We start from the raw sequence: 113,545 nt of genomic DNA, 5'->3' as shown, positions 1-113,545 counted from the left end.
CCGTATGGGAGTATAAAACGTTCGGGATTTTACCAGAAGACGAGAAAGATAAAGAAGCTGTGCTGAATTATCTTAAAAATAAAGAAGAAAACAACTAACACAGCCCTCCAAATTAAAGGAGGGTTTTTAAATACCAATATTCACATCGAACAAAAGTTCTTAAAACAGATTGATAAAGAACGTTTGTTCTGTTACTATTTAATCATTCAAGAAGGAGTGATTAAATGCTTAGAGACAGAAGTACGATCAAATGGACAGCTATGATGTTACCTGAGCATGTTGCACGACTTAAACACGACTTAGCAGAAACTAAAAAAATAGATAAACCAATTATAGATGAACAGCAAGCAGAAGAATTTGAAGCAACAATTGCTTACGCCATGAGTGTTAACAAGCCGTTGAATTTTTAAATTTTTGATTTGGGAGTTATCGATCAACTAAAAGGTTTTACACAATACATCAACTACGAAAAGAAAATGCTACATATAAAGGATTTATCAGATGATATTCACTTTGTTTTATTAGATGACATAGTTGGTGTTTCTTATGATTGATTACACCAAGTTTCCACGTCACAAGATTCTGTGTGTAGACATGAAATCCTTTTATGCATCCATTTCAGCAGTTATGATGGGTTTAGATCCTCTAGAATGTTACTTGGCTGTTGTAGGTAACGTAGAGAGGCAGGGGAGTGTAGTGTTAGCTTTGAAATTTAAAGATTCGTTGATTTTATCACTTGACCAAGTCGATACCTTATCAACGTTATTGTCTTGAATAGGTTGATTGACCATTGGCTATACTTGAAACTCTTCCCTTGTCATCGACAGTGACAGTGGGGTTAACATACGTTCCTGGTTCAACACCGTTTTTAACTAATTGGGCAAGGGATGCGGTACCCGTCAAGTCACCAGCTAATGTAATTCCACCCTTAACTGTTGATGTGGCATCGTTTATAGAAGAAGCGCCTCCCGCATAAACCCTATAGATGTACTGAGTTTTACTCCCACTGTGATTCGAATCACTCTTTATAAAAATCCATTATCCACGTTGAGGAGAAGGGAAAGCTTGCATTGCAGCTGAGTATGTATCAAACTCACCTTTAAACTGAACTCCAGTAGTGATTCCATTAATCTGATCTTGGATATTGCCTGTTACACCTAGTAAGCTATTAATCTCATCGATTGATACGACTTGTCCAGACAGAGATTTTGCGAAGTCGACTATGTCATCTCCATCTGCATCATAGATTGATCTTTGCATATCTCCAGAAGCCACTTTTGAACTACCATACATTAGGCTTCCGTTTTGTTCAGAAAATTTATCAATAACTGCTTTATTGCTGTGCGAATGACTCTTATTTTCAAGTTTACCAATTGACGTGTAAACTGTTTCAATGTTTTCTGCACTAGTCTTTAGTCTGTTTTCGATGTTACCTGTCAATCCTTGTAGATAAGCAATTTCTTTGGGCTTAACGTTTCCTATAGCGGTTGTTTCTGGTAAGTGAACATTTCCTTCAAACACAGGGCTATCCATCGGGGCTTTCTTAAAGTCGAGTTCTTCAATAGCCATTTGAACATTATCAGATTCGATTGATTCAGTAGGGTTGAACACAACTGTAGAAGCATCGCCGCCTGATCCACCGCCTTGCGGAGCATCAACAAATATTAGCCCAGTACCACTTGGATTTATCTTAATCCACTTGTTCGCATATCCTTCATACGAAGCTGGCGTGTCTATCAGGTCAAGAAAACTTAATTCTGTATCACCGACAGATGATCCACTAACAAGCTCAAATTGCTCATTTTTATAAATATAGAGAGTTGGCTTATTAGATTTGGATTCATCATTTAAAACAGCGTAGATAGAGCCTTCTTGACCATTCGGCAACTTAGTTTTATTCTCGTCAACTAAAACAGCTTCTTTTCCAGCTAAGTGTTGTATGGTCTGTAAGATTAAATTCAAATTATCACCTCATTTCTATCCAAAACATCTCACCATGATCTCGAACAAATTCGTATCAACTGGGTTATTGAGGGTTATTATGTTTTTATCGGTTTTTACATAAGAGAAAGGGGAGCACTCAACTCCTCCAACAATAACTGAAAGTTGATCTTTAGCTGGGTCGTAATCTGGAACTACAATATACGAGACTGTTTGGTCGTTCTCGTTAGGGATATATTCAAAAGACCATTTCAGTGATATTCCATTGTTTAATCTGGTCTTAAAAAAACTCATGTGTGAGCACCAGCAAAGTTATACTGAATTCCTTTTTCTTTGATTACAAAGCTAAAGATAGGAGTGTCTATATGATCCATTGAAAAGCCATCCCCAGACATGATTAAAATCGGTTCTCCGTGATTTATAGAAACAGTGCAATCTTGGTCATTGCGAAATTGAAATTTATAAAACTGTGTCGGTCTATTCGAACCTTTTGATTCTGGAGGGACAATATCAAAGTTCTCAATGTTTGTTGACTCTAGTTTTAAAGAGCCTTTGTATCCAGATCCTAATCGCATAATTTAACCTCCATAAAAATGAAAAAAAGAGAGGGGTTAGCCCTCTCACATTTGTTTAATCATATCTTTTAAAACTTGAAGAAATGCTTTAGCATCTTCTTTTTCCATCCTTAAAATGTCTTCGTTGCCCAAGCCTTCAGAGAGTGAAATCTTGAGAACGGGGAAGATGGCTGGTTCACTTTCTTCATTATTTTGGGGAATTTCAACTTCGTCTAACAACAGAGTTAGAACTTTCTCCTCACCCTCAGCATTAAGGGGGCTTCACTGAATTTATTTGGGTATGGCGAATACTTAATGTTGACTGTATTCATTATTTTCTAGGCTCGTCATATTCTAAAGCTTGATTACTGTCAGATACACCTTTAGTGGTCGGATCATCAATAATGCCGATAGCAGATAAAAATATAAGCAGAGCATTAATTTTTACAGTTAGATCATCGCCAAATCCTGTTAAGTCATAACCGAATGCTTCAGCGATCATTTGAACGAATAAAAGGTGGTAGAGAGGTTTTCTTTTTGAAACGTACTTTATGAAAAATTAGATACACGGGTTGAAACTCTTGAACGAAGTGATTCAACAAGAAAGATACATCCCTCGCAGTTTACCAAAGATATTTTTTATAAGATTCTTCCTTCAGTAGTTGCAACGATAATCGGAGCATATTTGCTATACCATTTCGGAATTAATAAATAAGGAGCTTGATGTAATGAAAATCAACTGGTTATTGAGGTTTTTTAAATTATTACTCATTTCAATGAGTGTTGAAGTTAACTCTTTCGATTGCTTTTGAGATTCTTTATTAAATTCAAGTTGTTGTTCGCATATCATTTCAATTCTGTTGAGTGTATTTGTTTTATCTTCTAGCTTAACAATTTGAATTGCTTGCCGATTTGATTTTTCTTCAAGCAAGCTTATACGAACATGAACGTCATTACTTTCTATTTGACACCAGCCTTAGAGAAGGAGGTGATTTTAGTTCACCTCCTTGAAGTTGATTTTCATAAATTCTCATGGATATTTGTACATCCACAAAAATCTATATTAATTTATTTATACTTTACTGCCATATTGTCTTGAAATGTAAGCACGTTTACCTTCGTGAATTACTTCCCAGTAACCTTTAGGATTGTTACTACCTTTAACAGATCCAGAAATCTCAATTGTTTTACCTAATGCGATGGTGTCTAGATTCTTGGCTGAATTGCGGTCATGCTTATCCATGATAATAGCTGCGTTTGACACGCCAATAATTTTGATCTTTCCAACAGATTTAACTGATAAGCTCTTAGCTACTTGTTTTGGCTTTGAAACTGTCTTAGCGGGAGCAGATGTTTTAACTGCGCCTGTTACTTCAACATACTTATCAGAAGCAGTGATGTAATAAGTTGTACCCTTAGAGTTTTTCACTTTATATTGATATGCCGTGCCAACTTTTACTTTTTCGACCACAGTAGGGAAGCCAACGCCTTTGTTAACAGTACCTACAACATCTTTATCATCCCATGAAGCTTTAGCATAAAACCGAAGACCGTCTACTTTAGATTTTAGAGAGCCACTTGCTTTAGAAGAGTTAGATTTAGAAGGAGTTGGGGAAGAAGGGGATTTAGACATAGTTAACAACTCTTTGATTTTAGCAAGAGTCGCTTTACCAGCGATTCCATCTACTGCAAGCTTGTTTGCTTTTTGAAATGCCTTCACAGCAGCAACAGTTTCATCACCAAAGTGGGAGTCCACACCGTACTTAGGCAATTTATAACCAAGCTTAATTAGATTAGACTGAATTTCTTTAACTTTTGCACCTTTATCACCAAGACCGTAAGCCTCGACTAACTCAAGGTCATTTTTGTCTGATGGCTTCGGTGTTGGAATAGTTACAGTTTTACCTGTTAAAGCTTTATTAACATCACTGACAAATTGAACCCATGCACTAGGGTTGTTAGTGTAATAACGATGGCAGTCTTTCCATCCTACTACTTGATGGTGTGTCCAGAGATTTTCAGATTTGAGTCCGTAAGTTTTGAGAAGGGAAGCAGCTAATTCTACAGTTGTTTTATAAGTTGTAGCATCAGGCTTGCCAGTCCAATCAGGGTGAGTCATTTCAATTCCGATGGTACAGTTATTCGGATAAGAGCTTAAGTTTCTAAGCGCACTTGCTGTGTAAACGTTCGAACCAACATGATAGGCCAGTTCAATGTTCGGCAAACATTGAATTACTTTTGTGCCTTCTACAATGTAATGTGCTGAACCGAATCCAGATGTACCACTTTTACGATTATTGAAGAAGTTGCGGTTTCCTTCTGCAGATGAACCTGGATTAGCAACCCAGTGAATCACAACAGCTTTCACACCTTTTAAAGCCGTTTGAGGTCTGGAGTATTTGTTGGGAGTCAACAAACTTTGTGTAATATTCAAATTAAATTCCTCCAATTAATTTTTTGAGCACAAAAAGAGAGCAGGGGATAACCCAACTCTCTCGTTCTCACACATGCTCTGTCTATCTCTGTTATGTATAAGTAATATTCCTATAAAATCATAGTTTTAATCTAATTGGCCTTCGTGATTATCTTACGGATAGTATCGTCTGAGGATGTTCCATAGTAGCCATTAAAGTTTGTACCTAAAGCAATTACTCTTCCAGTACCTTTAGTATTAAATACATTTACGTCAGTCGCTTCATTACCAATTAAAATAGCAAATTCTTTCTTATTACCATAAACTCGATTGTTTTCAACTTTGCCACTGTCGCCACTTTCAACATAGATACCACCACGACTGTTTTTAGGGTCATTTTCTAAATTTGAGTCAATAACAGTATTGTCATTAATATCAAAGTAATTGCAGTTTTGTGCATATATTCCGTTTCTACCAACAGGTAGATTCATTGAAAAAATTAGAATGATCCATTCTTTGCTCGAAAGTCAAAGAGGGACTTAGAACAGAAACAAACTCTTTCGCTGTTTTAACCAGTATTTTGATTTCCGTATAATGTGTTCGGTTTTCTTTAATCTTCTTCTCGATTTCAATAATAGTATCTGTGGTACTTTTCTTAACAAAATCAATAGTTTGCATATTTTCTCCTTTGTAGCGATTTGACGCAATCCAGTGTTATTAAACTATTTCCCGTCTTTAAAACGAATTATGTATGTAGCTTCAATACCTTCTTCATCAAATACCATGAATTTCTGTGAAGGCTTAGTTCCGAAGCGTCCTTGCATAGCGTATTCGTCAGCACCCACTAAAGTTCCATTTACAACTACAGTCGTACTACCGTATTCTTTTTCGTAATTGTGGTGAACGTGTCCACCGAATATGTAAGAAGGGATATAGCCAAGTAATTGAGGTAAGCGTGTCACACATTGATCAACACGATCATAGTGACCATGCACAAACACTACTTCTTGATTTTTAATTTTTGTAGGGATAAAGCCGTCTTGCTCTCGCTCAAGAGTGATATTTGGAATATGACTTAGACGAGCTTATAAATACCAGGTAATTAAATACTCGAAGTTTTCCTTAATGCCAATATCATTTTTGGAGGGGGAGAGGCGGCCGTGGTTTCCTGCGACACTATAGAACTTAACTTGTTCAAACTCACTAGCGAATTTTGCCAAAACTTCAGCTAATGTTTCTGTGACGTATTGAGTTTGCGCTATAGAATCAGTGTTAGCTTGAACTCGTGTTGAAACATGAATTAGTCCTCCAATTAAATCTCCAAGATTAGCTACATGTAGAGTTGAAATCCCCTTTGATTTACCGTAATTAATAACGTCCTGAGTTAATTTTTGAACTCTCTCGTTGAAAACATGTTCATTGAAGGTGTTAATTCGATTATCGATATCCATTCCAAAATGCCAGTCACTGAATAACGCTAGACCGTGTTTATCTGAAGTTGAAGAGGGAGGGGGTGAGAATGTAAGAGGACGCTTTTTCTCTAAATCCATAATTTCTTCTGTCATATCTTCACGGATACGATCAAAACGAGCGGAATTTCTAATCTTCTTGGCGAACTCTCTATTCTGATCACGTCTACGAACTTCTGCTTTAGCAGCTTCGATTTTAGTCTCACCATACTTATCGGCAATTTCTTGATCCAGGTTTTTGTTTGTTTACATGAAAGTCAGCCCATCTACGGTTTTGAGCGAAGTCTTTCCGCCATTTGCTTTCGCTGTAATTTTCACCTGATTCTTCATTTAGTAAGTCTCTAATAACAAACTTATCAATCTTATAATCATGTTTATTTGTATGTAATCTAATAAAGTAATCATCAAAACTTTCATCTTTACCACGCTGCAACTCGCGATCTAAGCTAATGTTCATTAATTCACCAACCTTTACTCATTATCTTTAACAGGCAGTTCATTTTCTTCTTTAATTGTGAAGCTCACCTGTTTGCCGTTGAAGCCCGCCAAAATTTCTTTGAAGTCATATACAAACTCTGCTTCTTTTGTTTGTTCCGTTACTTCCATAACATCCATATCGAAGAATCCTTTTAAATTAATCTGATTAGTCTTTTTACTTGCCATTTTAAAACCTCCGTTATATTTGTTGTTTTTTAATTTGTTCCGAATAAATTCCTTCGGATGCCCAATGCCGACACATTGGAACACCCGAAAAAGGAGAGATGATGATAGGAGAGAAAAAATGAAATGTCGGATGGGTGCTGGGGAACCACCCGAAGGAATTTACTAACTAAAATAACCCCATCTTTATAAGAGAGGGCGGTACGCTGATTACGGATTCATCAATAGAAACCTTTGTAGTTGACAGACTCTAAGTAAGTCGATCAAAACACTAATAATTACGAACCCTTTACTTTTTGATAACCTACCAAAAAGGTTCGTCTTTTTCGCTTAGCTTAATAACAAAAGGTAAAATAACAATAAAAATAAGACTAAGATTACCTAGAGTAAATGCACGTTGAGTTTTAGAAGATATATATTGCCTAACCCCGCAGTTAGGGCAGTCTTTTCCCTTTTTTGAAAATCCAATTGCCCAAATCTCCTTAGCTTTCCACTTATAATTACGGTTTGTACATCTAGCCACATAATCATCTCCTTTCGTTTCAACTTTTATTACGTTTCAATTGTTATAAAGTTACAGAAAAATCATATATAATAATATGAATTTTGAGAATCTATTAATATCCACAAAATTTAACGAAAGCACTTAAATAAGTTAAGTGAAGGTCGAAGCTCAACACTGTAATTAATTTATATTATCGAGTAAATACCTCCTAAAATAAGTCCCTGCTAAGGTACAGTCGCATTTGAGCGTAAAGACCTATTGGCATTTGTAGCCCGATAATATTCATTTGGTATAAGTTGAAGAAGGGGGTTTCCAAACCTATATAAATGAACATTATCCGACTCAGGAGTAGCCATCTCCTAAAATCTGAGCCAGACCTATCTTATGAAAGGGAGTGAGACAGTTTGGAGAATAAAGTTGTACAGGGTAGTCAACCCACTAATGACTATTATTCTATTAATAATCATTAGTCGATCACGAAGACTCCTACCTCTTCGTGGAAGACATAAGCCATTCGACTTAAAAACCAATATTTGGAATGTGTGTTATTTGTTAATTTGAATAAAATTAACCTTTTACAGCATCTTTAAGTGCTTAGGCGGCTTTAAATTTCGGCGCTTTTGTTTCAGGGATATCGATTTCTTCACCCGTTGAAGGATTTCGACCCTTGCGAGCTGAACGAGTGGTCACTTCAAATGCACCAAACCCCGCAATCTTAACTTGACCTTCTTCTTTAAGAGTAGACTCAATTGCATGTGATGTCGCCTCAACTACTGAAACAACTTCTTTCTTTGCTAATCCTGTTGCTTCGACCACTGCTGCTACTAATTCTGTTTTATTCATTTTTAAACCTCTGTATTATTTTTGTTTTTTTAAAAAGTTGGGGAGGGGAGATATACTAACCTTTTTAATTTGGATATTTGCTTTTTACCTCCCTTATGACGATTATCTCAAAAAACGATGTAACCCTTGTGGCTCTAAGGATGAGAGCACTTTCTATAGCGTTACATGTTGTTTATTTCTGTGTTTAATTTGCCTTTTTCTATTATTATCTGTTTTTATTTGTTTACTGTAAGCAGTACAATGAATCACTTTATTGGAATTAGGTTTAAACATACTACCACATTGACCACATGATTTATAATGTTTCAAGTTCTCTGTTAGACTTTTTAAAATAACATCACCAAAACATTCCCAGAGTGTAGCTTTATATCTACTTTTCTTTTTATATAGATGTTTCACCAACACATCCAGAACATAATGCTCATCACTATTAATCTCTAACAACCTATCTCTAATTAATTTATAAACATACAGCTTTTGATTCGGCTTAGTTTCTTCATTGTTAATGAGCCATTTTTTATTGCGATCAAGCCTTATGTATTCCTTAACTAACTGCTCATCTTCTTTGATGCGTTTATTCTTCAATAGAAAGTTGTAATCGAAAATACCAGCCACAGCTTTGAAATTGATTCTTTCAGTTGGGATGATACTGTCCAATTTATTAACAGTGCTTTCATTAATCGATTGCACAGAGGTGTGCTCTTTGTCCTTGGCATGAATAAAGAAGAAAGGCACTTTGTCTTTTATGTAATTTTTAATTTGTTCATCTACATTATCTGTTCTAGTCGGCATAAATAACGTTTTCGCATAGTCGATAGCAAAGTTATTTTCAGCACATAGCCATTTGATGACATTAATATTTACAGAGTCGCTATTCCAAATCTTTGTGATGTTGTTACTGTACTCACCAATGTTCACCGCATAAGCATTGGTCAGTGATTCATACAACTTTTCGCTGTTAATTACCTGTTTATTGGCTATTCCCATATCATAGTAAAGAGGAACGATGTCCACTACATGTCTCTTAACAATATCTACAAAGTAAGGATCCGATATAATAAGAGCTTTATCTCCGTCATTGTCGAACTGCAGCAACTTAGAAATTGGATCATGGATGCTTGTGTATACACCCTTTGTAATAAACCATTCATCCAATAATTTATTACGAGTATTATTTCTAATACCATGCTCACGATAAAGGTGAGGGGAGCGTAGAACATCAATATCTCCACTATCATACAAGGAACAGTAAACATCACTGCCTTTTAAAAGCCCGTTAGGATTACTAATTCCTAGAAACAGTTTTTCGCAGAAAGCGTATAAATCAGGACAAAGATATGTATACCTGGAGTTCTCAACTTGTAATTTTCCTGATTTCGCATCTTTAACAAGGCTCTTCTTTTTATTCTTGATTGTTTCTTTTACATGGTCATCATTTAAAGCTGTGGGTAGAGGAGAAGGGCATCTTGCAATGATGATCTAAATTTCCGACTTTCAGTAGCTCCCATAACCTTCATCATCACATCTTTGTCATTTCCAATTGCTTTTATTTCCCTGATTGTCTTTTCACTGATCGACTTGAGTTCATCATATGTAATATCCGTCAGCGTCTGAAGCATTTGATATGTAAGTTTTCCTTCTACAGTAGGGTCTTCTTCGTTTAATTTTGCCCCAAGGCATCCAAACTGGATAAATTTATTCTGATCTTCATCCCAAGAGGAGTAATACTTCCACATTTTAAACTGTGATTTAGTAAATATGATTTGAATATCATCATTTTTTATATCCCACATTTTTCTGTATATATCTGTTATTTTTGATTTATTGTGTTTGTCAGCAAATTTGTGAAAATCAAAAGGAACTAACAAGCCCTTAACCCAAGGAAGCCTAACCATAAAACTTTTTTTACTGAGCTGAGGAGTAATAATACCACAACCATCAGTGTGTTCAATAGGAATATTCATTTTCTTTCTCGTGATCTCGTATGTATCTCGATTTATAAAATCCACTTCACTCATTACTTCAGTCTATAAATCATCAACCACAACTGTCTTACTTATATCAATATCCCAAGGGCTGCTGGCACTATTAGATAATGCGAGATATGCATTCCACTTGTTAATGTTCATACCGCCTTTAGAATTGATATCATCTAAACTAAGGCCACAAGTCAATGAGTTTTGATATTTATCATATGTAGCTTTCTTTATAAAACATGCTTTCTTAGTACGAATTTGTCCTGCTGAACTTGTGAAATAAACGTAAAGCTCATTGTTATGTATAAAACCTTTATCAAGAATACTTTTAAAAACCTGGAAATGATAAACTTGGACAACAATTACATCATCAGAGAAGTTGTTTTCTTTGATCCCAAGAGTGCGTGTCATTACTGAATCAAACATAGCAATTTTTTTATTATCGGTTAATGTATCGGCTCTAAGCATTCTTACGCTTTCATGTTCAATGAATGCTTGATTTAAATTTTGTTTTAATTTGGAAATTCTGTTTCTTATGTATTTCTTATTCTTGCTGATATCCCCGTTATGATTTTTCAGTAAATCTCTATATCTATAAGACTTTAAAATTTTTCTATGTACTAAGTTTTCTTTGTCATTATAGAAGCTCGACGTGTTGAGACTGTAGATAAAGACTTGTTTGCTTAAATCATTTGTTTTTCTCCCAAATTCTATCTCCTTATCTATTTGTTATTTATTCTTTCAATATGTAAAACTAACTTTTTGAAAACTGTCGAAGACTCGTCCATTTTATTAAACCATTTATAATCTTCATAAAATGTGATTTCTTCTTGTGAAGCAACTTCATTTGTGATGCGATATTCTAAAAGTTCAATAATGTCTTGCTTGTTCCACGATCCCAATAAATCTCCTCTTTTCATCTAGCATAAGGTAATTATATGTATTATTTGTTGTTTAGTAAATATAAAGGAGGAACAGGATCAGGGATTGCTCCAACTTTAATTGAGTTATTAGTCGAATACTTAGACAACAAAACAGTTGTTGCTGTCCCTGTATTACCTGATCAAAATGAAGTTATTCTGAACCAATTAAACACAGTTGAGTGCCTTCAAGAGCTGTCAGAAAAGAATTGCATTAGACAATCTTAAAGTGTCTCAAAAGGGCATTAAATCATTCTCAGAGCCTGTCTTGTATTCGAAGGTGAATACTAAATTTATAGACATGATTGAAGAGGTTGAAGAGTACACAAATCTTCCATCAAACTACAGTACTTTAGATAAAAAAGACTTAAATCAGATATTTAATACACCAGGTGTGACAGTGTTATCAAAAATGGATTTATCTAATTATAACAAGGGGAAGTTTGCAAATTCTCTTCATGATGATATTAAACAGTCATGGAAAGACTCAATATATAGTGCTGATACATTTGATTCATTAATTAAAGCGGGTGTATTATAGACGGTAATGCAGATTTAACCGATCAGATCAACTTTAAGAGACTCTTTAATGATGGGGAACCATTAGATTTATTTAAAGGATATTATGATAGTGGTAAGAATCAAGTTATATCAATTTTAAGTGGTCTAGGTTGGATTAATGAAAGAATGAAGCAATTAGATGATCTGATTGAATCAAGAAAAGTTGAACCAGTTAAAGAAGAGGTGTATGTTCCAAAATTTAATTCAAAGTCAGCATTTTTAAAGCAGCAGACTAATTCTAATAAGGATGCAAAACAGGTGGGTAGGGGGAGTTACCTGGATAAACTTAAATCGTTAAAGGGATAGTTTGGGTGAGATGGTCAATTGACTGTCTCATTTTTTTGCTATCGTAAATTTTTGAGGACAATATCGTAAAATCAATCAAAAGGAGAAAAAACACAGTAATAGCAATAGGTTTGACAACAATTTGATGATAATGAGTAGTGTGTGATCGTAAAGTCGTTGTGGGAGTAAGGAAAAGTGATCAAATTTGATGGGAATTGAGAAAAATGGGTGAGAGAGGGAAGGGAAAAGCGTTGATACATAAGGTGTTTACGATAGCAAGTACGATAGAAAATAGGCTAAAATCGATAAAATTTAAAGGGTGTGGAAATGGAAGTGCTATGGGCACATTTGTTCTTTGTTTTAGCGTTTTGGATGTTAATATACCCCCCTCTAATGGTAATAGATGGTTATGAATACGTCTTATAATTATAGTTAGAGAAGTTGATCAAGAAAGAGAAATTGAAATAATTAGCACCTATATCACAACACTCGACCCTAACAAGTCAGCTGCAAGACAAGCTGTAGAATATTTAGATGCTAATCAACTTGGCGAAGAAACAGATGAACTTGTTGTTAAATTATGCAGTGCTAGCAACGCATTAAGCAAAGAGTGGGGGAATATATATCGCATACATAGAATGCTCACAAAAGGTGAAATTGATTTAACTTCTGCTATCAAAGAAACTGGCACTATAAAAATCAAGAGTGAAGAAATGTTTGTATTTGCAATGATGATGACTTTATATGAATACCTAAACTCAGGTGAGTTTGGTCTAATGAAGAGTACATCAGCATATATTGATCTTTCTAATTTAAAAAAGGGGTATGTTAAAGACTCTTATAGTTCAAGGTATTTGCTACTTATGGCCAATGTGTTTTTAAACGACAACAATTTAAAGTCTCTCAGAGACTACTGTGATCAGATTATAACCGAAGATGTTAAGGTGAATCGATTTCAAGTGTTTGCTCATCTTACCTGTGGTAATTCTTATGTGTTTGATGATTATAAGAAAGCAAAAACATATTATATCAACGGTTTGAAATTCGCAAAAAATAGCTTCCACAAATATAAACATACATCGGCTTTGGCAGTCTTAGAAAACATTTGGGGAGTAAAAGAAAATAAATACCTCGAACAGGAGTCGAAAAATGATTCTGATTTTATAGAACTTGCACATCACTTTATGCTTAATGATCAGACAAATAAAATGATGGATGTGTTTAATAAATTAGACTCAACTACTATGCATGACAATGATTTAGGTTTCCTATACTATGTTAAAGGCATATTCTATAAAGACAAAGGCTGTTTTTTGAAATCAGTTAAACATTTCAAGAAATCAGATGATAAATATTTTGTTAAACTGCCTTTAATTAAATTAAAGAATATGGGTATAGAGAATGAAATATTAGAACTTTTAGCTATTTGAGTTTTTTTGCTTGAAAGGAGGTGAGATATATGAAAAAATTAGTTATGACTTTAGTTTTAGTTGCAGCAGTAGCAGGCGTATCTTCAGGCACACAGCAATCAATTGCTATGGATGACGTCATCTGCTTCTAGAGGAGCTTAGTAATCGTTTGTAGTCAAGGGATAGAGATATCCCCTTTTTCTTGAAATTTTAAAGAATTACAATATATAATCTAATTAATAATAGTTGTACATAATATGACGTATAACCTTTCAGGGTTTGCGTCATTTTGTATTTTTAAGACAATATGCCAATTTTTCCGAAATTGAATAATGATCTTACAAAAGCACATTGAAAATGTGCTATTTGTCGTGAAAAAGCTTCACATATAAGTTTTTATCCATTAAAATATAAATAAGACATACGGAAATATATAATTTAGGAGGAGAACTATGCGGGGAGAATGGTTTAATCACCATGAAAACAAAAATAACATTGATAAAGAAATCAAAAAGAACAAATTAGAAAGTCAATGATTTCTGGGTACATGAAATTATTGAATAGTTAGGAGGTAGCGCCAGTGATTGCATCACCAGAAAAAAGCTGTGCGGACATTGAGTATCAATACGAAATAATCAACAGCTTAAAAGAAGAACTTGCATATTTACGCAGCCTAAGTTTATCAATAAATTCATCAGTTGATCTATATAAGGTTAAACAAGCTATATTTGAGTATTTAAAACAAATAGATGAGTTTTCTTTTAATCAAACCGTATTGACAAACAATTACACTGGAGATCTTCTCACAGCCTACCGTAAGAGAATGGAATTCATAAATGAACTTCGCAAATCCGTTGAATATGAATTTGAATATGAATTTGAATATTTTATCACTACATATAATTAACACCAATGGCCAGGGCATCTAAGATACATAAGCATTCGAAGGAGATGTGTCAGTGCTAAATAACATACTAAATATTATAGAACAATCGAACAAAACTATAGATAGTGTAGCTGCTGAATCAGGTATTTCAGTGAGAAGACTATAACAAATTATATCTAATCCTGAAGAGGCTAGGTTAATTGAAATGGCAAAAATAGCGATTGTTCTTAACTCAACAATTGAAGAATTAATGTGAAGGAGGGAGAAAAATGAATTCGAAAGCAGTTCCATTAAAGGAATACACTGTATATAACGATATTATGACATATCTGAAAAAAATTGATGATGAGGGATCAGTAGGAAATACAAGACACTTTACAAAAGTAAAAAGAAGACACAGTATGTTTGAGACAAACACAGTGGTGAACTACTATGGGGATATTAAGCAATTCTTTAAATTCATTAAACCTGAAGTGGGTATAGAGTTTTTAACTCCGAGTGATATTGAAATAACATCAATTGACTTAATAAATTTTAGAAAGTATCTGAAAGAAGAGGGCTTAGCGAATACAACTATTAATCGTAAAGTGATATCAGTTAAAGGCTTATACAAGTTTCTTAAGTCAGTTAGTACTTATTCTGACTTAATTGATTTAAGTCAATTTGGATCAACAAAGAAGCTAAAAGAAATATCAAAGAGTTATGGTAAAACAACTCAAACTGAAGCGGAGCGAATTGCTGAAAACATGCTATTAGAGCGGGAAAATGGCTTAAAGAAGAAACTGCTCACTAAATTTCTAATTCGTACTTCGTTTAGAATTGAGTATGCACTTACTGTTAAAATGGATGGACATCAAGAAAGTTGACGGTGAATTATATAAAGTAGAAGCCCTAAACAAGGGTTCGTATTTAGTTTCTACAGGGCTGCACGAAAATTTTTTAAATGAGCTAAGGCAATTAAAAAAACAAAATTGCATGGAGAATGATTTAGTGTTTGATGGACTGACATCAAGATCTTACAGAGAATCGTTCAACAGATCTTTGGATAGATTAGGAATACCTGCATCAAGAAATCTTAAACCTCACTCTTTAAAGGGAGTTGGGATTGATATAGCGTATGAGGAGTCTGGCCATGATATAAGGGTTGCTATGTCTCAGGGAAATCATAAAGATCCTAAGACCCCAATGAGATATTTAACTAAAAATGACAATATAGAAAATTCAGCAGGTATATTGATGGATAAAGAAGTAGATTTTTCATTGATTGAAAGTGCTACAAAAGAGGATTTTGTCAATTTTTTTCGTAAAGCAGATAGAGGAACTTGCAAAAATTCCTAGAATTTGTGAGGTAAGTTTACAATTAGATTAATTTTTTAACTAAAAATTGATTTAATATAATATATTTGTTATTTTTGTTTTAGAAGAGGTGTACACTTGTATGAATAATTTAGTGATTTTTGATGATGAAAAAGATGCGCTTCTAAACGAAACAATAGAAGTGTTATTACAAAAAAATAAACATGATAAAAATTTTAGGGATAGACTTCAAAACATTCTTTCTCATAAAGGTGTTTCACCAGGAGAAACAATGAATCTTATTATTAGATTTGGGAGACAGGAAGCACTAAGAAAAGAAGAAAAATACCTTCTAGCTTTAGGTATATATGAAGTGACTAAAAATGAAAAGATTAATCCAGTAAATTATTTCCCAGAAAGAATAATTCAGGAAATTGAAACAACGTGGGAAGATTTTTCACAGAATAATGACAGTGAGCTGAATTTTCCTATAACATTTGAGGATGTTACAAAAGTTGATGACAATAATTTTACTTTCTTGCTTAAAAGAAGTGAAATAGCAAAAATGTATGAGAATCATTTGCTTCAATATAACCCTAGAACTCAGAGAACTAGCGAGACAAAGAATTTCGAGTTCTTGGGAGGAGAAATACCTATCCCTGAGCTTAATCAAAATGCAGTAGAAGAGATTTCACAAAAAACTATCATTGGTACCTTAATAAGCTCAACTTTAATACTTAATGCAAGATTTGGTTCATCTTCCGAAGAGATTGAGGTTGTTTATGATCCCCATGAAAGAGCATTAACAGTTATGAGTGGCACTCTGCTAGATGTAATTGATGGTTACCATCGAATTGTAGGGATATCGAAAGCAGTAAGGTCTGGCAGCTTTGATGATAAATTTATGAAAATAGACTTTTACAACGTGACTCAAAAAGTTGCAAGACAGTTATTTGGGCAGCATAATACAATAACTCCAGTTAGACTATCGAAACTAAAAGAAATGAACGAAGATAACCCTGTGAACAAAGTTGTTACTCATATTAGAGACAACAGTGTAATTGGTCAAAGAATAAGTTTAGATCATGATGTGATCGCAACTCAATCAGACTATCTATATTCCTTAAATGATGTAATAAGTGCAATAGAGGCAACAAAATTCCCTAAGTTGCTGAAAGATCAAATAGCTGTAAGGAAGATTGGAGTCTTTTTGGTTAAATTCTTTGATGAATTAACTGAGCTGTATTACGAAGAATTTCTAGGAGACAAATTTGAGCAAGCCAAAAAAACTATTGTAATAAATAAAAACATTTTGGTTGGGTTCATGGAAATTGCATATTTTATGTACACATCAGGTATTAGCGCAAAAATGACGCAACAAATAATTAAAAAAATGAGACTTAGCTTTATTAGAAATAATCCAGAGTTAAAAGAACACAAAATCTTAAATAAAAAGAATGAAGTAACTCATAGTAAAAACCATGTTATTAAATATTTCCAATACAAATTGAATGAAGTAGAAGGTGTATAGCTTTGTGGTATAACGAGGAGTTTAAGAAAACTTATTCAGATACATTAAGTGATAGTTTACAAAAGCAAGCCGCTCTTTTATTTAATCATTCACAAAAAGAAGAAAAAATAAGGGATAAAGACTTATTTGATTTCACAACAGATGAAATTTTGAATGTGCTTAGAGCAATGTACTCAACTTCTCTTGTAACTTTGGAAACATTATTATACACCATGACAACCTATATAGATTGGTCAATTGCAAATGGTGTTACTAAGGGTAGTAATAATTTAGCTAGGTCGATAAAAACTAATGATTTATTGTCATGTATAGATTCATCTTTAAAATTATATATAACTAAAAATGAATTAGAAAAAATGTGTGCAAAATTAATTAATGCTCAAGATAGGGCATTGCTTAGACTACTTTTTGAGGGCATATTAGGTTACGAGGCAAGTGAAATGACCAGTCTCAAAAGAAGTGACATAGAAAAAGCGTTAAATAATAATAATATGTTAACAGTGTATGATTCGAAATTTGGAGAAAGAACAATAAAAGTAGAGAAGGCAACTTTGCAAGACTGTCTTGAAGCAAACCTTGAAACAGAATATAGACCATTGAATGGGAAACCAGGGCTAAGAAAGCCATCATTAAGTTTAGTTGATAATGAATATGTAATAAAAACAAAACAGACTAATGCAATTGGGCAAGGGCAAGCTTCGAGAACTGTAGTAAGTTCTACTTTTAGAAACCTCAAAGAAATTTTTGGTTTTTCATTTTTAAGACCTATAGGTATAGTTAAATCAGGCCTTCTATATGAGGGTTATAAGCTAATATTAAAAGGGGAAGAGTTGGACAGAAAAGCTCTTAATCAAATATATGAAGATAGAAAAGTGCGTGCAAATGATCTGAATCAGAAAATTATATCGGATAGAAGAGAATTCATGAATGAGGAAACCATAATAAAATATTACTCAGATGAACTTAAAAAAGAAGGCAAATCTATATGATTTGTCTTCTTTTTATGAAAAATTCTAAATAGTTCCCCTATTCGACGAAAAAAGACAAAATATTATGTATACAAACTGTTATGCTTATAGTAGTATAGTCTTATCAGCGAATTCGCTGATAATGGAGGTGAACTGAGACCATTGTCTCAGTTAATCAATGTCTTATCCTAAACTCGAACAAATCGTCAATCCTGCAGCCTAATGACATAGCGATCTTAGCTGCTGTTTTAATACGGATGTCTACAGGTTGATTGATTATTTGGAAGATGGTTTGTGGTGTCAAGCCAGTGGCTCTTGCCAAATCAGCCTGTGTCCAGTTTTTTTCCTTTAGCAGATTAGGAATATGACATTGCCCGATCTCTACATTTAACATCGGACAACCTCCAGTTTTGTTGTTAAAATGTACAAGCTCTATTACATATCATACCAATCAATTTGAAATAAAAAAAGAAAAAAATATTGTAGCTAATATTAGAGCTAAGATGTATAATTAAAAAAAGAAACAGAACGCACGTTCCTTTTATGTTGCAGGAGACTAATCAGATAGGGAGAAATGAGTATGGCTAAGTTTAGAACCTGCTTCGTTATAAGCGCTGATACATTTTTAGAAATTGAAGATGTTGAAAATACTGAGGCTGCGTATAAAAAAGCGGAATTGGTAATCTCACTGTTCGAGTTAACACAAGATATCATATTAAAAATTGGTGACAGGGAAATATAATTAGAAACTGGATGTTTGGATATCACATTATTAGATGATGTTGAAGAAATAGATTAAACCTAAAATAACATAAATCCTACATCTTAGATTGCGAGCAACTTGCTTTTAGATTGGAAAGAAGATAGCTAAATATAGAAAATGTCATTATCAAAAGAAAAGACTACCAGGATATTAATCTAAAAATCAATGTGGACAAACTAAGTGAAATGGAGTTTACCTTTGAGCTAATGTTTTCAGGGAAAAACAATAATATCGCAATAACAATGAATCCCTCAGACTTGATACAGCTGAGGGATAAAATTAATGAAACAATTTTTAAGCTATCATAAGAGCAAATAATGCTCTTATTTTTATGTAAATAAAAGAAAATAACAAATATCTATTGATAAGGAAAGGAAGAGTATTACACCATAAAATTACAAATAACATACATAAATGAGAGAGGAGTTCTGTTTGGAAATATTAAAATCAAAGTTAGAAAAGATTGAGGGTTCCATTTCTAATTTCAAAAGAAACTTGGAAAAAGGTGGGTCAGAAGCTATTAGAGATATTCACTCAATAATAGAGTATGGATATGAATTGCTCTACATATATGAAGCAGCAACTAAAGAAGATAAAATGTAAGTTTTATTTAGACTTTAGGAGGTGAAGGCTAAATCGTAAATGATCATTCATTCAAAATAAAAAATACAAATTACAAGTATACTGTGGATTTATTATCAGAGATGTTAAACATTACAAATGGTGTAGTTGAAAGTGGGGATACATTGATTAAGTCAATTAGATTTCTTGATGAAGGTATCTCATATTCCATTGGAGATAGTGTGGAGGGCTTCTTGGGAGCTAAGATATATTTCATCTATGACTATCGAGAAGAGCCAGAGAAAGCATTCTGGATTTATTTAGATAGTGGTGATCAGTTCTTTGTGAACGAGGGGAAACAATGTGATGGAGCTGACAGGCGAAATTGAAGCTTTAAAGCATATAAAAGACAAATAATATACATATAATATACATATTGAAGTTTATGCTGACTCTACATACGTGGTTGATGGCATGAATAGCTGGATGAAGAATTGGATTAAAAACAATTGGCGTAAATCAAACAAGAAACCAGTTGAAAATAAAGAACTCTGGATGGAATTAAACGAACTTGTTAAGAATCAAGCATCAGTCACTTTCTTCAAAGTTAAAGGACATAGTGGAAATGAAGGAAACGAAAAGGCAGATGAACTGGCCAACCAAGCAATGGATGAGCTTGAATAGCCAATAAAAGATGCATTTAAAAGAGAAAAAGAGACATTGGTATTCATCAACATCTCAACATTTTAAAATCATTTCTTCCTTGACGCTCTTTTGCCTTCTATTGAAAAATAAAGAGATGTGCTTTCTAATCCAGGTACTTGGTTATTCTTTTGAAAAGGTACATACCCAAGATGTTCGTTAAGGTCTTCTTTTAAAAGAATTAAAACACTATTAGGTATAAAACCTATCAATTGGTTCAATTCAGTTCCATTGTATTCTAGTTTAAAAGCACTGTCTGAGCCACTATGCGCTGCTCGACCTTGAATAGCGTACTTGAATTTAGATAATAAAGTAATTTTTTTAATAGTGATATTACAATTCGTCAACATAATTATCAATCCTTTTTAACTGAAATTATACAGGAAGATACAAATAGTTGCTATTTTAAGAACTTTGTAAAAATGAAATTTGTGCATTTAACTTGATATTTTAAATTCAATTGCTTACAATCCTTTTAATCTTAATCTATTGAAAGGAATGAGTTAAATGAGCGCAGAGTATTATGTGTTAAAGCAACAGATAAGAAATAATTTTAGGGATTTTAGTACATCTGGGAGCACAGGGGGCGAATGTGTTTATGAATATGGAATATGTCATAAAGATGAAGAGGAAATTTTGATTGTCACTAATATTAATCATGGTGTAATGCGCTATATTGTTTGTTATGTGTATTGGCAAATTGAAAATAAGATACCTAAAGATAAACGATCAGAAGCAATTAAAGAGATTATCAATTTAACGTTTCCGATTGAAAAAAAGAAGAGGCTATCTTTGCCTGAAAGATGTAACATTCTCGAAGAACTTCTTGAAGTGTATGTAAAACACAGAATTACAATTGAAAATGAGTTAAAAATGCATGAGGCCTTAAATGAAAATATCAAGAAAATTATGAGAGAATGCTAGGGAAATCCCCTAGCAAACTTTTTAAAAAGACTGTTTTAAGGGAAAGGGTGTGACTTGTATGAGTATGTATGATCGATTGAAAAAATGGGATGATGTAGTAGGGTTTCTGAGAGATGTAGATTATCATCCACAATGTTTTACAGTTAACTACATTTCAGAAACAGACGATACTCAATTTGGATAGGCAACCATCCATATCATTCTTATGAAAAGTTGATTGAACTTGAAGAAAAAGAACATCGTGAAACGAAGAAGAAGCTTGAAACAGAAATGAAAATTTTGAAAAGTGAGATTGATTCATTGGAAAGGTTGCTTGTTGGTTAATATTCAAGAACTAATTGAGAGGTGTTGATGAATTGGCTATTGATTTTAAAAAGTTTTCTGATCCAGAGTGGATAAAGCAGCAAGAGGAAGCGAAAGAAGAAGAAAGGCACATCTTCGAAGAAAGTGAAAAAATAAGACATAAAACAGTGTGCTTCACAGGTCACCGTCCACAGAAATTAGGTGGATATGACATGAAGAATCCAACAATGTTGAAATTAAAAGAAAAGCTTCTAGAAGTGATTGAAAAATTGATTGAAGAAAATGAATGCGAACGATTTATTACTGGCGGAGCTTTAGGTGCTGATACTGCTGCATTCTGGTGTGTACATATTATGAAAGAAAAGTATCCTTATATCAAAAATATTGTTGCGGTGCCATTTGAAAATCAAGATAAGAAATGGTCTTCAGAGCAACAGGATTGGTACAGAAAGATGCTAAGTAAAAAAGAAGATCGCTATTGTCTCTTAGATACAAAAGCGATCATTTGTAAAGTGTCTATAGTTATTCTAGATTTAAATGCTTTTTGATTACTGTAGAGGCAACATCAGCAAGTATCGTTAATGAAGCACTTCCAAGCTTAGCTACTTTGTTCTTAGTTTCCGACCAAACTTTAGACCCTTTAATATTTTCCAAAAATTCATGACCTTGAAAAGTCAGGCTTTCGATTTCAATCCATTCCATTTGTTTAGATCCTGTTATAGTAACATTTAAAAAATTAGCTTCTTTTAACTTGCGGACTGTGTAATTGATGTCTTGGATATCATATTCTTTAAGCAATGGGTATTTAGCTAGTGCATTTACATCGACCTTTTGTCGATCGCCAATATGTTCTTCAACAGTTAATAATACATTTCGGACAATTTCATGGTTTAGTTTCATTTCACAATTTCCTTCCAAAAATATTGATTAGAATTAATTATCTCATGTTCTGTATTTAATACTCAACACATTTTTGGGAGATATGAAATAGGAGCTATGTAACGGAGAGATTAAACTCTCAAAGATTCGAAGGAAGGTATGCGGAGTTTGCCGTGCTTAGTCTTAAATCTGTGCTTAACCGTACATACTATAGGATCAATAAATACATTTTCGTCAGATTCGGACTTTACTTGTTTCATAGAGTGGAATTTACTTCGTTCTTCACGTGGCATGAATTCCATAAATCCAGCTGATGATCCATCTGGATAGGATAGAAGGAATTTTATATCTTCTTTTGTATAGCCTGTAATGAGAACTTCAGTGTATTCATAATTAATGACTTTAAGCCAATTATGTGACCGTTTATTTATTTCATAAGGAGAGTTAGCTCTTTTGAGTACGATTCCCTCTAAATTCTTTTCTTTGATCAGGTTAAAGTAAGATAGCCCGTCACCTTGAATTCCTGAGATTACAAAGACATTAGGGTGATGCAGTTCAAGTGAATAAAGAAGGTTCTTACGCTCACTGAGCGGTTTAACTGCAATAGGAATATCCATCTTTAAAAATAATATCAAATACACAATAAACAATACTATGATCTGATTTTTTGGACATAAAACGTTCCATTATAGCCTCAAAGTCAGGAGCACCATTTGGAGCAGCTACAATAACTTCACCATCTAGAACTGTACCATTTGGGATATCTAAATCCAAGAGTTCTGGGAATTTACTTGTTACTTCGTTGTTATGTCGGGTGAATAGCTTTATCTGATCATTAAATTTGGAAAGAATGAGTCTTATTCCATCAAATTTAAGCTCTGTAATATATCTATCGTCATCGAATGGTTCTTTGATCGAATGCAACAACATTGGCGATACGAACAAAATATCACCTCCTACATATATCATATTAACTAAGAGAAGGCGTTATATAAAGCGAAAGGGCAGTGGTACTTACTGGGATTGTATGTGCATTAGCGAGTGTGAATAATACGAAAAATTAAAAAGGAAGTGATGCAATGTCTGTAGTCGGAACTGAACAGGTGCATGTGTATGTTGAGGGAACATGGATTGAACAGTCATTTGAAAAATTGAAGAGTGGACAAATCTTTAAAATGCTGCATGAAGAAGGTATCGGTGTTTATACTGCGATGAGCAACGCTTGGTACGATGAGTTATACGAGCAATGGATGGTACATATTAAAGAAGATCATGGCGGATTAATTAAAAAATAACATATATAAATTAGAGTAAAACAGAGATTTCATATAGTTTAAAAGGAGGCATGAACTTGTTGAAAATGAATATAGGAAAAAATAAAGAGGATATGTTTCATACCCAAAAATTCAATTTTGAAGACTTTTTATCAAGATACATTGATGAACCAGAGGAGATGGAGATATTTGATGTGGTAAATGCTCTAAAACCATTTCAAATTGAGGTTGGACAAGTGTGGGTTGCAGGTGGGGCAGTAAGAAAAACTCTTCTTCAAAAAGAAATTGATTCTGATTCTGATTTCTTTTTCTCTAATAAAGAAGCTTTAGTTGCATTCAAGCAGTATGTCAAAGAAGAAGGGGGTAAATTATCTAGTGAAACCCAACACCAGGAGACTTATTTAATTGATATCCAAAATAAACCTAGGGTGATTCAATTGATTAAAATCGGCTTTTATGAAAATGTTTCGAAATTGTTAGACACGTTTGACTTTACAATTACTCAATTTGCTTATGATGGTGAAAGTTTGTATGCAGGAAGTCATTCGCTATGGGATCTGTCGAGGAATAGATTGGCTCTTCATAAGTTAACATATGGAGTTGCAACAATGAGAAGGTTAATTAAGTACACTAATCAAGTTTTCATAGCTTGTGCGGGAACAATGCAAAGTATTTTAGAGGAAGCTGTTAAAAATCCTGATGAGATTAAGTCTGAAATTAAATACATAGATTAATTTTAAATAAAAGTAATTTTTTAAAGAGAATGAAATAGAGTAGGGGCATTTAATCCTACTCATTTGAAGAAAATTAAATAAATTAAAGCCAGGGGAAGTCCAATTGAAAAGAAAATCTTGATAAGCAGAGTTTTAGAGTACCCTGGAATAGAATCTATGAGATCCTCAATATAATATTTCTTAATATCACCACCATCCTTAGTAATTTTATCAGATTATATTAGGTTGTTTTATTAAAAAAAAATTACGGAATGATTACAAATATATTGAAGCCTAGCGGCTTAGGAGGAATGAAATGAAAGAAACTATACAATTTCTAAAAGAACTTCAACAAGAATTGAAAACACAGGATGTTGATTGTCAGGCCGCACCACGATTTTGGGTTGTAAGTGACTATAAGTGGGTTGAAGCAAATGAAGGAAATGCTGAACGATATTCTGTTTACTTACCTAATGCAGCAGAATCTTATCCTGTAAAAGATTACATCGAAAATGCAAAAGAAGACGGAGAATTTAGTGGTGAACAATTAAAGGAACTGCATGAATGCAATAATGACTACGATGAAATTTTAGAATGGATACAAAAATACGAAGATGAAGGAGCAGAACTCTTTCCTGAGAAAAAAGTACATATAAAAAAAGACAGTACATTCTTTATCACAAAAGAAGAAGCCAAAAAAGATATTAAGGCTAACAGTCATCATTACACTAGCGAAGCGCACACTTATGCGATGACAGCATGGAGAGCGGCAAAAGTCGCTAAGTTGTGGGAGATACTTCAAGAATTTGACTGGGAGAGTGTGGAGATTAAAAAAGGAGGAAGCGATAAAGAAAAAGTGCAAACTTTTCAAAAACGATATGACTTTCATATTTCACAAAAATATGAAGCAATGGCAGGGCAATATGATGGATGGAGCAGCAGTACAGATGCCAGAAATCATCATGCATTAAGTGCAAGCCTTGTTTACCAGGATGCATTAACAGCAGGAATTAGATTGAAAGTGGAAGGGGAATGAAGATGAAAAAGAAATTGTTAGCATTATTTGTTGGGATTATGATGATTACGGCTGGATGTAGTGAGGCTGATACAGTATCACAAAACATTTCTAAATCGTCTGACTCATTTGAGGTGCAGTGAAGAATCGTTTTCTTTAATGGAATCACTGATAAGTACTTACTCACTGTAGAGGGGCTTTGTGCTCTTGGAAACGATGATAGTGATCTAAGAATGACGGTAACATGCAAGGTTGGTAAGGATGAATACAAAAAGCATTATCTTGGTTTAAGTGACAACGTTAGTTTCCTTGCAGAACAACTTGAGGCTAACAAAGAAGTCCCCTTTCATTACAAAATTCTGTTCAGGCCAGAAAACATTATCCCAGATATTAAGCTACAGACGAGTAAATGACAAATACAATACATAAATTCAGATAAAACAACTTTTTAACGAAAGTGAGAGAATCATAGTATGCAAGAAAAATTAATTGACAAATTACAAGCAGATAACAGAATGTTGAGAATCGAGAATGAGAAATTAAAAAAATTCTAAGCAATATTGAGCATCGTGGAATGGAAAAGGATATCAAACTAAAAAGAAAGCAAATCTACTGAGGTGGAATTGAATTGACTGAGACGAAGTATAAGACGGAGAAACGTAAGGCAAACGTTGGGGAGCGTATCTTGATTACGGATGATGCGTACGCAATCAGTTTATATGAGAAAGGTACAGTACTTACCGTAAGTAGCGTCGACGCTAAAGGCGATTTTATTCTGCACGTACGTAATAAAGGCGGTAAGAACACGGTTGTATAAGAACGGCTAGGATCAAGGACGTTTTGATGCGGAAATTGAGGCGGCTATAAATGTCGAATGAATTTTTGGAATGGGTGAATGCGTAGTGATGATTAAACACAAATTGCAATTAAATGGATTAAAAAGAAAAACTAAGAATTGTATAACTAAAATCTTAGACCCTTTGGCAAGGTTAGAGATGAACTTATAGAATAGAAGATATCATCGAATTGTAGATAAAGTCACAGAAGAGAGAGCGATTAAAATTTTTACAAAAGAAATTACAAGCCAAATTGTAAAATATCCAAGCGAACATTATTTTATTATCGCTAGTTTTAGTGATGAAAATTATATTACAGATGACTGCATGGCAAATTTTAGCTTTAGAATTTATTTTAGAAATAGAAGAGGGCAAATAGCTCACAGTAAATTTGGTAAAAGTATTGATTTTCAGTTAAAAGTTATCGAATCTTTAAAAACTAATAGAGATTTAGAAGTGACAGAAACCATAGAAGTTATCAAATGGAGTAAACCAAAAAACTATCAAAAATCAGTGATGATCAAGATAAGGGGGATGAGATGAAACACGATAAAACATTCGTTTTAAATTAAAAATAAGATATAGAGGTGATTGTATGACATTTGTTTTAAGTCCAGAGATTCACGAGGCAGTTGAATACTTCAAGAAAAATCTTGGCTATTCAGATAAGCATCTTTATCTGGGATTAGTTCAATTTGATGTAATGAAAGACAAAAACGCTGAGTTTTCAGAAGTTATTTACAATTTTTATAAAGAAAAGCCTGAAAGCTTTATTGCAGCTTTTAAGCATGGGTATGTGGTCGAGCGACCAATTGAGTTCAACCAAGCTATTGTTAGATTCTTCAACAAGGAAGAATTAAGCGTCAAACATAAAAATTCAGGTAAGCGTCATAAAGTTCATTTAGATATGAAGAAATATCCTGCAGGTTTTGAACTAAGAACGTTGGACATGTGGAACTGAGTGAGGTTACAGCAAGTAATGAATAAACTCATTTTGTTATCAGGTCATAGTTGTATTTGGTAAGATGTCATTAATCAGTAAATATAAAGTGTAGGAGTAAAGAAAAAAGAGTTGACCCATTTTCAATAGATGAGAAGAAGATTTGAATTACGAAAGCCTCTCTAGTGAATTAACGATAGTCGAATAGTCCAAATCTCAGGCATTCGCCCTTAGATAAAGTATCTTTGTTTTCTAATCCTTAAGGAAATACATATACAATAGAATATATTGCATTTGATGGTATTTACATAAAAATAAATATAGGTTAATATGTTCTTGTATTTCATATAAAAGGAAAGGAGGGTATATTCTGTATTAATTCTAAATACTGAATGTGAGAAGGAAGTTTGAATGAAAAAGTCAAAAGCCTTATTATTTGTTTCGTTCCTAGTGACTCTTGCAATTGTATTATGTTGGGGATTATATGGCGGTATTTCTATGGATAGTAGTAAATCATCATCCAAGAAAGGCGAGGAAAAAGAACTGCTATGGGGATATAAAGTTATAGGTCAGGAAAAACCTAATAATAATAAGAATTCTGTTAAAATTGCTATCCTTGATAGTGGTATTAATAAGTCGCATAAGGAATTTAAAGATATAACTTTTTATGAATACAATGCTACTAAACCTAAAAAATCCATTGAAGATGAGTATGGACATGGTACTGCAATTGCTGGAATAATCGCTGCAACTGGTAAAGAAATAAAAGGTATTTCACAAAATGCCATAATTTATGATGTCAAGGTACTAAATAAAAATGGCAAAGGAAAAGTTGAAGATGTTGTCAATGGGATCAAATGGTGTATTGAACAAAAGGTAGACATAATTAATATAAGTTTCGGATTTGGAAAAGACTACGATGAATTACGAAATGTTATAAAAAGTGCTTTAGATAACAATATAACAATTACAGCTGCTTCTGGAAATACATTAGGTCTAACTGTTGAATACCCTGCGAAATATGAAGGCGTCTTATCGATATCCTCACTTAACGAAAAACTAAAAATTGATCCAATTTCAGCAAAAGGAAAAATTGACTTTTCTGCGCCTGGAGTAAATATTAAAACAACTGATATACACGGAGGATATACAAAGGTTAAAGGTACATCCTTTGCAACTGCGTTTGCAACAGGTGCTATAGGCTGTTTGTATTCTAAAAAAAACAAATCTAAAGAGAATATTCATCAAACACTCAAGAAAAATACAGTTGATCTTGGAAAGCTAGGTTATGACAGAGAGTATGGCAATGGGATGATTATTTGTAACAAGGGAGAGAATTAGATTGAAAAAGGTTTTAATAAAAGTTCTTGTGTTAACATTGTTTTTGTGTGGAGTTGTTCCTGAATTTGCAAGTGCAAAATCAGGCGAAATTGATTCTGATGCTTTAAGAATAGAAGAGAATGCTAGTAAAGAATATGAAGTGAATGTTGAAAAAGAATTGGGGATAGAGCTAGAACAAGATATGTTAATGGAAGTTAAGGAAAGCCCAGATGAAGTTAACGTATCTACTCAGCTTGAAGCTGAGAGTATGAATGTCCAAACTGACATGAAAATTAATCATGAGACAGGTGAAATCACAGTTGATGGTATTACAGAGTTAGAAAATGGGGAAAAAGAAACTAACAAATTCAATGTGTTAATTGAAGAGATTGAAGGAAATGATTTTACAGCAACCTTTGTGGATGATGAAACAGGAAAAGAATATAAAGTTAGCACCATAGAAGCTCAGTCATCAATTGTTCCAGCAATAATAGTTGGAATTGTTTCTAGGTTTGGTATTCAATATGCTATTAAAAAATACGGAAAGAAGTTAATAATAAAAACATTTAAAAAACAAGTAATTAAACAAGGTATAAAAAAAGTTTCTAAGTTTTCTGTTAGCAACAAACACCTTAGTAATGCTAAAGGAAGGTACAGAAAATTTAATACTACAAGTAAGAGCACAGTGAATAAATGGATAAAAGAAGCCTTACAATCTAAAAACGTTTCCTTTACAATAAACAATAATAAAAAACTATCTTTTGTCATCACTGCAAACCTGAAAAAGAAAATCGGAACAAAAGGTGAAACAAAAATAAAAATAGTTATAGGTTGGGATGGTAAAATATGGACATCTTATCCAATCAAGTAGAATTTGATTATATTTTTACTTCCGATGAGGAAGATATTCCAAAAAACATGAAGAAAGATCCCTCAACAGCGCTAAGAGTAGAGGGAGAGTTTAAAATAGTTATAAATGATGAAGTATATTTTGAAGAAAATATCGCCTTATTAGAATTTTATGCATCTTTGCACGACTGGATTAAAAAGATTAAGAAAAAAAACAAAGTTACAGAGTATAGATATTACACAATGGAGTACGAAGAAGACGATCCAATTATTTCATTAATACCATTTGATAATAAGGCTCGACTCACCACAATTTGGGAAACTCAACAGCTATATAATGTATTCGATCTTAATTATATAATCGAACAAATGAAAACATTGCATGAACGCCTTGGACGTGACATTGAACAGCATTTTAAAATTTCACTAAAAAACTTTATTGGAAATATCCCATTAAGAAAATATTGAATGGAGATAGGAACTCCTGATTTTTCAGGGTTCCTTTTAATGTTTTAGTAGGCTGTTTTTAGAGTAGGTATATTTTGTGATTTTCTATTGCTTAGTTGGTTTTATAGGAATCATAATGATTTCAATTATGCTAGGAATTCAAATTGAAGGGTCTCCATTTCCGACAAGGTTTATTAAATTGATTGGGGTATCTTTTTTGTAGGATCGATATGGCTAATTAGATCAAAACAGAAAAGGATAGCCAAAAATAGAAATAAATATCTTGAATGAATTGCGCATTGTAAAGTGGCTATACTTTTTTAAAATAAAACTTTCATTTTAAATTAAAAATAACATATATTATAGAATTACAGTTAAAGAGGAGGTGAGTATATGAAGCTATTAAAAGTAAGTAAAACAGCTGCTGATACATACAGAAAGACAGTAAAAGGACGAAGTAAATTCTCTGACCAGAAGATTCAAAAGAAACTAAATCGACACATTACCTGCTTAAAGGAAAGAGAACCCGATAGAATTATTAAACAAGGCTTACTGAGCAAGGTTTATCTCTATGGTAATTTAATGATTAAAGTGAGATGGGGAAAGATTGTAGAAGTTATTAACCTACCTCACAAATTAAGAATTGAAAAACGTTTAGAGGATAGCGTGTTTCAAGCAATTGAAAATCAATTAAAAAACAAATAACATACATAAAGGAGATTCGACTATACTTATGGCAAAAAAGAAAAGTGATATTAAAATCAATAAAAATCATGAAGGTAAAGAATTTAACAATTTTTTCAGATTTGTAGGCAAAGTAAAACCTGTTATGAAAAAGGATGATGCAACTGATAGTTGGATAGAAGCGGCGATTTCTGAATTAACGCAAACGATAACAGGCAAAGATCGTAAAGTAGTTCAGTTTATTGTAGAAACAGCTAATAGAAATGAGCTAAAAGTCGAACTTGCTGGAATGGAACAGGGCTATGTTTATCCTTTACAGCTCTGAACATAAAAATTCTTTTAAACGAGAATGGGAACACACATTCGATAAAATGAAATTTCCTGACGAATCTTATAAAGTGATTTCAACCGATTGGGACTTATGTGATGAACTGGCTACATTTATTAAACCTGGCATGTGGGTTGATGTTAGAGGAGTTTATGAATTTAGCTCCTTCAAAAATAATGAAGGTGAAACAATTAATGTTGTAAAGAGAATTATTAAACAAGTTTATCTTTTGAAAAATGGACTGGTTGAAATCAACAATCTGATTTCTGGTGAAGAGTATAGAATTTATGATTCAGAAGAAAAAGGTAGGGTTCTTGGATACGGTAAAGCTAAAGAGGAGACAGTTAAAATAAATGTTGGTTGGTTGTCACCAGAAGGCGGCAATATCTTTATTACTAAACTCAGTAAAGGGGAAGAGGGTAAAAGAGTTAAAGTTGCTTATAATGAAAATACAAGCGAAACAGATAGAATCAAAGTTGTCAATAATGTAGAAAGTACAATAAGAATCAACTAAGAAGACGGTTCATACGAATATATTCCATATATTCGAGATTTTAAATCAGAGAATTTTACTGAAATCAATGAGTTTGAGATGCAAATGGGAATTAAAAGTGTATATCAAGAAGAGGAATCAAAGGACACCAAAGTTAATGCTGCATTTCTTGGCTATGGTAAAGAAAGAAGTCAGGTGTACGATGTTGAGTTAACTGTATATCATAAAGAACCAGAGGAAGGGAAAAGATCAATTGCAGAGGCCTTTGCAAACTTAAACAGACTGGATATCTTAGTAGTGCATGGCATCGATAATAACAGAGCGGAATTTGCTACTGTTGAGGTTGAAGAACAGGAAGAAGACAATCCTTTTGCTGATGTTGATGAAAAAGTCAAATCCTATGAACAAGTTTCGACTGGTACAAAAAAAGGTTTAGAAATTCTAAATGTTTTCACAGGTACATACGCAAAAAATTTGCTTACTGAAGAAGAGATTACAGGAGAGTCTGAGCAACAAGATCCTTTTTCTAATGTTTCTGTTTCGGATGATGAGCTTCCATTTTAATTCAAATACATACTAAATAAAATAAAAATAACAAATATAGAGAGGTTTGAATAAATGAGTTTTAGAAAAAAGGTTAAGAATATTGTACCTAAAGTTGACTTGCAATCCTATATGAGTGGGATTGCTGGGGGTTACAAGTCAGGAAAAACAAGATTATGGAAAGAGCTGATTGAAACTTTTTATCCAGAGCAGAAGGAGGCAGGGCTATTATTAGCCTTTGAACCAGGGTACAATACCTGGGAATTAGATTCAGTAATTCCGATGCATGATTATGACTGGAGGTTTTTTAAAGGCGAAGTAGTGAAAGGGCTACTTGAGGAAGCGAAAAGCGGTCGGGTGACTAATGTTCTCGGTATTGATACAGCTGATAGGTTGATGGACATGGCCACAGAATATATTTTAGATGAATTAAATAAAAAGTACGGAAAGAAAATGAAAACTCTTCAAGAAGTTGCAAAGACAATTAAAGGCACGAATGGCTACATGTTATTAAAGCAGGTTTGGAAACAAATAGATTTATTGGAAAATGAAGGATACGGTATCATTTGGTTAGCATGGACTAAAGAAAAAGAAACAACAACCAGAGATGATCTTAAATATAACTCTATTGAACTAAAGATGAGTAAAACAGGGGCAGATATCTTTGAGTCTCAAGCTGATTTAATTGTTACACTGCACAATGAAGTAACGGTTATGGATAAAAACGGAAACGAAATCGAAGAAAATTTGAAGAATAAAGGAGGGAAAGAGCAAGCAGCTAAGCACCATTCAACAGAAGCATATATGTACTTCCTTCCTGTTATATTGGGATTGGAGGGGTGAGATTTACAGATCTTCCTGAGAAAGTTCCTTACGGTGTGGAAAACTTCTTAGAAGTCTTTGAGAATGCAGTTAAAGGCCAACTTAAAAAGAATACTAAATCTATTACAGAACTCAAGAGTGAAGAAGATCGAGTTAGAGAAGAGAAGGCTAAAGAATTTGTAGATAAAGTAAATGAACCTAACCCTAATGAAATTCTCGAAGAAATTAATTCTCTTGTTTCAGATATTGAACGAGACAAGAAACTTGAGTTGTCAGAGAAGTTTAAAGAGGCATTTGGTGAAGGTAACTATAAACAACTTAAAACTGTTGAAGAATTGAACAAAGCTCTTTAAATTGTTAAATCATTTTTAAATTAAGAGGGGATTTTCCCCCTCTTCAATGTACAAGAGGTGACTGTATGAAAGGCTATAAATGTAGATTTTGTGGTTTGAAAAATGACCATATGCAAATGAAATGTTATTCAAAACCTACGGGTAAGTATAATAAAAACGGTACTGAGAAGATGGCAAGAAAATATGTCCATTTAAAATGTGATGAAGAGTATAAGAACAATGAAGCATTTAAAGAAAAAGAATTAAAAGAATTAGATGAGTTGTTTACATATCTTAAGAAGTTGCACAGAATTGATACTCTTGATGGTCGAATGATGGAGAAAATTCAAGATCTCAGAAATGGAACTGTGGTGTTTAATAAGAAAAAAATTAAAAGGTATAAAGAAGGAGTGCCTTTTAGAGACATTTTATATACATACGAGATAAATGAAACCTACATAAACGAAACTTTAAGTAACATGGTTTTCGCTGCAAAGTGGAATGAGTTTTCATATGTGTTTGCAATTGTTATAAATAACATTAATGATTCAATCGGCGCTGCTTCAAATAAAGAAACAGTAATGAATCGTAGAGAGGCGATTATTGATAATAATTTAGTTGATCAAACATCCTACTCAATGGATGAAACGGCAAAATACAACAATAACAAAAAAGATGTATTGGATATCTCAGAATTTTTATAGGAGGGTTTAATGAGAAAACACTTATCGGAATTCCTGGATCCTTCGCAGGTACATGAAGCTTTATTTGTAGGTTATCTTTGGAGTAATCCTGCATTGAATCAAAGGTATAAAACATATAAAATAACAAATAAAAGCTTCACAGAACGGGACTGACCCCCGTTTTTGAGACAGGGATCAAAACACCTTTATGAAACAGCCAATTGCCGATAGTTTATCGGTGATTGGTTGTTTAGTTTCGTTTGAATACGAATGTTGTTATCATAATAAATGTATTCTTTGACAGTGCGTTCTACGATGGTGGTCGTAGTGCGATCAATCCTGTTAAGATAGAACGTTTCAGACTTTAGTGAGGAATGAAACGATTCGATGGAGGCATTATCAGCGGGCGTCCCTTTACGGGACATGCTCATGGTAATGCCTTTTATATGAACAGCTTTCTGATACTCGTAAGATGTATACACAGAACCTTGATCGCTATGTAACACGCAATTCTCAGGAAGTGCTGGGAGCTGATTAAGTGTGTTTAAGATAAAGTCTGTGTCCTGCTTATCACCAATTGTAAAAGCAATCACTTCTCCATTATATAAATCCAATATACTGGAAAGGTACAATTGTTTCTGTCCATAAGGCAAATACGTGATGTCCGTGACTAGTTTTTCAAGAGGGCGATCAGACTGAAAATTCCGATCCAGTATATTACCAGCCACGGCATAGGGCTGCCCATTCTTCTTACGCTTTTTCATTTTAACCCGGCATTGCCACTGGTTTTTCTGCATGATACGTTGAACAGTTTTATGGTTAATACGCATTCCCATTTTTAGTATGGCTGTGATTTTCCGATAACCATATCGATATTTGTGCTTTCGGCACAACGTGCCGACCTGTTTCTCTAGTTGTCTTTTAGGATGATTCTGAGTCAGATTCTTTTTCCATCTATAATACGAAGTGCGTGAGATGCCTAAATGGACACAGATGTCCAGTACCGTCATCGTTTTGCACAATTCATCTACCAGTTTGATTGACGTTTCCTTATCAACTTCCTTTCCAATTCGTTGTACTTTTTTAAAACCTCATTCTGTTGACTCAAATAGCGATTTTCTGCCTGAAGTCTCTCTAATTCTGAAGAGTACTCGGGACCCTTTCCATAGGTATATTGTTTTCCAACAGGTTGTTCGAACCTGTGTGTATCCCCAGTTTTATGCCATCTCACCCATGTCTGAACCTGCGTCTTATTCTTGATATTCAATTCCTGCATGATCTCTTTCATAGGTACGCCTGCCAATCTCATTTCTACAGCCTTCTGTTTGACTTCAGCCGGATAACTCACTCTTGTCCCCATAGAAAAAACACCTCCATGTTTTATTTCGGATCACAACGATCCGTTTTCAAACTTGAAGGTGTTTTTTATTTGTCTCATCTTAGGGGGTCAGTCCCGAACAAACTTGGTTTTTTTATTACACAGTTGGTCTTCAAATGTTTGATAATGGTATTCGGGACTTTGATGATAAAACAGTATACCCTTTTGTTGTTTCCAGACCAAAAGAAAAAAACAAGAAGAGTTATATTGAAGCATATAACGATTGTGGGTCATCTAGGCAACGATGATCGTGGAGGACATGGATCAACAGGAACTAAGTAAAAATAACACTTGGCTGTTTGCATGGTGTGATTTCTAATGATTTTATACTATGGAGTATCACAGCCAAGTGAGTCTAAATAAAAGAAGACTTTCAAGGTGAATAAGAAAGGAGCGAAGGAGTTTGATAAAAGTTGATGTGATTTATAATTCTTTAGCGAAAATCGATAAGCAGAACCAAGTATATGAGCTCATGGATGATCCTGAAATGAAAATGAAAACATTAGATAATATGATTAAAGAGTTTGATTTAATTGGAGATGCAGCCTTAGAGGGAATCAAAGATGCTGCGGATTTGTTGAAGAAAATAGACAGTGAGGATATTGGGGATAGGGTTGAGAAACTTACAGAAATAAACTAAGAGAGGAAGGCCTCTCTTATGTGAGTGTGTATTGTCTAAATTTATTGTAGTTGTAGAGTGGATGGGAAGGCATTTTAGTAATATTAGTTTTATAGCAATATAGTTCTTCTGAATACTTGCTAAGAATATTCTTTATACAATCTAAGTTACTGTTATAAATGATCATATTACTTTTATTCAATTTGGTTGGTCTATTTCCCCAACCGCAAATCACCTTTCCTCCGCTTTCAATACTTGACTCTATTGACAATTTAATCTTTTCAAGGTTTTCCTTTTGGATTGTGTCTAGTTTAGTACCACTGATTTTATCCAGCACTTTTCCAAGTTTTTTTGAATCAGTTTCATAAAATGGAAAGATGTTTACAACATCCACTATACCAGCGCCGTCATTAAATGCATCTTTTATTACTTTATTTACGGTTCTGTCATACTTGTCATGAACAGCAGCACTAGGATTCATCAAAAGAAAAGTATATTTGATATCATTTGCATTCTGTGTGGTGACTCTTAGAAGGTACCTTGTCCAAAGGTTGTTCTGAATTTGGGTATTGTCACTAATAATTGTCTGTTTATAAGTATTTTTATCATAATTGACTTGTGCATACACTGCAAAATCGCCCCTTTTTACTTTGATTATACAATATGGAGGTTTATATTGGAAAAAGAATATTTGAAATTATTGGAAAAAATCTATACATATGGTCATGATACAGAAGACAGAACAGAAACGGGTATGAGAAGTCTTTTTGGTGAGACAATGGAGTTTAATTTGGCTGAAGGGTTTCCGTTGGTTACAACTAAGAAGATGTTTACTAGAGGTGTCTTCGGAGAGCTGCTATGGTTTCTAAGTGGTTCGACCTCTAATAAAGAGTTAGAAGAGAAGTATGGAATTAAGTTTTGGAAAGAGTGGGCGAATGAAGCTGGTCAACTGCCTAATATCTATGGAAAACAATGGACTAGGTGGGAAGATGGGCGAGGCAATATGTTCAATCATTAAGTATGTGATTGAACAAATTAAAAACAACCCAACAAGTAGACGCATCTTATTTACAGGATGGAACGCTCCAGAGATGCAATGGGAAGATACAGCTTTACCATGTTGCCACAGTACCGTTGTTCAGTTTTACGTGGAAGGTGAATATATACATATGTATCACTATCAACGTTCAGGAGACATGTTTCTAGGCGTGCCAGTTAACATCGCCTCATATGCAACGTTATTGACCATTATTGCACAACAATGTGATCTAAAGCCAGGTATCATGAAACATACTATTGGTGTAGCTCATATCTATCACAACCATTTAGATCAAGTTAAAGAACAAATTACAAGAGAACCTTATCAACCTCCAAGGCTCAACATCAATAGAAAACCCGAATCTATTTTTCATTATAGTTTAGAGGATTTTGAGGTCATCGGTTACAATTACCATCCTTTAATAAAAGGAATTGTAGCAGTTTAAATTAATTCATTAAAACAGAGTGAAATAAGCATTGTGATCTATAGTTAAAAAGTCTATACTGTTATTGGCAACATTTCACTATAAAGGAATATATCTAATGGAGGAATTAAAATGAAAACAAGGAGTAAATGGCTTTTAGGAGTTACTCTAGTGATGGTTTTATTTTTGTTAGGTGCATGTGGAGAAACTAAAGATAAAAGTGAAAAAACAAACACAAAAGCACAAAATGAGAGTTCTTCAAAAACTGAGGCGAAATCAGATAAACCCATGCTAATAAGTGAAGCATTAGACAAGTATAATATGTGGTTTAAAACTGATGGGGATCCTAATAGAAATAGCAAGGTAAGAGATGTATATGTATTTAAAGATGGTAAGGCAATTCATTATTATCAAAATACCTCGGAACCGCTAACTTTAGAAAAGATTAATAGCATGACTGACAAAGAGGTTATAGAATTTTTAGAAAAAGAAGACAAAGATAGTTACAAATCTGAAGGTGATTACAAACTAAATATTATGCTTGATCAACTGGGACAAACGACTGAGATTATTACTTTAGTAATAAATAATAAATTAATTAAGAGGGTTTCCCCTTTAGAGTCTTTTGCTTTTGAGAACATAGGTAGTGACGACAGTATTAGGAAAAAGTACAATAATGATGAATATGCTTACCTCAATGCTTTAAAAGATGGCAAAGAAAAAGTTTACACTGAATCTGAGATAGAAAAAAATAAAATAATTAACCATGAAGTGAAAGGGGATTATCAAATAACAACTAAAGAAATAAACGAAGAAAGTGAGCTGGATTTTATCCAATCCTTTGTACACCAGACTATTTTGAAGACAACATATGCAGGGATATTCGTAAATGCTGATGAAAGTCTAATCACCCGTGTGGAAAATGATTCTTATCCAGGGCTAATCCTAGACACTCCAGAAGCAAAGGGCAAGGGTGTAACAATTGAAAGTATTAAAAAATAAAGTGTGCGCTTAATTGCGTTCACTTTATTTAATTTATTCTGTTAGCATTGTTTCAAGTCAAAGATTTTAAAATTAAAATAACATATAAATTATATTGAATAAACAACAAATAACATATATTATGAAGATAAGCCAAAACGGTTTATCTTTTTTATTTAAAGGGAGGAATAGTATGAATGCTTAAGACTTATTGAAAGTATCAAAGTTAATAAATGACTGTCTTAATTGCAGCAATGATCTAATTGGTAATGGACAAGGGACATTAGAAGTGGAGGAAACTTCATTTAAACGAACATGTAAATGTGTGTTTAGTATAGAGTTGAATACTCAAGACGGAGTTAATGAAAAGAACATTAGATTAGAGATTGATAAAGTGATTTCAACTATGAGATAAAACTACATAAAATCTGAATTTTATTTAATTATTATGGGGGGATCATTAAATGGAAGATTTGAAGAAAGTGCAGATATGCCCATACTGCAACAAAAAAGAAGTCAACGAAAATATGGATAAAGACAGCTCTGGGATCGTAAAATGTAGTCACTGTGAAAAAGTGTATTATTGTTATCCCTGGTTCACTTTTATGGGGTTTCATATAGAAAAAATATGAGAAGAATGTGAGGAGCCAGAGAGTGATTGCGACTGCTGTTAAATAGGAGGTGTAGACCATAAAGAGTGAAGCGTACCAACGACTAAATGAATTAGAGAAAAGTGAATACAAGCTTAAATCAGACATCTTAGAGAAAAAAAGAGACCTGTTACATATTAAAACAAATCAAAATCCGTTAGCACTAGAACGGCTGTTTGAATTAAGTGAAGTGTTGCAGCTGACAGAGGAAGCCGAGTGGGTAAGTTCACCAATGGCCATGAAGGCAGTAAGAATCAACATAGAGTTTCTAAAGCTATTTCATTTTAAAGGTGATGCCAAAGCATACATAAATAAAGAAGAGTTTAATAGGCTACATGGAGAGTTTATCAGAATAAAATTTGAGCAGAACAATATTTAAACATAGGAGGCGAGGAGAAATTGAATAAAAATAAAAACGTATATGGCCAGTACTTAAAAAATGGTGAAATTGTAGAGTGGGTAAAGGATTCAAATTCAAACATTGTGTGGAAAGGAGACAGAGCCAAATATCTAGGAAGCGGAAAATTCAAAGGTATTTCAGGCAGCGTAAAAGGTGAAATATTCTATGAGTCTAGCGATGATTGTATTTGTATAGATAAAGTTTAGCTCTTAAATGTGAGAGTAAAAACATTATCATAATGTGTTAAAACGTTGATTTTATTTAAAAGGAGTTTGATTAATGGAAAGCGTTACAGAAGTTAAGAGTTTCTATAAAGCAATGGCACTTGTAGAAGAGTACCTGAAAAAAGGTAAGACAGTAAAGATCGTTCCACTATTTCAAGGGAACGAAGAGTATACATATCGGATACAGACAACTTCGTACGGCAGAGGATATTAAATAAAAAATAAATTATATTTATTTCGAAGGAGTGATACGGTGGATGAATTAGAATGGTGGGGCATTGAGTTAAATATGAAAGATGAATCTTCTAAAGTTTTGTTAATAAAACTATTTAGAACGATTAAACAAACATTTGAGAACCTTTATAAAGTTAAACGCTCTACATTTGATTCTGCCATAGAAGATTTGGAAAGTGCGATTCCAGAGTATGAAAAAAGAATTGTCCTTTTTCTACAGAGTGAACTAATATCTCTCAGGAAATAAATTGAAAATATTGGCATATGTGACAGAGAATTCATTTTAAGATTAGAATATGCTTTATATATTTATGAACCAGAAATCGACTGTGTATATCCTGAAAGTAGTAGAGATACAATAATCACCTTTTTCAATATGATAAATGAAGAAATTAAAAGATTAAGTATGCTTAATAACATGTATCTAATTGCTGAGAAAAACACAAAAAGAGATGTGAATGGATTTACGGTGATCGAGGCTAGTGATGATTGGAGGGATTAAATCTATGATTAAAACACTGAAGTCAAAAATTAAAAAAGACGAAGAGTTGTCTGCTGAATATGTCAAAGGATTCTATTCAGGAGTATTCTACACAAACTTAATCGTATTGCCTGTGCTTGTATTAACACTATTCCATATGTGGGGAGTCATTAACAGATGAGTCAATTAAAATCAATTCGAATACCAACTGGTTAGAAGAAAGAACGATTATCTTAGCTCCAACTGGCAGTTATGCTTATGGAACAAATACAGAGGAGTCTGATAAAGAATTTAAAGGTATCTGTATCCCACCAAAGGATTATTATTTAGGACTTGAATCTTTTAACGAGTATAACAACAGCGGAGGGAAGAATTTCAAAAACACTAAGAATGATGTTGATATCAATATTATTCACATTAACAAATTTGTTAATGATGCAATGGAAGGTGTACCTAATAACATTGAACTGTTGTTTGTTAGAAATGAAGATTATCTTAAAGTTACATCTCTTGCCCAGAAATTAATCGATAACAGACATTTGTTTTTAACTAAGAACGTTCAAAAGAAATTTGGCGGTTATGCATATTCTCAAATGCAGAAATTAAAAAACACCAACTCGAATGGTGCAGCAAGAAAAAACCTGATAGAGGCGCATGGCTATGACAATAAGTTTTTCATGCATAGTATCAGACTTCTTACAAGCGCTATTGAAATTCTTAAGACTGGAGACTTTAGCACGTTCCGACCAAACCGAGAGCTTCTTATTGATTGCAGATCGGGTAAGTTTAGTTTTGAAGAAGCGCTTCATATGATCGATGCCTATGATCAAGAGTTGAAAGCTGCTGTTCATTTGTCAAGCATTCCTGAGAGACCAGATTATGATACGGTAAATAGGTTGCTAATTGAATTAAATGAAAAAGCTTTAGAAAAAGGAGTTTACTAATGAAGGGGCTTCATGTTGAAGGGACATTATTTAAAGAAGACGGTACACAGTTTACATAAGAAGAGTTTATAGAATTAATTGAAGCAAACGGTATTGAGTTTGGAGGAAGCACATGCATTCAAGATGATAAAGGGAATTTTCTAAGTGATGCTGGTGTTGTAATTACAGAGCAAGTGATAAGCAGCGAATGAGAGAAATTGAAAAAGGATAAGTGAGTTTAATCACCTATCCGTTATGAGAATTTCTGGATAATGCAGTTGTCATATAGATTGTTTTTTCGTCCTGACCCATTTCTAACAATCTGGCTAACATTTCTATCTCAAGGTGAGCGTAATAAAAAGCATTATCAAGAGAATTAAAGAAGAAATACTCGCTGAACTCAAAAGGCATATAAACTGCTTTTATAGATTTAATATTATTTAATTTCTTCTGAGCCATAATTCTTTTATTACCGTCAACGCAAAGTAAAGGGACGGGTACTCCTGGATTGTACACTATGATTGGTGGCCGATTGTCTTTGATTTTATTGGATAATAATGTAGTGGTGCTGTCTACATATACATCTTTCAAATCGACATCTTCAGGAACTAATGACTTTTGTTTTACTATTTCATTGAGAATATCGACATCATAGTGATATCTGTAGGTGCCAACGCTAGTCTTGAAATCAAAACTATAGAACTCAACATCTTTATTCCTTACTTGGGACATCTCAAAAATAGGAGTAATGTTTGATTTCTGTTTAGCATAATCTTCAATATCTTTATCACGTTCGATAAATATATCACACCAATATTTAACCCAAGATTTATAAAAAGACAGTCTTCCAATATTAGACTTTATTGGGGGGCTTTCCAGATAGGATTGAAAGTCAAATTTGTAGTATGTTGTTTTTAAATTATTAAAATATGCAGGAATTGTTAATTCCTTTCAAGTTTTTCTAAATTATAACACAAATTCAAAGTAAAGGAGAGATGTACATATGATTGTTTACACCGTATTCGGACTATATCCAATTCTTAGAGGAGAATTGAATAATCATTTTAAAGATTAGGATTTAAAGACTTAAAGGAAAAAAGGTGGTTCTTGAGCAAAGTTCTTGGATACTCATCATTCTTTAGTGAAATGACAATCAATGAATTAAAAAAAGTAATAGAAGAGCTTAATAAATATAAGAAGATTTCAGATATTAAATGAAAAATAACATATATGAAAAAGGAGGGTTCTAATTGGAGAATTTGAAACTAGCAATTTCACCATTAACAGATAAAGTTTACGTTATTGGCAGTAATCCAGAAAAGAAAGTTGATGTCACAAATGATTTTCTACACACTGTTGTTCAAAGATGGAACGGATATGAAGAAACAATCGAAACAGCAAATGGAGAAAAATATAAAGTCTGTGTCATGGAGATTAAATAAAATGGTTGTTATTTGCACAGATGGGACAAGATTCGTCGGCAGATTCAAACCAGGCCAAACATGGATCAAGGGGCGATTCAAAAGGACACTATTAGATGTTTCCAATGACAGAGTTAGATATAGCTGTTAATAAAAATGAAGTGAGACTTCTTTGGATTGCTTTGTGAACTGGGTTTTCAGTGGTGCGAAATTGGATGTAGGTAAAAGAATTATTCCGTGTTCTAACTGTCAAAATGACATGGAAATCAAAGAGCATATTAACAGTTGTGAATCTGGGATGCGAGTAAAAGTTCTTCATTAAATAACAAATAACAAACATAAAGGATATTAAAAATGGATAAATATTATTACAAAGTGGAGAAACCTTCTAACTTACACAGAGATCTAGAATATGGATTTTTCATCAAAGGACAATTTATGCAAGATAGGAATGAGGAGATTTCAAATTTAGTTGGTATCGAAGACTTAGCGAGTAAAGCAGCATATGATTTTCATGGAGGTCTTTTAATAAATGAAGCATATTCTGATGAGATTGATGATAAGCATTTCATCAAAAAAGAACAAAATTAGGCGGTCATATTTTCAAACAGTTTAAGAAAAGTTCAAGCTACTTTAAAAAATGGGATGAATTTATTAAAGAAAATAATCTGACACATGTTATTAGGATGCAAAGTTTAAATTTCTTAGTATTTGTATACGACCTTACTGGTGCTATTGAGTTTATCACATACAACGAAACATTTTATTTAGAGGCTAAAACAGAGCAGGAAAACAAATCTTTGATTCCTATCACTGAAAGAGAATTACTTGAAATGAAATTAGAGAAATCTAATAAGGCGGCGATTCGTAGATGATCGTTAAAGCATAGATTTTGTTAATTGTATTTGGACTTGTTGTGCTAAGTGAATGGGGTTCAGAAGGTGATATGAAGCTTACTGTTTGGGTTGGAGTAGCTAAGTTTATTTCAATGGTTATTGTATCAGTAGCTGCTGGAGTAATTTGGGGAGGGTTGTTCCAGTGATACACGTTGCGATAATTTATTACATATTAACCACTCTAATTAAGTTTTGCCTAGTTAGATGGGCAAGAAAAAACGGATGAGGGATGTTAAAACAAGCTGGGCAGTCATTTTTGTGCCTTTAATCGGTCTTGGATATTTAGTTATTATGTGTGGGATTGTTATACAACTTAAGAATTCTAAATAAAATCGGTCTTTTAATCAAATTGGGGGGGAGGGGTTTGAAGTGATCAGGACTGTAGAAGGTAACATATTAGACATAACAAAAGACATCATCTGCCATCAGGTGAATTGTAAGGGTGTCATGGGAGCAGGGTTAGCAAAGCAGATCAAAAATAAATATCCAAATGTGTACAAAGATTATAAGCGTTTGTGTGACGATGAAAAAATTAAAAACAGAAAAAATGGTTTACTAGGGGCGACTCAATTTGTCGATGTAAATAAGAATATAACAATCGCAAATTTGTTTGCTCAAGATAACTATGGTGTGAAATCAAGACAAACAGATTATGAAGCTCTGGAACATTGTTTGAAAAGTTTAAGACATGTAGTCAGTGATGATTATAGCAAATACAAAGGCCGTTCTATCGCTATTCCTTATGGGATCGGCTGCGGTTTAGCAGGTGGGGATTGGCGAGTTGTTGGTCGAATGATTGAAGATATCCTGGGAGATTGTGATGTGACTTGTACAAATTAAAATAAAGGGGAAATTACATATGGTTATTAGAATTCCTTTTGAACAAGACGCTTTGAAACAAGCCTATCTAACTCAAGTTGGTGGCACAATTTCATTTCAAAAAGGCAAAACACCAGTATTCTCATTTAATAGTGAAGAAGATTACAAGAAATATAGACAGCTTCTATTAGGAGGTGAGGAATCATACCAGTAGGATCATTAACAGTTGATGTAGGAAGTATGTTTGCAGAGAAATCAACGGCACTACAGCGTCATGGTAAACGTTATATGTTGGCTGGAAAGAAAGTAGTGTTTTTAAAGCCATCAACTGATAACAGATACTCAGAAGACTCAATTGTTACTCATGATGGGAAGAAAGTTGGGGCATTAAACCTACAAATAACAAATGAAAACAAGGTTGGTATACTTCAAGATTTGTTTGAAGCTGATGTTGTTTGCATTGATGAAGTTCAATTTTTCCCAGATCAAATGATCACTCACATTGAGAAACTAATTGAACAGGGGAAGAAAGTGTTTGTTGCAGGATTAGACATGGACAGGTATGGCAAGCCATTTGGAATTGTACCGTACTTAATGGCCAAAGCAGATCATGTGACTAAACATCATGCAGTTTGTGCTTTTTGTGGCGAGGATGCATGGGTGTCACTTGAAGTTTCTAATGATTCAAATAAACAAAAGTTAAAGTTGGGAATGATTATAAGCCAGCATGTAGACAATGCGCTTATGAAAGGGGAGTTAAATAATAGAAGAAAACAGTTTGGTTAAATTACATAGCAAAATGAAAAAGCAAATTGATTCAATAGAAGAAGCAATAAATAACAAAGACTATATGAAAGTTAGCCGTTTGGGCATAAGCCTAAGCAATAACAACGAAGAACTGATGCAAGAAGCAAGAGACTTGTCCAACAATGAAAAAGGGAGATACATAAATACATATGCCAAATCTAATTAACTTGAATAACTTAAAGGGAGCTTATCGATTAAAAAATCAAGGAGGTGATTTTGCTTACTTCTATAATGAGAAATCCAACAATTTGATCGTAATTAACAATATTGATGATGAAGAAATTAGAGATGTAGTAGACGGTACTTCTCAAGCAGCTTACATGTATTTAACCAACAAACTTAACATCGTAACAAATTTAACTGTCATTTGGTTAAAAACAGAGTTTGATTCAAGTGATTTCATTCTTATTGAAGATGTAGATGGTAAAGAGTTGTTCCACTTAGACTTGATTGATTTAGAGAATGCTGTTTTAGGAGAGTACAAGTTTGATAAGAAGTTTGTGAAGCTTATCAATGGAGAAGCAATCGAATTGAAATTTTAAACCCCTGTCAAATGACAAGGGTGAACATCATGAATTTTTAAAGTTTTTGATTAAAGCATTTACTTCTTCAACTAAATCTGGGTATTGGTTGTTATCTACGAAAAAGTATTCAACTTCATTAGTTTTAGCGTTTGCTTTGAATACGAGTTCAGCATTTTTAGTATCTGATTCATTGTAAACAACATAGTGTTTTTCAAATAAATGATTCTCTGACATGTCTACATGAAATCTAACTGTAAATCCTTTTGACTTTAAATAGTCAGTTAACTCGTTGTTTTGGTTGATAAGCTCGGTCAATTGGAACACTCTCCTAGATATTGATAATCATAGAATACCCCATTTAACTATTAAACACAAAGAAAGGATTGGTTCATTGAGCACCAACTTAGGTGAAGTTTTTGAAGCAAATATTCAACAGTCAGCAAAAGACCAAGGCTTGTTCTTCTATAGAATTAAGGATGTTAATCCAATGGCCATAAAAAGGAACTTTGATGTTTCTAAAAATAACTACGATTGTTTCTTATATTCTAATGGAGTTTTATTCCCCTTAGAATTGAAATCAACAAAAAGTAAGTCTATATCGTTTTCAGAAAGTATGATTAAATCTCAACAGATTAAGCACCTTGAAGCTGCTTCAAAATATGAAGGAGTGTTACCTGGCTTCCTGTTTAATTTTAGAGAGCCTGAGAATAGAGTTTTCTTTGTACATATTAATGACTTTCTTACATATAAGAATATTGCTGAAAATCAATTAGAACATACTTACATAAGTAAAGTTAATAAATCCAGCATACCAATTGGAATCTGTGAAGAAATTGGAACAGAGGTAAGGTGGATGAAAAAGAAAGTAAACTATACATATTACATAAATAAGATGTGCGAAAGTATAGTTTCAAAGAAGAGTGTAACACATAAACTGAATCAACATACCTTGGAAGCAACTAAAGCTGTGGAGGTATGAAAAATGGCTAAGACAAACAGAGGGAAATGGAAAGAAAACCTTGAGCACGCAAAGAAAAACAAAACAAAAACATTAACTTTTCCAGGAAAGCCCTACTCAATAGCAATCTTTCCTCAAGTATATGGTGATGTCGTTACAGAAGAACAGTTTTATCAAGAATTAGCGAATATCGTTATAAAAGAAGCCAGAATGTAGGCTTCTTTTTTTATGGTATTTACTTAGTATCATGATATACCGCTTTGTCAGTTGAAATGTTGACAACATGACTGACTTCATGTTCAAGTGCTGCTTCAATGACATGCTGTCCGCCGATGATGTTGGTTTGGACAGCTTCAAACGGATTATCTTCGCAGGTGGGTACTTGTTTGAGCGCAGCTGCATGGAAGATGATATCTACTCCTTTGACAAGCTGCCTGACGCGGCTTGCATCCCTCACATCTCCAAGTGCAAATACAACCTCTGGATTTGCCGCATATTCATTTTTCATCATGTATTGTTTACTGTCATCTTTACTGAAGACAATGACCTTTTTAGGAGAGCATGCTGTTAATTTTTTCACAATCTGCCGGCCAATCGAACCCGTACCGCCTGTGACCAAGATGATTTTGTCACGAAAAAAGGTCTTCAAACTCGTTTCTATTTGTTTGGACATATCTAATCCCCCAACTCTCATTTCTCTACTTTGCATCATATGTGAAAGAGTGGAAGACGTTTGAGGAAAAGAACCACTTCAGCATAAATTAGGTGAACCAATTATAACCATCTGCTTGACGACTTAATAGAATATGTAGAGATAGAAGATCAAGTAGAATAACGAGAGACCTGAAGACTTCAGTACGGCGATCAGCTCAGCTCTCAACATTTATTCACTGGATACTGAGCTGCGCGAGGGGAGAAGATCATACATGTATAGGGGAAATCGTATTTTAGCTATGATACCAGCTTTTAGCAGCAAGCAGGGACATCATGCTGAACACATTCGCGTATTGGCGGAGCGGCCGCTGATCTATTGGACCATTCAGCCATTATTACAAATGATTGAATTAGATGAAGTCATCGTATCTTCAGAGGATGTGAATACTCAAATCATTTCGTCCCACTACGGAGCAAATGTGATTGAACTGCCAAGCACACATGTGACGGAACAAACACCTTCTTTAGTAGCTGTGAAGCATGCACTTGCTTATTTAGAACGAGAGGGAAAGACGTTTGATATTGTTTTGTATTTGCATCCAGCATCACCACTAAGGCAGACGGCAGATATTGAGAACTGCTTGCAGCTTCTAGTAGAGGGGGGATATGATTGTGCGGCTTCTTTTACAGAGGCGTTAGAAAATCCAAATGAAACTTGGACACTTCATGACACCAATGAAGCCAGCCTGTATAAGGACAATCATTATTTTTTTGTACCAACTCAGGAGCACCCTTATACGTATGGACGTTTAAATGGAGCTGTCTATGCGTTTCATGTTCCATATGCAAAAGAATGCATTCATTCCTTTTTAGAAGGATCTGTTGGTGCATATATGATGGATCATGCGCAATCGCTTGTTGTGAAAAGTGAGGAAGATCGGAAAAAGGCAGAGAAGATTTTATTGGCTCGACAAGATGCAGAAGGAACGGCATAAGATGATGGCAATTAGAAAAAGCGCCCGGTCATAGGGCGCTTTTGACTATTTCATAAAGTCTGTAAGGCAGCGTATCAAATGTGTTCCAGCGAACGACTTGCTCGTAATTGTTCTCTGCAACCGATTGTCTTTGTTGAGGGTTTTTTACATAGTGCTCGACCTGCTTAATCAAATCGTTTTCATGTGTGTAAAAAGCGAAGCTTGAAAATGCCTGTGACGGTTGTAGATCTGTCAACTGAAAGCCTCCGCTTGCAGCGATATCAAATGCTCTGTTGTTGAGGCTCATATTTTGAACATTGGCTTTGTTTTGATTATAGGCAAATTGCGCGGGCCTGTGCGGATTCAGAACAATGGCTGATGTTTGATAGATGTCTGCCATCTGCTCGGGACTCAGCCAGTGGGTCATCAGTGTGAGATCGCGATATCGTCTGCGTGATTTATTCAACAGTCGATGCCATTCTTTACCTGCAACGAGAATGCGCCATTTGTTTTGATGTAAGAGTGTATCGATGGCTTTGATGCGGTTTGGATAAGGGTAGCCAATGAGTGCAATGTCATAGATGCACGACTCATGTGGTGATTCTTTTTTCTGAAATACGTGTGTATTGGTCGGAATGGGAAAGTAGTGCGAGTGATTAGCGCCCATTTGTTTGTAAAATGACAAAGCACCTTCGTCAATCGTTAAGATCAGCTGTGCATCACTTACGCATGCAGCTGACACATCTATATAAAAAGGGTCTTCTGTCATCCACAGTACGACAGGGATCTTTTCTTGTTTGAATTGATGAAGTACTTCTGTTGGAATATGATCACCGATCATCATGAAAACAAAATCCGGAGAAAATGTCCGGATTTTGTGCATATGAGCGGGTAGAGATTCCCTTTCCATCTTGATACATGAAAAGGGGGAATCAATGAAGCTCTCTTCAATCCATTGATCGAACATCCGATAGATTCCACCGTAGCCAGAGCTGACATAAAGAAACTTCATGATGGCCCTCTCACATTAAGTTGTGAACGTAACACTTTCCACTTTATCTACATCTAATAGAGTTGTTGCAGAGCCTGTAGGTGTCACAGAGCTTTCCTGTGTGACAAAAACAATACCAGTAGAAGCATCGAATGCTACGAATTGAACGGGTCCAATTAAGTCTCCAGAGTCCATCACAATACTAATAACTGTTCCTGGTGTAAGTCTTGCGAAAATCCACCTTGCTCCCTGAGATGAATTAAGTGCTGAAGCAGCATCTGAAGTTGATGCTTCAGCTGCGACTTCACTTAATAAATCGTTTAATTTATTTTCCAATTCTGCACCTCCTTCTTCGAAATTAACTGTTAACGCATGACTAAGCGGTTTGAAGAATAGTTTCAATAGTTCTTTTTTTAACTCAGTACGATTGTCATTCATTTTATCCCCATCCTTCCTTCAACAATTGAAACACACCACTATGTATATGCAGTTCAGTTTTTTTGGTATAAGCAGAATGCTCATTCCTTGTTCTTTTTTCATTTAATGACTTCACACATTTTTTAAAATGTTTTCAAATGCTGATGCTAAATGAAGTGATTCTCATACTCTAGTAAAGATCAAACGAGAAGAAAGAGGGAATTTTGAATGGAATTTGAACAATTATTAAATGGCTGGAACAAAGAATTACTAGAAACAGAAGGAATACTCGAAGTTGTGTTGATTTTGCTTCTTCTTCGTCTTTTAGAGGGACGTGAGGAAGAAAGTGAGTCAGAAATCAAAGAGTTGCTACGCCAGTGGCTTGAGCTCGGCATTCCGCTGCCACGTGTTCATTTAGTCAATGGTGAGGTGCTGCAAAACGTGGTTGTTGTTCAATTGTTTCATACAGTGGCGGTTTTTAAAAATGCTACGAATCAGCTAAGAGTGAATGTTCCTTACACAAATATTGTTAGTTGGGGAGCTTTTTAATCTCATTAAAAAGGATAATGCCCATGAAAGTATCGGTGATTTTAACAAGCTACAATAAACCTGATTTCATTGATCGTGTGTTAAAGAGTATGATAGAACAAACATATCAAAACTGGGAGCTTTTGATTATGGATGATGGCTCGGAGCCAGAAACATTAAAAAAGATTCAGCCCTTTTTAAACGATGAGCGTATCCACTTGTATCCGCATACTGTTCATCCTGCAAAAAGGCTGATGACTGTACGTTATGCGACGCTTATTAATGAAGCATTAACACGAATATCAGGGGAGCTTATTTGTTATTTAACAGATGATACAATGTATTGCAAAGATCGTTTACAGAAAATGGTGGATGTTTTTCAATCAAAATCACATGTAGATATCGTTTATTCCTCGCAGCGTGTGGTCCATATTGATAAGCATCTAGTGGAAACAATGACCTTTGTTCGAGAAGCGGAACATGTGTTAGAACATGCGTCCTTTCAAGTAGATCACTGTTCGGTCATGCATAGAAGACGCTTGCTTCCTTTGATTGATGAGGAATTTAGGCAATATTGGGATGATGACCCGAAGCATTGGCATCATGCAGATTCTGTTTTTTGGATGCGGTTGAATCATTTTGCTGCGTTTTATCCATTAAAAGAGGTACTCGATATCACATTTAAAACACCCCAATCCTTTCATCACATGTTTTCAAGTATGCCGTATGATGTAATTGATGGGACGGTCATTGAAAGAGAAGGGGCTTATTTTCAACTTGCTTATGGGAATCTTCATGAGATTGACAAACGATGGGTTCATGAAAAGAAGATACGTGCGATTCGTGTCCCTTTGATTTGTGCGATGAAATATGAGGTGAAAGATAAGCGCGTTGTGCCGAACTATACAGTGGTCACCGCAGATAATGGAAGAACGATTTATTATATTGAAGATCAGAAAAAAAGACGATTTGCTTCAAAACGTGATATGCAATATTTTCAGTTTCATCCAAAAGAAATGTGCACCGTTTCAAACGAACTGCTACAGACATTAGACGAGGGCAAAATCATTCAAGTATCTCCTGAATTCAGCCCGCCAAACCGCCGGCTTTTTAAATGGCAACGGGATGTCTATTTATTTGTTCATGATACCTTCTGCCGTATTGCCCCTGAGGTGGTCAAGTTATTCGCATTTTATCATCAGCCAATCAAATTATATCCTTCCCACTTTACTTTATTTCAAGAAGGGAAGTCGATTGTTCCATTGTATATGGAATCTTTCCACGAGTTTGACATGTCTCTTTATCAAACGTCAGGACGAAAGCACTCCTCATAAGAGGGGTGCTTTTTTTAGAATTGACGAAAAAAGCAGGAGATCGAAAGGAAAAAGCGAAACGTGAAAAGGATAGGGGAACACGTTGAATATCATCAAACCGCTGAAAATTGGGCAATACTGTGCCGGATTTTCGGCATAGAAAGTGAGGGGGAAATAGTGGGGAAGGTTGTCGAAAGAGCGGATTGGTTTGAATTAATTTTAGAAGCCATCGATGAAGCGATTCACGTTGTAGACGATCAAGGGGTCACCATCTTTTATAATCATAATGCAGCGAAGTTCGATTGTTTAGCGAAAGAAGAGGTGATTGGCAAGTACATACTGGATGTGTATCCTTCATTAACTGAAAAGACAAGTACACTCATGCATGTACTTAGAACAGGAAAACCCATTTATCATTCGTTGCAAACCTATTTGAATAAAAATGGAGAAAAAATTGAGACCGTCAACACCACACTGCCCATTATGGAAGGCAGCAAGTTAATTGGGGCGGTAGAAGTAGCGAAGGATGTGTCGAAGCTGTCGGCGCTTTCGAATCGTTTAGATCAAAAAAAACGAACGGATGGTGCCGCGGAGACCACTCAAATGCTCGATTTTTCTTCATTTTTAACAAATGATCCACACTTAAAAGAGATGCTGGAGAAAGCGAAAAAAGCTGCTGCATATCCTTCATCGGTTATGGTCTTCGGGGAAACTGGGACAGGAAAAGAGGTACTCGTACAAGCGATTGTTCATGCATCTGATCGGAAAGATCAAGTCTTTATCCCGCAAAACTGCGCTGCTCTTCCAGAATCGCTGCTTGAAAGTCTTTTATTCGGGTCTGTCAAAGGAAGTTATACGGGCGCAATAGATCGCAAGGGGCTGTTTGAGTTAGCAGATGGCGGTACGCTTTTTCTTGATGAGCTGCAAGCGATGCCGCTTACGCTTCAAACAAAATTACTGCGTGTGTTAGAGGATGGTGTTGTCCGCCGGATAGGTGATGCAAAGGCGGTTCAAGTAAATGTCAGAGTGATTACTGCCCTCAATATCGACCCATTTGAAGCCGTTAAAAAACAAATGTTAAGAGAAGACTTATTTTATAGACTGCATGTGTCATCATTTCATATCCCGCCGCTTCGCACAAGGAAGCATGATATCCAGCTGTTATCCCGCCACTTTATTCAAACGTATCATCAGCAATTTTCTAAAAACGTCAACCGCCTTTCTGAAGAAACCGTCCAAGTATTTATGGCCCATCAGTGGCCAGGGAATGTCAGAGAATTAAAACATACGATCGAGCATGCCGTCTTGATGATGCCAAAGGAAGCAGAAGAAATTACCCCAGCATATCTCCCTGCCCATTTGCGGACGCATCAGATAGAAAGTCATCCGCCAGAGTCCTCATTAAAAAGTCAAGTGACGTCATTTGAACAAACGCTGATTCAAGAAGCTTTAAGACAGCACGCAGGGAATATTAAGCAAACGGCAGCCGCTTTAAAAATTCCTCGACAAACATTGCAGTATAAACTAAAAAAATATACAGATGCCGAAAAGTAGGCGCTTCAAACAGGTGAATGTGACGGAAAAGCTCCTTTTGTAAAGAATAGGGGCATTTTCCCATGTTGGCACATAACTTGCATAGTATAAAGTGAATGCTGATAGGGGGAATGGATATGAATCAAAAACTGTATCAACCTGCGCGACATTGGAAGGACATTGAACTTTGGAAGGACGTACCCGAGGAAAAGTGGAACGACTGGATTTGGCAGCTGACGCATACGGTCAAAACGCTTGAAGATTTAGAAAAAGTCGTGAACTTAACAGAAGAGGAAAAAGAAGGGGTGAAGATTTCCACGAAAACCATTCCACTCAACATAACACCCTACTATGCCTCACTGATGAATCCAGACGATCCAAGATGCCCAATTCGTATGCAGTCTGTACCGATTGCAGAGGAGCTTCATAAAACAAAATATGACCTCGAAGATCCGCTCCATGAAGATGAGGATTCACCTGTTCCAGGTTTAACGCACCGCTACCCAGATCGTGTGCTGTTTCTTGTCACAAATCAGTGCTCCATGTACTGCCGCTATTGTACGAGAAGACGTTTTTCCGGTCAGATTGGGATGGGCGTGCCGAAAAAGCAATTAGATGCCGCCATTGGATATATTAGAGAAACCCCTGAAGTGCGGGATGTGTTAATTTCAGGCGGTGACGGGCTGTTAATTAATGATCAAGTGCTTGAATACATTTTGAAAAACTTACGAGACATTCCTCACGTTGAAATCATTCGAATTGGAACACGTGCACCGGTCGTTTTTCCGCAGCGAATTACAGATGAATTGTGTGAGATTTTAAAAAAATATCATCCGGTTTGGCTGAACACTCACTTTAATACAAGCATTGAAATTACAAAAGAAGCGAAAGAAGCGTGTGAGCGCCTTGTCAATGCTGGCGTCCCTGTTGGCAATCAGGCAGTGATCCTAGCAGGAATTAACGACAGTGTTCCAATTATGAAGAAGCTGATGCATGATCTCGTCATGATTCGCGTCAGACCTTATTATATTTATCAATGTGATTTATCTGAGGGGATCGGCCACTTTAGAACACCGGTTTCAAAAGGCCTTGAAATCATTGAAGGCTTAAGAGGACATACGAGTGGTTATGCTGTGCCAAGCTTTGTTGTAGATGCACCAGGCGGAGGAGGTAAGATCACCTTACAGCCAAATTATTTATTATCTCAAAGCCCAGAGAAAGTGGTCCTGCGTAACTTTGAAGGTGTGATCACCTCTTATCCAGAGCCGGAACATTACGTCGCAGGCCAAGCAGATGCGTATTTTAATGAAATCTATGAAGAAAAGAAAGAACCCGCCATTGGCATAACAGCTCTATTTGAGGACGAAGCAAGATCCTTTACGCCTGAAAATTTAAGCCGAATGAAACGAAGAGAGTCTTATGAGACGAATCCTGAACATGATACGCTCAAAAACAAACGCGAAAAACGAGATGAATTAAAAGAGAAGAAATATCAAGCCCAGCTCAAAAAAGAACAAACCGTAAAGGAGGAGAAATAACGTTGCTGACATGTGATTGGTGTGAGGAGAAGAAAGCGAACGCAGGACAGACCACAGTCTATTGGGAACTCATCACGGGCACACAATCGATTGAGATTTTGGAAACGCCTTCGATTTCTTGCACGCTTTGCGGGATGACGTATCAGAAGGATGAGACAGTAAAAGAGATAGAAGATCAATTAATTTTAGTCGATCAAACAAAACTTCCAGAAAAAATCTCATATGAAGAATTAATGAGCATGGAGCGGTTATTAAAGCGTAATTACTTTGATTTTTCTTCATAAGTTGTACCTCCGCCTATACAAGTCATCAAATTCCTGTATAATATAACAACAAAATAGAGTGTCGCGGAGGGAAAAACAGGTGAAGTCGTTTTACCATTATTTAATGAAGTACAGACATCCAAAACCGAAGGATGACATCAGTCATTTTGCAAATGCTGCTTATGAAGATCACAGCTTTCCTAAAGCATCCACTGATTATCATGAGCTATGTGCCTATTTAGAGTTAAATGGGGACTATTTAAGCTCCATGACGACATTTGACGAGGCTTTTGAGCAATACGAAGTAGAAGTCAAAAAAAAATAACACACACAACCGCTTGTTCCGTATGGAAGAAGCGGTTTTTTCATGAAGAAATAAAATGGCGTTTTGCATGGTGTGGTTGCCCATGCAGAATTCCTTGCGCCGGCATACGATACGTTAAGACCAAAAGTCGGGCAAGGGGGAGACAGAATGAAGGCGAAAGCACCAAAATATAAAGTAGGGGATATTGTCGTCGTTGTCATGTACGGCACAGTTGGAACGATAACAAAAGTCCATCAAATTGACCAACATTATCTATATGAGGTCAATCATAATGAGGTGCTTTATTTTGAAACATCACTTCAGCTTTACGATGAGTACGACGGGGTGATTGTAGATACAGAAAAGCTGGACATTGAATATGAGTTCCTCATTGGCGATGTTGTATATGTAAAGGATTACGGGAAAGAGCTATTTAAAATCATTGGCCATCGGACTGAGATATGGCGCTACCTTGAAGATGGCTGGGAAGATGTCATTTATGAACTGACAAGGTTAAAAGACGGAGAATGGCTGGAAACAGAAGAAGAAGACTTGACGCTTGTCCTAAGGAAATATGAGATGGATCAGTTTGTTCATCAGCTTCTTTTTGTGCATTACGTTGGAGAAACCTCAAAAGAAATAGAGGAAGATATGGTGCAAACCGCTCTATTACAGTTAGAAGAGAAACAAGAAAGCGAAGCATCACTAGAATTTCTCGCTGTATCTATAGTGGATGAGCTTCTTGATATTTACAATGATTATAAAATTCTCTATGAATTTTTCAAAGACCCAGAATATAAGGATATGATGGACTTTATTTTGGAAAGTTTAAACGAACATTTTGGTTAAAAGAAGACTTGTCCTAACACGAATAAAAAGTAAGGAACACAGAAAAAAGCAATCACATAAAACCATCCCCTCAAGATACGGCCCATCACCTGATCAAAAGTATGTCCATCTAAAATGCTTAACCATTTCATTGCCTCATGCCCCTTTTCTTTTCGTTTACTGCATTTATATGTATGGAATAAGCCATTATGACAAACTGTAATAAAAATAAGGCAGCGTTCATACATCATAAAAAAGGAGGCGGAAAGCAATGAAAGAAGCAGATTTGGTGATTGATACAGAGGAAATTGCAGAATTCTTCTACACGGAGCTGGTCAAAAGAGGGTACATACCATCTGAGCTGGAAACGTTTGAGCTTGCCGATATTACATTTGAATATATGCTGAGGAAAGCAATGATAGTTGAAGAAGAGGCGCGGTAGGCACTATACTTTGAAGAGATTCTGAGTAGAAAGGGAGGGGAATTGTTTCGCGTGTATGTCATCATTTTTTTCCTTTTGTTTGGCGCCATCGCTGCGCTTATGGTATCTGGTAAGTTTCAAGAATTGGACAACCAGATCATCTTATCGTTTGAGAACATCAGACTTCCTTTTTTAAATGATGTCATGCTGACTTTGACTGACTTTGGTATCAGTGCGCTGCTTGTCCCAATCATGCTCATCTTTAGCGTGGTGCTGTTTATGTATAAACGCTACCACTCTATTATGCTGCTTTTTCTACTATATATAGCAGAAAAAACGGTCAATCATGAACTGAAAGGACTGTTTGCTAGAGAGCGTCCAGGCTTTGATCATCTAGTGAATGAGACCTATTACAGCTTTCCGAGCGGTCATTCTATGAATGCAGCAACGATCTATCCATTTATCGCCTATCTATTAATTGAAATGGTTCCGTGGCTGAAAAAGAGACAAAAAGCAGTCTACATGGTGACAGGATGTTGTGTGCTGATGATCGGCATCAGCAGGATGTATATCGGTGTTCATTATGTCACTGATGTAGCAGGGGGCTTTGCGATAGGACTAGCTTTATTTCTCATATGTAAAAAGATTGACGAAAAATTGTCCGTCATTCGACAAAAATAGAAGAAGGAAATTCATAGATCCCAGCCAATTTTATATAAAAGGGGAGGGATTTGAATGCAATTGACGTTGAGATTTTTTCAAAAGAAACCTTCAGCTTATCACTTAACCATTTATCAAACACCTGAATATGGTGCAGAAAGCGGGCATCAACCTGTATACCGGACAAAGATTGGCGGCAGGACACACCTTGATGTACTGGAAAAAGCATTCTCGACATTTAATGTACAAGATACAGTCCCTAATGATTACAATGCACGGTTTATCACAACAGGGGATATCGTTGTGATTGATGACCAGAAAAAAGGGAAGTGCTACTACCAGCTCTTTCCGGCAGGATGGAAACGCAGTGAACGCCTAATGACGATGAGTTAAATATAAACGACGATGCCAGCTTTACTTTCAGCTGGTATTTTCTTTTTTGATCTCAATCGTTTATAATAAATGGGACTAAACACATGTTAAACGTAAGTGGAGGCTAAAAAATGAGTGTACATATTGGAGCAGAAAAAGGACAAATTGCAGAAACGGTATTGCTGCCAGGCGATCCGCTTCGTGCGAAATATATTGCAGATACATATTTAGAAGATGTTGTGTGCTATAACGAAGTGCGCGGCATGTATGGTTATACTGGAACATATAAAGGAAAACGCATTTCTGTACAAGGTACTGGAATGGGCGTACCGTCTATTTCGATCTATGTGAATGAGCTGATCCAAAGTTATGATGTTCAAAACTTAATCCGTGTCGGTTCTTGCGGAGCGATCAAAAAAGATGTCAATGTACGTGACGTCATCTTAGCTCAAACCTCATCAACAGATTCTCAAATGAACCGTGTGGCATTTGGACCGATTGATTACGCACCATGTGCTGATTTTGGTTTACTGAAAAAAGCCTACGACACAGCAGAAGCGAAAAATGTAGCTGTGCGTGTTGGGAATGTATTTACAGCAGACCAGTTTTATAATGAAAAACCACTTGAGTTGATGGACCAATATGGAATTCTAGCGATCGAAATGGAGACAACGGCTCTTTATACGCTTGCTGCAAAATTTGGCAGAAAAGCGTTGTCGATTCTGACAGTGAGTGATCATGTGCTAACAGGAGAAGAAACAACTGCTGAAGAGCGTCAAACGACATTTGACGAAATGATCTTAATTGCACTAGATTCTGTTTTATAATAGTATAAAGGGTGTGCTACGATGTAGCGCATCTTTATTTTTTTAGTAGAGCAAAAGGAAGGTATGTCATGAAGAAAAGCTATAAAATACTCTCAATCGCATCGATTCTTGGTTTGACGGCCGCATTATCAGGCTGCCAGTTGCTGGATCAGAAAAGCGGTACCACTGAATCTAACAAAACAAACGAACAAAAGAACGCAGCAAGTTCATCACCCCAGCAAAACTCAAACGATACGGCAGATTCATCTAATCAAGAGCTGACGTTAAAGAGTGAATATTTCAATGACATCAAGGTAGTGAGCGGACTGAAGACCATTCAAAACCCTGAAAATGTGCTTGCTTTAGTGAACAAAGAATATGCACTGCCAGGAACCTATAAACCTTCTGATCTCGTTGTACCAAAAGTGGAATTCTCTTTTTCAGAGGATATTGAAAAACGATATATTCGAAAAGAAGCAGCGGAGGCACTTGCGAAGTTATTCAAAGGTGCTAAAAAGGAAAACTTTGAGCTTGCTGCAGTATCTGGCTATCGTTCCTATGATCGTCAAAAAGTCATTTTTGATAGTGAAGTGAAACTAAAAGGGAAAGAAAAAGCTCAAGAAGCCGTAGCCTTACCAGGGGAAAGTGAACATCAAACAGGTCTAGCTATGGATATTTCCTCAAAAAGTGCCGGCTTTGAAATCTCTGAAAAATTTGGTGAAACACCTGATGGTAAATGGGTAGCCAAAAATGCTTATAAATATGGCTTTATCATCCGTTATCCAAAAGGGAAAGAAGACATCACGAAATATGAATATGAGCCGTGGCACCTGCGTTATGTAGGGAAAGAAGCTGCAAAAGCGATGCATGATCATGATTTAACATTCGAAGAGTACATGAACAAAGTGAAGAAAATATAAACAAATAAAAGGCCTCCCGAAGTGAAGTGCACCCCAAATATTAGACACAGTCTAACATTTGGAGGTGCTTTTCTTTTGGCTAAATTTACAATTGAAGATAAAATCAAAGCGGTAAAACGATACCTCATTGACCGCGAACCCCTGCTTGGAATTGCAAAACAGATTGGCGTGCACAAAAGCATACTTCAATATTGGGTCAGAAAGTATCAATATCATGGCGAAAAAGCTTTTTCAAAGTCATATACAAATTATCCAGTCCAATATAAACTAGACGTACTTGATTATATGAATGAACATGGGACGTCTATCTTGGAAACAGCTGCACTCTTTAACCTGCCTTCTGATACAACGCTTTGGAACTGGAAGCGCATCTTGGAAACACAAGGAGTAGACGCCCTTCAATCTAAGAAAAAGGGGCGTCCGTCTATGAAAAAGAAAACTGGAAAACAAGAAATAACGAAAGGATCAATGGAAGCGTTACAGGCAGAAGTAGAACATTTGCGCATGGAAAATGAGTATTTAAAAAAGTTGAATGCCTTAGTTCAAAACAAGGAACAATCACCAAACAAGACAAAGCGCAAGTAGTCTATGATTTAAGGCATCAATATCCGGTGAAATCACTTCTTAAGCTCGCATGTATTCCACGCAGTACCTACTATTACTTGATCAAGCATTTAGATCGTCCTGATCAGGATGTCGAACTGAAAAAGATGATTCAAACCATTTATCAGGAACATCAAGGACGTTATGGATATCGCCGGATTCGTGATGAACTAATCAACCGAGGACAAAAGGTGAATCACAAAAAAGTCCAGCGCATCATGAAAGTTCTAGGGCTAAAATGCATGGTCCGAGTGAAGAAATATCGTTCATACAGAGGCACAGTGAACAAAATAGCGCCTAATATTTTGGCTCGTCATTTTCAAGCTGATAGACCAAATGAGAAATGGGTCACAGATATAACGGAGTTCAAGTTATTTGGTCAGAAGCTCTATCTTTCGCCCATATTAGATCTATTTAATGGTGAAATCATTACCTATACAGTCGGTTCAAGACCTGTTTACTCACTCGTCTCAACGATGCTTCATCAGGCGTTCAACCGTTTAGATGAAGAGGAGAAACCAATGATACATTCTGATCAAGGATGGCATTACCAAATGAAGCAATATAGACACGCCTTAAAAAAGCGTGGGATTACACAGAGTATGTCCCGAAAAGGTAACTGTTACGATAACGCAGTTATCGAGAACTTTTTTGGTATCTTAAAGTCTGAATTTCTATACCTAAAAAAATTTGAGAACATCGAACACTTCAAGCAAGAACTTGAACAATATATTGATTACTACAATCACACACGTATAAAGACAAAACTAAAAGGCATGAGTCCGATACAATATCGAACTCATGCCTCGAAAGCTGTCTCATAAAAAAACGCGTCTAAATTTAGGGGGTCACTTCAAAGCTGGGAGGCCTTCTTTTATACGCCGTTTTAAAAAAAGAGCAAACCTGCTAATGCGAAGCCGGTAATAAAACCGAGTCCAATGCCATAAGCTGGACCCCAGCCATAATAGCCTCCGTAATAACCTCCGTAATAGCCAAATCCTAAGCCCCCGCGGGACCCGCCGACTGGTCGGATATAAACTTTGCGGTTTGTCACCCGCTCAATACGTCCAACATGTACTCTGCCATGACGATCAGTAATTCTAGCTACTTTCCCCATATGCTGCTGACAAAGTTTGTAGTAGCGCTCCATGTTTTTCCTCCTTATGACAAACTCTTTTCACTCTTATCCTATGCGAAAGACTTCATAGAGTTTGGACAAAACATATAGGAGATTCGCTCATTTTATACTGTACATTCAAATACAAGGTGACTCAGATGTTCTCGGTGTGTTTGAATCAGGTCATAGTGTGTCTGTAATGTATCATAAAGAGAAGGTGGTATTTGATCTGATAATTCCATTTCGGTCGGCTCTTCCTGCACCATGTGCTCATCGAATGAGAGAATCTGAATGTCACGGAATCCTGCGGACGCTAACTGTTTTTTCCATTCAGAAAATGAAAAGAGGGAGTGAAACCCATAAAACTCCCGAATGGCTGCCTGTTCTTTTGAGGGAAGCGGCACTTTTAACACAGCCTCATTTGCGATCAATTGTTTTCCAGGAGCAAGCACCCGTTTTATCTCAGCAAGCGCAGCAGGTAAATGGGTGAAACTTAAAACAGATTCACTGATCAGTAGAGAGAACGAGTCATCCGCAAATGGCAGGTGTTCGATCGATGCTTGCTGTGCACGGAAAGGTAGTTGTTCCCGCTCGAATCGCAGATTGGCTTTTTCAATCATCAAAGGGTGTGTATCAATCGCCTCTACTTCATAACCTAAATGTCCTAAATATGCGGCTGTTTGTCCTGTGCCGCATCCAACATCCAGTATACGATCGTCAGACGCCAGGTTGAGATGCTCAATCATCGTTTTTGTTAGCTCAATTCCACCAGGATGGGCACCTGATACCCCAAAATAAGCAAGCATTTCTACATAGTCACTCATGGAATCCCTTCTTTCTTTATCATGTTTCTCTCTAAAGATTATGCATTGCAGGGCGAAATGGCTTATCTTTTCAAATAGAAGTTTGATCCTTTGGTTGACGGATGAAGAATCGTCCTTGATAATAATGAAAGGAGATAAAGGTGGTGTTTTTTTGAAAAAACAATTCAAGTTCGTGATAGCCATTCTGGTGACAGCAGCGCTTTCCTCAGCGATTACATTTGTGATCACAAAACAAGGTGCTGTCAGCGTTTCAGGAGATGAGAAGTTTAGTAAACTCATGGCTGCATATACGAAGGTAAAAAACGAGTATTACGAAAAAACGGATGATCAAAAACTAGTAGACGGTGCGATTCAAGGCATGATTGCATCACTTGATGATCCATACTCTACATATATGGATCAGGAGGAAGCCGAAGGGTTTAACAACACCATTTCATCTTCATTTGAAGGAATTGGTGCACAAGTAGAAGAGAAGGATGGACAAATTTTAATTGTCGCACCGATTAAAGGCTCTCCTGCTGAAAAAGCTGGTTTGAAACCTCATGATCGTATTTTAAAAGTGGATAGTAAAAGTACAAAAGGTATGTCAGTGAATAAAGCTGTTTCTCTTATCAGAGGGAAAAAAGGAACGGATGTCAAACTGCATTTGAACCGACAAGGTGTTGGAAATGTGGATGTGACGATCACAAGAGATACGATTCCACTTGAAACGGTGTATGCAAAACTAACAAAAGATAAAATAGGCGAAATCCAAATCACTTCTTTTGCTGAAACCACATCTAAAGAGTTAGATAAAGCGATTGATGACCTCGAGAAAAAAGGGGCAAAAGGTTTTGTCATTGATCTGAGAGATAATCCAGGCGGCATTATGACAGAAGCAATTGAAATGAGCAATGACTTTATCGATAAAGGAAAAGTCATTATGCAGGTTGAGGAAAAAGGAAAGAAACAAGTGTACAAAGCGGAAAAAGAACGCAAAGTTCATCAGCCGGCAGTTGTTCTTGTAAACGGCGGTTCAGCGAGTGCTGCTGAAATCATGGCGGGAGCTCTGCACCAATCCTCTAGCATTCAACTTGTTGGAGAAAAGACATTTGGTAAAGGGACTGTTCAAAATGCGCAAAGCTACAATGATGGTTCTAGTGTGAAATTAACCATTGCCAAGTGGCTGACACCAGACGGGTCTTGGATTCACAAAAAAGGAATTGAGCCACAGGTGAAAGCATCTCTGCCGAGTTATGCGAAGCTGCCATACTTAAATCCGAAAAAGACGTATCAACTGAATGATGATGGAGATGAAGTCAAAGCGGCTCAAAAAATGTTCCAAGCGCTTGGCTACAAAGCAAAAGCCAATGGAGAATATGATCAAGCATTCCAGTCGGTCGTGAAAAGGTTCCAATCAGATCACGATCTAAAGGCTGATGGTATTCTGACAGGGGACACAACGACGGTACTGATGACAAACATCCAAGATAAGCTCAAGAAAAATGATACGCAAATGAAAAAAGCCATTGAAGTGTTGAAAAAAGAAATGAAATAGAAAAAGCAGTCCTCATCAGGGGACTGCTTTTTTTCTTGTGTTACGCTTTGTTAGCCACAGGTTCCGTTGTTTTCCCATTCTTTTCAAACAAATCACTTGTCACAGAATTAGATGTGACATTCTTCTGGAAGAATGGATTCAAAATCAGGATGACCACAACGTTTGCTAGTAAACCGAGAAAGCCTTCATAAAGGCCGAATGTCATTTGTGTCATATTCGCTGTAAAGGTCACGATAATTCCTACGATGAGCCCCGCAATCGTTGCTTCTCTCGATTGTTTTTTCCAGAACAAGCTGATGGCAATGGCTGGGAAAATTTGAACCATTCCAGAAACACCGATCAGCTGAAGCGTGACAAGCGCAGTCGGGAACAGCATTCCGAATAAAAGAGCAAGACCGATCACGATAAATACCATCGAACGTGTAATGATCGTTAACCGTTTAGGTGACACATTTGGATGGATTAAATCACGGTACAAATTATTGGCAAATAAATTCGACGCCCCAATGGCCATGATCGAACATGGAATGAGAGAAGCAAGTGCAATCGTTGAATACGCAAGCCCCTGCATCACGCCGCCATATGACGTCTGAATTAAATGAAGAAGAGCAAATCTTGGATTTGTATCTTCCGGTAAGACTAAAAAGGCAATGAAGCCAAGGAAGATGACCAAAATCAATACAATGTTGTAAAGAGGTAAAAACATACTGTTTTTACGGATGGCATCTGCGCTTTTGGCTGTGAAAACACCAGTTGCTGCATGAGCCCACATAAATAATGCGAGTGCAGAAACACCTGATGCGGTAATAAACCACAAAATGCCTTTAGGGCCGCTTTCAGGAATCGTCAGAAGCTGTGGAGCTTCCTTAGCTAACGTATTCATCATTGGTGTCCAGCCGTTAAAATGAATAATCGGGAGGGAAACGACCATAAAGAGCATGATCACCCAAACAAGAATATCTTTAATAATGGCTGTATATGTAGGACCTTTAATACCGCTGAAAAATGTATAAAGTGCAACTAAAATAAATGAAATCATAACCGCTGCATTCACATTAATATAACTCGTTCCAGCGACAGTTAATGTATCTTGAATCCCGCTTAGCTGAAGACAAATGTATGGTATGAGCATGAGTACACCAACAATGGCAATCAAACTGGATAACAGTTTACTGTCAAATCGCTCACGTGCATAATCAGCAAGTGTTGTCAGCTTGTGATTTTTTGCAACCGTCCAAAGTTTTGGTAAGAAGAAATACGCAATAAAATAAGCAAGAACTGAATAGGGGATAGCGAAAAAAGCAACACTTCCCGCTGTATAAGCTGTACTTGTGAGCCCTAAAAAGGTATAAGCAGTATATAAGTCTGCGCCAACAAGGAACCAGACGAGAAGCCCGCCAAATTTTCTCCCGCCAACAGACCATTCTTCGACTGATTGTCTTGATGATTTATCACGACCAGCGGCAAAACCGATGACCACGACGATGAAAATGATACTTGCAGTAATCAATAAAGCTGTTAAGTTTCCTTGCATTCGTCAGTTCCTCCATTTGAATGTTGCATCCTGTAAATGATAAATGTGCAAACGGGTGTGAGTACAATCCATAGTAAGAGCCAGAAGTGGAAAAAAGGCAGCCCGATGACAAATGGATGAATACGATTCACAAAGGGGAGCAGTGCAAGCTGTCCAATGAATGGAATCGCGATAAGTAGCGCCAGTATCAGTTTTTTGTTCATGTTTTCCTCCTCTAATATTTTGTAATTTCATAATAATAGCAGTTGTCAGATTAGATCACAAGACCATTTTCAGAAAAAACAATCATTTTTATGAATATCATACTAATATAACGCTTTCATTTTTAAAAAGAGGTAAATACTGAAGAATGAGAAAGGAAGACTTGAAAATAAGTATGGAAAAATAATATTTAGAGCAAATAAAAAAGCCCCAGCATGACGCTGAGACTGAGCCGTTTTTTATAGGAAATCAGATACTTCTTCGATGTCAAAACGATTGCTTTTGTGAGCTTCTTTTGCTGCTTTCCCGACAGAAATCAACATCACTGGTTCGTATCGACCACTCACATTGAATTCTTTCACGTACGCTTCTTTGCTGAAACCGCCCATTGCGCATGTATCATATCCCATTGCTTTCGCCGCAATCATTAACTGCATAGCAGCTAACGAAGCGTTTGAATACGCAGCTTCACGTGCATATTGCTCGCTTTGGTAAGCACCATTGATTTGCGTCATCAATGTTTCTTTAATATCTTCTGTGATGAAGCCTTGTTCTGCTAGCTCACTGTAGATTTTTTCACCCTTTAGATTGGCTTCAAGGTCACCTAGCACAGCAATCACAGCTGATGCTTGTGAGACTTGTTTTTGGTTGTAAGCAATTGGAAGAAGTTTTGCTTTTGATTCAGCACTATGGAAAACAGTGAAATGCCAATGCTGAAGGTTCCAAGCAGATGGTGCTTTTGTTGTGATATCAAGAAGCTCTGTTAACTCTTCTTTTGTCATTTCATGAGTTGTATCATACTCTTTTACTGAAGCTCTTTCTTTTAAAATGTCAATCGTTTTTTGATCGCTCGCCATATGGATATTTCCTCCCGTTTTTGCAAATAGTATGGTACAATAAATAAAAAAGTGAGAAACTTACTTATTGTAACTAGAGATATATTTTAAATTGTACACCGTTAGTTTGTCAAACGATTATGAAAAGAAAGGCTGAAATATATGGAATTTCAATTATGTCCAAACATTCAGCAAGCTTTTTTGCTTCTTGGCAAAAGGTGGAATGGTCTCATCATTCATGTATTGCTTGATGGTCCGAAGCGGTTTAAAGACCTGACGGACATTATTCCATCCATCAGTCAAAAAATGCTCGCAGAACGCTTAAAAGAGCTTGAGCAAGAAGGAATCATAAAGCGCACTGTACTTCCTGAAACGCCAGTCAAAGTCATCTATTGTCTAACCGAAAAAGGGAGTGCATTACATGGTGTGTTCGGAGAAGTATCGCGCTGGGCAGGGGAGTATGCTGGATCTCATGTAAAAAAGGAGCAAGCCTAGTTTTAGGTTTGCCCAAACGTTTTGTCTCCTAATGAATATGCTGATGTTAGGCACATGACAAAGGAGGAGAAAAGCATGTACCCTCATACTCCGTATTTTCGAGGCGGTGCCCCTAGCATTCCGCCATATGAATCTAGAGTCCCTTTGTTTTTTGGTTTTGGCGCTCCTTTAGTCGGCGGACTGCTTGGCGGATTTCTAGGAAGTGCGATTTTTAATTATCCTCGTCCATATTACCCGCCACCACCACCGCCTGTTCCACCACCTTATGGCGGCGGATATCCACCATATTATTAAGAAAAAAGAGTAAGCCTGCTTCCATTTCAAAGCAGGCTTTTTATAATGGAATATCAATTTCAGAAATGCCTGGATCATCATGCTTTAAAAACATAATTTCTAAAATACCATCTTGATACGAAGCCTTCGTTCCTTTTCTTTTCACAGCAGCAGGCAGGACAACCTTCTTTTGTTTATTCTCTTCAGGAAAATGATCAATAAACAGCAGATTGGCTGTATGTTTGATTTTTACTTTTTCCGTGTTCGGACGATCTAGCTCTATTTTGACAAACACGTGATCTGTCGTCTCAAATACTTCAACATTCGGCTCTTTCTTTTTTTTATCGTCTGTCTCTCTTGTTTTCTGCTGCTGAGACAGCGGATCCTGAAAGGGGAATTGAGCAGAATAATTGGAGCCGAAAACACTTTCCATGACTTGATTGACATATTGCTCAACGTCTTTAGGATCTGAATTTTTTAACGCTTCTTTTGAAAATTGCTTTTGAAAAGGAAATAATCGGTTCCAGTCAAACATGCAAATCATCCTTTCTAAATGCCCTGAATTAGTATATGCCCATAAAGTGATGTGCGTGCTATAATATACGATAGGTTTAGAAAGGAATGGTTAGATTGAACGAACAACAATCAAAAGGTGCCTTATATACGGCTGCATCTTTTACATTATGGGGATTGTTCCCATTATATTGGAAACTGATGGAGCATATTTCGTCAGGCGAAATTTTAGCGCACAGAATAGTATGGTCCTTTATTTTTATGTGCGGTATTCTTTTATATTTAAAGCAAGTCCGTCCAGCGATGCAGACTGTGAAAGGTCTGATGATAGATGGAAAAGCACTTTTTTCATTACTTTTATCGGCTATTTTAATTTCGGTCAACTGGTATGTATACATTTGGGCTGTAAATCACGATCTTATGCTGGAAGCGAGTTTAGGGTATTATATTAATCCGCTTGTATCAGTTTTACTAGGCATCATTTTCTTAAAAGAACGACTGAATAAAATGCAAACCACCGCCATTCTCATTGCTGCAGCTGGGGTCATCATCTCAACTGTTCAGTACGGCTCATTTCCTGTCGTGGCTTTCGTATTGGCTTTTAGTTTTGGGTTTTATGGACTGATTAAAAAAAGAATGAGTTTTACGAGTGCCATTGGATTAACCATTGAAACACTGCTTCTTGCACCAGCTGCGCTTGTTTACTTATTCTTCTTCTTAAAAGAACCTGTTGTCACGATGAATCCGAGCAGCTTCGGCTCTCTTGGGCTATTATTTTTTGCAGGTGTCTTTACAGCTGTACCGCTTCTTTTATTTTCTGAAGGAGCCAAAAGAATTCCTTTATACCAAGTTGGTATTTTGCAGTATATTGCACCGACCATTACACTCTTTTTGGGGCTATTTGTGTATCACGAACACTTATCTGCAGCAAAAATCGTGACATTCCTCTGTATTTGGGTGGCGATTTTACTATTTACAACCTCTCAACTCCGAATGAAAAAAACAGCGAATTCTCATTAAAGAGACGAAGCAGTTTGCTTTTTTTTGCAGGCGGATCATGTCATAATAAGTTGTTACCAAAACTGTAGAGGTGATCACATGTCATCAGTCGATGAGCTTGCACACGCTTATCAATCTTTATGGAAAAATCGGCAGCTTGATGTAGTGGATATGACTTCATTACACGAGGCGATACGAGATGATTTGCTTGATGCACGCACCCATCCTCGCGCAAGAAAGTCATTGCATCAAAAGTATGTACTCGCTGTGGAAAGAATTTTAGAAAGCACGATTGAGCAGGGTCATCAACTACAGCTGATCAGCTTACATACGAAAAAGCTGCGAGAACTAATTCAAAATGAAGGAAGGAACCACTCATGAAACCAATTCAAACGGAAGATGTCACAGCACATCTTGAATCGTTTTTAAATCGGCCAGTCTTCGTTCATCTTGAAACGACAACTGGTTCTTATTCAGCTCATGTGAATGAGCAAAATATGACGGTCGTGGCGTATATCCGCAACGCAAAAGTCGTTTATTCACAGGCAAAAATAAAAGGACAAGGTCCATACCGTGTCGGGATGAAAACAGAAGATGGCTGGATTTACGCAGAAGGTTTAACCGATTACGTGTTTGATGAACAAGGCCGCCTGCTGTTAGCAGGACACCTGCCAGACGGAAAACTAGCGATCTCATTACAAATTAGTGAAACACCATTTCAGGTGTAGGAGAGAGGGAACAGTGATGAACGAACATGTACTTGTGATGCTGCCTCACCCCGACGATGAATCCTTCGGGGTCGCAGGGCTCATCGCGCAAAGCAGAAAACGTGGAATTCCAGTGACGTATGCATGCGGGACACTTGGAGAAATGGGAAGAAATATGGGAAGTCCAACATATGCTAACCGTGAGACACTTCCTGAATTAAGAAAACAGGAATTAATCAATGCATGTAAAGAAATGGATGTCACAGACTTGCGAATGCTTGGTCTTCGGGATAAAACGTTGGAATTTGAAGATGATGAGTATTTAGCGGATGTGATGGAAAGTATTATTGATGAAGTGAAACCAACACTTATTGTCACATTTTATCCAGGTCATGGTGTACACCCTGATCATGACGCGACAGGTGAAGCGGTTATTCGTGCTCTATACCGCAAGAAAAAAGAAGACCGTCCCGTCACATACTGCATGGCCATTACGAAAAATCGAGAAGAAGTGCTAGGAAATGCCGATATTGTGATTGATATTACGGATGTAGCCGATATCAAATTAAATGCACTAAGAGCGCATAGAACACAAACAGAAGGCATGCTAAGAGAGCTTGAACAAAAGTTGAAAAACAAAGAACCAGTTGTCCAAAAATGGTTTGATGAAGAAATTTTCTGGACGTATCAATGGAATGACTAAATGAAAGGCAGCTGACTTCAGTCAGCTGCCTTTTCCTGTTGTATCAGAATGCATACGTCTTTCAATCAACCTGAGACGAACAAATAGGACGATGGCACCTGCGGCAAGCCCAGTAATCAGACCAATCCAATAACCGAACGCTCCAAATGAGGTATACGTGCCAATCAAGTAGCCAGCTGGAAGGCCGATGACCCAGTAAGAGACAAACGCAGCAATCAGTGTATAATTCACATCTTTATACCCGCGTAGAGCTCCCTGAATTGGTGCGGCGATCGCATCTGACAGCTGGAAAAAGATCGCATACATCAAAAAGTGCTGTGTCATTTGTAAAACAGCTGATTCAGTTGTATATAAACCAGCGATCTCAGGTCTAAATAACAAGATGAGTGCTGCGGTACATAATGAGAACAAAACAGCTGTTGCAATACCAATATAGCTGTAGCTTTTTGCGTCTTTATAACGCATGGCACCGGCTTCAAAACCTACAACAATCGTTAAAGCCATTGAGATACTAAGCGGCAGGATATATAAAATAGAAGCAAAGTTCATCGCTGCTTGGTGACTGGCGATTGTCACGGTATCAAAGTGACCCATTAAGAGCGTGACAGCTGCAAAAATACTTGTTTCAAAAAAGATCGCAAACCCAATAGGGATACCGATTTTCAGTATTTGACCCATTCGGGAGACGTTAAAACGAGGTAATGTCTGAAACAACCGAAAGGATGCAAACGGTTCGGCTTTGATGACAATACAAATACTCATGATGAAAATCGCCCAATACGTCATCGCAGATGCAAGACCTGCCCCTGCACCGCCAAGCTTTGGAAACCCAAAGTTTCCAAAAATAAAGAGATAATTTAAAACAAAATTAATAGGAAGTGCGGTTAACGTAATGAACATCGTCACACGTGTTTTTCCTAATGCATCAATGAAAGATCTCATGACTGAATAACCAAAAAGCGGGATGATCCCAATAGCAAGGAAGCTGAGAAAATGACGGGCAATGGTTTCTACGGATGGTTCAAGCCCAAGTCTCCCTAAAATAAAAGGAACACACAACGATCCAATGACAATCACCACGATACTTAAAAGAAAAGATAAATAAATGGCCTGGAAGACTGCACGAGGAACGTCTTCCCTGCGGCCGCCGCCCATCAGCTGAGCCACTATAGGGGTAACAGCCATTAAAATACCAGCGAGACCAGTATAAACAGGTGTCCAAATGCTCGAACCGATCGCTACACCTGCTAGGTCTTCTGCACTCACTTTTCCAGACATCACCGTGTCTAAAAATGTGATGAGCGAAAGACCTGCTTGTGTAATTAAAATCGGAATCAATATGGTTAAAAATTGTGCCAACTTTGCTCGAATACTATTCGTTTCTCTCATCATAAGTTCCTCTCTGAACAGAAATAACGAGAGGAATTATATCACGCTATGTAAAAAAATCAATTCTCCGTCGGATTATTTTTCTTTGAGGGCTTCGTTTTTTTGAACATTTGGGCATAAATAAAAGAAAGACTGACAACACCTAAAATGCTGCAAGCATATTGAATCACTTTTTGAATGGTCATATTGAATTCACCTCCATACAAATAGAATGTGCACAATTTGTTATTTTATGACACTAGCGAAAGAAGGAGGGACATGGTGAGATGATCAATCGCACAAATGAAGAAGCGATTTTTAAATTAGAAATGAAATCTCATTTAACGCAAATTATGATGGATGCAAGGAAAATCGTCGATTCGCTTGACCAGACGGAACAATGCCTTCTTTGTGAACTCGAATCATTGCATGATCAGTTTAATGAAATGCATGCAGAGGCTTCCTCATTTTATTTACAAGCATATATGGAAGAATTCACACCAGGTTTTGCTCAATTTTCTTTAGCCATTGAGAACTTATCAAAACAAAAGCATGGCGCACTGATTGTGATTCAAAGGAGAGATGAGGTGGAGGATTATATACAAAAAGGGACAAACCTCCATGCGAAAATTAGCGCATCATTAATAGAAAGCATTTTCTATCCTGGAAACCCACTTCATGATGGCGCCCTTTTAGTGAAAGAAAACACGCTTGTTTCCGCTGCAAATGTCCTACCGCTCACCTCGAAAAAAGTCAGCCCTTCTCTAGGCACAAGACACCGGGCAGCCATTGGACTTTCTGGCATGACCGATGCCCTTGTTCTTGTGGTATCAGAAGAAACAGGGAAAATGTCGTTTGCGAAAGAAGGCGTCCTCTATCCGTTAACTGTAAAAGATCAAGAAATCAGAAAGTAAACATGAACACAGCATTCTTCATTAGGAAGGGTGCTTTTTTTATTGAGGAGAAAAAACAGGTAATTAAGTAAAAAGTCATTTGATACAGAAAAATTTGTCATGTAGAATAGAACTATGAAACTAGCAACGTGTTTGTTTTGACAAATTTCTAAACGTCAACTTAAAAATTCCTTAAAAAATGTTTATAAAAACAGCAAACAGCCGATAGAAACGATATGGCTTTGTTTTAGCATTTTGAGTTTGCTGCTCTAAAACCTATTTAGTATTGCCCAACGTCTTCATGTCGAGTAATATTATAGAAATAAAGATAAAATAGTGTAAGAGAAGCAGAACCATTAAATGCTAAACTCAAAACTAGTACATAAGTCTTACGGTACGAAATCATGAAAGGCGGAGATTCATCTATGAAGAAAAAAGTAGTAACCGGCCTCACAGTTTCAGCGATCGCAGGCTCAGCTGTTATTGCTGCACCGGCAGAAGCACAGACGATCAAGGTGAAAAGCGGTGACTCACTTTGGAAGATTGCCGAACAGTACAACACAAGTATTTCGGAACTTCAATCTCTTAATCAATTAAAAACGACGATGATTTTTGCAGGACAAAGCTTAAAGATTCCTAGTGCAAAAAGTTCAAAATCCAGCTCATCAACAAGTTCAAAAGCAACGAAATCAAGTGCTTCAACAACATCTAGCTATACAGTCAAGCTTGGGGATTCATTATGGCTGATTGCGAAGAATCACAAAATGTCAGTTGCAAGTTTGAAAAGTTTGAACAGCTTAAACAGTGACCTCATTCGTCCTGGACAAAAGCTGAAAGTGTCTGGAACAGCGAAAACGAGCGGCAGCCAGTCCTCAAATTCAAACTCAACATCTAATTCTAGCTCAAGTAACAAATCAACGAATTCTAATAGTTCGTCGTCAGCATCTAGTACATATAAAGTGAAATTAGGCGATTCACTTTGGAAAATTGCCAATTCGTTAAATATGTCGATTGGTGAAATTAAAACATTGAACTCGCTAAAATCTGATACGATTTATCCAAATCAAGTATTGAAGGTAAAAGGAACGGTGACGTCAAAACCAAGTCAGCCGAAAGCACCTGCTCAACCTAGCACGCCTTCAAACAGCAATCAGTCTTCAAGTAGTAAAACCACATCTTATACGGTTAAATCAGGTGATTCATTATGGAAAATTGCGAATCAGTTTAAGGTGCAGGTTCAATCAATCCGCACAGCAAACAGCTTGAAAAGTGATGTGCTTAGAATTGGACAAGTATTAAAAATCAACGGAACAGCTTCCGGTTCAACTGGATCTAATGGTTCTACGTCAAATGGTTCAACAACACCGGTCAACAATAATAAAAATGACGTTCCAATGAATGCAAAAATCACGACAATGATTCAAGAAGGTAAAAAGCTCACAGGCATACCTTACAGATGGGGCGGCAATACACCAGCTGGATTTGATTGCAGCGGCTTTGTTTACTATCTCATTAATAAGGTTTCATCAGTATCTAGATTGAGTACAGCAGGATACTGGAATATGATGACGCCTGTCAGCACACCACAAGTTGGAGATTTTGTTTATTTCACAACGTACAAAGCAGGTCCTTCTCATATGGGACTATACCTAGGTGGAGGAGATTTCCTTCATGCAAGTGACAGCGGAGTAGGAATTTCAAACTTAAGCAATCCTTATTGGAAAAAAGCCTATCTAGGTGCGAAACGTTTCTTCTAAAAAAGCCGATTTTCGGCTTTTTTTGTTTGCCGGTTGCTGTGATTGTCCATACTGATAACAAAAGGGGGCAAAAGGGGGCAGTCATAAATGAAAAAGTCAGTGTGGATGATCATGATATGTTTGATCTTTACCGCATCAGCATGTCATGCACCGCCAAAAAAAGAAACGACAGAAGAAACAAGAGAAGTTGCCGCACCTAAACAAGCACCAGTCACAACGTCACTCATAAACGAAAGCGGGCAAAAAATAGGGAGCATTGAAATAAGAGAGTCCTCAGAAAATGGGCTGGATCTGCATGTGAAAGCGAAAGGACTGCCGCCAGGTCCTCACGGCTTTCATATTCATGAAACAGGAATATGTGAAACGCCAAATTTTGAAACGGCGGGGGCTCACTTTAATCCGACCCATAGAGAGCATGGCTTCGACAACCCAAAAGGGCATCATGCTGGAGATATGCCTAATTTAGAAGTAGGGGCAGATGGTCAAATTGACGTCGTTGTGAATGTTCCGAATGTGACGGTCAAAGGAGGCCCGAATCAATTGGTTGATCAAAACGGGCGAAGTTTCATCATCCATGCAGAAGCAGATGATTACTTAAGCAACCCTTCTGGCAACTCAGGGAAACGCATTGCTTGCGGAGCCATCACAAAAGAAATGGTAAAATAACAGAAGACGAACCTTTATGTATTGAGTGCATAAAGGTTTTTTTAGTATACTTGGTGAGGAAAATGATCGAAGAGAGGAATTAATCATATATGTTTAACCAACCAGCACTCCCAGAAGAAATTCAAGCAATGATCGAAGCAAAAGGAAAAGTTCTCGAAGAAGAATTTCGTCCGCTTATCGGAACAGGCGGCTATGAATCACAAGATACGTCTATTATTCAAGATGCCATGATTGCACTTGCCCTAGGAAAAAATGTTCTGTTAAAAGGACCGACGGGCTCAGGTAAAACAAAACTAGCAGAAACTTTATCCGCGTTTTTTCAACAGCCGATGCACAGTGTAAACTGCTCAGTTGACCTTGATGCAGAAAGTCTAATTGGCTATAAAACCATCCATAATGATGGACAAGTTGCTTCTATAGAATTCATTGAAGGACCCGTTACAAAAGCAATGAAAAAAGGACACCTTTTATATATTGATGAAATCAACATGGCAAAACCAGAAACACTACCTATTTTAAACGGTGTGCTTGATTACAGAAAAATGATGACAAACCCATTTACAGGTGAAGTCGTTAGAGCAGAAGAAGGTTTTGGCGTGATTGCAGCAATCAATGAGGGATATGTGGGGACAGTGCCGCTCAATGAAGCGCTGAAAAACCGTTTTGTCGTCATTGAAGTTCCTTACATTGGCGGTGGCATTTTAAAAGAAGTACTGCACACTCAATCCGTATTAAAGGATGAGCGGTTAATCGATCAATTCGTACAGCTCTCATCAGATCTCATCGTCCAAGCACACAATGGACAGGTCAGTGAAGAAGCCGCATCCATTCGCGCACTGTTAGATACATGTGATCTTGCGCAATATATCCCGCCGCTTCGTGCAATTGAACGAGGAATTGTAGAGAAGCTAGAAGATGACCGGGAAAAAGCAGCGGTAAGAAATATCGCTCAAACATTATTCGAGTGAGGTTCTGACTTTTGAAATTCATCAAATTTAATGACAGCAGAATCGATTCATTTCTATTTATGGAATTAACGGATTTAGCCAAAACTCTTGCCAAAAGTGATGATGTGGAGCTTGAATACGGTGTTCAATCGTACTATGAACCGTTTGAAAAGAAAATTTTCATCAGCCATTTTTGGGATGATCGTCATCAAGAGGATATGATGGCAGGCCTAAAAAGTGATGTGTTCCTGCGAGCAGTAGGGACAGTGTATAGCGATCTTACAGTATTTGAAGACATCATTCGCTATGCCCACACATTATCCATTCCTGATGTGTGCAAACAATTGTTTATGCTGTTTGAAGATATCCGCATTGAAGAGCGGATTAAACGTGACCGCCCAGGAACAAAAAAGGTATTTAAACGGAGAAGAGAGCTTTACAGACGTCACTTTAAAACACAATTAACGATTAACCAAGAGCGCAGTATTTTAACAGATTCACTCTTTTGTGCGATATACGTGAAGCTGACAGCCGAATCTCCGCTTGAAGAAATTCCACCCCTTCATGAGCGGATAGATCCAATGATTCCGTTTATTGAGTCAAGTCTTGAACGTGTATATGACGCACGCTCGACATCTGATATCGCCATCATTGTGAAGGAATTGACAGAAGGCTTCGATGAGCTCCTTGAAAAGGATATGCTGAACACATACTTTTTCTTCCCAGAATTGGACTATGAAAAAGCGGCAAAAGAACCGCTTTTCCATGACCTCAAAAGAAAGTCTAAGTTAAGTGAGGATATAAAAGTCGATCGGGAAAAAGAGGGGGATGAAGACATCCATAATGAATATATGGAAGTATGGCATAGAGAAACGGAAGCACCATCTAAAAGTTTCCTTCAATTTGATTTAGAACACGGTGGTAAAAGCGATCTCGGTAAAGATGCGGCAAGAGAAGGTGACGATGGAGATCAGGCGCTTGGAACGGTTCAAGGTTCAGCCAAACAAACCCATCGAAAAGACTATTCAAAGCTTGAAGCACTAGAAGAGGCAGAAGGAGAAGAAAGCGGGGCAGATGCGCATGAGAATGGAAAAGAAAACAAATATGCATTTCCAGTCATGATTTCACCAGAACCTCCTTCACCAGAGCAAATAGATGTGTACAAGCAGCACGCAAAGGCAATCGAGCCTTATCAGAAACGCTTAAAACAAATGATTCAAAAAACACTTGAGCATAAAAAAACATGGCCAAAAACAGATCTTCATGCAGGACGTCTCAGTAAAAAGCTCATTCGTTATTTTACAGAGTCCAATCCTCGACTATTTTATAAAAAACAAGCGCCATCTTCTCAAATTGATGCTGTGTTCACTTTATTAGTTGACTGTTCGGCAAGTATGTTTGACAAGATGGATGAGACAAAAAAAGGGATTGTTCTGTTTCATGAAGCTTTAAAATCAGTGCAGGTACCTCATCAAATTGTAGGGTTCTGGGAAGATACAAATGATGCAACTGAAACAAGTCAACCGAACTACTTTAACACCGTCGTATCGTTCAAAGATTCCTTATTTGACGCAGGACCATCCATTATGTCACTTGAGCCAGAAGAGGATAACCGGGATGGCTATGCGATTCGCCAAATGACAAAAATGATTTTAAAACGAAGAGAAGTGCAAAAGTTCCTCATTGTTTTCTCAGACGGAGAGCCGGCTGCATTCAGCTACGAACAAAATGGGATCGTGGATACACATGAAGCGGTTCTCGAAGCGAGAAAAAAGGGAATTGAAGTGATCAATGTGTTTTTATCCAATTCTCCGATTGAAGAGGCGCAGATGAAAACGATCCAAGATATGTATGGCAAGTTCAGCATTTTTGTACCGGATGTCGATACATTGCCAGATGTGCTATATCCATTACTCAAGAAATTGCTGCATAAAAGCATTGGGGCATAAGGTTTTGCCCCTTTCTTTAAAATATTTTTCGGAATGATTTAAATTTTTTGTTTTTCTTTGAATTTTTTATCTTTAATTGAACAAAGAATGTAGAAAGTAATCCGAAACAGTGGTAGAATATGATTGGAAGCGTTTTATTACATAAATTTGGTCATTGTGTTCTGGAAGTTATATCGAGATAGTGTTCAATCACTTGATGATCAAAGTTGGGGGTAGTGTTCAAAATGTTTCAAAATGATGTGAAACAACCGTTGAGTTGGGAAGAATTTCATGGTCCGAACCTCGGCTACGTGCTCGAGCTCTACGATCAATATGTCCAGGATCCTACTAGTGTTGATGAAGACATAAGAGGCATATTTGATGAACTTGGTGCACCACCGAGTGAAATGAAGGAGGAAATTGGGAAAAAAGAAAATAGCGTAGTTACTTCTGAACAAATCCAAAAGATAGCATCAGTCGTTAAACTGGCAGAAGACATCAGAACATATGGCCATTTAAATGCTTCCGTCAATCCTCTTCGCAAAGAAAAGGAATTACAAGAGCTGTTTCCATTAAAGGAATACGGTTTAACTGAAGAAGACGTTAAGAATATTCCAATATCAATTATTAGTCCAGATGCACCTAAACACATTTCAAACGGCATAGAAGCCATTAACCATTTGAGAAATACGTATAAGCGTACCATTTCATTTGAGTTTGATCACGTACATGACTTCGAAGAGCGCAACTGGCTCTCTAAATCTATTGAGTCTGGTGAATTATTTAAGAAAAAACCAGCAGATAAACTAGTTTCTGTATTCAAAAGATTAACAGAAGTCGAGCAATTTGAGCAGTTCCTTCACAAAACATTTGTTGGACAAAAGCGTTTTTCTATTGAAGGATTAGACGCACTTGTTCCAGTACTTGATGAAATTATATCCGAGTCTGTTACACAAGGGACTTCAAATATTAACATTGGAATGGCACATAGAGGCCGTTTAAATGTATTAGCACATGTGTTAGGAAAGCCATATGAGATCATTTTCTCAGAATTCCAGCATGCGCCTAATAAAGAGCTTGTACCATCAGAAGGCTCTATCGGCATCAGCTACGGATGGACAGGGGATGTAAAATATCATCTCGGTGCTGACCGCCAAATCAAAGATGAAGATACAAAGAGTGCAAGAGTCACACTTGCCAATAACCCAAGTCACTTGGAATTTATTGACCCGATTATTGAAGGAAGCACTCGTGCAGCTCAAGAATCGCGTACTCAAAAAGGCTATCCAGTTCAAGACGTTGAAAAAGCGTTAGCCATCTTAATTCATGGGGATGCTGCATTTCCTGGAGAGGGAATTGTCGCAGAAACATTAAATTTAAGTCAATTAGTCGGCTATCAAGTGGGGGGAACGATCCATATCATTGCCAACAATATGATTGGATTTACCACAGAAAGCAATGAATCTCGTTCAACTAAATACGCTAGTGACCTTGCAAAAGGTTTCGAGATTCCAATTGTTCACGTCAATGCAGACGATCCAGAAGCTTGTTTAGCAGCTGTTCAGCTGGCGGTAGAATACCGTAAACGGTTTAAAAAGGATTTCTTAATTGACTTGATTGGCTACCGCAGATATGGCCATAACGAAATGGATGAGCCTTCTACTACTCAGCCAATGCTGTACGATGCGGTCAGAAAGCACAAAACGGTCAAGAATATCTTCGCAGATAAGCTTGTCACTGAGGGCCTTCTGTCAAAAGAACAAAGAGAAGAAATTGAGCAGGCTGTCACGGCAAAAATTGAAGAAGCTTATAAAAAAGTGCCTTCAAAGAAAGAACATACGATTCAAGAAATCGAACTGCCAGAGCCTGTATCTAACGGTTTCCCTACAGTTGATACATCTGTAGAGTTTGATGTATTAAGAAAGCTGAATGAAGAATTAATTAGCTGGCCGAAAGACTTCCAAGTATTCGGTAAGCTAAAGCGGATCCTTGAAAAACGTGCAAAAGTGTTTACAGATGATCGCAAAGTGGAATGGTCACTTGGTGAAGCACTGGCATTTGCATCTATATTAAAAGACGGTACGCCGATTCGAATGACCGGACAGGATTCTGAGCGAGGCACATTTGCTCAAAGAAACCTTGTTCTTCACGACAGTCAAACGGGAGATGAATTCATTGCTCTTCATGAACTGAGTGATGCAAATGCATCATTTACAGTCCATAATAGTCCACTGTCAGAAGGCTCTGTCATCGGGTTTGAATATGGTTATAATGTCTATTCTCCTGAAACATTAGTGATTTGGGAAGCTCAATTTGGAGACTTCGCAAATGCGGCTCAAGTGTATTTTGATCAATTTATTTCAGCAGGCCGCGCCAAGTGGGGACAAAAGTCAGGGCTTGTGATGCTCTTGCCACATGGATATGAAGGACAAGGTCCAGAACATTCTAGTGGAAGAACAGAACGCTTCTTGCAATCAGCTGCTGAGAATAACTGGACAGTTGCGAACCTGACAAGTGCAGCTCAATACTTCCATATTCTTAGAAGACAGGCGAAAATGCTACTTCGTGAAGAGATTCGTCCTCTTGTCATCATGACACCGAAGAGTCTGCTTCGTAACCCGAACACATTATCCGAAGTCCAAGAACTAACAGATGGACAGTTCCGTCCAGTTCTTGAACAGCCGGGCCTTGTGCATGATCATGAAAAAGTAACACGCCTTGTGCTATCGAGCGGGAAGGTATCGATCGATATTAGTGATCGTTTTACTCAAATGGAAGACTCAAAAGATTGGCTTCATATTGCGAGAGTGGAACAATTATATCCATTCCCAGCCAAAGATATTAAAGCCATTTTATCAAAACTGACGAACTTAGAAGAAATCGTATGGGTGCAAGAAGAACCGCAAAATATGGGCGCTTGGGGATATATTGAGCCATATTTACGTGAAATTGCATCTGAAAAAGTAAAAGTACGTTACATCGGCCGCAGAAGACGTTCAAGTACGGCTGAGGGTGATCCAACTGTTCATAAAAAAGAACAAGAACGAATTGTATCTGATAGCTTGACTCGCAAAAACTAAGGGGGAAATGAAAAATGGCGGAAATTAAAGTACCTGAACTAGCGGAATCAATCTCGGAAGGAACAATTGCTCAGTGGCTAAAACAGCCGGGCGATTATGTTGAGCAGGGGGAATACCTGTTAGAACTTGAAACAGATAAAGTCAATGTCGAATTGACAGCTGAAGAATCTGGTGTTCTAAAAGAAGTACTGAAAGATTCTGGTGACACTGTCCAAGTTGGAGAAGTCATCGGAACGATTGCAGCAGGTGAAGCTGGCGGAAGCGAGTCCGCAGCTCCAGCACCTGAGCAAGATTCTGCACCAGCTTCGAAAGAAGAACCAGCAGCTGAACAAAAAGAAGAGGCAGCAAAAGAAGAGCCGAAATCTGGTAATGGCAGAACGATCGCTTCTCCAGCAGCTAGAAAACTAGCAAGAGAGAAGGGGTTAGACTTATCTGAGATTCCAACCGCAGATCCGCTGGGCAGGGTACGAAAGCAGGATGTAGCTTCTTACCAAAAGAATGAAGCTCCTGCAAGTGCACCGAAAGCCGCGCCAAAAGCAAATGCTGCGGTGCAAAATGATCAAGCAGGGAAACCAGTTGAGCGTGAAAAAATGTCACGCCGCAGACAAACCATTGCAAAACGTTTAGTTGAAGTTCAACAAACGGCAGCGATGCTGACAACATTTAATGAAGTCGATATGACAGCTGTCATGGATCTAAGAAAGCGTCGCAAAGATGCCTTCCTTGAACAAAACGATGTGAAACTGGGCTTCATGTCCTTCTTCACAAAAGCAGTGGTAGCAGCACTTAAAAAATATCCACTTCTCAACGCAGAAATTCAAGGTGATGAGCTTGTCATTAAAAAATTCTATGACATCGGTATTGCTGTAGCCGCCAATGAAGGGCTTGTGGTACCAGTTGTCCGTGATGCAGACAGACTATCATTTGCTGGAATTGAAAAAGAAATCGGTCATCTTGCGAAAAAAGCAAGAGATAACAAATTATCGCTCAATGAATTACAAGGTGGATCATTCACGATCACAAACGGAGGAACATTTGGTTCTCTGCTTTCAACACCAATTTTAAACAGTCCTCAAGTTGGAATTTTAGGTATGCATAAAATTCAGCTTCGTCCTGTTGCAATTGATGAAGAACGCTTTGAAAACCGTCCAATGATGTATTTAGCTCTTTCATACGACCACCGTATTGTCGATGGTAAAGAAGCTGTTGGGTTCCTTGTCACGATTAAAAATCTACTTGAAGATCCTGAACAGCTATTGCTTGAAGGATAATCGAAAGAAAAAGCTAGTACCGATGAGGGTACTAGCTTTTTTGGTCTTTATTTTCTGGGTAGCCTCTTTTTGACCAAAATGTTGCCAGCCAAGAGCCAGATAAATTATGCCATACGCTAAAAATGGCACTGGGAACGGCGGCAAGTGGAGAAAAATGTGCGGTTGCAAGGGCTGCGCCAAGTCCAGAATTTTGCATCCCTACTTCTATTGAAATTGCTCGTTGAGAAGGAATGTCCATTTTACACCATTTTGCAATGAGGTAACCCAATAATAGACCAAGAGCATTATGTAAAACAACAACGGCAAAAATAAGCAGTCCAGATTGCAGAATCTGTTCTTTATTTGCGCTGACAACAGCTGCAATGATGGCGACAATGCCAACCACAGATATAAGCGGGAGTGCTTGTACAGCATACGTCACTTGTTTTTTAAAAAACAATTTGACGATGACCCCTAAAATAATCGGAATTAAGACAACTTGGACAATCGACAAAAACAAAGCACCCGGTGATACAGATAACCAAGATTTTGCAAAGATATAAATGAAAACAGGGGTCAAAATGGGAGCAAGTAGGGTCGAGATCGTTGTCACGGCAACGGATAAGGCCGTATTTCCTTTCGCCAAAAAGGTCATTACATTGGATGCAGTCCCGCCTGGACAGCAGCCGACGAGAATGACACCAACAGCGATTTCAGAAGGCAAATGTAACCCATAGGCCAATAAAAATGCAATGAGTGGCATCAGTGTATACTGCGCTAAAACCCCGATCAATACATAAAGAGGCTTTCTAAAAAGCTCTTTAAAATCTTCAGAAGACAGCGTCAGCCCCATGCCAAACATAATAATGCCAAGTAAAAAAGGGATATAAGGTCCAATCAAAGAAAATGCCGCAGGAAAAGTAAAACCTAGACAAGCAAAGACAATGACCCATATAGCAAATGTTCTTCCCGCAAAGTGACTAATGTGTAAAAGGGTGTTCATACTATCTTTCAACTCTCTTTCTTTTCATATCTTTTCTATTTTAAATGAATTTTCTGAAAAAACAACCTATGATTTTGCATCTGGTGCTCATAATATTATTATGTAAACTAATAAAAAACCCCACATAGTATATGAACTATGTGGAGTATGCGATCAAAAAGGTGTCCATTTCACTTGTTGAGCCTGTTTTAGTCTTGCTTCTGGCTCACGCCAGTCAACGACATTCCACCACTGGTCTACATATTGCGCCTTCTCATTTCGATATTGGAGGTAATAGGCATGCTCCCACACATCAAGAGCAAGAAGGGGGATGATGTCCCATTGCGAGAGGAACTGATGGCGCTCTGCTTGTAAAATGTCTAAACGCTGAGATCTCGGGGACCATACAAGGATCGCCCATCCGACACCTTCTACTTGTTTGGCAGCAGCTGAAAAATGTGACTTGAACGCCTCATAGCTGCCAAATGATTGATCAATGAGACGAAGCATTTGACCAGTAGGTTTTCTTTTTCCTGAAGGACTCATTGAAAACCAAAAGATACAATGTAAATAATGTCCTGCCCCATGAAAGGCAAGTTCACGTTCCCAATGCTTGATCATCGTAAAGTCGTTGGTTCTTCTTGCTTTTTTTAGCGCAAGTTCAGCTTGATTTAGACCATTAACATAAGTTTGATGATGCTTTTGATGGTGCAAGTACATAATTTCTTTTGAAATATAAGGTTCGAGCGCGTCATACCGATAAGGCAGTGGTGGTAACTGATGATTTCCAGCTGCTACATCGCGCACTTCTTCGTGTGGCTGCATGTCTTCTGCAATCCTTTCGGCTAGTTCGTACCATTCTTGTTCACTCGAATGATCTTCCTCCATTTTGAGTCGTAAATTTTCCACTTTTCGATGAATTTTATCATCTTGCCACACATGTTGAATGGTGCTAAGCCACTCTTTGAGCTGTGAGCGATATTCTTCTTTATTCATGTATACGCCTCATTTCGTTTAAAAATGTAGAACAAGCCATCATCGGAAACACAAATGGGTAGCTATGATAGGTGATGTAAAATTGTTTTGGCAGTCCAATGCCGACTGGATAGTACATGGCTTCTTCAGTATGGTGATGGTTCACTAAAAAGGAGACAGCTTTCAAAATGGCTGCGTTATTTGCTTTCTCATATTGGAGGAGCGCCTCGGTCGCCCATGCGGTTTGAACCACTGTGCCAAAGGGAAGCGGGACATAGGTTTTCAGTTCTGCACTTTTACACGATTCTCCGAAACTGCCATCTTCAAGCTGAATCTGCTTTAGAAAACGGCACGCTTTTTGCACAGCAGGGTGTGAGGAGGGAACGCCGGCCGCTTTCAGTCCTGTTAACGCCGCCCAAGTTCCATAAATATAACAAACACCCCATCTGCCAAACCATGATCCGTTTTTCTCTTGGTGGTCAATGAGCCATTTTACACATCGATCTTTTTGCCTGAGAATCGAGGGTGAAGCAGTATCTTTTTCTTCTAAACCAATCAAACGGAGCACACGACCAGTAATATCAGGAGTTGACGGATCAATCGCCGCATCCTCCGCAGATTCAAGCGGAAGGTGACGAAGTAGAAAGTGATCTTGATTTTTTTCAAAAGCAGAAAAGCCGCCATCACGGTTTTGCATGGAGAGAAGCCAGTCATATCCTCGTTTCCACTGAAGTGGAGCGTATTCTTTTGGGATCGCTTTTAACACAATTTGCGTGTCATCACAATCAGGATTATTCGTATTGATATGTGAGAAACCAAAGCCCCCGGGAGCAGCATGACGGTTATGAACTGCCCAATCCGCTTTCTTCATTTGCTGCCGGTCCAGCAAATAGGTGAAGGAATTCATGATCATGGGATCTTCTCGTTTTCTTCCTGTTCTTTGAGAAGCGTAACTGACAAGCGCTGTATCCCACACAGTCGAGGTGGAATTCTCAGCATATATCTTGCCTTGACAGGAGGTGACGAGCCTTTTCATACCTCTGACTGCTTTTTGGATGAGATGATGTCCAGGGGAGTACCCAAGGCTCATGAGGGCATAGACCATAAAGATGGTTGCACTTAAGTAACTATACAGCGTCCCATCTTTTTCAAGACGGTCAAACATGTATCGCTTTGCCGCTTCATATCCGAAAAAGTCGAGCCGGCTGTCGAGGGCTGTATATGACCGCATATACATGAGGAAGTGATCAGTCGAACGTTCTTCTCTTGCCATAAACCAGTCAAATGGATTTTTAGACATGTTTTCATCAAGATGGGCTAATGATGGAAACGCAGCATGAGAGGTGTACCGTTTGTTCAGTGCGATCATCATGGGTACAAAATGAATCCTTGCATAGGCACTAAGGTGGTAGAAGTGCAGCGGAAAAGACGTAGGGATGAGTAAAAGAGAAAGAGGTGCATAGAAGTAGGGCCAAGGGTGCATGCCATTTACGGCAAGCATCCACTTTGTCATAAAATGAACGCTCTTTAGTCCACCTTTTGAGCGAATATATTGTGCTGCTTTTTCCATATGGGGCTCGTCTTTTTGAAATCTGCCAGATGCGAGCATGCCGCAATAACCTTGTACTGTAGCTGTGAGATGTCCCGACTGGTCATGATACAAAGAAAAGGAACCATCTTCATTTTGTTTGGCATGTATTGCTTCGGCCAATTGATGGATCAATTGCTGATCAGGGTCACCAACGGCTTTTAACAGCATAATGAAAAAAGCATTTGTCATCATAGGTCCTTCAAAGCAGAAAATAAATGCGCCATCTTCTCTTTGTCTGCGTTCTACCTGCATGTGAAGTTCATCGATATATTCGTTGACTTTCGTTTTAAAATCTTGCATTCGGCCATGCTCCTTTCCTTTATCACTATATTCAGGAGTCGGCCTGTCACATGCCAGCACAAAAAAAGCCGATGACATCGTCACCGGCTCAGCGTGTAGACAAACCCTCGCATTCGTTGTCAGTCCTGTGTGCTGGTGCTCACGAATGTCAAATTCGCTCCGCGCCAGTACTCGTCCTTCTAGACTGCAAAGGTTTTCTATCACGCTGAAAAGAAGACAAAGGGCTAAAATCAAGTTCATTTTATCCCTTTGTCAACAAATTAAGCCGATGACATCGTCACCGGCTTTAGCGTGATTAGTCTTGCAGATTAATCCACACGCTTTTGACTTCTGTATAGTTGTTAAGGGCATATGATCCCATTTCTCTGCCAAGGCCTGACTGTTTATATCCGCCAAACGGGGAGGCGGCATCAAAGACATTATAGCAGTTGACCCAAATGGTTCCTGCTTCTAGGCGTGCAGCGATATCGTGAGCATGCTTTAAGTTTTCTGTCCAAAGTCCTGCCGCTAACCCATAGTCAGATTGATTGGCCCGTTCGACCACTTCATCAATGGAATCGTAAGGAATCGCAGATAGAACTGGACCGAAGATCTCTTCTTTTGCGATTGTCATTTCATCTTCTACATCTCTAAAGACAGTAGGGGAGACGAAATAGCCTGCTTCATAAGGGCAGTCACCACCGACTACGGCTGTTGCACCTTCTGACTTCCCTTTTTCGATATAACCTAACACACGTTCATGCTGCTCTTTACTCACTAGAGGCCCAATCTGGGTATCATGATGAAGACCAGCTCCTTGTTTTAATGATGTCGCATATTTAGCCATTTGATCGACGACTTCATCATATTGGCTCCGGTGCACAAAGACCCTTGATCCTGCACAGCACACTTGGCCTTGGTTAAACATCACGCCGTTTAATGCACCTGGAATGGCTTTCTTTAAATCGGCATCTGGTAAAATAATATTCGGCGATTTTCCGCCAAGCTCTAAAGTAACACGCTTGATGGATTTGGCTGCTTTCTCCATGATCAATTTCCCAACACTTGTTGATCCAGTGAAAGCCAGCTTATTGACATCAGGGTGATCGGTTAATGCTTCACCGGCTGTTTCACCGAATCCAGGAACGATGTTAATCACGCCTTCTGGGAATCCGGCTTTATCCACTAATTCAGCTAAATATAAAGCAGATAGTGGCGTTTGTTCGGCTGGCTTTAAAACGATGGTGCAGCCTGTTGCTAGTGCAGCACCCATTTTCCACATGGCCATGAGCAGCGGGAAGTTCCAAGGAATGATTTGTCCCACAACGCCCACAGGCTCATGGCGGGTATAATTAAAATATCCCTGACTGACAGGAAGGGTTTGTCCAGTCATTTTTGTGGTCCACCCTGCATAATAGCGCATGTGCTCAATGGCAAGAGGGATATCCGCATTGGTTGTTTCATTAATTGGTTTTCCATTATCAAGTGTTTCAAGCTGAGCCAGTTCTTCTTGGTGTTCTTCCATTAAATCTGCCAGCTTAAACATCAAGCGGGCACGTTCGGCTGCAGACATAGAACGCCAAGGTCCATGGAACGCCTTTTTAGCAGCTTTTACTGCCTCATCAATGTCGGCTGCACCTGCTTCATATACATCAATAAGGGTTTCTCCTGTGGCAGGGTTAGGCGTAGAGAATGTTTTGTTATCATGACTTGTGACAAACTGACCGTTAATGTAGAGTTTTTTCGTCCCTTGGAGAAAAGATTCGAGTTTTGAACTGATTTGAAGTGTTGTAGAGCTCATAAATAAACAAACCTCCTTAAAGATATGGGTTGTTCTGCGAGTTCTAGGTGGAAAAAGTGGACATGAAGCCATTTGTATACGCACACGCATGTAAACGTATACATTTATCATATTACACGACATCTTTGAAAGCAATCGATAACACTCATTGCATTTCACGAAAAATTGGCTACAATAAATGTATAGATGAAAAAAGGAGTTTTTAAATCATGATCCATCAAAACTGGCAAACGGCTGAAACGGTAAAACAAGTAAAATGTGTACATACAAATGCGAAAAAATATATGGTTGACCGGGCATTAACGGTTGGGCACACATATGATGTGAAAAATGAAACAGAGGAATTTCTCTTTGTCGTTGATAATACGGGTAAAGTAGGCGGGTACTACAAAGAGTATTTCGAAGACAATTCTGCTGAATGATTTTGATGGTCATCACTCATACTAAGAAAAACAGTAAAGGGTGATGATGATGAAAAAGCAGCAGCAAGAAGAGCAGAAACATCAAAATGCTTGGCATGACAATGAAGATGCTGATATGGCGATGACACTTGAGCAAATTTCTGACGTGTATGCCGAAGGAACGATTGATACCCCAAAAGATGAATAGTCATTTAAAACAGTGATTTTACATAATCACTGTTTTTTTATGGTCTCATAACGAATGATTTCTTGAAAAAAACTGAAACTTTTTTCCTGCTTTAACAGTCTAAATAAGTAGAGGAAAGAGCATCGGATCAAAAAGAAAAAGTTAAATGAAATTTAATCTATTCGTAATGGAATAACGACGATTTATAGCGTATTCTATAAGTGAGAATAAAACGTACCCACAGAGCCGTGTGGCCGTTTTGTCATAAAGGAATTTGATGCAGGAAGAGGGGGTTTACGTGGGTATTTTTTCTGTCAGTAAACAAAATGATCATAAAAAATTCGAATCCTTATTAATTGAAGGAGAAAGAATTGAGGCTGTTTACAGACTGCGTCACGACCAAATTTGTTTCACCAATAAACGACTGATCTTTGGCGATAACCGCGTATTTTCTAAAAAGAAAGTCAGGGTCTCCTTGCCGTATCGATCAATTGAAAGTTTTGCCATTCAAGAAGCTGGCGTGTTTGATCAGGACACTGGTATGCTGCTTGTTACAAGCTCAAAAGTATTTGAACTCGATTTTTCTAAAGATACAGATTTGAGTGACGTGCAGGCCATTTTAACAAAACATCTTTGCTGATCAACGATGCGATTACATAGATCACATGCACTTTTCTCATTCTTTGTTCTTATTTTTATCTATCGCATATCCCTTGAGCTTTTCCCATCACAGTGGGGAAGGCTTTTTTCTATTCGTGTGTTTGAATCACATCAAAAAAGGATAAAGATGAAACAGATACAGAAAGGAGAATGAACAATGAAAGTATTAGTTGCTGGAGCAAACGGACATACAGGGAGACTTGTCATTCGATATTTAAAAGAAAAAGGACATGAGCCGCTTGCTCTCATTCGAGATGAAAAACAAGCAGATGCGCTAAAAGAACTTGGTGCAGCGCCTGTCATCGGTGATCTTGAAAAGGATGTGACAGATGCTGTGAAGCAAGCAGAAGCTGTCATCTTTGCAGCTGGTTCAGGCTCAAAAACAGGTGCAGATAAAACCATTGCAGTTGATCAAGAGGGGGCAAAACGCCTAGTTGATACAGCCAAAAAAGAAAATATTCAGCATTTTGTGATGCTGAGTTCTTATAATGCCGACGATCCTCATCAAGGAAAAGGACAAGGCAGTATGGAGCTTTATTATGAAGCGAAAAGAAAAGCCGATGAACATTTAAAACAGTCTGGTCTTTCTTACACCATTGTGCGGCCAGGAGCACTGCTGCATGAGGAGAAGACAGGGAAAATAGAAGCGGCTGCTCATATTCCAGACGATCGTGACATTGAGATTTCAAGAGAAGATGTAGCCACTGTCTTAGTGGAAAGCTTAACGGAATCCAATGTGAAAAATAAAGCCTTTGACTTAATCAAAGGTGATATACCAGTAGAAGAAGCACTTCGTAATCTTTAAATGAAGAAAGCTGCTGCCAAAGGCGGCGGCTTTTTTGATGTTTTCATTTCACATGGAGCGGGAAGGTAAAGAGAAAGGAGTGATTGACCGTGAGCTTAACGAAAGAGCAAAAAGCTGATTTATATGAAAGACTTATTCAATTAAAAGAAGATGTGAAAGGATCAAAAAAGAAAGAAGAATCCATGCTGGTCGAATCGAATGAGATTTCAAATGGTGTTGGAAACCATATCGCAGATCACGGAAGCATCTATTTAGATCGCATGACCGAACAGACGCTGGATCAAGTCGATGATCAGATCGAAGGTGAAATTGATGCGGCGCTTAAGCGGATGGAAGACGGAACATATGGAATTTGTGAAAAAACAGGAAAAGACATTCCATATGAACGTTTGAAAGCAGTACCCTATACTCGTTATTCAATTGATGCAAAGAAAAATGAAGAAACCAATCAAGATCCAAATGATTTTGACCGTTCGTTCTCTGAGCAAATGCGTGATTTAACAAATAGAGAAACAATGGATCAATTACATTCAGATACGTATGAAAGGCTAGAAGAAGAGCAAGATGTTGATGTAGATGAGGAAAAATAACATGATGAGAGGAATTTATGTTTTCTCAACATAATGTTTTCCCACGTCTACATGGACAAAAATCTTGTATACATGAGTATTTTTTTAGAAAAAACATATCTTGAAATTTAATAAACTTTCGTGTAGTATAGTTTAAAGGCTGCGATGCGCGTAATGTTAATTAAGTTTTAACCTTTAAGCTGTAATAGGGAGTTTTATATTGAAGCCGGAATGTCACGCCTCCTTCGAGAGGAAGACAGGAACGTTTCTGCAAACACCCACTTTGAGGAGTGGTGGTTTAAAACTTTCTTACTTAGATTACGGCATCCGCAGCTTTTCCTAGGATGATTCAAGCCATTTTCCATTTTTGGAAAATGGCTTTTTATTTTGTCCAAAATACGATTTTGAACAGACCGAATGTGGATGTACAAATGTATGTTAAAATAGACAAAACAAACGACGGAGAGGGAATTGGATGTTACAACAAGCAGAAGCACTTCTTAAACAATATTATGGCTTTGATGCTTTTAGACAAGGACAAAAACAAGCCATTGAATCGATTGTGAATAAACGGAAGGATACGGTCTGCATTATGCCGACAGGCGGAGGTAAATCGGTTTGCTACCAGATTCCTGCCCTTATGATGGAAGGAACGACAATCGTTGTATCTCCGCTTATTTCTTTAATGAAAGATCAGGTTGATGCGTTAAATGAGATGGGAATACGATCGTCCTTTTTAAATAGTACACTTTCAGCAGGTGAAATGAATACAAGGCTGAAAAAATGTGAACAGGGGGAGTATGATTTGCTTTATATCACCCCTGAACGCTTACAAAATGAACGTTTTTTTCAGCTGCTTGATCGATTGACGATTCCTTTAATGGCTATTGATGAAGCGCACTGTATATCTGAGTGGGGACATGATTTTAGACCGAGCTATCGCTTTATACAAGAATGTGTAAATAAGCTTTCAAAAAGGCCTGTTATTGTAGCATTAACAGCCACTGCTACAAAGAAGGTTCAACAGGATATATGTGAGCAACTTGGCATGGACGAAGAAGAAACAATCTTTACTGGTTTTGCTAGAGAAAATTTGTCTTTTCAAGTGGTGAAAGGGCAAAACAGCGACCAATTCATCACACAATATATGAAGAAAAACAGTCTTGAGTCAGGCATTATTTATACAGCCACACGAAAAGAAGCAGATCAAATTTATCATCGTCTAAAAAAGCAAAAGATCAAAGCGGGTGTTTATCACGGAGGATTAGATGATGAAGTGAGAGAAGAACAGCAAAATCTTTTTTTAAATGATGATATTCAAGTAATGGTAGCTACATCTGCATTTGGTATGGGGATTAATAAGTCTAATGTACGTTTTGTCATTCATCATCAAATTCCAAGAGATATTGAAAGTTACTACCAAGAAGCAGGACGTGCCGGGAGAGACGGGCTTGAAAGTGAATGCATTTTACTGTTTTCACCGCAAGGCGTACGCGTGCAGCGCTTTCTCATTGAACAATCAACAGAAGATGAATTGCGGTATCAGCATGAATTGCTCAAGTTGAGACAAATGGTAGACTACTGTCATACGGAACAGTGCCTTCAGCAATTTGTGATGGATTACTTTGACCAATCATCAAGTGCCCCTTGTCAAAAATGCAGCAACTGTCTAGACGAGAGAGAGCGTGAAGACGTCACGAGAGAAGCACAAATGGTTTTGTCGTGTACCGTTAGAATGAACGAACGATTCGGAAAAATGATGATTGCTCAAGTATTAGCCGGCTCTAAAAACAAAAAAGTGCTTGATTTTGGTTTCGACCAGCTTCCTACCTATGCTTTAATGAAACAGCATTCAGCCCAACATATCAGTGATTTCATTGAATTTTTAATTACAGAAGAGTATTTACGCATGTCTGAAGGAGCTTTTCCAACACTAAAAGTGACACAAAAAGGAAAGAAAGTGCTAGTGGGGCAGGAGACCGTCTATAAAAAGCAGGCGATAAAGGCAGAGGCTATTCAAGAAAATGATGCTTTATTTGAGCAGTTAAGAATGGTCAGAATGAAGTTGGCAAGAGAGCAGGGCGTTCCGCCATTTGTTGTCTTTTCTGATCAAACATTGAAGGAAATGTCAGCAGTAGAGCCTAAAACAGAAGAAGAACTTTTAAATATTAAAGGTGTCGGTGCACAAAAAAGAGAGAAATATGGAGATGTTTTTTTAGAAGAAATTCGTTTATTTATAGAAAAAGAGAAAAAATAAAGAGTTTGAAGAAGGAAAATAAATTTTTTTCGTTTCACTTGGACGCGTTTTCATCATGATGATTTCCATCCCTACAAAACCTTGATATGATGCGGAATTGAGCCATTTAGTGGGCTGATTTACCAATGGAGAGAGATGTTTCATGTAAAGGAACTGTAATCTAAAACATATCGTTTTGTTATTGAAATGACATTTACATATGTTACGATAGCACTCGTTAGCCGCCATAAAAAGCTAACAAGGGAGGATTTACTTTATGAAGAAGACTATTATGTCCTTGGTTGCTGTTGCAGCAATCTCAACAACAGCATTAGGAGCACAGCAAGCTTCTGCAAAGGAAATCACTGTACAGAAAGGTGATACACTTTGGGGAATCTCTCAAAAAAATGATGTGTCTCTAAAGGACCTAAAGGGTTGGAACAATTTATCTACAGACATGATCTATGTAGGAGATAAATTGACAATCTCTTCAAAAGAGAAAACTCAGGAGCAGTACAAAGTCCAGAAGGGGGACAGCCTCTGGAAAATCGCTCAAAAATTCAATGTGTCAATTAGCGATATTAAGTCTTGGAATAACTTAAACTCAGATATAATTATGATTGGTTCAACATTAAGTGTTGCTGGTCAAAGCTCAGCTCCGGTAAGCTCAGAACCTGTTCAAAAACAGGCACCTGTCCAAAAAGAGCAAACAACGAAAAAAGCTGCTCCTAAAAAGGAAACAGCTAAAGCAGAATCATCTTCTGCTAGTCAAAGTGTTCAAAAAGAAATGACTGTAACGGCTACGGCTTATACAGCAAATGATGGTGGCATCTCAGGTATCACTGCAACAGGGGTAAACTTAAACAAAAACCCAAATGCAAAAGTAATCGCAGTAGATCCTAATGTCATTCCATTAGGAAGTAAGGTTTATGTTGAAGGCTACGGTGAAGCCATCGCAGCAGATACTGGCGGCGCAATTAAAGGTAACAAAATTGATGTACACGTACCAAGCAAATCCCAAGCTAAAAATTGGGGCGTAAAATCAGTCAAAGTGAAAGTACTTAACTAGTAGTCTATTGTTTTTGGAAGAAAGCATCAGGTGGCGGCCTGATGCTTTTATTATACCTTTTTTTGGCCGGAAATACACATATTTTTCTGAAAAATTCGCATTTTCGACAAAAACCAGCGTATAAGTCCATCTCAACGCTGGTTTTTGTGTCGTTAGCTGTCCACCCAATAAATTTCTCCGCTTTGCTCTTTCCAATTAATTTGGACATCAAAATGGTGTTTTTCATAAAAATGAATCAGGCGGTCCACATGGTTCCAATCTCTTTTGACGAGATCCCCAGTAATGACTGGAATGTTTTGCTCTCTTGCGATTTCTTTTAAATGCTTCATACAAATGGATCCATAGCCATTATCAGGCGGGCCTTTAATATCGGCAATGTGAATCTTTCCTTCTTCAGGATATTCCGCGATCAAGGAAAAATCAGATTGTCCGCGAAAAGCTTTTTCACAATCGCTTAACATGATTTTGCACGTATCTGCATTCTCAATTGCAGAGACGATCATCCATTCATCTTCCTTCGCTTGATCAATGCCAATAATCTTTGCTTTTTTTGAAATATCTTTTATATTTTCTTGCATTCGATACATTTGGAACTGCAACTGCTGTAATTCTTGTTCTAATGTCTTCACATCTTTTGTTGTTTCCTGTAAGATTGACAAGTCTATTGCTCCTTTCATAGAAGAGTTGATAAAAACCACACAAATTCCCATTCTAAAGGAAGTGAGTGGATCTTTCAAGCCGCTAGAAGGCAGGCAATCGGCAAGTTTGTCTAAAATTCGACGAAGACAGCGAATTCATTGACTTTAGAGAGAAAGTTAAATAACATACTCTTAGTCGGAACTAATAAAGAGAGGTTTTCAAACATGAACGAACAGAATCAAAAACCGAAAAATTTCACCGGCATTGTTGTCTTTTTAACAATTGCCATAAACGGCTTAATTGCTTTATTATTTTTCATGCCAAAAACAGATAAATTTAGTCATCTGGATATTACATTTCTGCCGTTACTGAATGCCGTGATGAACAGTTTTACGTTTATCTTTTTACTTTCAGCGCTCATTATGATTAAACAAAAGAACATTAAAGCCCATAGACGATTTATCTTTGCGGCTTTTTCAACAACACTTGTCTTTTTAATTTCGTATGTAACGTATCATTCAATGGCAGCTGATACACACTTCGGGGGAGAAGGAATCATTCGTCCGATTTACTTCTTTATTCTCATCACACATATCGTCTTATCTGCCGTCATTGTACCGCTTGCACTGATCACTCTCTTTAGAGGCGCACAAATGCAAGTCGAACGTCATCGTAAAATTGCCAGATGGACCATGCCTCTTTGGCTCTATGTCAGTCTAACAGGTGTCATTGTATATATCATGATTTCTCCATACTACAGCTAACGTATGTCCATCTGGACATACGTTCTTTTATTTACAAGATGAAGTGCTTTGGATAAAATGGGAATTGGGTATCCGACTTGCACGGTATCTTCCCACCTATAGAATCACATCATGTCTGGCCGTTTGCTCGTTTGGAGAACACAATTGAACGAAACGGGGGTTATATGATGACTGAACAATTGCAGTACAAACCGGGGCTTGAAGACATTGTGGCAAGCGAAACGTCAATTTCGTTCCTAGATGTCCAGCAAGAAGAAATTGTGATTCGCGGTTATGACCTCATCGAGCTGGCACAAAGCAAGACGTACTTAGAAACAGCCTATCTGCTCATTTATGGAAGATTACCAGATGCAATGGAATATCACCAATTTCAGCAAGATATTTCCTCACAAACAAGCTTACATCCAACCATTCAAACCATTTTGACAAAACTGCCAAAAACCACTCACCCAATGGATGCCATGAGAACGTGTTTATCAGCTCTTGCAGGGTACGATGAACAATTGAATGATCGATCAGAAGCATGCCAACAAGCGCGTGCCGTTCGATTACTTGGCCAGCTACCAGCGATTGTTGCGGGAAGCTATCATATTCTCACACAAGACACCACACCTACTCCAGACCAGACCAAATCCTACACTGAAAACTTTCTAGCGATGTTAACAGGCCGCACTCCGGCACAAGACGAAATCAAAGCATTTGACCAAACGCTCACGCTTTATAGTGAGCATGAGCTGCCGAATTCCACATTTGCAGCAAGAGTCATTGCATCTACTCATTCTGACATGTATGGTGCTTTTACTGGAGCGATTTCTTCATTAAAAGGTGACTTACACGGAGGCGCAAACGAAGCAGTCATGCACATGCTGCTCGAAGGCAAAACAACAGAAGGTTTCCTTGCGCTCATCGAACGTAAATTAGCCGCAAAAGAAAAAATGATGGGCTTTGGACACCGGGTATACATGAGAAAAATGGACCCAAGAGCGGCTCTTTTAAAACGATCATTGAAAACGCTTACCGAATCAAAAGGAGACATGACGCTTTATGACATGTGCGTCGCAGGCGAGGCATACATGAAAGAAAAGAAAAACCTCTATCCAAACCTTGATTATTACGCAGCACCTATTTATTACGTGCTCGGCATTCCTATTTCACTTTATACACCGATTTTCTTTGCTGCGAGAGCAAGCGGATTAGCAGCGCATGTCATCGAGCAGCATTCACACAATCGGATTTTTAGACCGAGAGTAAGGTATTTAGGACCAAGAGGATTAAAAGTCTCTAATGATGATGGAAAAACGGGGGAATGAATATGAATAAAACAGCAGTAGCCAATCAAACAGACCAACTATTAGCAGATATCGCAGCCTATGCCGTGGATGGAGAAATTACGAGCAAAGAGGCCATTGAAACAGCTCGGTATGTACTCATGGATACACTCGGCTGCGGTATGCTGGCGCTCAACTTTCCAGAATGTACGAAGCATCTTGGACCCATCGTATCTGGAACTGTTGTCCCTAACGGAGCAAGAGTGCCCGGCACTTCATTTGTGTTAGATCCTGTTCAAGCGGCTTTTAATATAGGATGTATGATCCGCTGGTTAGATTATAATGACACGTGGCTTGCACAGGAGTGGGGCCATCCCTCAGATAACCTGGGCGGGATATTGGCTGTAAGCGATTATATCAGCAGAACGAGGCTTGCAAACGGAGAAGAACCGCTTTCGATGAATGACGTACTGCATGCGATTGTAAAGGCACATGAAATACAAGGTGTGCTTGCTTTAGAAAATTGTTTGAATCGAAATGGCTTGGATCATGTTCTTTTTGTCAAGGTGGCATCAAGTGCAGTCGTTTGTGCAATGCTTGGCGGAACGAAAGAAGATGTGCAGCATGTGTTATCACAAGCATTTGTGGATAATTCACCGCTTAGAACGTACCGGCATGCCCCGAACACAGGATCAAGGAAATCGTGGGCAGCAGGGGATGCCACAAGCCGTGCGGTGAGACTAGCGATGATGACATTGAAAGGAGAAATGGGCTATCAGACGCCCCTCAGTGCAGAAAAGTGGGGATTTGAAGATGTGTTAATGAAAGGAAAACCACTCACACTTGCCCAGCCGCTCGGGTCATATGTGATCGAAAATGTACTCTTTAAAATTGCCTATCCAGCAGAATTTCATGCGCAAACTGCCGCTGAGGCCGCTGTCATTCTACATGATGCGGTAAAAGACCGTTTAGATGAGATTGACAGGATTGAGATTACGACACATGAATCAGCCATTCGAATTATTGATAAAAAAGGACCGCTTTACAACCCGGCAGACCGTGACCATTGCTTGCAGTATATTACGGCCATTGGGTTAATCTATGGTGAGCTGACTGCTGATCATTATGAAGAAGAGACGGCGCAGAATCCGCTCATTGACCGTTTGCGTGATCAAATGATCGTCAAAGAAGATAAACGGTATACAGAAGACTATTTAGATCCGAAAAAGAGATCAATTGCAAACTGTGTTCAAATCTTCTTTAAAGACGGAACGATGACAGATCGAATTGAAATTGAATATCCGCTTGGTCATCGCAGAAGAAGGCAGGAAGGGATCCCGCTGCTTGAAAAGAAATGGGTATATCATTTGAAAACGAGATTTCCACAAAAACAAGTCGATCAAATTGTTTCACTTTGCCAAAATCCAAATCAATTAAAAACAACGACAGTACCAGCATTTATGGATTTATTTGTCATATAAGGGGGAGCTAGTGTGTGGATCGTGAATGATGAAGTAAATCAAGCTGACTTAGCCGCAGCTTTTAAAGAGCAAATGCACAAATCCGCTTTATTTCAAATTCCAGGCGTTCACGATGGAATGTCTGCGCTCTATGCGAGGAAAATGGGATTTCAAGGGCTTTATTTATCGGGTGCCGCTTTTTGCGCAAGCAAAGGGCTTCCTGACCTCGGTATGATTCATTCCACTGAAATGGCAGAAAAGGCAAAGGAAATCATTCGAGCTTCTCAGCTGCCTCTTTTAGTTGATATGGATACTGGCTATGGCGGGGTATTAAATGCAGCCAGGGCAGCAAAAGAAATGGTGGAGAGCAAGGTAGCGGCTGTTCAAATTGAAGATCAGCAAATGCCGAAGAAATGCGGACATTTAAACGGAAAATCACTCGTTTCTGTAGAAGACATGATGGCGAAAATCAAAGCGATCAAACAAGCGGCACCTACACTTCTCGTCATCGCAAGAACAGATGCGAAGTCAGTAAACGGGATGGAGGATGTCATTCACCGGGCGAATCTCTATCTAGAAGCAGGAGCAGATGCCATTTTTCCTGAAGCGCTGATCACAGCAGAAGATTTCACGTATGCTTCAAATAATATAAAAGGGCCGCTTCTTGCAAACATGACGGAGTTTGGAAAAACACCTTATTATCATGCAGACGAATTTTCTATGTTTGGCTTTCAAATGGTGATTTATCCAGTGTCATCCCTGAGAGTTGCTGCAAAAGCGTATGAGCGTTTATTTACAGAGATTAAAGAAAAGGGGACGCAACAGGGAATGCTGGAGGACATGCAAACGAGAAAAGAGCTATATGAAACGATTCATTATGATGAATATGAAGAAATGGATCAGCATTTAGCCAAAACGATCCTGCCGGAAATCGGGAAAGAGCATTCATAAAATGAAAAGCACTTCCTAAACGGAAGTGCTTTTTTTACGATGATGGTGTGGATGATGAAGCCAATTTCATCTTTTCTTCAACTGTTTTCGTTTTTTCTTTTACTTTTTCAGCATAAGTGAAATCACCGTAGCAATACGGATAGCGGAAGTTATCTTTGTCGCCCCCGCATGTATAGACTTCAGGGTTTCGCTTCACTTGCTTTTTGGAGTATTGCTTTGCCAATTTTTCGGAATGTTTTCCCCCGTTTTTTGCAACAAAATCAATATAGCCGATTCCCATGTTATAGCTTTGAATAATGGTTTCCAAATCAACGCCTTTTTTCTTCCCATGCTTGTACATGGTCGAAAAATGATGGACTCCTTGTTTAATGCTTTTCTGAGGGTCATTGATTTCATTTCGTTTCAAACCAAGAGATTCAGAGGACTGCATTGGATCTCCGCCTCTGCCTTTTGATTCTTGATACATCATACCGAGAATTAACGCGGTATATTGATCTAAATCTTGATCTCTTAACTCTGTTTCTACAAGCGGTTTGTAATCATCCAGTCTCGACAAAACAATTGATTCCGTATCAATCGGCAGCTTTTTTAACTCCTTTTGATTAAAGGAAATGACAATGGCCGCTAATACGCAAACAAACAGAAAAATCGTGAAACAGCCTGAAATGGCAAAACATCCTGTTTTTTTCTTTTTCAAGGTCAGTTCACCCCTGTTTTGCCCCGCTTTTAAAAGGGAAGTACAGCCTTTATATTATGCCATATCCTGCACAGGATACCAAGTGAAAACCTTATATTCAATCATATCCAAACGTAAATTCTGTTCTTGTTTTCAGTCTATAGCAGAAATAAACAAAACCGATCATGAGCCACACCATGCCGATGATTAATGCATTTGTACTGATGCTTGTTAAGAGCCAAATACAAAAAGCCGTTCCGCAAAGAGGGATGATAGCATACCTCAGTGTGTTTAATACACCTCTTTGTTTTTGTTTGATGAAATAGTAAGCGAAAACAGACAAGTTAACAAACGTAAATCCAATTAATGCCCCGAAGCTGATAAACGAGTAAATGACCTCAAGCTCACCAACAACTGCGGTTAACGAAAAAACACCAATTAATAAAATATTAAATACAGGCGTTTTCAATGTTGGGTGAATATAACCGAAGAAACGCTTTGGTAATGATTGATCTCTTCCCATCGCATACAAGAGTCTTGCGGCACTCGCATGTGATGATAGGGAGGAAGAGATGACAGCGACCATGGTGCCGGCTAAAAAGAATGAGTGGAGAAACGCGCCGCCCACAAATTCTGCAATTTCAAGTGATGCCGCATCTGGATGCTTGAACTGTTGAAAATTTGGAAACACCTGCTGTAAAAAATAAGAGGTAAGGGTAAACAACACACCTCCAATAGCGACCGTTAAAAATATGGCGAGAGGAATCGTTCTTTTTGGTTTAATTGTTTCCTCAGACATGGTCGAAATCGCATCAAATCCTAGAAAAGAAAAACATAAAATCGTTGCGCCGGAAAAAATAAGGGCGGGATCTAAGCTCGCTGAATAAAACGGACGGGCTGACAGTAACTCTCCCGTGCCTGCATGCTGCGTGAGCCCATAAATAATAAACCCAACAAATGTCACAGCGACAATCACCTGAAAGGTCACAAATAGCGCTGTAATGTTGGCTGTAAGACGTATACCGATTACATTGACAGTCGTTATGGCGATAGCAAGTATGATGATCCAAATGTAATGAGGTACATCAGGAAAGGCTGCGGTTAAATATGCACTTCCGATTGCAAAATTCACCATAGGCAAAAATAAATAGTCTAGCAATAGTGTCCAGCCTACAAGGAAGCCGACGTGAGGATGAATACTTTTTTGCGCGTATGTATATGCAGATCCTGCTTTTGGAAAAGCCTTCACCATATTCCCATAGCTAAGCGCTGTCAATAGTAATGCCAGTAAAGTAAAGATATAAGCTGCAGCAACGTGTCCTTTCGTCAGCTGAGCAACAATGCCGTATGAATCAAATACGACAAGTGGGTCCATATAAGCAAGCCCGATCACAACAAGTGGAAAAACAGTCAGGCTGCGTTTTAGTCTTGGCTCTTCAGTCAATTTGCCTATCAGCTCCTCTAAAAAAATGAATAAATAATGCTCATTTTAAAAAGAATGCTACCACGTGTCAATGCTATTTGAATAAATCTTTTTTCAAAAGGTGTGGAAGCTTTGCATGCTACACGTTTTGGTATATGATGATACATAGAATAAGTCGTGAGTTGACTGACAAGAAAGGTGAAGCGAAATGAAGGAAGAACTGAATACAAATCAAGAACAGGAACGGATGGAGCTGGACGAAGAAAGTCTATTTCTTGTCTCCCAAACATTTAAAGCCTTATCTGATCCGACGCGTATTCGTATTCTGCATTTGCTGTCTCAAGGTGAACATTCAGTAAATGATATAGCAGAAACACTAAACCTTATGCAATCAACCGTATCTCATCAGCTGCGCTTTTTAAAAAATCTTCGTCTCGTGAAATCTAGACGAGCAGGGACCTCGATTTTTTACAGTCCTGAAGATCAGCATGTAATGGAAGTGCTTGAACAAATGATACACCATGCACAGCATGATTGAGAAAAAACCTTCCTACTTTTATATAGGAAGGTTTTTTATGCATGATGTACTTGGGTTGATCGTTTATTTGCTTTCATCATTTGATAAGAAAACACAATATAGTAAGCCGCTAGAAGGAAAAAGCTGAGTATTGTCAGCGCATCATCGCTGACAATATGCTGATACAATTCAACGATATCCATTTTGGTGATCGCATGTGTTGTCAGATTGACCGATTTAAATGCAAGCCTAGATAAAAACAAACATAAAATAAAGCTTTCAATCCATTTACTTGTTTTCATATACAGCCGGCCATTTTCTAATTTCATCTGAATCGTCTGATAGGCGTGAATGGCGAGACTGCTCCCGAAGATCATGCCAATGACGGCATAGATAAAAATACTGTGATTTTGCCATCCTTCTGATAAGAGAATAAGGGCAGTGAGACTAAATACATACATTCTCATGAAAAGATTTACCGGGCGCACAAGCTGATAGCGTCTCATTCGATTCATTCGAATGATGATCCAGACGAGCATGACGATCCCGATCATGAACAACTGCCATACGTAATGTGTCATGATGCAACCTCCTCCTGCACAGGCAGGGATGTAAACAAATGCTGGCTGTTACTTATCATTACCATTCTTTCTTTTTTTATCAAATCAAAACCTATATTTATGAAAAAGAGGAAAAGTCATGAAAATCGATCGCATTTTGTCTATTGTGATGATACTGATTAGCAAACGGCAAGTACAGGCGAAAGACCTCGCTGAACTACATGAAGTGAGCGTGAGAACCATATACCGTGACATTTATACGATTAATCAAGCGGGGATTCCAGTTGTCACAAAACAAGGCGCAGGGGGGGGAATTTCACTCGTTGACGACTATCGTCTAGAGAAAAAATTATTCACCGATGATGATATTGAACTGATTTTAACAGCTCTTGAAGGCATTACGAGTGCATACACCTTTAAAGAAAGTGAACATGTACTAAAGAAAATGAAATCCCTGATTCCGCCTCAAAATGAAAAACAGCAACATGTATTTATTGATTTAAGCTCTTGGGGGAAAGACAGCTATTTAGAAAAGAAGCTCCAGCTCATTCATACCGCTGCCTCAGCGCATCAATATATCCAGTTCACCTACCGCAATGCAAAAGGCGAAACACTTCCTAGAAAAGTAGAGCCTTATACACTTGTCTTAAAAGAAAGACACTGGTATTTGTATGCGTATTGCTGCGTGAAAAAAGCGTTTCGCCTGTTTAAACTCAAAAGAATGTCAGACCTTATCACGCATTCAGTATCCTTTCTTTCTAAACGAATAAAAAATGAAGAAAAGCCTTGGAATGATTCTTGGCACGAAGAACCTTCCGTCAGTACACTAACGCTCAGGTTGACTGAAGATTCTGTTGGTAAAGTGAAGGAATGGATAGATGAAAATGAATTCACCGTATGTGCAGATGGTACGTATCTTGCCACAATCACGTTGCCTCAGGATGATTGGTTATATAGCTTTCTTTTTTATTTAGGGCCAGATATCGAGATTGTCTCTCCGCCATCCGTTCGGGAAGCGTTTGATCTCAAGTTGAAACAATTTCAAAAACCAAAAGGAACTTGACACAATGTTGTCAGGTTTCTTTTTATATGATGGAAAAAAGGAGATGAGAATGTATGTACGATATCGTGATTTTACAGAAACAATGGATCAAGGGATTATCTGTTCGAACAACAAACGAAATGGAGCAAACAAACGAGCGGAAGATTGCACCGCTTTGGCAGCAATTTTTCACACAGCAGCTTCGCGGAGGACATGCGCCAGTCATAGGGCTGTATTCAGATTATGAAAAGGATGAAAATGGTGCTTATTTGTTCACAGCGGGGCAATTGGTTGACCAGCAGCTAGCACAAGATGCAAAAGAGATTCCAGGCTCCACCTACGCAAGATTTCAAACGAGAAAGGGCCCGATTGAAGAAGTTGTGTTTGAAACATGGCAGCAGATTTGGAGTTGGGATCAGCGTTATTTGCGAACATATACTGGCGATTTTGAATGGTACGACGAACGATCGATTGATCCAAAAGAAGCGCAAATTGATATTTATATTGCTGTCGATGAAAAAATAGTTGCTAAAACTAATGATATTAGTTAATATAAAACTAACGACATTAGTTTTAGGGGGAAAACAAGATGAGATTGACAACATTTGACCGTTTGCACCAGCTTACATTAATGCCGCGTATTTTTCCGGTAAATTGTTATGTATTTGAGGAAGAGAATGAACTCATCTTAATTGATGCAGCTTTGAAAATGGCAGCAAGCTCGATAATTGAATTTGCACATCAATTAAACAAACCCATTAAAAAAATTATTCTGACTCATAGTCATATGGATCATATTGGCGCACTAGATGAAGTGAAAAAGGCTTTTCCAGAGGCAGTTGTTTATTTATCGAAACGAGATGCTCGCCTGTTTGCTGGCGATTTCTCTTTACTTCCTGGTGAGCCAGAGAAAAAAGTCAAAGGCAGTTTTTCAAAAGACATTCACACAAAACCAGACGTGCTTGTTGAAGAAGGGGACGAGATTGGGTCCCTGAAAGTCATTGCCACACCAGGACATACACCAGGAAGCATCTCTTTATACGATGAAAAGTCAGGGGTTGTCATTGCGGGTGATGCAGTTGTGACAAAAGGCGGTTTATTTGTAACGGGTGAGTTTCGCTTCACCTTCCCATTCCCGGCTTTTGCCACTTGGGATGCAGAAACAGCACTAAAAAGCGCTGAAAAATTACTGGCACTTCCCTTGTCTTGTCTCGCAGCAGGGCATGGTGATCTCATCATAGAGCCTGAGGCAAAGCTCAGAGCCGCTATCGAAAAAAGGAAGCAGCAGCTACAAAAGGGGGGACAGTAAGCCATGTCTCCAAGAATGGGTATCACACAAGAAAAAATTGTTGAATCTGCCATCGAATTTGTCGATGAAGAGGGCTTTTCCGCTTTGACTATTGCTACATTGTCCAAACGGCTTAACATCAGACCACCATCTCTTTACAACCATATATCCGGCCTTCATGAAATACAGGCAGCTCTTGCTGTCAAGGGGCTGACAATGCTTTGTGAGGCCGGCAAACAAGTAACAGCGGGGCTGGAAAAAGAAGACGCTGTTTTAGCATTTGCAAGACAATATGTTCAATTTGTTCGTCAGCATCCCGGTCTTTATGAGGCTGCTTTTTCACATATGAATGAAAAAGAAGTCAGTGTGGCTGCAGAGAATCTTGCTGATTTTGTCCAATCCATCATGTCTCGTTTTGGTGTAAAAGAAGAGGACATGACGCATGTCGTGAGAGGGCTCAGAAGCTTACTACACGGTTTTGGAGATATTTCAAACAAAAAAGGATTTCAACGGAAAGAACAGCTTGAAGATAGTGTGAGCTATGCGGTCCGTCTTTATATTGCAGGCATCAAAGAGCAAGAAGATCTGTCTCATTGACAGGTCTTTTTTATGTATCGAACCGATATGATGAAGGAGATGTAAACAAATCAAAACATTTTTTGGGCAAAAAACCAATAAAGATTTGACAGTTTTGTGAAACATGGTATGCTTATTATGTGAAATAATTCACATAGAGGAGTAGAGGCAGATGAAAAGAAAGCCTGTTTATGTGGAAACAACCATTCAAGCACCTATTGAAAAAGTATGGGAGTATACGCAAAATCCAAAGCTTCATGAACAATGGGATTTGCGATTTTCGACCATTTCATTAAATGGACCTAGTGATGAACAGCCCCAATCCTTTTTGTATGAGAAACACCTTGGATTCGGCATTAGTGTAACTGGGACAGGAGCGTATCGAACGAGCGTGAAGGATGAGCGTCATGAAAGAGCATCCTCACTTCAATTTAAATCATCACACCCTTTGTCTTTCATCAAAGAAGGCGGAGGGTATTGGAAATACATGAAAACGAATGATCACATTGTGTTTCAAACGCAATTTGATTATGAAACAAAGGAAGGAAAAGGGTGGAAATGGGCAGACCGTTTGTTTTTTCGACCAATGATGGGGTTTATGACTGCCTTTAGCTTTGGCGCATTAAAGACGTGGCTTGAAAAGGGCACGCATCCCCGGTTGCTGCTAGAGAGAACACTTGCCCATTATGGCATTTGTTTGTTGTTTGCTATCGTCTGGTTATGTCAAGCGATCATTCCTTTTTCACCTTCTGCTTTTGAACATAGCACCGGATTTCGATTGTTTTATGCGCTATTAGGTGTATCATGGCTCATGCCTAAACTGCCAAAGAAATATATATTCATCCTTCAAAGCATCTTTCTGTTGCTGATGCTTGGTATAGGGATTTTATCGCCAGAAACGACTCTGCACGAGCCGCTGGTGCTGAGTGCATTTTTCATTTTATCCGTTGCAGGAATGATTAATTTAAAAGATTGTGTAGATGTGTTTTCGATCAAACGAAAAAGGGGAGGTAGACATGGTCGCTCATCATCATCAAGTAAAGGATTACGATAAGCTGCATCCAACATTAAAAGAACGTTATAACCGCGCGTTTACGGCCGAAGGCATCATGGAGGAAATAGGAGGCGGGACAAAGCTCATCCGATTGTTATTCAAAATAGGCCCATTGTTTCGCTGTTTTTTTCCTGAAAGAGGGCGAAATATTCCCTTCCAAATTGTGAACAAGCCTTTTACTACAAGTAAAGGAGAAGAAGGGATGCACTGGTTTCGAACGTTCTATTTTCCTGACAAGGAAAGACATTTTGATGCAGATATGATCATTGATCAGAAGAGCCATCAAGTACTGGACTACTTTGGAAAACCTAGGCTTCTTGTGTCAGAGCTTCATTTTACAGTCACGGAAAAAGGGTTCTTGCACATTCAATCAGGTAAGCAAAAGTTTTTGCTGTTTGGGCGGGAGTGGCCGCTCCCTTCTTGGCTTTATGGTGAATCTGATGTAACAGAAGGGTACGATGAGCGTGCAGGTGAGTATACGATTGATGTTCAAGTGAAAAATCGCCTTTTTGGCACTCTTTTTACTTATAAGGGCCGGTTTACGGAAAGGGTGTCACCTTATGAATAAATGGCATTTGATGTGTAGCATCGTGTTGATGTCCTGCTTTCTCGTTACACGTTTGACGACAGCTCCCATACCAGAATTTTTTGTTTTGATTGCGATTTTATTTTTTCTTCCCGCTTTCTTACACTTTTTTTATCAGGAAGAGAAGAAACGGCAGCAGAAGGGGCTGATCGGTTTCATAATGAAAGCCTTTCCAGTAGCAGCTCTATGTGCAACAGGCGCATTCATCTATCATTCTCTTTGGCTTGCATTGGGATGGCTTTTCTTTACAATGATTCTGGCTTTATTTGGTTTCACCCGTTTGCTGAAAAGAGGGGCTCATCCGCTTCATGAGCTGATGATCGATGGCGCATGTATGTATATCGCTCTAGGTGGGCTTTGGTTCTGGCTGTACATAGCAGATATACAAGTGATGACATTTTCACCGATGATTGTACTTTTGACTGCTATTCATTTTCATTACTCGGCTTTTTTTATCCCTATCTTTTATGGCTTATTAGGAAGGCAACGGAAAAAAGAGACGACGCTATACAAAGTGGGCGGCTGGGTTATTTTACTGTCGCCAGTGATGATTGCTGTTGGAATCAGCTATTCTCGCCTGTTTGATACGTTCAGCGTCGTTCTTTATGTGATAGCACTTTATTTGTATGGAATTTTGTGTATGAAAACTTCTTTTCGTTCAACTGTCGCAAAAGGGTTCGTTGTGTTTTCTAGCATCATGTTAATGGGAACGATCGTCCTATCATTCCTTTATTCTGCCGGAATGCTTTTACATGTTACCTACATCAGCATGGATCAAATGATTTGGTTTCATGGCAGTATCAATGCAAGTTTGGTTATTTTACCAGGCCTCATTGGATGGTTGATTGAAAGACCAGCTGATCGATTGAAACAGAAGGATTTTCCGGTATCGAGAGTTCACGGTCGTTTTCAGATCATGTCTTTTCAACATGACGACATGCAGCATGATGAGAAGATTGGTTTAGTCGATTCTCTTGACCAATTAAATGGAAAGGCATTTTCAGCAGAGAGTGTGTCACCGGTTATTCGCAGATTTTATGAGGGCCCGATGTCCTTTACGTTAAAAGCAGCCGTCTGTTTTCATTGGTGGGTAAGGCCGTTTGTCTTTTTGCTTCAACCTATTTTTAGACAAATAGGACAGCTCTATTTAGGGTCATCACGAATGCCATATGAAATGCCGGGGAGTCTTTCAAGATTTCAACATCCTCTTGAAGAAAGGAAGAATGTACGTGTGTGGATCAGGCGCAATGAGAAAGGCGAGCAAGTCTTTTATGCGCTCTATGCCCAGCACCATGATGAAGAGACAGTCTATATGAATATTGCTTTGCCGCTTCCTTTTTCACAGCTTACGGCTATTTTAAAACCTTTTAATGAAAAGGAAGATTTTCTATTAAAAAGTAAAAGTCCAAAAGGCAGTACGGGTGATGAAGGATTGTATTTGCATACGTCTTTCATCACCATGAAACTGCCAATGGAAGAAAGCTTTCATATGAAACCGGAGACGGAAAAAAGTCTCACAGCAATTCATCAAATGAAGCTATTCGGTATTCCTTTTTTAACGATTCAGTATCAAATCGACAGTGAAAGCCACTCATCTTAATCAATGATGTCGCATGGTTCACCGTGACGAATGATGTTCACAATCGCTTGCCCATCACTCGGATGATGATCTGCATACTGTACTGGCAGTAAAGCAAAAAATACATAGTAGACTGAGAAGTAAGCAAATTGATAGAAAAATTGATGTTCTGGCAGGAAATCGTTGGCGATCATTGTGTTCAATATGAGAACACTGAGCAGGTTGCATAATGATCCGCCTAAGTAGACAAGAATGTGTGAGAAACGGTTATTTCTCCTCATTTCTTCATAGTGGCAAAATGCATCTAGAAAATAGATTCTTCTAATTTCAACGACGCCTATTTTCAATACTTTTTTGCCTCTGCCAAGTGCAAACGAAACCTTTGCTCCAAACAGCCAGGCGACTACAATGTGACCCAGCTGATGCAAGATGGCAACGATAGGAAGAATGACGAAAAACGACCAGCAAAACGTCCACATATCTGATAATGTAAACAAGTGTTAACCCTCCCCGAAATATTCGAGAGGAAGCAGTAGGATTATTTGCCATTTTACCGAATTCATTTTCATGATGCAAACATTTAATAGACTACTATAAAATCATTATGTAAACTAAAAAGGATTTTCAATGAATAGGCTTTTTAACTCTTTCTTTTAGAAGAGTAGGGTGTGCTACAATAAAGAAATTAGTGGAACACAAGTGGTCATCTAGCAGAAGAAAAATGTGACCTTTTTTATGAAAGATTGAAAGGGAGAGAGATTCTAATGGCAGATATTGAACAGTTTTTAGCGTTAGACATTCGCGTTGGGACGATAGTAGAAGCAGAATTTTTTGCAGAAGCAAGAGTGCCTGCTTTCAAGCTGAAGATTGACTTTGGGGATGAGATTGGCATAAAACAATCTAGTGCACAGCTGACAAAACGTTATCAGGCTGAGAATCTCACTGGGAAACAAATTATTGCAGTGGTCAATTTCCCGCCAAGAAGAATTGCCGGGTTTAAATCAGAGGTGCTTGTCTTAGGAGGCATGCCGTCAAAAGAAGACGTTGTCCTGCTTGCCACCGATGAGCCGGTTGAAAATGGCACCAAAATAGGGTAAGAAAAAAGACATCTTCATCAGAAGATGTCTTTTGCGTATTGAGGCGGAATAACCACACGCCACATTCGTGTGTGTCTCAAAGAGACGTGTTACCCGACTTACACAATTCAGCTCATCGCTTGATTAATATAGCATGGGATTGGTATGAATGCAACCATTATTTGAGTTCTCTTTGTTTTTGGAAGATAAAAAGAAGGTTCATATCCTCATACCATAGAAAAAATGACAAGAAATCAATTATTTGGATTATTTTTTCAAAAAATATTGAAAAGTCAGATCATATTTTATAAAATGAATTCATCTTAGTTTGTTTAATCGATAAACTAAGATGGCGATCATCTATTGATCTATTGTTTAAAGCGAATGATTTGCTGCTATGTGGGCTAAGCTGAAAGAAAGAGATGTTCAGCTTCATTTTTACAACGAATTGAAAGCGCTTTATTTTCGACCTATTGTTTGCTGCTGCCCTGCACCATCTGTCCGTTAGAAGAGGCTAAGTGAAGAAGGGAGAAAACTCATGGTAAGTGAGAATTTAAAGAAGATTCGTATGTCTGAAAAAGTGGGGTATGCTTCAGGAGATTTCGCATGTAATTTAATTTATGCAACTGTCTCTACGTATCTATTATTTTTTTATACGGATGTCTATGGATTATCAGCAGCAGCAGCAGGGACGATGTTTTTGGTGGTTCGGGCCATCGATGCGCTTGCAGATCCGTTTATTGGGGCGATGGTTGACCGAACGAACAGCCGTTTTGGCCGGTTTCGACCTTATTTGTTATTTGGTGCGTTACCTTTTGCCGTTCTTGCCATTCTTTGTTTTACGACACCGGATTTTTCCGAAATGGGAAAACTCATTTATGCGTACATCACGTATGTTGGTTTATCGCTTACATACACGTTCATCAATGTTCCTTATGGTGCTTTAACTTCCGCAATGACAAGAAATAACCAAGAGGTCGTCAGTATTACGTCTGTTCGTATGCTTTTTGCAAATCTCGGTGGGTTAGTTGTTGCTTTTTTTGTTCCGTTTCTTGCGACGTTTTTGGGTGATACAACAGGAAATACAGCACTTGGCTGGCAGATCACGATGGCATTTCTCGGCGTACTTGGGGGCGGATTACTGATTTTCTGTTTTAAAAGTACGAATGAGCGCGTCACGCTTCAAAAGCCAGAGGAAAAGATCAAGTTCAGTGATCTCTTTGTCCAGTTACGAGTGAATCGTCCGCTTGTTGTGTTAAGCATTTTCTTTATCATTATCTTTGGTGTGAACTCGATCAGCAACTCAGTCGGGATTTATTATGTGACGTATAACCTAGGCCGAGAAGATTTAGTGAAGTGGTACGGCCTGATTGGCAGTCTGCCAGCTTTAATGGTGTTGCCGTTTATTCCTAAGCTGCACAAGTTGTTAGGAAAGAAAAAGCTGCTGAATTATTCATTATTGCTGAATATTGTAGGCCTTCTTGCCTTACTTGTGATCCCGCCGAGTCAAATCACTTTAATACTTGTTTTCAGGCTCGTTGCGGCTGCAGGGAGTATTACAGCAGGTGCTTACATGTGGGCACTCATTCCTGAAACTGTTGAATATGGCGAATATAAAACAGGGAAAAGGATGGGTGGACTGATTTATGCAGTGATTGGCTTCTTCTTTAAATTTGGGATGGCCTTAGGCGGCATCGTTCCAGGGCTTGTCCTTGACCGATTTGGTTATATTGCAAACCAAGTGCAAACACCAGAAGCTTTACTGGGCATTTTAATCACGACAACGGTGATTCCTGTATGCTTACTAATTTTAGCGATGGTTGATATTAATTTTTATAACCTAGATGAAGAAAAACATAAAAAAGTCGTACGAGAGCTTGAGAATAGAGACAAGGTGTATATCGATCATATGGACGACTTTAAAATGTAGTTCTCTGAAAGAGGAGGAAGTTCAATTGAAGATTACTAATCCAGTGCTCAAAGGGTTTAACCCTGACCCAAGTATTTGCCGTGCGGGAGAGGACTATTACATGGCGGTTTCTACATTTGAATGGTTCCCGGGGGTGCAAATTTATCACTCGAAGGATCTCGTCCACTGGCGGCTCGCCGCGCGTCCCTTGCAAAAAACTTCTCAACTCGATATGAAAGGAAATCCTGATTCCGGCGGGGTTTGGGCGCCGTGTTTAAGTTATGCGGATGGTCAGTTTTGGCTCATCTATTCAGATATTAAAGTAGTAGATGGTCCGTTTAAGGATGGTCATAATTATTTGGTCACAGCTGACGAAGTAGATGGCGAGTGGAGCGATCCGGTTCGGCTCAATAGTTCTGGGTTTGATCCTTCCTTGTTCCATGATCCAAGCGGAAAGAAATACGTGTTGAATATGCTGTGGGACCATCGAGAAAAACATCACTCCTTTGCAGGTATAGCCTTGCAGGAATATAGTGTATCTGAAAAAAAACTGGTCGGTGAGCGGAAGGTCATTTTTAAAGGCACTCCAATCAAACTGACAGAAGCCCCGCATCTTTATTACATCAATGATGTCTATTATTTATTAACAGCTGAAGGGGGAACACGTTACGAACATGCAGCCACAATCGCCCGTTCCTCGCGTATTGATGGGCCGTACGAGGTTCATCCTGACAACCCAATTTTAACGGCTTTTCATGCGCCTAGCCATCCACTACAAAAATGCGGGCATGCTTCCATTGTACAAACGCATACAAATGAATGGTATATGGCTCATCTGACTGGCCGCCCAATTCATTCAAGTAAGGAATCCATTTTTCAGCAAAGAGGCTGGTGCCCTTTAGGAAGAGAGACAGCCATACAAAAGCTTGAATGGAAAGATGGCTGGCCGTATGTGGTAGGCGGAAAAGAGGGGCTCCTAGAGGTTGAAGCGCCTGCGATGAGCGTAAAAGAGTTCTCTCCAACCTATCACATAGTCGATGAATTTAAAGATTCATCGTTAAATAGACATTTTCAAACATTAAGAATCCCATTTACGGATCAGATTGGTTCAGTGACGGAAAATCCTCATCATTTAAGGCTGTATGGGCAGGAATCTTTAACGTCTAAATTTACCCAAGCGTTTGTTGCGAGGCGCTGGCAAAGCTTTTATTTTGAAGCAGAGACAGCAGTTTCTTTCTTTCCGAAAAACTTTCAGCAAGCGGCAGGACTTGTGAATTATTATAATACGGAAAATTGGACTGCACTTCAGGTGACTTATGACGAGGCGCTTGGCCGTATCCTTGAGTTATCTGTGTGTGAAAATCTGGCCTTTTCTCAGCCGCTAATTAAAAAAATCATCATCCCAGACGAGATTCCGTATGTGTATTTAAAAGTGACTGTTCAGAGAGAGACGTACACGTATTCTTATTCTTTTGATCAACAAGAGTGGGAAAAAATAGATATACCGCTTGAATCGACCCATTTATCAGATGATTTTATTCGAGGAGGGGGGTTCTTTACAGGGGCTTTTGTCGGAATGCAGTGCCAAGACACAAGCGGCGAACGTCTGCCTGCCGATTTTAAGTATTTTCGATACGAAGAAACAACTGAATAAAAAAAGACAACACTCTAAAGGCTGTCTCTCTTTAACATGTATTCCATTATGGTGAAGGCGTGACATCACGCAAAAAAGCTTCAGTGACTAGAGATGTCATCCCTAAGGCTGGTGCGTTTTGTCCTAATGACGAAGGAAGCAGCTCCACCCGTGAGCTGAATTGTGCATCCATTCTAGAGGATACTTCATCTTGAATGACACTTAGAACGGCCTGCTCAGATTCAATGACCTTGTTTCGTAAAATAACGGCTTGTGGGTTGAAGGTATGCAGAACGTTTGTGAGACCTACCCCAATGTAAAAGCCAAAGTTACGCAAGGCATTGAGTGTCTTCATATCATTTAACTTCGCCAGCCGCTCAATATCTTGATAGGTGAATGGCTGACCATCTGTTTGGAGCGATTGGAACAGTGCTTTCTCAGATGCATACAGTTCCCAGCAACCACGATTTCCGCAGCTACATGTCGGTCCATTAAAGTCGATCGTCATATGTCCCATTTCACCAGAAAAACCGTTCGTGCCTCTATATAAATGATGATTGATAATGATGCCTATTCCAATACCAGTGCCGATACTTGCATAGATCAGATGGTCATAATGTTTAGCAGCACCGAAGATTTTTTCACCGTACGCACCGGCATTTGCTTCATTCTCGATAAAAACCGGTACTTGGAATGTGTCTTGGAGACTTGTTTTTAGATCGACATTTTTCCATTTTGAATGAGGCGTAAACACAATTTGTTCATCTGCATCGACCAGACCTGGTATACAAATCCCTATACCAATCAGCCCGTATGGAGAAGAAGGGATGTGCGAACGTAACTGCTGAATCAATTCAATTAATATACGGACGGTCACATCAGGTGTGCTGGATGGGAGCTTGAGCTGCTCATTATGAATAATCGACCCTTCAAGGTCTGTTAAAATGCCGTTGACATAATCAACACCGACATCAATGCCGATAGAGTAACCTGCACGTTTATTAAACATGAGAAGCACGGGTCTTCTTCCGCCGCTAGATTCGCCTTGACCGATTTCATAAACAAGATGTTCTTTCATTAATGTACTCACTTGAGAAGAAACGGTCGATTTATTTAACCCAGTGCGTTCAGATAATTTTGCTCTGGAAATTGGTGCTTGGTGCAGAATTTCGTTTAGCAATAGCTTTTGATTTATTTTTTTCACAAAGTTCTGATCCGCAATATCCATTGTATCCACTCCATTTGTTTCGTCTTTAGATTAAGTGAAGAAAAGCCACTTTTTATCGTGTTCATTCTCTATAAAACATGCTTTTTATTTTATTATAACGAAAATATTTCTAAAAAACTAAAAAATATGGAAAATTCAAAGAGATTAGTTGGTAAACTCGTTTATTCGTTTGTTGAATCAACTTACTAAGTGAATATATAGGGGGAATCACTTATGGTCAAATCAAATATGACTTCGTTAAGTAGTTTACAGGGGATTGGCAACATTCAATATGAAGGAAAACATTCAAAGAACCCATTCGCATTTAAATATTATAATCCGAGCGAAATGATTGGCGGAAAGACAATGAAAGACCACCTGCGATTTTCCGTCGCTTATTGGCATACACTGACTGCTGATGGAACAGACATGTTTGGAACTGGCACGATGAAAAGAGCTTGGGATTCTTATAGTGGAATGGATTTGGCGAAAGCTAGATTGGAAGTGGCTTTTCAGCTCTTTGATCTATTGGATGTTCCGTATTTTTCATTCCATGACCGTGATATTGCACCAGAGGGCGACACGCTTCAAGAGACCAATCAGCAGTTAGACATCATCATAGA

Annotated in this window: 142 protein-coding genes, 1 other RNA gene and 8 pseudogenes (2 of these 151 only partly in view); 105 read left to right on the top strand and 46 right to left on the bottom strand. The window is 37.7% G+C overall.

The annotated features are described in order from the left end of the window. The 3 genes and pseudogenes from NSQ64_RS11510 to NSQ64_RS11500 form a co-directional block, all read left to right on the top strand. Positions 1-98, top strand: partial view of a TIGR01741 family protein gene (locus NSQ64_RS11510; protein WP_268382704.1) — the 3' portion only. It extends 382 nt beyond the left edge of the window; the window shows 98 of its 480 coding nt (coding positions 383-480); the start codon falls outside the window, past its left edge; its stop codon occupies positions 96-98. Between the two features lie 126 nt (positions 99-224). Next, positions 225-410, top strand: coding sequence for a YolD-like family protein (locus NSQ64_RS11505; RefSeq protein WP_268382703.1), 186 nt, complete (start codon positions 225-227; stop codon positions 408-410). Positions 411-546: 136 nt separating this feature from the next. After that, positions 547-705: pseudogene (locus tag NSQ64_RS11500) on the top strand (UV damage repair protein UvrX); the annotation flags it as partial. Between the two features lie 333 nt (positions 706-1,038). On the opposite strand, the gene NSQ64_RS11495 reads toward NSQ64_RS11500, so the two are convergent. From NSQ64_RS11495 to NSQ64_RS11420, 16 genes and pseudogenes are all read right to left on the bottom strand, one after another. Next, a complete protein-coding gene (locus NSQ64_RS11495) occupies positions 1,039-1,962 on the bottom strand; it encodes a hypothetical protein (protein ID WP_341016608.1) in 924 nt (307 codons plus the stop codon). Between the two features lie 269 nt (positions 1,963-2,231). After that, positions 2,232-2,516, bottom strand: a complete 285-nt coding sequence (locus NSQ64_RS11490; protein ID WP_341016606.1) for a hypothetical protein — start codon at positions 2,514-2,516, stop codon at positions 2,232-2,234. Positions 2,517-2,561: 45 nt separating this feature from the next. Then, positions 2,562-2,735 carry a hypothetical protein gene (locus tag NSQ64_RS11485; RefSeq protein ID WP_341016604.1) on the bottom strand — a complete coding sequence of 58 codons (174 nt, stop codon included), beginning with the start codon at positions 2,733-2,735 and terminating at the stop codon, positions 2,562-2,564. A 91-nt stretch (positions 2,736-2,826) separates the two neighbouring features. Further along, complete coding sequence (locus tag NSQ64_RS11480; RefSeq protein WP_341018306.1) at positions 2,827-3,048, bottom strand: phage holin; 222 nt, start codon at positions 3,046-3,048, stop codon at positions 2,827-2,829. A gap of 519 nt (positions 3,049-3,567) precedes the next feature. Further along, a pseudogene (locus NSQ64_RS11475) lies at positions 3,568-4,329 on the bottom strand (peptidoglycan-binding domain-containing protein); the annotation flags it as partial. Positions 4,330-4,482: 153 nt separating this feature from the next. Beyond that, a pseudogene (locus NSQ64_RS20985) lies at positions 4,483-4,851 on the bottom strand (peptidoglycan recognition protein family protein); the annotation flags it as partial. Positions 4,852-5,060: 209 nt separating this feature from the next. Continuing rightward, the gene (locus NSQ64_RS11465) at positions 5,061-5,399 is read right to left on the bottom strand and encodes a hypothetical protein (RefSeq protein WP_268382697.1); all 339 of its coding nucleotides are present in this window, start codon (positions 5,397-5,399) and stop codon (positions 5,061-5,063) included. Positions 5,400-5,630: 231 nt separating this feature from the next. Further along, a complete protein-coding gene (locus NSQ64_RS11460; RefSeq protein WP_341016600.1) occupies positions 5,631-5,903 on the bottom strand; it encodes a hypothetical protein in 273 nt (90 codons plus the stop codon). Between the two features lie 90 nt (positions 5,904-5,993). Then, positions 5,994-6,473, bottom strand: a complete 480-nt coding sequence (locus tag NSQ64_RS11455; protein ID WP_341016598.1) for a hypothetical protein — start codon at positions 6,471-6,473, stop codon at positions 5,994-5,996. 115 nt (positions 6,474-6,588) lie between these two features. Then, on the bottom strand, positions 6,589-6,834 hold the full coding sequence (locus tag NSQ64_RS11450; RefSeq protein ID WP_341016597.1) for a hypothetical protein: 246 nt from the start codon (positions 6,832-6,834) through the stop codon (positions 6,589-6,591). Positions 6,835-6,848: 14 nt separating this feature from the next. Beyond that, entirely contained in the window at positions 6,849-7,040 is a 192-nt protein-coding gene (locus tag NSQ64_RS11445) for a YonK family protein (RefSeq protein WP_268382691.1), read from the bottom strand. A 301-nt stretch (positions 7,041-7,341) separates the two neighbouring features. Further along, on the bottom strand, positions 7,342-7,560 hold the full coding sequence (locus tag NSQ64_RS11440; RefSeq protein ID WP_341016595.1) for a hypothetical protein: 219 nt from the start codon (positions 7,558-7,560) through the stop codon (positions 7,342-7,344). A gap of 576 nt (positions 7,561-8,136) precedes the next feature. Continuing rightward, positions 8,137-8,385, bottom strand: coding sequence for an HU family DNA-binding protein (locus NSQ64_RS11435; RefSeq protein ID WP_341016593.1), 249 nt, complete (start codon positions 8,383-8,385; stop codon positions 8,137-8,139). 153 nt (positions 8,386-8,538) lie between these two features. Further along, positions 8,539-9,627, bottom strand: a complete 1,089-nt coding sequence (locus tag NSQ64_RS11430; protein WP_341016592.1) for a hypothetical protein — start codon at positions 9,625-9,627, stop codon at positions 8,539-8,541. Between the two features lie 194 nt (positions 9,628-9,821). Then, positions 9,822-10,349, bottom strand: a complete 528-nt coding sequence (locus tag NSQ64_RS11425; RefSeq protein WP_341016590.1) for a hypothetical protein — start codon at positions 10,347-10,349, stop codon at positions 9,822-9,824. Positions 10,350-10,412: 63 nt separating this feature from the next. Continuing rightward, positions 10,413-10,829, bottom strand: coding sequence for a hypothetical protein (locus tag NSQ64_RS11420; RefSeq protein ID WP_341016587.1), 417 nt, complete (start codon positions 10,827-10,829; stop codon positions 10,413-10,415). 470 nt (positions 10,830-11,299) lie between these two features. On the opposite strand from NSQ64_RS11420, the gene NSQ64_RS20980 reads away from it, so the two are divergent. From NSQ64_RS20980 to NSQ64_RS11380, 9 genes are all read left to right on the top strand, one after another. Continuing rightward, the gene (locus NSQ64_RS20980; RefSeq protein WP_445684644.1) at positions 11,300-11,509 is read left to right on the top strand and encodes a hypothetical protein; all 210 of its coding nucleotides are present in this window, start codon (positions 11,300-11,302) and stop codon (positions 11,507-11,509) included. A gap of 73 nt (positions 11,510-11,582) precedes the next feature. Continuing rightward, entirely contained in the window at positions 11,583-11,822 is a 240-nt protein-coding gene (locus NSQ64_RS11415) for a hypothetical protein (protein WP_341016585.1), read from the top strand. A gap of 146 nt (positions 11,823-11,968) precedes the next feature. Then, positions 11,969-12,148, top strand: coding sequence for a hypothetical protein (locus NSQ64_RS11410; protein ID WP_341016584.1), 180 nt, complete (start codon positions 11,969-11,971; stop codon positions 12,146-12,148). A 392-nt stretch (positions 12,149-12,540) separates the two neighbouring features. Continuing rightward, positions 12,541-13,557, top strand: coding sequence for an AimR family lysis-lysogeny pheromone receptor (locus NSQ64_RS11405; protein ID WP_341018304.1), 1,017 nt, complete (start codon positions 12,541-12,543; stop codon positions 13,555-13,557). Positions 13,558-14,116: 559 nt separating this feature from the next. Continuing rightward, positions 14,117-14,443, top strand: a complete 327-nt coding sequence (locus tag NSQ64_RS11400) for a hypothetical protein (protein ID WP_341016582.1) — start codon at positions 14,117-14,119, stop codon at positions 14,441-14,443. Between the two features lie 248 nt (positions 14,444-14,691). After that, the gene (locus NSQ64_RS11395; RefSeq protein ID WP_341016580.1) at positions 14,692-15,288 is read left to right on the top strand and encodes a site-specific integrase; all 597 of its coding nucleotides are present in this window, start codon (positions 14,692-14,694) and stop codon (positions 15,286-15,288) included. Continuing rightward, positions 15,269-15,760, top strand: coding sequence for a hypothetical protein (locus tag NSQ64_RS11390; RefSeq protein WP_341016576.1), 492 nt, complete (start codon positions 15,269-15,271; stop codon positions 15,758-15,760). The genes NSQ64_RS11395 and NSQ64_RS11390 overlap by 20 nt, the downstream gene beginning before the upstream one ends. Before the next feature lie 100 nt (positions 15,761-15,860). Beyond that, entirely contained in the window at positions 15,861-17,249 is a 1,389-nt protein-coding gene (locus tag NSQ64_RS11385; protein ID WP_341016574.1) for a hypothetical protein, read from the top strand. Positions 17,250-17,251: 2 nt separating this feature from the next. Next, positions 17,252-18,238 (top strand): phage lytic cycle repressor MrpR family protein, encoded by a 987-nt coding sequence (locus NSQ64_RS11380; RefSeq protein WP_341016572.1) that lies wholly within the window; start codon positions 17,252-17,254, stop codon positions 18,236-18,238. 154 nt (positions 18,239-18,392) lie between these two features. Here NSQ64_RS11380 and NSQ64_RS11375 read toward each other — a convergent pair whose 3' ends face one another. Next, positions 18,393-18,611: a helix-turn-helix transcriptional regulator gene (locus NSQ64_RS11375; RefSeq protein WP_341016570.1), complete on the bottom strand. Its 219-nt coding sequence runs from the start codon at positions 18,609-18,611 to the stop codon at positions 18,393-18,395. 186 nt (positions 18,612-18,797) lie between these two features. Between NSQ64_RS11375 and NSQ64_RS11370 the strand changes: the two genes are divergently transcribed. The 4 genes from NSQ64_RS11370 to NSQ64_RS11355 all read left to right on the top strand — a co-directional run bounded on the left by NSQ64_RS11370 (position 18,798) and on the right by NSQ64_RS11355 (position 20,225). Continuing rightward, positions 18,798-18,959 carry a hypothetical protein gene (locus NSQ64_RS11370; RefSeq protein ID WP_341016568.1) on the top strand — a complete coding sequence of 54 codons (162 nt, stop codon included), beginning with the start codon at positions 18,798-18,800 and terminating at the stop codon, positions 18,957-18,959. 453 nt (positions 18,960-19,412) lie between these two features. Beyond that, positions 19,413-19,583: a hypothetical protein gene (locus NSQ64_RS11365; protein ID WP_341016566.1), complete on the top strand. Its 171-nt coding sequence runs from the start codon at positions 19,413-19,415 to the stop codon at positions 19,581-19,583. Positions 19,584-19,795: 212 nt separating this feature from the next. Continuing rightward, positions 19,796-19,930 (top strand): hypothetical protein, encoded by a 135-nt coding sequence (locus tag NSQ64_RS11360; protein WP_272953957.1) that lies wholly within the window; start codon positions 19,796-19,798, stop codon positions 19,928-19,930. Between the two features lie 40 nt (positions 19,931-19,970). Continuing rightward, on the top strand, positions 19,971-20,225 hold the full coding sequence (locus NSQ64_RS11355; RefSeq protein WP_341018302.1) for a ribonuclease H family protein: 255 nt from the start codon (positions 19,971-19,973) through the stop codon (positions 20,223-20,225). Between the two features lie 68 nt (positions 20,226-20,293). On the opposite strand, the gene NSQ64_RS11350 is transcribed toward NSQ64_RS11355, so the two are convergent. Continuing rightward, a complete protein-coding gene (locus tag NSQ64_RS11350; protein ID WP_341016563.1) occupies positions 20,294-20,593 on the bottom strand; it encodes a hypothetical protein in 300 nt (99 codons plus the stop codon). Positions 20,594-20,750: 157 nt separating this feature from the next. Between NSQ64_RS11350 and NSQ64_RS11345 the strand changes: the two genes are divergently transcribed. The 3 genes and pseudogenes from NSQ64_RS11345 to NSQ64_RS11335 form a co-directional block, all read left to right on the top strand. Beyond that, a complete protein-coding gene (locus NSQ64_RS11345) occupies positions 20,751-21,167 on the top strand; it encodes a hypothetical protein (protein ID WP_341016561.1) in 417 nt (138 codons plus the stop codon). 58 nt (positions 21,168-21,225) lie between these two features. Further along, on the top strand, positions 21,226-21,351 hold the full coding sequence (locus tag NSQ64_RS11340; RefSeq protein ID WP_272953958.1) for a hypothetical protein: 126 nt from the start codon (positions 21,226-21,228) through the stop codon (positions 21,349-21,351). A 271-nt stretch (positions 21,352-21,622) separates the two neighbouring features. Beyond that, positions 21,623-21,943: pseudogene (locus NSQ64_RS11335) on the top strand (SLOG family protein); the annotation flags it as partial. A gap of 49 nt (positions 21,944-21,992) precedes the next feature. Here the strand turns inward: NSQ64_RS11335 and NSQ64_RS11330 are convergent. Next, positions 21,993-22,370: a DUF2513 domain-containing protein gene (locus tag NSQ64_RS11330; RefSeq protein ID WP_171465413.1), complete on the bottom strand. Its 378-nt coding sequence runs from the start codon at positions 22,368-22,370 to the stop codon at positions 21,993-21,995. 110 nt (positions 22,371-22,480) lie between these two features. After that, positions 22,481-23,279 (bottom strand): annotated as a pseudogene (locus NSQ64_RS11325) (ATP-dependent DNA ligase). 149 nt (positions 23,280-23,428) lie between these two features. Here NSQ64_RS11325 and NSQ64_RS11320 point away from each other — a divergent pair. The 16 genes and pseudogenes from NSQ64_RS11320 (at position 23,429) to NSQ64_RS11250 (ending at position 33,649) form a co-directional block, all read left to right on the top strand. Then, positions 23,429-23,644, top strand: coding sequence for a hypothetical protein (locus tag NSQ64_RS11320; RefSeq protein ID WP_341016554.1), 216 nt, complete (start codon positions 23,429-23,431; stop codon positions 23,642-23,644). A gap of 56 nt (positions 23,645-23,700) precedes the next feature. Continuing rightward, entirely contained in the window at positions 23,701-24,357 is a 657-nt protein-coding gene (locus NSQ64_RS11315; RefSeq protein WP_171465415.1) for a hypothetical protein, read from the top strand. Between the two features lie 295 nt (positions 24,358-24,652). Further along, the gene (locus NSQ64_RS11310) at positions 24,653-25,372 is read left to right on the top strand and encodes a hypothetical protein (protein ID WP_341016553.1); all 720 of its coding nucleotides are present in this window, start codon (positions 24,653-24,655) and stop codon (positions 25,370-25,372) included. Positions 25,373-25,374: 2 nt separating this feature from the next. Then, positions 25,375-25,764 (top strand): annotated as a pseudogene (locus NSQ64_RS20975) (beta-sandwich lipoprotein). Between the two features lie 215 nt (positions 25,765-25,979). Further along, the gene (locus NSQ64_RS11305) at positions 25,980-26,168 is read left to right on the top strand and encodes a hypothetical protein (RefSeq protein ID WP_171465416.1); all 189 of its coding nucleotides are present in this window, start codon (positions 25,980-25,982) and stop codon (positions 26,166-26,168) included. 614 nt (positions 26,169-26,782) lie between these two features. Continuing rightward, positions 26,783-27,148 (top strand): hypothetical protein, encoded by a 366-nt coding sequence (locus tag NSQ64_RS11300; protein WP_341016551.1) that lies wholly within the window; start codon positions 26,783-26,785, stop codon positions 27,146-27,148. A gap of 390 nt (positions 27,149-27,538) precedes the next feature. Beyond that, positions 27,539-28,468 carry a S8 family peptidase gene (locus NSQ64_RS11295; RefSeq protein WP_341016549.1) on the top strand — a complete coding sequence of 310 codons (930 nt, stop codon included), beginning with the start codon at positions 27,539-27,541 and terminating at the stop codon, positions 28,466-28,468. Position 28,469: 1 nt separating this feature from the next. After that, positions 28,470-29,318, top strand: coding sequence for an SAR2788 family putative toxin (locus NSQ64_RS11290; RefSeq protein WP_171465420.1), 849 nt, complete (start codon positions 28,470-28,472; stop codon positions 29,316-29,318). Then, entirely contained in the window at positions 29,294-29,764 is a 471-nt protein-coding gene (locus NSQ64_RS11285) for a DUF7878 domain-containing protein (protein WP_171465421.1), read from the top strand. Before NSQ64_RS11290 ends, NSQ64_RS11285 begins: the two co-directional genes overlap by 25 nt. A gap of 372 nt (positions 29,765-30,136) precedes the next feature. After that, positions 30,137-30,448, top strand: a complete 312-nt coding sequence (locus NSQ64_RS11280; RefSeq protein WP_341016545.1) for a hypothetical protein — start codon at positions 30,137-30,139, stop codon at positions 30,446-30,448. Positions 30,449-30,476: 28 nt separating this feature from the next. After that, complete coding sequence (locus NSQ64_RS11275; protein ID WP_341016544.1) at positions 30,477-30,752, top strand: hypothetical protein; 276 nt, start codon at positions 30,477-30,479, stop codon at positions 30,750-30,752. After that, entirely contained in the window at positions 30,730-31,269 is a 540-nt protein-coding gene (locus tag NSQ64_RS11270) for a hypothetical protein (RefSeq protein ID WP_341016542.1), read from the top strand. The genes NSQ64_RS11275 and NSQ64_RS11270 overlap by 23 nt, the downstream gene beginning before the upstream one ends. Before the next feature lie 78 nt (positions 31,270-31,347). Next, positions 31,348-31,812, top strand: a complete 465-nt coding sequence (locus NSQ64_RS11265; RefSeq protein ID WP_341016540.1) for a hypothetical protein — start codon at positions 31,348-31,350, stop codon at positions 31,810-31,812. 54 nt (positions 31,813-31,866) lie between these two features. After that, complete coding sequence (locus NSQ64_RS11260; RefSeq protein ID WP_341016538.1) at positions 31,867-32,634, top strand: AAA family ATPase; 768 nt, start codon at positions 31,867-31,869, stop codon at positions 32,632-32,634. Next, complete coding sequence (locus NSQ64_RS11255) at positions 32,631-32,966, top strand: hypothetical protein (protein ID WP_341016536.1); 336 nt, start codon at positions 32,631-32,633, stop codon at positions 32,964-32,966. Before NSQ64_RS11260 ends, NSQ64_RS11255 begins: the two co-directional genes overlap by 4 nt. 65 nt (positions 32,967-33,031) lie before the next feature. Continuing rightward, positions 33,032-33,649, top strand: a complete 618-nt coding sequence (locus NSQ64_RS11250) for a hypothetical protein (RefSeq protein WP_341016534.1) — start codon at positions 33,032-33,034, stop codon at positions 33,647-33,649. A gap of 185 nt (positions 33,650-33,834) precedes the next feature. Here the strand turns inward: NSQ64_RS11250 and NSQ64_RS11245 are convergent. Then, a protein-coding gene (locus NSQ64_RS11245; RefSeq protein ID WP_341016532.1) for an IS3 family transposase occupies positions 33,835-34,988 on the bottom strand; the annotation gives its coding sequence in 2 pieces (ribosomal slippage) (positions 33,835-34,715 and positions 34,715-34,988; 1,155 coding nt in all). A 421-nt stretch (positions 34,989-35,409) separates the two neighbouring features. Between NSQ64_RS11245 and NSQ64_RS11240 the strand changes: the two genes are divergently transcribed. Next, the gene (locus NSQ64_RS11240) at positions 35,410-35,646 is read left to right on the top strand and encodes a hypothetical protein (protein WP_171465520.1); all 237 of its coding nucleotides are present in this window, start codon (positions 35,410-35,412) and stop codon (positions 35,644-35,646) included. Between the two features lie 16 nt (positions 35,647-35,662). Here the strand turns inward: NSQ64_RS11240 and NSQ64_RS11235 are convergent, their stop codons facing one another. After that, positions 35,663-36,253 carry a DUF1643 domain-containing protein gene (locus NSQ64_RS11235; RefSeq protein ID WP_341016530.1) on the bottom strand — a complete coding sequence of 197 codons (591 nt, stop codon included), beginning with the start codon at positions 36,251-36,253 and terminating at the stop codon, positions 35,663-35,665. A gap of 45 nt (positions 36,254-36,298) precedes the next feature. Here NSQ64_RS11235 and NSQ64_RS11230 point away from each other — a divergent pair. The 8 genes and pseudogenes from NSQ64_RS11230 to NSQ64_RS11195 all read left to right on the top strand — a co-directional run bounded on the left by NSQ64_RS11230 (position 36,299) and on the right by NSQ64_RS11195 (position 41,002). Further along, positions 36,299-37,109, top strand: a pseudogene (locus NSQ64_RS11230) (thymidylate synthase). 111 nt (positions 37,110-37,220) lie between these two features. Then, on the top strand, positions 37,221-38,090 hold the full coding sequence (locus tag NSQ64_RS11225) for a hypothetical protein (RefSeq protein ID WP_341016528.1): 870 nt from the start codon (positions 37,221-37,223) through the stop codon (positions 38,088-38,090). 190 nt (positions 38,091-38,280) lie between these two features. Next, positions 38,281-38,484, top strand: a complete 204-nt coding sequence (locus NSQ64_RS11220; protein ID WP_341016526.1) for a DUF3797 domain-containing protein — start codon at positions 38,281-38,283, stop codon at positions 38,482-38,484. A gap of 634 nt (positions 38,485-39,118) precedes the next feature. Then, positions 39,119-39,325 carry a hypothetical protein gene (locus NSQ64_RS11215; protein ID WP_171465516.1) on the top strand — a complete coding sequence of 69 codons (207 nt, stop codon included), beginning with the start codon at positions 39,119-39,121 and terminating at the stop codon, positions 39,323-39,325. A 73-nt stretch (positions 39,326-39,398) separates the two neighbouring features. Beyond that, positions 39,399-39,557 carry a hypothetical protein gene (locus tag NSQ64_RS11210; protein ID WP_187441888.1) on the top strand — a complete coding sequence of 53 codons (159 nt, stop codon included), beginning with the start codon at positions 39,399-39,401 and terminating at the stop codon, positions 39,555-39,557. Between the two features lie 39 nt (positions 39,558-39,596). Further along, a complete protein-coding gene (locus tag NSQ64_RS11205; RefSeq protein ID WP_341016521.1) occupies positions 39,597-39,824 on the top strand; it encodes a hypothetical protein in 228 nt (75 codons plus the stop codon). A 259-nt stretch (positions 39,825-40,083) separates the two neighbouring features. Next, positions 40,084-40,239 (top strand): hypothetical protein, encoded by a 156-nt coding sequence (locus tag NSQ64_RS11200; protein WP_171465513.1) that lies wholly within the window; start codon positions 40,084-40,086, stop codon positions 40,237-40,239. Continuing rightward, a complete protein-coding gene (locus NSQ64_RS11195) occupies positions 40,214-41,002 on the top strand; it encodes a nucleotidyltransferase domain-containing protein (protein ID WP_341018300.1) in 789 nt (262 codons plus the stop codon). The genes NSQ64_RS11200 and NSQ64_RS11195 overlap by 26 nt, the downstream gene beginning before the upstream one ends. 225 nt (positions 41,003-41,227) lie before the next feature. On the opposite strand, the gene NSQ64_RS11190 is transcribed toward NSQ64_RS11195, so the two are convergent. Then, on the bottom strand, positions 41,228-41,572 hold the full coding sequence (locus tag NSQ64_RS11190) for a hypothetical protein (protein ID WP_341016519.1): 345 nt from the start codon (positions 41,570-41,572) through the stop codon (positions 41,228-41,230). A 659-nt stretch (positions 41,573-42,231) separates the two neighbouring features. Here NSQ64_RS11190 and NSQ64_RS11185 point away from each other — a divergent pair. The 7 genes from NSQ64_RS11185 (at position 42,232) to NSQ64_RS11155 (ending at position 45,466) form a co-directional block, all read left to right on the top strand. Further along, the gene (locus tag NSQ64_RS11185) at positions 42,232-42,423 is read left to right on the top strand and encodes a DUF7446 family protein (protein ID WP_171465509.1); all 192 of its coding nucleotides are present in this window, start codon (positions 42,232-42,234) and stop codon (positions 42,421-42,423) included. A 333-nt stretch (positions 42,424-42,756) separates the two neighbouring features. After that, complete coding sequence (locus NSQ64_RS11180; protein WP_171465507.1) at positions 42,757-42,993, top strand: hypothetical protein; 237 nt, start codon at positions 42,757-42,759, stop codon at positions 42,991-42,993. A gap of 674 nt (positions 42,994-43,667) precedes the next feature. Continuing rightward, positions 43,668-44,138 (top strand): macro domain-containing protein, encoded by a 471-nt coding sequence (locus tag NSQ64_RS11175; protein ID WP_341016514.1) that lies wholly within the window; start codon positions 43,668-43,670, stop codon positions 44,136-44,138. 19 nt (positions 44,139-44,157) lie between these two features. Beyond that, positions 44,158-44,331, top strand: coding sequence for a hypothetical protein (locus NSQ64_RS11170; RefSeq protein WP_341016512.1), 174 nt, complete (start codon positions 44,158-44,160; stop codon positions 44,329-44,331). Next, positions 44,319-44,903, top strand: a complete 585-nt coding sequence (locus NSQ64_RS11165; RefSeq protein WP_341018298.1) for a thymidine kinase — start codon at positions 44,319-44,321, stop codon at positions 44,901-44,903. The genes NSQ64_RS11170 and NSQ64_RS11165 overlap by 13 nt, the downstream gene beginning before the upstream one ends. Next, positions 44,896-45,090 (top strand): hypothetical protein, encoded by a 195-nt coding sequence (locus NSQ64_RS11160; protein WP_341016510.1) that lies wholly within the window; start codon positions 44,896-44,898, stop codon positions 45,088-45,090. Before NSQ64_RS11165 ends, NSQ64_RS11160 begins: the two co-directional genes overlap by 8 nt. After that, positions 45,074-45,466, top strand: a complete 393-nt coding sequence (locus NSQ64_RS11155; RefSeq protein ID WP_341016508.1) for a hypothetical protein — start codon at positions 45,074-45,076, stop codon at positions 45,464-45,466. Before NSQ64_RS11160 ends, NSQ64_RS11155 begins: the two co-directional genes overlap by 17 nt. Before the next feature lie 27 nt (positions 45,467-45,493). Here NSQ64_RS11155 and NSQ64_RS11150 read toward each other — a convergent pair whose 3' ends face one another. Next, entirely contained in the window at positions 45,494-45,763 is a 270-nt protein-coding gene (locus NSQ64_RS11150) for a hypothetical protein (RefSeq protein WP_341016506.1), read from the bottom strand. A 76-nt stretch (positions 45,764-45,839) separates the two neighbouring features. Between NSQ64_RS11150 and NSQ64_RS11145 the strand changes: the two genes are divergently transcribed. Together NSQ64_RS11145 and NSQ64_RS11140 are read left to right on the top strand one after the other, a co-directional pair. Next, positions 45,840-46,427: a Holliday junction resolvase RecU gene (locus NSQ64_RS11145; protein ID WP_341016504.1), complete on the top strand. Its 588-nt coding sequence runs from the start codon at positions 45,840-45,842 to the stop codon at positions 46,425-46,427. A gap of 3 nt (positions 46,428-46,430) precedes the next feature. Beyond that, on the top strand, positions 46,431-46,622 hold the full coding sequence (locus NSQ64_RS11140) for a hypothetical protein (protein ID WP_268382689.1): 192 nt from the start codon (positions 46,431-46,433) through the stop codon (positions 46,620-46,622). A gap of 37 nt (positions 46,623-46,659) precedes the next feature. On the opposite strand, the pseudogene NSQ64_RS11135 reads toward NSQ64_RS11140, so the two are convergent. Further along, positions 46,660-47,079 (bottom strand): annotated as a pseudogene (locus NSQ64_RS11135) (SDR family NAD(P)-dependent oxidoreductase); the annotation flags it as partial. Positions 47,080-47,332: 253 nt separating this feature from the next. On the opposite strand from NSQ64_RS11135, the gene NSQ64_RS11130 reads away from it, so the two are divergent. Next, positions 47,333-48,055 carry an acylneuraminate cytidylyltransferase family protein gene (locus tag NSQ64_RS11130; RefSeq protein WP_017367462.1) on the top strand — a complete coding sequence of 241 codons (723 nt, stop codon included), beginning with the start codon at positions 47,333-47,335 and terminating at the stop codon, positions 48,053-48,055. A gap of 28 nt (positions 48,056-48,083) precedes the next feature. Here the strand turns inward: NSQ64_RS11130 and NSQ64_RS11125 are convergent, their stop codons facing one another. After that, a complete protein-coding gene (locus NSQ64_RS11125; RefSeq protein WP_341016500.1) occupies positions 48,084-49,046 on the bottom strand; it encodes a CgeB family protein in 963 nt (320 codons plus the stop codon). A 15-nt stretch (positions 49,047-49,061) separates the two neighbouring features. Further along, positions 49,062-49,463: a hypothetical protein gene (locus NSQ64_RS11120; RefSeq protein ID WP_341016498.1), complete on the bottom strand. Its 402-nt coding sequence runs from the start codon at positions 49,461-49,463 to the stop codon at positions 49,062-49,064. A 207-nt stretch (positions 49,464-49,670) separates the two neighbouring features. Between NSQ64_RS11120 and cgeC the strand changes: the two genes are divergently transcribed. From cgeC to NSQ64_RS11085, 7 genes are all read left to right on the top strand, one after another. Beyond that, positions 49,671-49,991 carry a spore maturation protein CgeC gene (gene cgeC, locus NSQ64_RS11115; protein ID WP_041507065.1) on the top strand — a complete coding sequence of 107 codons (321 nt, stop codon included), beginning with the start codon at positions 49,671-49,673 and terminating at the stop codon, positions 49,989-49,991. 17 nt (positions 49,992-50,008) lie between these two features. Beyond that, entirely contained in the window at positions 50,009-51,304 is a 1,296-nt protein-coding gene (locus tag NSQ64_RS11110) for a glycosyltransferase family A protein (RefSeq protein WP_341016496.1), read from the top strand. 156 nt (positions 51,305-51,460) lie between these two features. Beyond that, the gene (locus NSQ64_RS11105) at positions 51,461-52,837 is read left to right on the top strand and encodes a sigma-54 interaction domain-containing protein (RefSeq protein ID WP_024718563.1); all 1,377 of its coding nucleotides are present in this window, start codon (positions 51,461-51,463) and stop codon (positions 52,835-52,837) included. 116 nt (positions 52,838-52,953) lie between these two features. Then, positions 52,954-54,354 carry a lysine 2,3-aminomutase gene (gene ablA, locus NSQ64_RS11100; protein ID WP_008346434.1) on the top strand — a complete coding sequence of 467 codons (1,401 nt, stop codon included), beginning with the start codon at positions 52,954-52,956 and terminating at the stop codon, positions 54,352-54,354. A gap of 2 nt (positions 54,355-54,356) precedes the next feature. Then, entirely contained in the window at positions 54,357-54,638 is a 282-nt protein-coding gene (locus NSQ64_RS11095; protein ID WP_138278646.1) for a YokU family protein, read from the top strand. Positions 54,639-54,717: 79 nt separating this feature from the next. Beyond that, positions 54,718-54,942: a YozE family protein gene (locus tag NSQ64_RS11090; RefSeq protein ID WP_008346438.1), complete on the top strand. Its 225-nt coding sequence runs from the start codon at positions 54,718-54,720 to the stop codon at positions 54,940-54,942. A 147-nt stretch (positions 54,943-55,089) separates the two neighbouring features. Then, complete coding sequence (locus NSQ64_RS11085; RefSeq protein WP_008346441.1) at positions 55,090-55,770, top strand: hypothetical protein; 681 nt, start codon at positions 55,090-55,092, stop codon at positions 55,768-55,770. On the opposite strand, the gene NSQ64_RS11080 is transcribed toward NSQ64_RS11085, so the two are convergent. Next, complete coding sequence (locus NSQ64_RS11080) at positions 55,767-55,901, bottom strand: hypothetical protein (protein WP_017359686.1); 135 nt, start codon at positions 55,899-55,901, stop codon at positions 55,767-55,769. The genes NSQ64_RS11085 and NSQ64_RS11080 overlap by 4 nt on opposite strands. 119 nt (positions 55,902-56,020) lie before the next feature. Here NSQ64_RS11080 and NSQ64_RS11075 point away from each other — a divergent pair, with 119 nt between their 5' ends. The 6 genes from NSQ64_RS11075 (at position 56,021) to NSQ64_RS11050 (ending at position 60,355) form a co-directional block, all read left to right on the top strand. Next, a complete protein-coding gene (locus NSQ64_RS11075; RefSeq protein WP_008346445.1) occupies positions 56,021-56,191 on the top strand; it encodes a YozD family protein in 171 nt (56 codons plus the stop codon). Between the two features lie 51 nt (positions 56,192-56,242). Next, positions 56,243-56,851, top strand: coding sequence for a phosphatase PAP2 family protein (locus tag NSQ64_RS11070; RefSeq protein ID WP_341016489.1), 609 nt, complete (start codon positions 56,243-56,245; stop codon positions 56,849-56,851). A 54-nt stretch (positions 56,852-56,905) separates the two neighbouring features. Continuing rightward, complete coding sequence (locus NSQ64_RS11065; RefSeq protein WP_007500756.1) at positions 56,906-57,223, top strand: YodL domain-containing protein; 318 nt, start codon at positions 56,906-56,908, stop codon at positions 57,221-57,223. A 110-nt stretch (positions 57,224-57,333) separates the two neighbouring features. Further along, a complete protein-coding gene (gene deoD / locus NSQ64_RS11060; RefSeq protein WP_007500754.1) occupies positions 57,334-58,029 on the top strand; it encodes a purine-nucleoside phosphorylase in 696 nt (231 codons plus the stop codon). Between the two features lie 68 nt (positions 58,030-58,097). Continuing rightward, positions 58,098-58,928 carry a M15 family metallopeptidase gene (locus NSQ64_RS11055; protein WP_017367458.1) on the top strand — a complete coding sequence of 277 codons (831 nt, stop codon included), beginning with the start codon at positions 58,098-58,100 and terminating at the stop codon, positions 58,926-58,928. Between the two features lie 75 nt (positions 58,929-59,003). Further along, positions 59,004-60,355 (top strand): IS3 family transposase gene (locus tag NSQ64_RS11050; protein ID WP_268356789.1). Its coding sequence is split into 2 segments (ribosomal slippage): positions 59,004-59,448 and positions 59,448-60,355, totalling 1,353 coding nucleotides; the frame shifts between segments, so codons are not numbered across the junction. A gap of 62 nt (positions 60,356-60,417) precedes the next feature. Here the strand turns inward: NSQ64_RS11050 and NSQ64_RS11045 are convergent. Together NSQ64_RS11045 and NSQ64_RS11040 are read right to left on the bottom strand one after the other, a co-directional pair. Next, complete coding sequence (locus NSQ64_RS11045; protein ID WP_024718566.1) at positions 60,418-60,681, bottom strand: hypothetical protein; 264 nt, start codon at positions 60,679-60,681, stop codon at positions 60,418-60,420. A gap of 92 nt (positions 60,682-60,773) precedes the next feature. Then, positions 60,774-61,472, bottom strand: a complete 699-nt coding sequence (locus tag NSQ64_RS11040; protein WP_268383302.1) for a class I SAM-dependent methyltransferase — start codon at positions 61,470-61,472, stop codon at positions 60,774-60,776. A 151-nt stretch (positions 61,473-61,623) separates the two neighbouring features. Here NSQ64_RS11040 and NSQ64_RS11035 point away from each other — a divergent pair, with 151 nt between their 5' ends. After that, positions 61,624-63,009: a S41 family peptidase gene (locus tag NSQ64_RS11035; protein ID WP_341016484.1), complete on the top strand. Its 1,386-nt coding sequence runs from the start codon at positions 61,624-61,626 to the stop codon at positions 63,007-63,009. Between the two features lie 40 nt (positions 63,010-63,049). On the opposite strand, the gene NSQ64_RS11030 is transcribed toward NSQ64_RS11035, so the two are convergent. From NSQ64_RS11030 to NSQ64_RS11020, 3 genes are all read right to left on the bottom strand, one after another. Then, positions 63,050-64,543: a sodium:solute symporter family protein gene (locus NSQ64_RS11030; RefSeq protein WP_341016482.1), complete on the bottom strand. Its 1,494-nt coding sequence runs from the start codon at positions 64,541-64,543 to the stop codon at positions 63,050-63,052. Then, positions 64,528-64,746, bottom strand: coding sequence for a DUF3311 domain-containing protein (locus NSQ64_RS11025; RefSeq protein ID WP_017359680.1), 219 nt, complete (start codon positions 64,744-64,746; stop codon positions 64,528-64,530). The genes NSQ64_RS11030 and NSQ64_RS11025 overlap by 16 nt, the downstream gene beginning before the upstream one ends. 237 nt (positions 64,747-64,983) lie before the next feature. Then, on the bottom strand, positions 64,984-65,601 hold the full coding sequence (locus NSQ64_RS11020; protein ID WP_017359679.1) for a nitroreductase family protein: 618 nt from the start codon (positions 65,599-65,601) through the stop codon (positions 64,984-64,986). 141 nt (positions 65,602-65,742) lie between these two features. Here NSQ64_RS11020 and NSQ64_RS11015 point away from each other — a divergent pair, with 141 nt between their 5' ends. Beyond that, a complete protein-coding gene (locus NSQ64_RS11015; RefSeq protein ID WP_008346466.1) occupies positions 65,743-66,075 on the top strand; it encodes a winged helix-turn-helix transcriptional regulator in 333 nt (110 codons plus the stop codon). Positions 66,076-66,150: 75 nt separating this feature from the next. Then, positions 66,151-66,369 carry a hypothetical protein gene (locus NSQ64_RS11010; RefSeq protein ID WP_217967060.1) on the top strand — a complete coding sequence of 73 codons (219 nt, stop codon included), beginning with the start codon at positions 66,151-66,153 and terminating at the stop codon, positions 66,367-66,369. 40 nt (positions 66,370-66,409) lie between these two features. Here the strand turns inward: NSQ64_RS11010 and NSQ64_RS11005 are convergent, their stop codons facing one another. Continuing rightward, complete coding sequence (locus NSQ64_RS11005; RefSeq protein ID WP_024718570.1) at positions 66,410-66,883, bottom strand: spore gernimation protein GerT; 474 nt, start codon at positions 66,881-66,883, stop codon at positions 66,410-66,412. An 86-nt stretch (positions 66,884-66,969) separates the two neighbouring features. Between NSQ64_RS11005 and rarD the strand changes: the two genes are divergently transcribed. From rarD to bshB2, 4 genes are all read left to right on the top strand, one after another. Continuing rightward, positions 66,970-67,881: an EamA family transporter RarD gene (gene rarD, locus NSQ64_RS11000; RefSeq protein ID WP_235683752.1), complete on the top strand. Its 912-nt coding sequence runs from the start codon at positions 66,970-66,972 to the stop codon at positions 67,879-67,881. A gap of 78 nt (positions 67,882-67,959) precedes the next feature. Next, positions 67,960-68,241 (top strand): hypothetical protein, encoded by a 282-nt coding sequence (locus NSQ64_RS10995; RefSeq protein ID WP_008346472.1) that lies wholly within the window; start codon positions 67,960-67,962, stop codon positions 68,239-68,241. Next, positions 68,238-68,588, top strand: coding sequence for a YojF family protein (locus NSQ64_RS10990; RefSeq protein ID WP_008346474.1), 351 nt, complete (start codon positions 68,238-68,240; stop codon positions 68,586-68,588). Before NSQ64_RS10995 ends, NSQ64_RS10990 begins: the two co-directional genes overlap by 4 nt. Positions 68,589-68,604: 16 nt before the next feature. Continuing rightward, positions 68,605-69,270: a bacillithiol biosynthesis deacetylase BshB2 gene (gene bshB2 / locus NSQ64_RS10985; protein WP_024718573.1), complete on the top strand. Its 666-nt coding sequence runs from the start codon at positions 68,605-68,607 to the stop codon at positions 69,268-69,270. 21 nt (positions 69,271-69,291) lie between these two features. Here the strand turns inward: bshB2 and NSQ64_RS10980 are convergent, their stop codons facing one another. Both NSQ64_RS10980 and NSQ64_RS10975 read right to left on the bottom strand, forming a co-directional pair. Beyond that, positions 69,292-70,659 (bottom strand): MATE family efflux transporter, encoded by a 1,368-nt coding sequence (locus NSQ64_RS10980; RefSeq protein WP_341016476.1) that lies wholly within the window; start codon positions 70,657-70,659, stop codon positions 69,292-69,294. A 59-nt stretch (positions 70,660-70,718) separates the two neighbouring features. Continuing rightward, positions 70,719-70,844: a hypothetical protein gene (locus tag NSQ64_RS10975; protein ID WP_003215647.1), complete on the bottom strand. Its 126-nt coding sequence runs from the start codon at positions 70,842-70,844 to the stop codon at positions 70,719-70,721. Between the two features lie 81 nt (positions 70,845-70,925). Here NSQ64_RS10975 and cdaS point away from each other — a divergent pair, with 81 nt between their 5' ends. The 7 genes from cdaS (at position 70,926) to odhB (ending at position 81,180) form a co-directional block, all read left to right on the top strand. Then, positions 70,926-71,552, top strand: a complete 627-nt coding sequence (cdaS, locus tag NSQ64_RS10970; RefSeq protein ID WP_341016474.1) for a sporulation-specific diadenylate cyclase CdaS — start codon at positions 70,926-70,928, stop codon at positions 71,550-71,552. Positions 71,553-71,956: 404 nt separating this feature from the next. Further along, complete coding sequence (locus NSQ64_RS10965; protein ID WP_024718576.1) at positions 71,957-73,288, top strand: C40 family peptidase; 1,332 nt, start codon at positions 71,957-71,959, stop codon at positions 73,286-73,288. An 87-nt stretch (positions 73,289-73,375) separates the two neighbouring features. Next, positions 73,376-73,954, top strand: a complete 579-nt coding sequence (locus NSQ64_RS10960) for a superoxide dismutase family protein (RefSeq protein ID WP_268383314.1) — start codon at positions 73,376-73,378, stop codon at positions 73,952-73,954. 89 nt (positions 73,955-74,043) lie between these two features. After that, positions 74,044-74,922: an ATP-binding protein gene (locus tag NSQ64_RS10955; RefSeq protein WP_017359496.1), complete on the top strand. Its 879-nt coding sequence runs from the start codon at positions 74,044-74,046 to the stop codon at positions 74,920-74,922. Between the two features lie 11 nt (positions 74,923-74,933). Next, positions 74,934-76,850 (top strand): vWA domain-containing protein, encoded by a 1,917-nt coding sequence (locus tag NSQ64_RS10950; RefSeq protein WP_341016471.1) that lies wholly within the window; start codon positions 74,934-74,936, stop codon positions 76,848-76,850. 224 nt (positions 76,851-77,074) lie between these two features. Further along, positions 77,075-79,909, top strand: a complete 2,835-nt coding sequence (gene sucA, locus NSQ64_RS10945) for a 2-oxoglutarate dehydrogenase E1 component (RefSeq protein ID WP_268383319.1) — start codon at positions 77,075-77,077, stop codon at positions 79,907-79,909. A 14-nt stretch (positions 79,910-79,923) separates the two neighbouring features. Next, the gene (gene odhB, locus NSQ64_RS10940; RefSeq protein ID WP_007500721.1) at positions 79,924-81,180 is read left to right on the top strand and encodes a 2-oxoglutarate dehydrogenase complex dihydrolipoyllysine-residue succinyltransferase; all 1,257 of its coding nucleotides are present in this window, start codon (positions 79,924-79,926) and stop codon (positions 81,178-81,180) included. Positions 81,181-81,211: 31 nt separating this feature from the next. Here the strand turns inward: odhB and NSQ64_RS10935 are convergent, their stop codons facing one another. From NSQ64_RS10935 to NSQ64_RS10920, 4 genes are all read right to left on the bottom strand, one after another. After that, positions 81,212-82,162: a bile acid:sodium symporter family protein gene (locus NSQ64_RS10935; protein ID WP_341016467.1), complete on the bottom strand. Its 951-nt coding sequence runs from the start codon at positions 82,160-82,162 to the stop codon at positions 81,212-81,214. 153 nt (positions 82,163-82,315) lie between these two features. Continuing rightward, a complete protein-coding gene (locus NSQ64_RS10930; protein ID WP_058336743.1) occupies positions 82,316-83,137 on the bottom strand; it encodes a superoxide dismutase in 822 nt (273 codons plus the stop codon). Beyond that, positions 83,130-85,007 carry a terpene cyclase/mutase family protein gene (locus NSQ64_RS10925; protein WP_268383330.1) on the bottom strand — a complete coding sequence of 626 codons (1,878 nt, stop codon included), beginning with the start codon at positions 85,005-85,007 and terminating at the stop codon, positions 83,130-83,132. The genes NSQ64_RS10930 and NSQ64_RS10925 overlap by 8 nt, the downstream gene beginning before the upstream one ends. Positions 85,008-85,302: 295 nt before the next feature. Beyond that, positions 85,303-86,787 (bottom strand): aldehyde dehydrogenase family protein, encoded by a 1,485-nt coding sequence (locus tag NSQ64_RS10920; RefSeq protein WP_017359492.1) that lies wholly within the window; start codon positions 86,785-86,787, stop codon positions 85,303-85,305. A gap of 209 nt (positions 86,788-86,996) precedes the next feature. On the opposite strand from NSQ64_RS10920, the gene NSQ64_RS10915 reads away from it, so the two are divergent. The 8 genes from NSQ64_RS10915 (at position 86,997) to NSQ64_RS10880 (ending at position 92,714) form a co-directional block, all read left to right on the top strand. Beyond that, positions 86,997-87,209, top strand: a complete 213-nt coding sequence (locus tag NSQ64_RS10915; protein ID WP_017367443.1) for a DUF6501 family protein — start codon at positions 86,997-86,999, stop codon at positions 87,207-87,209. Between the two features lie 49 nt (positions 87,210-87,258). Next, the gene (locus tag NSQ64_RS10910) at positions 87,259-87,396 is read left to right on the top strand and encodes a YozQ family protein (RefSeq protein WP_072368424.1); all 138 of its coding nucleotides are present in this window, start codon (positions 87,259-87,261) and stop codon (positions 87,394-87,396) included. Between the two features lie 277 nt (positions 87,397-87,673). Next, positions 87,674-88,015 carry a PH domain-containing protein gene (locus NSQ64_RS10905; protein ID WP_008346505.1) on the top strand — a complete coding sequence of 114 codons (342 nt, stop codon included), beginning with the start codon at positions 87,674-87,676 and terminating at the stop codon, positions 88,013-88,015. A 177-nt stretch (positions 88,016-88,192) separates the two neighbouring features. Beyond that, positions 88,193-88,840, top strand: coding sequence for an SDR family oxidoreductase (locus NSQ64_RS10900; protein WP_024718581.1), 648 nt, complete (start codon positions 88,193-88,195; stop codon positions 88,838-88,840). An 89-nt stretch (positions 88,841-88,929) separates the two neighbouring features. Then, positions 88,930-89,430, top strand: coding sequence for a TraR/DksA family transcriptional regulator (locus NSQ64_RS10895; protein ID WP_125590376.1), 501 nt, complete (start codon positions 88,930-88,932; stop codon positions 89,428-89,430). 133 nt (positions 89,431-89,563) lie between these two features. Continuing rightward, positions 89,564-89,749: non-coding RNA, 6S RNA (gene ssrS, locus NSQ64_RS10890), on the top strand. 135 nt (positions 89,750-89,884) lie between these two features. Beyond that, the gene (gene recQ, locus NSQ64_RS10885) at positions 89,885-91,666 is read left to right on the top strand and encodes a DNA helicase RecQ (RefSeq protein ID WP_125590378.1); all 1,782 of its coding nucleotides are present in this window, start codon (positions 89,885-89,887) and stop codon (positions 91,664-91,666) included. A 256-nt stretch (positions 91,667-91,922) separates the two neighbouring features. Next, positions 91,923-92,714, top strand: coding sequence for a LysM peptidoglycan-binding and 3D domain-containing protein (locus tag NSQ64_RS10880; RefSeq protein WP_007500712.1), 792 nt, complete (start codon positions 91,923-91,925; stop codon positions 92,712-92,714). A gap of 152 nt (positions 92,715-92,866) precedes the next feature. On the opposite strand, the gene NSQ64_RS10875 is transcribed toward NSQ64_RS10880, so the two are convergent. Then, on the bottom strand, positions 92,867-93,373 hold the full coding sequence (locus NSQ64_RS10875; RefSeq protein ID WP_008346514.1) for a GNAT family N-acetyltransferase: 507 nt from the start codon (positions 93,371-93,373) through the stop codon (positions 92,867-92,869). Between the two features lie 204 nt (positions 93,374-93,577). Between NSQ64_RS10875 and NSQ64_RS10870 the strand changes: the two genes are divergently transcribed. The 4 genes from NSQ64_RS10870 to prpB all read left to right on the top strand — a co-directional run bounded on the left by NSQ64_RS10870 (position 93,578) and on the right by prpB (position 97,796). After that, on the top strand, positions 93,578-94,117 hold the full coding sequence (locus NSQ64_RS10870; RefSeq protein WP_008346516.1) for a DUF420 domain-containing protein: 540 nt from the start codon (positions 93,578-93,580) through the stop codon (positions 94,115-94,117). A gap of 167 nt (positions 94,118-94,284) precedes the next feature. Further along, positions 94,285-95,427 carry a citrate synthase gene (gene mmgD, locus NSQ64_RS10865; RefSeq protein ID WP_341016458.1) on the top strand — a complete coding sequence of 381 codons (1,143 nt, stop codon included), beginning with the start codon at positions 94,285-94,287 and terminating at the stop codon, positions 95,425-95,427. A 2-nt stretch (positions 95,428-95,429) separates the two neighbouring features. Beyond that, on the top strand, positions 95,430-96,866 hold the full coding sequence (locus NSQ64_RS10860) for a bifunctional 2-methylcitrate dehydratase/aconitate hydratase (protein ID WP_306172626.1): 1,437 nt from the start codon (positions 95,430-95,432) through the stop codon (positions 96,864-96,866). A gap of 12 nt (positions 96,867-96,878) precedes the next feature. After that, positions 96,879-97,796: a methylisocitrate lyase gene (gene prpB / locus NSQ64_RS10855; RefSeq protein WP_039963936.1), complete on the top strand. Its 918-nt coding sequence runs from the start codon at positions 96,879-96,881 to the stop codon at positions 97,794-97,796. Between the two features lie 34 nt (positions 97,797-97,830). Here prpB and NSQ64_RS10850 read toward each other — a convergent pair whose 3' ends face one another. Continuing rightward, positions 97,831-98,493, bottom strand: a complete 663-nt coding sequence (locus NSQ64_RS10850; protein WP_017359484.1) for a lysozyme family protein — start codon at positions 98,491-98,493, stop codon at positions 97,831-97,833. A gap of 97 nt (positions 98,494-98,590) precedes the next feature. After that, a complete protein-coding gene (locus NSQ64_RS10845) occupies positions 98,591-99,916 on the bottom strand; it encodes an APC family permease (protein ID WP_341016455.1) in 1,326 nt (441 codons plus the stop codon). 187 nt (positions 99,917-100,103) lie between these two features. Here NSQ64_RS10845 and czrA point away from each other — a divergent pair, with 187 nt between their 5' ends. Further along, positions 100,104-100,433, top strand: coding sequence for a Zn(II)-responsive metalloregulatory transcriptional repressor CzrA (gene czrA, locus NSQ64_RS10840; RefSeq protein WP_007500691.1), 330 nt, complete (start codon positions 100,104-100,106; stop codon positions 100,431-100,433). Positions 100,434-100,468: 35 nt separating this feature from the next. Here the strand turns inward: czrA and NSQ64_RS10835 are convergent, their stop codons facing one another. Next, entirely contained in the window at positions 100,469-100,993 is a 525-nt protein-coding gene (locus NSQ64_RS10835) for a mother cell-specific membrane sporulation protein (protein ID WP_144665611.1), read from the bottom strand. A gap of 118 nt (positions 100,994-101,111) precedes the next feature. Between NSQ64_RS10835 and NSQ64_RS10830 the strand changes: the two genes are divergently transcribed. From NSQ64_RS10830 to NSQ64_RS10800, 7 genes are all read left to right on the top strand, one after another. After that, positions 101,112-102,035, top strand: coding sequence for a helix-turn-helix transcriptional regulator (locus NSQ64_RS10830; protein WP_341016451.1), 924 nt, complete (start codon positions 101,112-101,114; stop codon positions 102,033-102,035). Positions 102,036-102,088: 53 nt separating this feature from the next. Next, entirely contained in the window at positions 102,089-102,565 is a 477-nt protein-coding gene (locus NSQ64_RS10825) for a GyrI-like domain-containing protein (RefSeq protein WP_046526860.1), read from the top strand. Positions 102,566-102,603: 38 nt separating this feature from the next. Continuing rightward, entirely contained in the window at positions 102,604-103,323 is a 720-nt protein-coding gene (locus NSQ64_RS10820) for an MBL fold metallo-hydrolase (RefSeq protein ID WP_160757594.1), read from the top strand. A 3-nt stretch (positions 103,324-103,326) separates the two neighbouring features. Next, positions 103,327-103,899, top strand: coding sequence for a TetR/AcrR family transcriptional regulator (locus tag NSQ64_RS10815; RefSeq protein WP_008346533.1), 573 nt, complete (start codon positions 103,327-103,329; stop codon positions 103,897-103,899). Positions 103,900-104,050: 151 nt separating this feature from the next. Then, positions 104,051-104,932 carry a membrane protein gene (locus tag NSQ64_RS10810; RefSeq protein ID WP_039169644.1) on the top strand — a complete coding sequence of 294 codons (882 nt, stop codon included), beginning with the start codon at positions 104,051-104,053 and terminating at the stop codon, positions 104,930-104,932. Then, positions 104,895-105,500, top strand: a complete 606-nt coding sequence (locus NSQ64_RS10805; RefSeq protein WP_341016449.1) for a DUF4166 domain-containing protein — start codon at positions 104,895-104,897, stop codon at positions 105,498-105,500. The genes NSQ64_RS10810 and NSQ64_RS10805 overlap by 38 nt, the downstream gene beginning before the upstream one ends. Continuing rightward, a complete protein-coding gene (locus NSQ64_RS10800) occupies positions 105,493-107,118 on the top strand; it encodes a YndJ family protein (protein WP_341016447.1) in 1,626 nt (541 codons plus the stop codon). Before NSQ64_RS10805 ends, NSQ64_RS10800 begins: the two co-directional genes overlap by 8 nt. On the opposite strand, the gene NSQ64_RS10795 is transcribed toward NSQ64_RS10800, so the two are convergent. Further along, positions 107,115-107,594 (bottom strand): hypothetical protein, encoded by a 480-nt coding sequence (locus NSQ64_RS10795; RefSeq protein WP_007500681.1) that lies wholly within the window; start codon positions 107,592-107,594, stop codon positions 107,115-107,117. The two genes, NSQ64_RS10800 and NSQ64_RS10795, sit on opposite strands and share 4 nt — an antisense overlap. A 267-nt stretch (positions 107,595-107,861) precedes the next feature. On the opposite strand from NSQ64_RS10795, the gene csaA reads away from it, so the two are divergent. From csaA to NSQ64_RS10780, 3 genes are all read left to right on the top strand, one after another. Next, positions 107,862-108,194: a chaperone CsaA gene (csaA, locus tag NSQ64_RS10790; protein ID WP_017367427.1), complete on the top strand. Its 333-nt coding sequence runs from the start codon at positions 107,862-107,864 to the stop codon at positions 108,192-108,194. Positions 108,195-108,711: 517 nt separating this feature from the next. Continuing rightward, the gene (locus NSQ64_RS10785; RefSeq protein WP_045034982.1) at positions 108,712-110,103 is read left to right on the top strand and encodes an MFS transporter; all 1,392 of its coding nucleotides are present in this window, start codon (positions 108,712-108,714) and stop codon (positions 110,101-110,103) included. Positions 110,104-110,128: 25 nt separating this feature from the next. Next, positions 110,129-111,736 (top strand): glycoside hydrolase family 43 protein, encoded by a 1,608-nt coding sequence (locus NSQ64_RS10780; protein WP_341016443.1) that lies wholly within the window; start codon positions 110,129-110,131, stop codon positions 111,734-111,736. A gap of 46 nt (positions 111,737-111,782) precedes the next feature. Here the strand turns inward: NSQ64_RS10780 and xylR are convergent, their stop codons facing one another. Continuing rightward, the gene (gene xylR, locus NSQ64_RS10775) at positions 111,783-112,943 is read right to left on the bottom strand and encodes a transcriptional repressor XylR (protein WP_335352412.1); all 1,161 of its coding nucleotides are present in this window, start codon (positions 112,941-112,943) and stop codon (positions 111,783-111,785) included. Between the two features lie 213 nt (positions 112,944-113,156). Between xylR and xylA the strand changes: the two genes are divergently transcribed. Next, positions 113,157-113,545: the 5' portion of a xylose isomerase gene (gene xylA / locus NSQ64_RS10770; protein ID WP_024718319.1), read on the top strand. It continues 949 nt past the right edge of the window; 389 of the gene's 1,338 nt are visible here — the first part of the coding sequence; its start codon is at positions 113,157-113,159; its stop codon lies beyond the right edge, outside the window.

This window comes from Bacillus sp. FSL W8-0183, from assembly GCF_038006825.1.
Classification (GTDB): domain Bacteria; phylum Bacillota; class Bacilli; order Bacillales; family Bacillaceae; genus Bacillus; species Bacillus altitudinis.
Note: the sequence above shows the minus strand (reverse complement) of the source record. Positions and strands in the feature narration are given on the sequence as shown.

Bases quoted from the DNA above. Each gene is read 5' to 3' on its own strand.
- NSQ64_RS11505 (WP_268382703.1), top strand. From the start codon at position 225: ATGCTTAGAGACAGAAGTACGATCAAATGGACAGCTATGATGTTACCT.
- NSQ64_RS11490 (WP_341016606.1), bottom strand. From the start codon at position 2,516: ATGCGATTAGGATCTGGATACAAAGGCTCTTTAAAACTAGAGTCAACA.
- NSQ64_RS11465 (WP_268382697.1), bottom strand. From the start codon at position 5,399: ATGAATCTACCTGTTGGTAGAAACGGAATATATGCACAAAACTGCAAT.
- NSQ64_RS11455 (WP_341016598.1), bottom strand. From the start codon at position 6,473: ATGACAGAAGAAATTATGGATTTAGAGAAAAAGCGTCCTCTTACATTC.
- NSQ64_RS11450 (WP_341016597.1), bottom strand. From the start codon at position 6,834: ATGAACATTAGCTTAGATCGCGAGTTGCAGCGTGGTAAAGATGAAAGT.
- NSQ64_RS11445 (WP_268382691.1), bottom strand. From the start codon at position 7,040: ATGGCAAGTAAAAAGACTAATCAGATTAATTTAAAAGGATTCTTCGAT.
- NSQ64_RS11435 (WP_341016593.1), bottom strand. From the start codon at position 8,385: ATGAATAAAACAGAATTAGTAGCAGCAGTGGTCGAAGCAACAGGATTA.
- NSQ64_RS11425 (WP_341016590.1), bottom strand. From the start codon at position 10,349: ATGAATATTCCTATTGAACACACTGATGGTTGTGGTATTATTACTCCT.
- NSQ64_RS11420 (WP_341016587.1), bottom strand. From the start codon at position 10,829: ATGCTTAGAGCCGATACATTAACCGATAATAAAAAAATTGCTATGTTT.
- NSQ64_RS20980 (WP_445684644.1), top strand. From the start codon at position 11,300: ATGTATTATTTGTTGTTTAGTAAATATAAAGGAGGAACAGGATCAGGG.
- NSQ64_RS11415 (WP_341016585.1), top strand. From the start codon at position 11,583: ATGATTGAAGAGGTTGAAGAGTACACAAATCTTCCATCAAACTACAGT.
- NSQ64_RS11410 (WP_341016584.1), top strand. From the start codon at position 11,969: ATGAAGCAATTAGATGATCTGATTGAATCAAGAAAAGTTGAACCAGTT.
- NSQ64_RS11395 (WP_341016580.1), top strand. From the start codon at position 14,692: ATGAATTCGAAAGCAGTTCCATTAAAGGAATACACTGTATATAACGAT.
- NSQ64_RS11390 (WP_341016576.1), top strand. From the start codon at position 15,269: ATGGACATCAAGAAAGTTGACGGTGAATTATATAAAGTAGAAGCCCTA.
- NSQ64_RS11385 (WP_341016574.1), top strand. From the start codon at position 15,861: ATGAATAATTTAGTGATTTTTGATGATGAAAAAGATGCGCTTCTAAAC.
- NSQ64_RS11375 (WP_341016570.1), bottom strand. From the start codon at position 18,611: ATGTTAAATGTAGAGATCGGGCAATGTCATATTCCTAATCTGCTAAAG.
- NSQ64_RS11370 (WP_341016568.1), top strand. From the start codon at position 18,798: ATGGCTAAGTTTAGAACCTGCTTCGTTATAAGCGCTGATACATTTTTA.
- NSQ64_RS11350 (WP_341016563.1), bottom strand. From the start codon at position 20,593: ATGTTGACGAATTGTAATATCACTATTAAAAAAATTACTTTATTATCT.
- NSQ64_RS11345 (WP_341016561.1), top strand. From the start codon at position 20,751: ATGAGCGCAGAGTATTATGTGTTAAAGCAACAGATAAGAAATAATTTT.
- NSQ64_RS11340 (WP_272953958.1), top strand. From the start codon at position 21,226: ATGAGTATGTATGATCGATTGAAAAAATGGGATGATGTAGTAGGGTTT.
- NSQ64_RS11330 (WP_171465413.1), bottom strand. From the start codon at position 22,370: ATGAAACTAAACCATGAAATTGTCCGAAATGTATTATTAACTGTTGAA.
- NSQ64_RS11320 (WP_341016554.1), top strand. From the start codon at position 23,429: ATGTCTGTAGTCGGAACTGAACAGGTGCATGTGTATGTTGAGGGAACA.
- NSQ64_RS11310 (WP_341016553.1), top strand. From the start codon at position 24,653: ATGAAAGAAACTATACAATTTCTAAAAGAACTTCAACAAGAATTGAAA.
- NSQ64_RS11300 (WP_341016551.1), top strand. From the start codon at position 26,783: ATGACATTTGTTTTAAGTCCAGAGATTCACGAGGCAGTTGAATACTTC.
- NSQ64_RS11295 (WP_341016549.1), top strand. From the start codon at position 27,539: ATGAAAAAGTCAAAAGCCTTATTATTTGTTTCGTTCCTAGTGACTCTT.
- NSQ64_RS11285 (WP_171465421.1), top strand. From the start codon at position 29,294: ATGGACATCTTATCCAATCAAGTAGAATTTGATTATATTTTTACTTCC.
- NSQ64_RS11280 (WP_341016545.1), top strand. From the start codon at position 30,137: ATGAAGCTATTAAAAGTAAGTAAAACAGCTGCTGATACATACAGAAAG.
- NSQ64_RS11275 (WP_341016544.1), top strand. From the start codon at position 30,477: ATGGCAAAAAAGAAAAGTGATATTAAAATCAATAAAAATCATGAAGGT.
- NSQ64_RS11270 (WP_341016542.1), top strand. From the start codon at position 30,730: ATGTTTATCCTTTACAGCTCTGAACATAAAAATTCTTTTAAACGAGAA.
- NSQ64_RS11265 (WP_341016540.1), top strand. From the start codon at position 31,348: ATGCAAATGGGAATTAAAAGTGTATATCAAGAAGAGGAATCAAAGGAC.
- NSQ64_RS11260 (WP_341016538.1), top strand. From the start codon at position 31,867: ATGAGTTTTAGAAAAAAGGTTAAGAATATTGTACCTAAAGTTGACTTG.
- NSQ64_RS11250 (WP_341016534.1), top strand. From the start codon at position 33,032: ATGAAAGGCTATAAATGTAGATTTTGTGGTTTGAAAAATGACCATATG.
- NSQ64_RS11225 (WP_341016528.1), top strand. From the start codon at position 37,221: ATGAAAACAAGGAGTAAATGGCTTTTAGGAGTTACTCTAGTGATGGTT.
- NSQ64_RS11210 (WP_187441888.1), top strand. From the start codon at position 39,399: ATGGAAAGCGTTACAGAAGTTAAGAGTTTCTATAAAGCAATGGCACTT.
- NSQ64_RS11200 (WP_171465513.1), top strand. From the start codon at position 40,084: ATGATTAAAACACTGAAGTCAAAAATTAAAAAAGACGAAGAGTTGTCT.
- NSQ64_RS11180 (WP_171465507.1), top strand. From the start codon at position 42,757: ATGGATAAATATTATTACAAAGTGGAGAAACCTTCTAACTTACACAGA.
- NSQ64_RS11170 (WP_341016512.1), top strand. From the start codon at position 44,158: ATGGTTATTAGAATTCCTTTTGAACAAGACGCTTTGAAACAAGCCTAT.
- NSQ64_RS11155 (WP_341016508.1), top strand. From the start codon at position 45,074: ATGCCAAATCTAATTAACTTGAATAACTTAAAGGGAGCTTATCGATTA.
- NSQ64_RS11140 (WP_268382689.1), top strand. From the start codon at position 46,431: ATGGCTAAGACAAACAGAGGGAAATGGAAAGAAAACCTTGAGCACGCA.
- NSQ64_RS11130 (WP_017367462.1), top strand. From the start codon at position 47,333: ATGTATAGGGGAAATCGTATTTTAGCTATGATACCAGCTTTTAGCAGC.
- NSQ64_RS11125 (WP_341016500.1), bottom strand. From the start codon at position 49,046: ATGAAGTTTCTTTATGTCAGCTCTGGCTACGGTGGAATCTATCGGATG.
- NSQ64_RS11120 (WP_341016498.1), bottom strand. From the start codon at position 49,463: ATGAATGACAATCGTACTGAGTTAAAAAAAGAACTATTGAAACTATTC.
- cgeC (WP_041507065.1), top strand. From the start codon at position 49,671: ATGGAATTTGAACAATTATTAAATGGCTGGAACAAAGAATTACTAGAA.
- NSQ64_RS11110 (WP_341016496.1), top strand. From the start codon at position 50,009: ATGCCCATGAAAGTATCGGTGATTTTAACAAGCTACAATAAACCTGAT.
- ablA (WP_008346434.1), top strand. From the start codon at position 52,954: ATGAATCAAAAACTGTATCAACCTGCGCGACATTGGAAGGACATTGAA.
- NSQ64_RS11085 (WP_008346441.1), top strand. From the start codon at position 55,090: ATGAAGGCGAAAGCACCAAAATATAAAGTAGGGGATATTGTCGTCGTT.
- NSQ64_RS11080 (WP_017359686.1), bottom strand. From the start codon at position 55,901: ATGAAATGGTTAAGCATTTTAGATGGACATACTTTTGATCAGGTGATG.
- NSQ64_RS11075 (WP_008346445.1), top strand. From the start codon at position 56,021: ATGAAAGAAGCAGATTTGGTGATTGATACAGAGGAAATTGCAGAATTC.
- NSQ64_RS11065 (WP_007500756.1), top strand. From the start codon at position 56,906: ATGCAATTGACGTTGAGATTTTTTCAAAAGAAACCTTCAGCTTATCAC.
- deoD (WP_007500754.1), top strand. From the start codon at position 57,334: ATGAGTGTACATATTGGAGCAGAAAAAGGACAAATTGCAGAAACGGTA.
- NSQ64_RS11055 (WP_017367458.1), top strand. From the start codon at position 58,098: ATGAAGAAAAGCTATAAAATACTCTCAATCGCATCGATTCTTGGTTTG.
- NSQ64_RS11045 (WP_024718566.1), bottom strand. From the start codon at position 60,681: ATGGAGCGCTACTACAAACTTTGTCAGCAGCATATGGGGAAAGTAGCT.
- NSQ64_RS11040 (WP_268383302.1), bottom strand. From the start codon at position 61,472: ATGAGTGACTATGTAGAAATGCTTGCTTATTTTGGGGTATCAGGTGCC.
- NSQ64_RS11030 (WP_341016482.1), bottom strand. From the start codon at position 64,543: ATGCAAGGAAACTTAACAGCTTTATTGATTACTGCAAGTATCATTTTC.
- NSQ64_RS11025 (WP_017359680.1), bottom strand. From the start codon at position 64,746: ATGAACAAAAAACTGATACTGGCGCTACTTATCGCGATTCCATTCATT.
- NSQ64_RS11020 (WP_017359679.1), bottom strand. From the start codon at position 65,601: ATGGCGAGCGATCAAAAAACGATTGACATTTTAAAAGAAAGAGCTTCA.
- NSQ64_RS11015 (WP_008346466.1), top strand. From the start codon at position 65,743: ATGGAATTTCAATTATGTCCAAACATTCAGCAAGCTTTTTTGCTTCTT.
- NSQ64_RS11010 (WP_217967060.1), top strand. From the start codon at position 66,151: ATGTACCCTCATACTCCGTATTTTCGAGGCGGTGCCCCTAGCATTCCG.
- NSQ64_RS11005 (WP_024718570.1), bottom strand. From the start codon at position 66,883: ATGTTTGACTGGAACCGATTATTTCCTTTTCAAAAGCAATTTTCAAAA.
- rarD (WP_235683752.1), top strand. From the start codon at position 66,970: ATGGTTAGATTGAACGAACAACAATCAAAAGGTGCCTTATATACGGCT.
- NSQ64_RS10995 (WP_008346472.1), top strand. From the start codon at position 67,960: ATGTCATCAGTCGATGAGCTTGCACACGCTTATCAATCTTTATGGAAA.
- NSQ64_RS10990 (WP_008346474.1), top strand. From the start codon at position 68,238: ATGAAACCAATTCAAACGGAAGATGTCACAGCACATCTTGAATCGTTT.
- bshB2 (WP_024718573.1), top strand. From the start codon at position 68,605: ATGAACGAACATGTACTTGTGATGCTGCCTCACCCCGACGATGAATCC.
- NSQ64_RS10980 (WP_341016476.1), bottom strand. From the start codon at position 70,659: ATGAGAGAAACGAATAGTATTCGAGCAAAGTTGGCACAATTTTTAACC.
- NSQ64_RS10975 (WP_003215647.1), bottom strand. From the start codon at position 70,844: ATGACCATTCAAAAAGTGATTCAATATGCTTGCAGCATTTTAGGTGTT.
- cdaS (WP_341016474.1), top strand. From the start codon at position 70,926: ATGATCAATCGCACAAATGAAGAAGCGATTTTTAAATTAGAAATGAAA.
- NSQ64_RS10965 (WP_024718576.1), top strand. From the start codon at position 71,957: ATGAAGAAAAAAGTAGTAACCGGCCTCACAGTTTCAGCGATCGCAGGC.
- NSQ64_RS10960 (WP_268383314.1), top strand. From the start codon at position 73,376: ATGAAAAAGTCAGTGTGGATGATCATGATATGTTTGATCTTTACCGCA.
- NSQ64_RS10955 (WP_017359496.1), top strand. From the start codon at position 74,044: ATGTTTAACCAACCAGCACTCCCAGAAGAAATTCAAGCAATGATCGAA.
- sucA (WP_268383319.1), top strand. From the start codon at position 77,075: ATGTTTCAAAATGATGTGAAACAACCGTTGAGTTGGGAAGAATTTCAT.
- odhB (WP_007500721.1), top strand. From the start codon at position 79,924: ATGGCGGAAATTAAAGTACCTGAACTAGCGGAATCAATCTCGGAAGGA.
- NSQ64_RS10935 (WP_341016467.1), bottom strand. From the start codon at position 82,162: ATGAACACCCTTTTACACATTAGTCACTTTGCGGGAAGAACATTTGCT.
- NSQ64_RS10930 (WP_058336743.1), bottom strand. From the start codon at position 83,137: ATGAATAAAGAAGAATATCGCTCACAGCTCAAAGAGTGGCTTAGCACC.
- NSQ64_RS10925 (WP_268383330.1), bottom strand. From the start codon at position 85,007: ATGCAAGATTTTAAAACGAAAGTCAACGAATATATCGATGAACTTCAC.
- NSQ64_RS10920 (WP_017359492.1), bottom strand. From the start codon at position 86,787: ATGAGCTCTACAACACTTCAAATCAGTTCAAAACTCGAATCTTTTCTC.
- NSQ64_RS10915 (WP_017367443.1), top strand. From the start codon at position 86,997: ATGATCCATCAAAACTGGCAAACGGCTGAAACGGTAAAACAAGTAAAA.
- NSQ64_RS10910 (WP_072368424.1), top strand. From the start codon at position 87,259: ATGAAAAAGCAGCAGCAAGAAGAGCAGAAACATCAAAATGCTTGGCAT.
- NSQ64_RS10900 (WP_024718581.1), top strand. From the start codon at position 88,193: ATGAAAGTATTAGTTGCTGGAGCAAACGGACATACAGGGAGACTTGTC.
- recQ (WP_125590378.1), top strand. From the start codon at position 89,885: ATGTTACAACAAGCAGAAGCACTTCTTAAACAATATTATGGCTTTGAT.
- NSQ64_RS10880 (WP_007500712.1), top strand. From the start codon at position 91,923: ATGAAGAAGACTATTATGTCCTTGGTTGCTGTTGCAGCAATCTCAACA.
- NSQ64_RS10870 (WP_008346516.1), top strand. From the start codon at position 93,578: ATGAACGAACAGAATCAAAAACCGAAAAATTTCACCGGCATTGTTGTC.
- mmgD (WP_341016458.1), top strand. From the start codon at position 94,285: ATGACTGAACAATTGCAGTACAAACCGGGGCTTGAAGACATTGTGGCA.
- NSQ64_RS10860 (WP_306172626.1), top strand. From the start codon at position 95,430: ATGAATAAAACAGCAGTAGCCAATCAAACAGACCAACTATTAGCAGAT.
- czrA (WP_007500691.1), top strand. From the start codon at position 100,104: ATGAAGGAAGAACTGAATACAAATCAAGAACAGGAACGGATGGAGCTG.
- NSQ64_RS10835 (WP_144665611.1), bottom strand. From the start codon at position 100,993: ATGACACATTACGTATGGCAGTTGTTCATGATCGGGATCGTCATGCTC.
- NSQ64_RS10830 (WP_341016451.1), top strand. From the start codon at position 101,112: ATGAAAATCGATCGCATTTTGTCTATTGTGATGATACTGATTAGCAAA.
- NSQ64_RS10825 (WP_046526860.1), top strand. From the start codon at position 102,089: ATGTACGATATCGTGATTTTACAGAAACAATGGATCAAGGGATTATCT.
- NSQ64_RS10820 (WP_160757594.1), top strand. From the start codon at position 102,604: ATGAGATTGACAACATTTGACCGTTTGCACCAGCTTACATTAATGCCG.
- NSQ64_RS10815 (WP_008346533.1), top strand. From the start codon at position 103,327: ATGTCTCCAAGAATGGGTATCACACAAGAAAAAATTGTTGAATCTGCC.
- NSQ64_RS10810 (WP_039169644.1), top strand. From the start codon at position 104,051: ATGAAAAGAAAGCCTGTTTATGTGGAAACAACCATTCAAGCACCTATT.
- NSQ64_RS10805 (WP_341016449.1), top strand. From the start codon at position 104,895: ATGGTCGCTCATCATCATCAAGTAAAGGATTACGATAAGCTGCATCCA.
- NSQ64_RS10800 (WP_341016447.1), top strand. From the start codon at position 105,493: ATGAATAAATGGCATTTGATGTGTAGCATCGTGTTGATGTCCTGCTTT.
- csaA (WP_017367427.1), top strand. From the start codon at position 107,862: ATGGCAGATATTGAACAGTTTTTAGCGTTAGACATTCGCGTTGGGACG.
- NSQ64_RS10785 (WP_045034982.1), top strand. From the start codon at position 108,712: ATGGTAAGTGAGAATTTAAAGAAGATTCGTATGTCTGAAAAAGTGGGG.
- xylR (WP_335352412.1), bottom strand. From the start codon at position 112,943: ATGGATATTGCGGATCAGAACTTTGTGAAAAAAATAAATCAAAAGCTA.